This window comes from Ruminococcus bovis, assembly GCF_005601135.1.
Lineage (GTDB): Bacteria > Bacillota > Clostridia > Oscillospirales > Acutalibacteraceae > Ruminococcoides > Ruminococcoides bovis.
This window is the reverse complement of the sequence record NZ_CP039381.1, coordinates 2189812-2305154: the sequence shown is the minus strand read 5'-3', so window position 1 is coordinate 2305154 and position 115343 is coordinate 2189812. Positions and strand designations below refer to the sequence as shown.

The 115343-nt window shown below is 31.3% G+C and carries 121 protein-coding genes, 2 tRNA genes and 4 pseudogenes (2 of these 127 only partly in view); 85 read left to right on the top strand and 42 right to left on the bottom strand.

Features of this window, described 5'->3' with window-relative positions; translation table 11 throughout:
* The 27 genes and pseudogenes from lepB (E5Z56_RS10890) to E5Z56_RS11765 all read left to right on the top strand — a co-directional run.
* Window positions 1-279: the 3' portion of a signal peptidase I gene (gene lepB / locus E5Z56_RS10890; RefSeq protein WP_138157812.1), read on the top strand. The gene continues 270 nt to the left of window position 1, outside the view; the window shows 279 of its 549 coding nt (coding positions 271-549); its start codon lies beyond the left edge, outside the window; it ends in the stop codon at window positions 277-279.
* Between the two features lie 11 nt (window positions 280-290).
* Window positions 291-908 carry a signal peptidase I gene (lepB, locus tag E5Z56_RS10885; protein WP_138157811.1) on the top strand — a complete coding sequence of 206 codons (618 nt, stop codon included), beginning with the start codon at window positions 291-293 and terminating at the stop codon, window positions 906-908.
* Between the two features lie 97 nt (window positions 909-1005).
* A tRNA-Ser gene (locus tag E5Z56_RS10880) sits at window positions 1006-1098 on the top strand.
* A gap of 754 nt (window positions 1099-1852) precedes the next feature.
* A complete protein-coding gene (locus tag E5Z56_RS10875) occupies window positions 1853-2971 on the top strand; it encodes a hypothetical protein (protein WP_138157810.1) in 1119 nt (372 codons plus the stop codon).
* Window positions 2972-3066: 95 nt separating this feature from the next.
* Entirely contained in the window at window positions 3067-3351 is a 285-nt protein-coding gene (gene tnpA, locus E5Z56_RS10870) for an IS66 family insertion sequence element accessory protein TnpA (protein WP_138157809.1), read from the top strand.
* A complete protein-coding gene (gene tnpB, locus E5Z56_RS10865; protein ID WP_138156313.1) occupies window positions 3344-3700 on the top strand; it encodes an IS66 family insertion sequence element accessory protein TnpB in 357 nt (118 codons plus the stop codon). Before tnpA ends, tnpB begins: the two co-directional genes overlap by 8 nt.
* A gap of 49 nt (window positions 3701-3749) precedes the next feature.
* Window positions 3750-4283 carry an IS66 family transposase zinc-finger binding domain-containing protein gene (locus tag E5Z56_RS10860; protein WP_138157808.1) on the top strand — a complete coding sequence of 178 codons (534 nt, stop codon included), beginning with the start codon at window positions 3750-3752 and terminating at the stop codon, window positions 4281-4283.
* 41 nt (window positions 4284-4324) lie between these two features.
* Window positions 4325-5098 (top strand): annotated as a pseudogene (gene tnpC / locus E5Z56_RS10855) (IS66 family transposase).
* Complete coding sequence (locus tag E5Z56_RS10845; protein WP_138157806.1) at window positions 5098-5358, top strand: transposase domain-containing protein; 261 nt, start codon at window positions 5098-5100, stop codon at window positions 5356-5358. Before tnpC ends, E5Z56_RS10845 begins: the two are co-directional and overlap by 1 nt.
* A 120-nt stretch (window positions 5359-5478) precedes the next feature.
* Entirely contained in the window at window positions 5479-10473 is a 4995-nt protein-coding gene (locus E5Z56_RS10840; RefSeq protein ID WP_138157805.1) for an RHS repeat-associated core domain-containing protein, read from the top strand.
* Between the two features lie 11 nt (window positions 10474-10484).
* Complete coding sequence (locus E5Z56_RS10835; RefSeq protein ID WP_138157804.1) at window positions 10485-11060, top strand: hypothetical protein; 576 nt, start codon at window positions 10485-10487, stop codon at window positions 11058-11060.
* Window positions 11061-11251: 191 nt separating this feature from the next.
* Window positions 11252-12292: an RHS repeat-associated core domain-containing protein gene (locus E5Z56_RS10830; RefSeq protein ID WP_175405482.1), complete on the top strand. Its 1041-nt coding sequence runs from the start codon at window positions 11252-11254 to the stop codon at window positions 12290-12292.
* Window positions 12293-12309: 17 nt separating this feature from the next.
* Window positions 12310-12654, top strand: a complete 345-nt coding sequence (locus E5Z56_RS10825; RefSeq protein WP_269801948.1) for a DUF5412 family protein — start codon at window positions 12310-12312, stop codon at window positions 12652-12654.
* Between the two features lie 184 nt (window positions 12655-12838).
* Window positions 12839-13732 carry an RHS repeat domain-containing protein gene (locus tag E5Z56_RS10820; RefSeq protein WP_175405480.1) on the top strand — a complete coding sequence of 298 codons (894 nt, stop codon included), beginning with the start codon at window positions 12839-12841 and terminating at the stop codon, window positions 13730-13732.
* Window positions 13733-14107: 375 nt separating this feature from the next.
* The gene (locus tag E5Z56_RS10815) at window positions 14108-14632 is read left to right on the top strand and encodes an RHS repeat-associated core domain-containing protein (protein WP_138157800.1); all 525 of its coding nucleotides are present in this window, start codon (window positions 14108-14110) and stop codon (window positions 14630-14632) included.
* 119 nt (window positions 14633-14751) lie between these two features.
* On the top strand, window positions 14752-15090 hold the full coding sequence (locus E5Z56_RS10810; RefSeq protein WP_138157799.1) for a hypothetical protein: 339 nt from the start codon (window positions 14752-14754) through the stop codon (window positions 15088-15090).
* Window positions 15091-15100: 10 nt separating this feature from the next.
* Window positions 15101-15550 (top strand): hypothetical protein, encoded by a 450-nt coding sequence (locus E5Z56_RS10805; RefSeq protein ID WP_138157798.1) that lies wholly within the window; start codon window positions 15101-15103, stop codon window positions 15548-15550.
* Between the two features lie 143 nt (window positions 15551-15693).
* Window positions 15694-16500, top strand: a complete 807-nt coding sequence (locus E5Z56_RS12260; RefSeq protein WP_138158003.1) for an RHS repeat-associated core domain-containing protein — start codon at window positions 15694-15696, stop codon at window positions 16498-16500.
* 6 nt (window positions 16501-16506) lie between these two features.
* Window positions 16507-17013 (top strand): hypothetical protein, encoded by a 507-nt coding sequence (locus E5Z56_RS10795; RefSeq protein WP_138157797.1) that lies wholly within the window; start codon window positions 16507-16509, stop codon window positions 17011-17013.
* Between the two features lie 181 nt (window positions 17014-17194).
* Window positions 17195-17638, top strand: coding sequence for an RHS repeat-associated core domain-containing protein (locus E5Z56_RS10790; protein ID WP_138157796.1), 444 nt, complete (start codon window positions 17195-17197; stop codon window positions 17636-17638).
* A 306-nt stretch (window positions 17639-17944) separates the two neighbouring features.
* On the top strand, window positions 17945-18793 hold the full coding sequence (locus E5Z56_RS10785; protein ID WP_232842446.1) for a formate/nitrite transporter family protein: 849 nt from the start codon (window positions 17945-17947) through the stop codon (window positions 18791-18793).
* Between the two features lie 182 nt (window positions 18794-18975).
* Complete coding sequence (locus E5Z56_RS10780) at window positions 18976-20472, top strand: ABC transporter ATP-binding protein (RefSeq protein WP_138157795.1); 1497 nt, start codon at window positions 18976-18978, stop codon at window positions 20470-20472.
* A gap of 21 nt (window positions 20473-20493) precedes the next feature.
* Complete coding sequence (locus E5Z56_RS10775; protein WP_138157794.1) at window positions 20494-21285, top strand: ABC transporter permease; 792 nt, start codon at window positions 20494-20496, stop codon at window positions 21283-21285.
* Window positions 21282-22079 carry an ABC transporter permease gene (locus E5Z56_RS10770; protein ID WP_138157793.1) on the top strand — a complete coding sequence of 266 codons (798 nt, stop codon included), beginning with the start codon at window positions 21282-21284 and terminating at the stop codon, window positions 22077-22079. The genes E5Z56_RS10775 and E5Z56_RS10770 overlap by 4 nt, the downstream gene beginning before the upstream one ends.
* A complete protein-coding gene (locus E5Z56_RS10765; protein WP_138157792.1) occupies window positions 22076-23593 on the top strand; it encodes an extracellular solute-binding protein in 1518 nt (505 codons plus the stop codon). Before E5Z56_RS10770 ends, E5Z56_RS10765 begins: the two co-directional genes overlap by 4 nt.
* 88 nt (window positions 23594-23681) lie before the next feature.
* Window positions 23682-23773, top strand: a tRNA-Ser gene (locus E5Z56_RS11770).
* A 57-nt stretch (window positions 23774-23830) separates the two neighbouring features.
* Window positions 23831-23986 (top strand): hypothetical protein, encoded by a 156-nt coding sequence (locus E5Z56_RS11765; protein ID WP_175405479.1) that lies wholly within the window; start codon window positions 23831-23833, stop codon window positions 23984-23986.
* An 85-nt stretch (window positions 23987-24071) separates the two neighbouring features.
* Here the strand turns inward: E5Z56_RS11765 and E5Z56_RS11760 are convergent, their stop codons facing one another.
* From E5Z56_RS11760 to E5Z56_RS12335, 5 genes are all read right to left on the bottom strand, one after another.
* Window positions 24072-24245 (bottom strand): hypothetical protein, encoded by a 174-nt coding sequence (locus E5Z56_RS11760; RefSeq protein ID WP_175405478.1) that lies wholly within the window; start codon window positions 24243-24245, stop codon window positions 24072-24074.
* Window positions 24246-24265: 20 nt separating this feature from the next.
* Window positions 24266-25453: a sodium/glutamate symporter gene (gene gltS, locus E5Z56_RS10760; protein WP_138157791.1), complete on the bottom strand. Its 1188-nt coding sequence runs from the start codon at window positions 25451-25453 to the stop codon at window positions 24266-24268.
* 27 nt (window positions 25454-25480) lie between these two features.
* Window positions 25481-26431: a TAXI family TRAP transporter solute-binding subunit gene (locus E5Z56_RS10755; protein ID WP_138157790.1), complete on the bottom strand. Its 951-nt coding sequence runs from the start codon at window positions 26429-26431 to the stop codon at window positions 25481-25483.
* 127 nt (window positions 26432-26558) lie between these two features.
* Complete coding sequence (locus E5Z56_RS10750) at window positions 26559-27194, bottom strand: hypothetical protein (RefSeq protein ID WP_138157789.1); 636 nt, start codon at window positions 27192-27194, stop codon at window positions 26559-26561.
* Between the two features lie 32 nt (window positions 27195-27226).
* Window positions 27227-27502, bottom strand: a complete 276-nt coding sequence (locus E5Z56_RS12335; protein ID WP_232842445.1) for a hypothetical protein — start codon at window positions 27500-27502, stop codon at window positions 27227-27229.
* A gap of 402 nt (window positions 27503-27904) precedes the next feature.
* Between E5Z56_RS12335 and E5Z56_RS12040 the strand changes: the two genes are divergently transcribed.
* The 32 genes and pseudogenes from E5Z56_RS12040 (at window position 27905) to E5Z56_RS11960 (ending at window position 54258) form a co-directional block, all read left to right on the top strand.
* Window positions 27905-28036, top strand: coding sequence for a hypothetical protein (locus tag E5Z56_RS12040; protein WP_269801947.1), 132 nt, complete (start codon window positions 27905-27907; stop codon window positions 28034-28036).
* 464 nt (window positions 28037-28500) lie between these two features.
* Window positions 28501-29451 (top strand): biotin synthase BioB, encoded by a 951-nt coding sequence (gene bioB, locus E5Z56_RS10740; RefSeq protein ID WP_175405511.1) that lies wholly within the window; start codon window positions 28501-28503, stop codon window positions 29449-29451.
* Window positions 29452-29536: 85 nt separating this feature from the next.
* Window positions 29537-30376: a hypothetical protein gene (locus tag E5Z56_RS10735; protein WP_138157787.1), complete on the top strand. Its 840-nt coding sequence runs from the start codon at window positions 29537-29539 to the stop codon at window positions 30374-30376.
* A gap of 100 nt (window positions 30377-30476) precedes the next feature.
* Window positions 30477-31346 (top strand): ribosome biogenesis GTPase YlqF, encoded by an 870-nt coding sequence (gene ylqF, locus E5Z56_RS10730; RefSeq protein ID WP_138157786.1) that lies wholly within the window; start codon window positions 30477-30479, stop codon window positions 31344-31346.
* 2 nt (window positions 31347-31348) lie between these two features.
* Window positions 31349-31960, top strand: a complete 612-nt coding sequence (locus E5Z56_RS10725) for a ribonuclease HII (protein WP_138157785.1) — start codon at window positions 31349-31351, stop codon at window positions 31958-31960.
* Complete coding sequence (locus E5Z56_RS10720) at window positions 31947-32333, top strand: YraN family protein (protein ID WP_138157784.1); 387 nt, start codon at window positions 31947-31949, stop codon at window positions 32331-32333. The genes E5Z56_RS10725 and E5Z56_RS10720 overlap by 14 nt, the downstream gene beginning before the upstream one ends.
* Window positions 32320-33234: a dipeptidase gene (locus tag E5Z56_RS10715; RefSeq protein ID WP_175405477.1), complete on the top strand. Its 915-nt coding sequence runs from the start codon at window positions 32320-32322 to the stop codon at window positions 33232-33234. The genes E5Z56_RS10720 and E5Z56_RS10715 overlap by 14 nt, the downstream gene beginning before the upstream one ends.
* Window positions 33235-33295: 61 nt before the next feature.
* Window positions 33296-34798 carry a threonine synthase gene (gene thrC / locus E5Z56_RS10710; RefSeq protein WP_138157782.1) on the top strand — a complete coding sequence of 501 codons (1503 nt, stop codon included), beginning with the start codon at window positions 33296-33298 and terminating at the stop codon, window positions 34796-34798.
* 1 nt (window position 34799) lies between these two features.
* The gene (locus E5Z56_RS10705; RefSeq protein ID WP_138157781.1) at window positions 34800-35492 is read left to right on the top strand and encodes a metallophosphoesterase; all 693 of its coding nucleotides are present in this window, start codon (window positions 34800-34802) and stop codon (window positions 35490-35492) included.
* Window positions 35493-35573: 81 nt separating this feature from the next.
* Entirely contained in the window at window positions 35574-36887 is a 1314-nt protein-coding gene (gene tig / locus E5Z56_RS10700; protein ID WP_138157780.1) for a trigger factor, read from the top strand.
* Window positions 36888-36941: 54 nt separating this feature from the next.
* Entirely contained in the window at window positions 36942-37523 is a 582-nt protein-coding gene (gene clpP, locus E5Z56_RS10695; RefSeq protein WP_022506231.1) for an ATP-dependent Clp endopeptidase proteolytic subunit ClpP, read from the top strand.
* Window positions 37524-37538: 15 nt separating this feature from the next.
* The gene (clpX, locus tag E5Z56_RS10690) at window positions 37539-38819 is read left to right on the top strand and encodes an ATP-dependent Clp protease ATP-binding subunit ClpX (RefSeq protein ID WP_138157779.1); all 1281 of its coding nucleotides are present in this window, start codon (window positions 37539-37541) and stop codon (window positions 38817-38819) included.
* 59 nt (window positions 38820-38878) lie between these two features.
* Entirely contained in the window at window positions 38879-41269 is a 2391-nt protein-coding gene (lon, locus tag E5Z56_RS10685) for an endopeptidase La (RefSeq protein ID WP_138158000.1), read from the top strand.
* Between the two features lie 9 nt (window positions 41270-41278).
* Window positions 41279-41887 (top strand): ribosome biogenesis GTP-binding protein YihA/YsxC, encoded by a 609-nt coding sequence (gene yihA, locus E5Z56_RS10680; RefSeq protein ID WP_138157778.1) that lies wholly within the window; start codon window positions 41279-41281, stop codon window positions 41885-41887.
* 2 nt (window positions 41888-41889) lie between these two features.
* Window positions 41890-43173, top strand: coding sequence for a diaminopimelate decarboxylase family protein (locus tag E5Z56_RS10675; protein ID WP_138157777.1), 1284 nt, complete (start codon window positions 41890-41892; stop codon window positions 43171-43173).
* Between the two features lie 69 nt (window positions 43174-43242).
* On the top strand, window positions 43243-44121 hold the full coding sequence (locus E5Z56_RS10670; protein WP_138157776.1) for a LysR family transcriptional regulator: 879 nt from the start codon (window positions 43243-43245) through the stop codon (window positions 44119-44121).
* A gap of 140 nt (window positions 44122-44261) precedes the next feature.
* A pseudogene (locus tag E5Z56_RS10665) lies at window positions 44262-44441 on the top strand (SDR family oxidoreductase); the annotation flags it as partial.
* A 183-nt stretch (window positions 44442-44624) separates the two neighbouring features.
* A complete protein-coding gene (locus E5Z56_RS10660; protein WP_138157775.1) occupies window positions 44625-45059 on the top strand; it encodes a MarR family winged helix-turn-helix transcriptional regulator in 435 nt (144 codons plus the stop codon).
* A 24-nt stretch (window positions 45060-45083) separates the two neighbouring features.
* Window positions 45084-46436, top strand: coding sequence for a citrate/2-methylcitrate synthase (locus tag E5Z56_RS10655; protein ID WP_138157774.1), 1353 nt, complete (start codon window positions 45084-45086; stop codon window positions 46434-46436).
* Complete coding sequence (locus E5Z56_RS10650) at window positions 46433-46846, top strand: MarR family winged helix-turn-helix transcriptional regulator (protein WP_232842444.1); 414 nt, start codon at window positions 46433-46435, stop codon at window positions 46844-46846. Before E5Z56_RS10655 ends, E5Z56_RS10650 begins: the two co-directional genes overlap by 4 nt.
* A 169-nt stretch (window positions 46847-47015) precedes the next feature.
* Window positions 47016-47156 (top strand): hypothetical protein, encoded by a 141-nt coding sequence (locus tag E5Z56_RS11755; RefSeq protein WP_175405476.1) that lies wholly within the window; start codon window positions 47016-47018, stop codon window positions 47154-47156.
* Between the two features lie 110 nt (window positions 47157-47266).
* Window positions 47267-47461 carry a hypothetical protein gene (locus E5Z56_RS10645; protein ID WP_138157773.1) on the top strand — a complete coding sequence of 65 codons (195 nt, stop codon included), beginning with the start codon at window positions 47267-47269 and terminating at the stop codon, window positions 47459-47461.
* Window positions 47462-47760: 299 nt separating this feature from the next.
* On the top strand, window positions 47761-48009 hold the full coding sequence (locus tag E5Z56_RS10640; RefSeq protein ID WP_138157772.1) for a hypothetical protein: 249 nt from the start codon (window positions 47761-47763) through the stop codon (window positions 48007-48009).
* 264 nt (window positions 48010-48273) lie between these two features.
* Window positions 48274-49182 carry a PP2C family protein-serine/threonine phosphatase gene (locus E5Z56_RS10635; RefSeq protein ID WP_175405475.1) on the top strand — a complete coding sequence of 303 codons (909 nt, stop codon included), beginning with the start codon at window positions 48274-48276 and terminating at the stop codon, window positions 49180-49182.
* Window positions 49183-49353: 171 nt separating this feature from the next.
* Window positions 49354-50598, top strand: coding sequence for a starch-binding protein (locus E5Z56_RS10630; RefSeq protein WP_175405474.1), 1245 nt, complete (start codon window positions 49354-49356; stop codon window positions 50596-50598).
* Window positions 50599-50761: 163 nt separating this feature from the next.
* The gene (locus E5Z56_RS10625) at window positions 50762-51679 is read left to right on the top strand and encodes a zinc ribbon domain-containing protein (protein ID WP_138157769.1); all 918 of its coding nucleotides are present in this window, start codon (window positions 50762-50764) and stop codon (window positions 51677-51679) included.
* 162 nt (window positions 51680-51841) lie between these two features.
* Window positions 51842-52258 carry a glycosyltransferase family 2 protein gene (locus E5Z56_RS10620; protein WP_138157768.1) on the top strand — a complete coding sequence of 139 codons (417 nt, stop codon included), beginning with the start codon at window positions 51842-51844 and terminating at the stop codon, window positions 52256-52258.
* Window positions 52219-52701: a glycosyltransferase family 2 protein gene (locus tag E5Z56_RS10615; protein ID WP_138157767.1), complete on the top strand. Its 483-nt coding sequence runs from the start codon at window positions 52219-52221 to the stop codon at window positions 52699-52701. The genes E5Z56_RS10620 and E5Z56_RS10615 overlap by 40 nt, the downstream gene beginning before the upstream one ends.
* Window positions 52702-52856: 155 nt before the next feature.
* Window positions 52857-53102 carry a hypothetical protein gene (locus E5Z56_RS10610; protein ID WP_138157766.1) on the top strand — a complete coding sequence of 82 codons (246 nt, stop codon included), beginning with the start codon at window positions 52857-52859 and terminating at the stop codon, window positions 53100-53102.
* Window positions 53099-53683, top strand: coding sequence for a zinc dependent phospholipase C family protein (locus E5Z56_RS10605; RefSeq protein ID WP_138157765.1), 585 nt, complete (start codon window positions 53099-53101; stop codon window positions 53681-53683). The genes E5Z56_RS10610 and E5Z56_RS10605 overlap by 4 nt, the downstream gene beginning before the upstream one ends.
* Window positions 53684-53704: 21 nt before the next feature.
* Entirely contained in the window at window positions 53705-53992 is a 288-nt protein-coding gene (locus E5Z56_RS11965; RefSeq protein WP_232842443.1) for a phosphatase PAP2 family protein, read from the top strand.
* 65 nt (window positions 53993-54057) lie between these two features.
* Window positions 54058-54258: a phosphatase PAP2 family protein gene (locus tag E5Z56_RS11960; RefSeq protein ID WP_332870340.1), complete on the top strand. Its 201-nt coding sequence runs from the start codon at window positions 54058-54060 to the stop codon at window positions 54256-54258.
* Between the two features lie 571 nt (window positions 54259-54829).
* Here the strand turns inward: E5Z56_RS11960 and E5Z56_RS10595 are convergent.
* A complete protein-coding gene (locus E5Z56_RS10595) occupies window positions 54830-56149 on the bottom strand; it encodes a dockerin type I repeat-containing protein (RefSeq protein WP_138157764.1) in 1320 nt (439 codons plus the stop codon).
* Window positions 56150-56347: 198 nt separating this feature from the next.
* Here E5Z56_RS10595 and E5Z56_RS10590 point away from each other — a divergent pair, with 198 nt between their 5' ends.
* Together E5Z56_RS10590 and E5Z56_RS10585 are read left to right on the top strand one after the other, a co-directional pair.
* On the top strand, window positions 56348-57010 hold the full coding sequence (locus E5Z56_RS10590) for a radical SAM protein (RefSeq protein WP_175405473.1): 663 nt from the start codon (window positions 56348-56350) through the stop codon (window positions 57008-57010).
* 12 nt (window positions 57011-57022) lie between these two features.
* Window positions 57023-57451 carry an SPASM domain-containing protein gene (locus tag E5Z56_RS10585; RefSeq protein ID WP_138157762.1) on the top strand — a complete coding sequence of 143 codons (429 nt, stop codon included), beginning with the start codon at window positions 57023-57025 and terminating at the stop codon, window positions 57449-57451.
* A gap of 202 nt (window positions 57452-57653) precedes the next feature.
* Here E5Z56_RS10585 and E5Z56_RS10580 read toward each other — a convergent pair whose 3' ends face one another.
* Both E5Z56_RS10580 and E5Z56_RS11750 read right to left on the bottom strand, forming a co-directional pair.
* Entirely contained in the window at window positions 57654-57980 is a 327-nt protein-coding gene (locus E5Z56_RS10580) for a hypothetical protein (RefSeq protein ID WP_138157761.1), read from the bottom strand.
* A gap of 172 nt (window positions 57981-58152) precedes the next feature.
* Complete coding sequence (locus E5Z56_RS11750; protein ID WP_175405472.1) at window positions 58153-58299, bottom strand: hypothetical protein; 147 nt, start codon at window positions 58297-58299, stop codon at window positions 58153-58155.
* Window positions 58300-58654: 355 nt separating this feature from the next.
* On the opposite strand from E5Z56_RS11750, the gene E5Z56_RS10575 reads away from it, so the two are divergent.
* Complete coding sequence (locus E5Z56_RS10575; protein ID WP_138157760.1) at window positions 58655-59116, top strand: ATP-binding cassette domain-containing protein; 462 nt, start codon at window positions 58655-58657, stop codon at window positions 59114-59116.
* A gap of 160 nt (window positions 59117-59276) precedes the next feature.
* Complete coding sequence (locus E5Z56_RS10570) at window positions 59277-59993, top strand: LytR/AlgR family response regulator transcription factor (RefSeq protein WP_138157759.1); 717 nt, start codon at window positions 59277-59279, stop codon at window positions 59991-59993.
* Window positions 59994-60302: 309 nt separating this feature from the next.
* On the opposite strand, the gene E5Z56_RS11745 is transcribed toward E5Z56_RS10570, so the two are convergent.
* Complete coding sequence (locus E5Z56_RS11745; RefSeq protein WP_175405471.1) at window positions 60303-60560, bottom strand: hypothetical protein; 258 nt, start codon at window positions 60558-60560, stop codon at window positions 60303-60305.
* Between the two features lie 31 nt (window positions 60561-60591).
* Between E5Z56_RS11745 and E5Z56_RS11740 the strand changes: the two genes are divergently transcribed.
* The 5 genes from E5Z56_RS11740 to E5Z56_RS10545 all read left to right on the top strand — a co-directional run bounded on the left by E5Z56_RS11740 (window position 60592) and on the right by E5Z56_RS10545 (window position 63559).
* The gene (locus E5Z56_RS11740; RefSeq protein ID WP_175405470.1) at window positions 60592-61320 is read left to right on the top strand and encodes a sensor histidine kinase; all 729 of its coding nucleotides are present in this window, start codon (window positions 60592-60594) and stop codon (window positions 61318-61320) included.
* Between the two features lie 62 nt (window positions 61321-61382).
* Entirely contained in the window at window positions 61383-61976 is a 594-nt protein-coding gene (locus E5Z56_RS10560) for an accessory gene regulator B family protein (RefSeq protein WP_138157757.1), read from the top strand.
* Window positions 61960-62103, top strand: coding sequence for a cyclic lactone autoinducer peptide (locus E5Z56_RS10555; RefSeq protein ID WP_175405469.1), 144 nt, complete (start codon window positions 61960-61962; stop codon window positions 62101-62103). Before E5Z56_RS10560 ends, E5Z56_RS10555 begins: the two co-directional genes overlap by 17 nt.
* Before the next feature lie 297 nt (window positions 62104-62400).
* Window positions 62401-63396, top strand: coding sequence for a hypothetical protein (locus tag E5Z56_RS10550; RefSeq protein ID WP_138157755.1), 996 nt, complete (start codon window positions 62401-62403; stop codon window positions 63394-63396).
* Window positions 63371-63559, top strand: a complete 189-nt coding sequence (locus E5Z56_RS10545) for a hypothetical protein (protein ID WP_175405468.1) — start codon at window positions 63371-63373, stop codon at window positions 63557-63559. The genes E5Z56_RS10550 and E5Z56_RS10545 overlap by 26 nt, the downstream gene beginning before the upstream one ends.
* A gap of 194 nt (window positions 63560-63753) precedes the next feature.
* Here the strand turns inward: E5Z56_RS10545 and E5Z56_RS10540 are convergent, their stop codons facing one another.
* From E5Z56_RS10540 to E5Z56_RS10485, 13 genes and pseudogenes are all read right to left on the bottom strand, one after another.
* The gene (locus E5Z56_RS10540; RefSeq protein WP_138157753.1) at window positions 63754-64176 is read right to left on the bottom strand and encodes a nucleoside 2-deoxyribosyltransferase; all 423 of its coding nucleotides are present in this window, start codon (window positions 64174-64176) and stop codon (window positions 63754-63756) included.
* A 1-nt stretch (window position 64177) separates the two neighbouring features.
* Window positions 64178-65161, bottom strand: coding sequence for a tyrosine recombinase XerC (locus E5Z56_RS10535; protein WP_138157752.1), 984 nt, complete (start codon window positions 65159-65161; stop codon window positions 64178-64180).
* Window positions 65162-65423: 262 nt separating this feature from the next.
* Complete coding sequence (locus tag E5Z56_RS10530) at window positions 65424-66158, bottom strand: DUF6873 family GME fold protein (RefSeq protein ID WP_138157751.1); 735 nt, start codon at window positions 66156-66158, stop codon at window positions 65424-65426.
* Entirely contained in the window at window positions 66151-67515 is a 1365-nt protein-coding gene (gene radA / locus E5Z56_RS10525) for a DNA repair protein RadA (RefSeq protein ID WP_138157750.1), read from the bottom strand. The genes E5Z56_RS10530 and radA overlap by 8 nt, the downstream gene beginning before the upstream one ends.
* Before the next feature lie 12 nt (window positions 67516-67527).
* Window positions 67528-68232, bottom strand: coding sequence for an N-acetylmuramoyl-L-alanine amidase (locus tag E5Z56_RS10520; protein ID WP_138157749.1), 705 nt, complete (start codon window positions 68230-68232; stop codon window positions 67528-67530).
* Between the two features lie 183 nt (window positions 68233-68415).
* Window positions 68416-68829, bottom strand: a complete 414-nt coding sequence (locus E5Z56_RS11955; protein WP_232842442.1) for a hypothetical protein — start codon at window positions 68827-68829, stop codon at window positions 68416-68418.
* 159 nt (window positions 68830-68988) lie between these two features.
* Window positions 68989-69147 (bottom strand): annotated as a pseudogene (locus tag E5Z56_RS12250) (Ig-like domain-containing protein); the annotation flags it as partial.
* 10 nt (window positions 69148-69157) lie between these two features.
* The gene (locus E5Z56_RS10510) at window positions 69158-69922 is read right to left on the bottom strand and encodes an Ig-like domain-containing protein (protein ID WP_138157748.1); all 765 of its coding nucleotides are present in this window, start codon (window positions 69920-69922) and stop codon (window positions 69158-69160) included.
* A gap of 334 nt (window positions 69923-70256) precedes the next feature.
* Entirely contained in the window at window positions 70257-72671 is a 2415-nt protein-coding gene (locus tag E5Z56_RS10505; protein ID WP_138157747.1) for an Ig-like domain-containing protein, read from the bottom strand.
* 241 nt (window positions 72672-72912) lie between these two features.
* The gene (locus E5Z56_RS10500; RefSeq protein WP_138157746.1) at window positions 72913-73590 is read right to left on the bottom strand and encodes an ABC transporter ATP-binding protein; all 678 of its coding nucleotides are present in this window, start codon (window positions 73588-73590) and stop codon (window positions 72913-72915) included.
* 1 nt (window position 73591) lies between these two features.
* Window positions 73592-74686 (bottom strand): ABC transporter permease, encoded by a 1095-nt coding sequence (locus E5Z56_RS10495; protein WP_175405467.1) that lies wholly within the window; start codon window positions 74684-74686, stop codon window positions 73592-73594.
* A gap of 112 nt (window positions 74687-74798) precedes the next feature.
* The gene (locus tag E5Z56_RS10490) at window positions 74799-75956 is read right to left on the bottom strand and encodes an ABC transporter permease (RefSeq protein ID WP_138157744.1); all 1158 of its coding nucleotides are present in this window, start codon (window positions 75954-75956) and stop codon (window positions 74799-74801) included.
* Between the two features lie 93 nt (window positions 75957-76049).
* A complete protein-coding gene (locus E5Z56_RS10485; protein ID WP_138157743.1) occupies window positions 76050-76409 on the bottom strand; it encodes a hypothetical protein in 360 nt (119 codons plus the stop codon).
* 185 nt (window positions 76410-76594) lie between these two features.
* Here E5Z56_RS10485 and E5Z56_RS10480 point away from each other — a divergent pair, with 185 nt between their 5' ends.
* The 7 genes from E5Z56_RS10480 to pulA all read left to right on the top strand — a co-directional run bounded on the left by E5Z56_RS10480 (window position 76595) and on the right by pulA (window position 84421).
* Window positions 76595-76825, top strand: a complete 231-nt coding sequence (locus E5Z56_RS10480) for a helix-turn-helix domain-containing protein (RefSeq protein WP_138156152.1) — start codon at window positions 76595-76597, stop codon at window positions 76823-76825.
* A 168-nt stretch (window positions 76826-76993) separates the two neighbouring features.
* The gene (locus E5Z56_RS10475) at window positions 76994-77215 is read left to right on the top strand and encodes a hypothetical protein (RefSeq protein WP_138156469.1); all 222 of its coding nucleotides are present in this window, start codon (window positions 76994-76996) and stop codon (window positions 77213-77215) included.
* A complete protein-coding gene (locus tag E5Z56_RS10470) occupies window positions 77212-77487 on the top strand; it encodes an integrase core domain-containing protein (RefSeq protein WP_138156198.1) in 276 nt (91 codons plus the stop codon). The genes E5Z56_RS10475 and E5Z56_RS10470 overlap by 4 nt, the downstream gene beginning before the upstream one ends.
* Window positions 77488-77861: 374 nt before the next feature.
* Window positions 77862-78563 carry a LytR/AlgR family response regulator transcription factor gene (locus E5Z56_RS10465; protein WP_138157742.1) on the top strand — a complete coding sequence of 234 codons (702 nt, stop codon included), beginning with the start codon at window positions 77862-77864 and terminating at the stop codon, window positions 78561-78563.
* A 303-nt stretch (window positions 78564-78866) separates the two neighbouring features.
* Window positions 78867-79829, top strand: a complete 963-nt coding sequence (locus E5Z56_RS10460) for a sensor histidine kinase (RefSeq protein ID WP_175405466.1) — start codon at window positions 78867-78869, stop codon at window positions 79827-79829.
* A gap of 161 nt (window positions 79830-79990) precedes the next feature.
* Complete coding sequence (locus tag E5Z56_RS10455; RefSeq protein ID WP_138157740.1) at window positions 79991-80902, top strand: Fic family protein; 912 nt, start codon at window positions 79991-79993, stop codon at window positions 80900-80902.
* A 387-nt stretch (window positions 80903-81289) separates the two neighbouring features.
* Window positions 81290-84421 (top strand): type I pullulanase, encoded by a 3132-nt coding sequence (pulA, locus tag E5Z56_RS10450; RefSeq protein WP_138157739.1) that lies wholly within the window; start codon window positions 81290-81292, stop codon window positions 84419-84421.
* A 49-nt stretch (window positions 84422-84470) separates the two neighbouring features.
* On the opposite strand, the gene E5Z56_RS10445 is transcribed toward pulA, so the two are convergent.
* A complete protein-coding gene (locus E5Z56_RS10445) occupies window positions 84471-85052 on the bottom strand; it encodes a nitroreductase family protein (RefSeq protein ID WP_138157738.1) in 582 nt (193 codons plus the stop codon).
* A gap of 2 nt (window positions 85053-85054) precedes the next feature.
* Entirely contained in the window at window positions 85055-85450 is a 396-nt protein-coding gene (locus E5Z56_RS11735; protein WP_269801955.1) for a fibronectin type III domain-containing protein, read from the bottom strand.
* A 336-nt stretch (window positions 85451-85786) separates the two neighbouring features.
* Here E5Z56_RS11735 and E5Z56_RS10435 point away from each other — a divergent pair.
* Window positions 85787-86950 (top strand): annotated as a pseudogene (locus E5Z56_RS10435) (IS110 family RNA-guided transposase); the annotation flags it as partial.
* A 502-nt stretch (window positions 86951-87452) separates the two neighbouring features.
* Window positions 87453-87863 carry a hypothetical protein gene (locus tag E5Z56_RS10430; protein ID WP_138157736.1) on the top strand — a complete coding sequence of 137 codons (411 nt, stop codon included), beginning with the start codon at window positions 87453-87455 and terminating at the stop codon, window positions 87861-87863.
* A gap of 194 nt (window positions 87864-88057) precedes the next feature.
* On the opposite strand, the gene E5Z56_RS10425 is transcribed toward E5Z56_RS10430, so the two are convergent.
* The 8 genes from E5Z56_RS10425 to E5Z56_RS10390 form a co-directional block, all read right to left on the bottom strand.
* Window positions 88058-89467 carry a hypothetical protein gene (locus tag E5Z56_RS10425; RefSeq protein WP_175405464.1) on the bottom strand — a complete coding sequence of 470 codons (1410 nt, stop codon included), beginning with the start codon at window positions 89465-89467 and terminating at the stop codon, window positions 88058-88060.
* Window positions 89468-89498: 31 nt separating this feature from the next.
* Window positions 89499-90095, bottom strand: a complete 597-nt coding sequence (locus tag E5Z56_RS10420) for a tetratricopeptide repeat protein (protein ID WP_138157734.1) — start codon at window positions 90093-90095, stop codon at window positions 89499-89501.
* A gap of 193 nt (window positions 90096-90288) precedes the next feature.
* Entirely contained in the window at window positions 90289-90564 is a 276-nt protein-coding gene (locus tag E5Z56_RS10415; protein ID WP_232842440.1) for an integrase core domain-containing protein, read from the bottom strand.
* 29 nt (window positions 90565-90593) lie between these two features.
* The gene (locus E5Z56_RS10410) at window positions 90594-91226 is read right to left on the bottom strand and encodes a helix-turn-helix domain-containing protein (RefSeq protein ID WP_175405463.1); all 633 of its coding nucleotides are present in this window, start codon (window positions 91224-91226) and stop codon (window positions 90594-90596) included.
* A 378-nt stretch (window positions 91227-91604) separates the two neighbouring features.
* Window positions 91605-92366, bottom strand: a complete 762-nt coding sequence (locus tag E5Z56_RS10405) for a GNAT family N-acetyltransferase (protein WP_138157731.1) — start codon at window positions 92364-92366, stop codon at window positions 91605-91607.
* Between the two features lie 165 nt (window positions 92367-92531).
* A complete protein-coding gene (metF, locus tag E5Z56_RS10400) occupies window positions 92532-93392 on the bottom strand; it encodes a methylenetetrahydrofolate reductase [NAD(P)H] (protein WP_138157730.1) in 861 nt (286 codons plus the stop codon).
* Window positions 93392-95665 (bottom strand): 5-methyltetrahydropteroyltriglutamate--homocysteine S-methyltransferase, encoded by a 2274-nt coding sequence (gene metE / locus E5Z56_RS10395; RefSeq protein ID WP_138157729.1) that lies wholly within the window; start codon window positions 95663-95665, stop codon window positions 93392-93394. The genes metF and metE overlap by 1 nt, the downstream gene beginning before the upstream one ends.
* A 183-nt stretch (window positions 95666-95848) precedes the next feature.
* Window positions 95849-96382 (bottom strand): methylated-DNA--[protein]-cysteine S-methyltransferase, encoded by a 534-nt coding sequence (locus tag E5Z56_RS10390; protein ID WP_138157728.1) that lies wholly within the window; start codon window positions 96380-96382, stop codon window positions 95849-95851.
* 90 nt (window positions 96383-96472) lie between these two features.
* Here E5Z56_RS10390 and E5Z56_RS10385 point away from each other — a divergent pair, with 90 nt between their 5' ends.
* The 5 genes from E5Z56_RS10385 (at window position 96473) to feoB (ending at window position 100557) form a co-directional block, all read left to right on the top strand.
* Complete coding sequence (locus E5Z56_RS10385) at window positions 96473-96778, top strand: MGMT family protein (RefSeq protein ID WP_138157727.1); 306 nt, start codon at window positions 96473-96475, stop codon at window positions 96776-96778.
* Window positions 96779-96933: 155 nt separating this feature from the next.
* Complete coding sequence (gene pdxS, locus E5Z56_RS10380) at window positions 96934-97809, top strand: pyridoxal 5'-phosphate synthase lyase subunit PdxS (RefSeq protein ID WP_138157726.1); 876 nt, start codon at window positions 96934-96936, stop codon at window positions 97807-97809.
* 2 nt (window positions 97810-97811) lie between these two features.
* Window positions 97812-98384, top strand: a complete 573-nt coding sequence (gene pdxT / locus E5Z56_RS10375; RefSeq protein ID WP_138157725.1) for a pyridoxal 5'-phosphate synthase glutaminase subunit PdxT — start codon at window positions 97812-97814, stop codon at window positions 98382-98384.
* Window positions 98385-98546: 162 nt separating this feature from the next.
* Complete coding sequence (locus E5Z56_RS10370) at window positions 98547-98774, top strand: hypothetical protein (RefSeq protein ID WP_138157724.1); 228 nt, start codon at window positions 98547-98549, stop codon at window positions 98772-98774.
* Window positions 98767-100557 (top strand): ferrous iron transporter B, encoded by a 1791-nt coding sequence (gene feoB / locus E5Z56_RS10365; RefSeq protein WP_138157723.1) that lies wholly within the window; start codon window positions 98767-98769, stop codon window positions 100555-100557. The genes E5Z56_RS10370 and feoB overlap by 8 nt, the downstream gene beginning before the upstream one ends.
* A 69-nt stretch (window positions 100558-100626) precedes the next feature.
* Here feoB and E5Z56_RS10360 read toward each other — a convergent pair whose 3' ends face one another.
* Window positions 100627-101559: a calcium/sodium antiporter gene (locus tag E5Z56_RS10360; protein ID WP_138157722.1), complete on the bottom strand. Its 933-nt coding sequence runs from the start codon at window positions 101557-101559 to the stop codon at window positions 100627-100629.
* A gap of 242 nt (window positions 101560-101801) precedes the next feature.
* Between E5Z56_RS10360 and E5Z56_RS10355 the strand changes: the two genes are divergently transcribed.
* Window positions 101802-102341, top strand: coding sequence for a P-type ATPase (locus tag E5Z56_RS10355; protein WP_138157721.1), 540 nt, complete (start codon window positions 101802-101804; stop codon window positions 102339-102341).
* A 5-nt stretch (window positions 102342-102346) separates the two neighbouring features.
* Window positions 102347-102751, top strand: coding sequence for a hypothetical protein (locus E5Z56_RS10350; protein WP_138157720.1), 405 nt, complete (start codon window positions 102347-102349; stop codon window positions 102749-102751).
* A 144-nt stretch (window positions 102752-102895) separates the two neighbouring features.
* Here E5Z56_RS10350 and E5Z56_RS10345 read toward each other — a convergent pair whose 3' ends face one another.
* The 4 genes from E5Z56_RS10345 to E5Z56_RS10330 form a co-directional block, all read right to left on the bottom strand.
* Window positions 102896-104017 carry an iron-containing alcohol dehydrogenase gene (locus E5Z56_RS10345; RefSeq protein WP_138157719.1) on the bottom strand — a complete coding sequence of 374 codons (1122 nt, stop codon included), beginning with the start codon at window positions 104015-104017 and terminating at the stop codon, window positions 102896-102898.
* A gap of 4 nt (window positions 104018-104021) precedes the next feature.
* On the bottom strand, window positions 104022-106124 hold the full coding sequence (locus E5Z56_RS11725) for an amino acid permease (protein ID WP_232842439.1): 2103 nt from the start codon (window positions 106122-106124) through the stop codon (window positions 104022-104024).
* Between the two features lie 44 nt (window positions 106125-106168).
* Window positions 106169-107542: an aspartate aminotransferase family protein gene (locus E5Z56_RS10335; RefSeq protein ID WP_138157717.1), complete on the bottom strand. Its 1374-nt coding sequence runs from the start codon at window positions 107540-107542 to the stop codon at window positions 106169-106171.
* Window positions 107543-107755: 213 nt separating this feature from the next.
* Window positions 107756-108949 carry a PucR family transcriptional regulator gene (locus tag E5Z56_RS10330; protein WP_138157716.1) on the bottom strand — a complete coding sequence of 398 codons (1194 nt, stop codon included), beginning with the start codon at window positions 108947-108949 and terminating at the stop codon, window positions 107756-107758.
* Between the two features lie 247 nt (window positions 108950-109196).
* On the opposite strand from E5Z56_RS10330, the gene E5Z56_RS11720 reads away from it, so the two are divergent.
* On the top strand, window positions 109197-109370 hold the full coding sequence (locus E5Z56_RS11720) for an antitoxin VbhA family protein (RefSeq protein ID WP_175405462.1): 174 nt from the start codon (window positions 109197-109199) through the stop codon (window positions 109368-109370).
* Between the two features lie 59 nt (window positions 109371-109429).
* Here the strand turns inward: E5Z56_RS11720 and E5Z56_RS10325 are convergent, their stop codons facing one another.
* The 5 genes from E5Z56_RS10325 to sigK form a co-directional block, all read right to left on the bottom strand.
* Complete coding sequence (locus tag E5Z56_RS10325; RefSeq protein WP_138157715.1) at window positions 109430-110785, bottom strand: MATE family efflux transporter; 1356 nt, start codon at window positions 110783-110785, stop codon at window positions 109430-109432.
* A gap of 142 nt (window positions 110786-110927) precedes the next feature.
* On the bottom strand, window positions 110928-112661 hold the full coding sequence (locus E5Z56_RS10320) for an ABC transporter ATP-binding protein (RefSeq protein WP_138157714.1): 1734 nt from the start codon (window positions 112659-112661) through the stop codon (window positions 110928-110930).
* Window positions 112658-114433, bottom strand: coding sequence for an ABC transporter ATP-binding protein (locus E5Z56_RS10315; RefSeq protein WP_138157713.1), 1776 nt, complete (start codon window positions 114431-114433; stop codon window positions 112658-112660). The genes E5Z56_RS10320 and E5Z56_RS10315 overlap by 4 nt, the downstream gene beginning before the upstream one ends.
* 59 nt (window positions 114434-114492) lie before the next feature.
* A complete protein-coding gene (locus E5Z56_RS10310) occupies window positions 114493-115110 on the bottom strand; it encodes a TetR/AcrR family transcriptional regulator (RefSeq protein ID WP_138157712.1) in 618 nt (205 codons plus the stop codon).
* 116 nt (window positions 115111-115226) lie between these two features.
* On the bottom strand, window positions 115227-115343 hold the 3' portion of the coding sequence (gene sigK / locus E5Z56_RS10305; protein WP_138157711.1) for an RNA polymerase sporulation sigma factor SigK. Its footprint extends 570 nt past the window's final position; 117 of the gene's 687 nt are visible here — the last part of the coding sequence; its start codon lies beyond the right edge, outside the window; it ends in the stop codon at window positions 115227-115229.

Here is a 115343-nt window from a genome sequence, read left to right as displayed (position 1 = left end):
GCTACTGAAGGTCAAACTCTAAAAATTGACTTTGACAAACAAAAGGTATATGTTGACGGTAAAGAACTTAACGAACCTTATGTATCATCCGAATTAATACCTGGTGATGCTAAGATTCCTGAGGTTATACCTGAAGGTAAAATCTTTGTAATGGGTGACAACAGATATGTTTCTAAAGACAGTAGATATGTTGAAGTAGGTTTGATTAATGTAAAAGATGTTATTGGCAAGGCTCAGTTTACATTATTTCCATTCAACCATGCAAAATACTTGTATTAATAGGTGATACTATGCAAAGCAGAAAAAAAGAAAAGTATTTTGACAAGTCTAAGAAACAGCCGAAAACAAAAGTTAATAATAAAGAAGATTACATAGTAGTCAACAATAACCCTACAGTTGGATTTTTCTATTACTTAGCAAGAGCAATTATAATGGCTGTTGTTGTGATTATCATTATTCTTACTTTCTTCTTAAGAATTGTAAATGTTGATGGCAGATCAATGATGAATACACTTCTTGATAATGATAAGGTAATTGTTACTAATTTTATGTACACACCTAAGGATAATGACATTGTTGTTATTAGCCATGCTAAGGAATATGATAAGCCTATTATCAAGAGAGTTATTGCAACTGAAGGACAAAGTCTTAAAATTGATTTTGAAAATCAAAAAGTCTATGTTGATGGTACATTAATTGATGAACCTTATGTTAGTTCTGAACTAAAAGAAGGTAATACAGAAATTCCATCAGTAATACCTAAAGGCAAAGTATTTGTAATGGGTGATAACAGACTTGATTCACTTGATAGTCGTTACTCAGAAATCGGACTTATTGATGAAGAGAATATTATTGGTAAGGCTCAGTTTGTAATTCTTCCTATTACTAGAATTCAATATTTATACTAATATAAGCACCTTTTCCTTTGAAAAGGTGTATTTTTTTAAGAAATTTAAAATAATACTTGATTTTTTTCTTAATTCAAGTTATAATTAGTAGCGTTGTGGAGAGTTGTCCGAGATGGCCGAAGGAGCACGATTGGAAATCGTGTAAACCATTAAAGTGGTTTCGAGGGTTCGAATCCCTTGCTCTCCGCCAAGAAATATATCAGAAACCCAGTATTTATCGCACTTTTAGCCATTTTGGTTATGGTGCGATATTTACTTTTGTGGCTAAGATTTTGTATGCAAAATTTGATTTTCCTAAAGAGTTTTTAAAAACTTTCCTAAAGAGTGTTTTCTAATATTTAAAATATTTGAAACAACAATATATAAAATTACATAATTAATAGAGGAATTACCAATAATTGAAGTTGATATATAGCATAATATAGATAAAAATAATTATATAAGGTAAATGCGATACACGATAGCCCATAGTGTAAACTAATTAAGTGAGAATATCGTAATTAGTATCATAATTATTGGTATAATAAGAATAATACACTAAATTAGTCTGTGTTCAACCTGCTATTTACCCATTTTCAAATTTACAAATCGTTATAGAAAATTATATGTTTCCTTAAGAAGTCTATAATAGAAAATCATATCTTTAATCAAAGCTGTTAGCATGTTGCTAGCAGCTTTTTTACTCCCACTAATCGTCAAATGTAACAGTAATAATAAATATTCAATAAAATTATTATTTATATTGACATTTTATTTTTATTATAGTAGAATAATATTACTTTAAGTGACAAAATTATACAAATTCCGTATTAATTGTCAGAATATAAATACATTAAGTTAAATGAATATAATATTTGCAAATATTGAACATATAATTACTTGGAGGTGATAATTAACAATACGATGTAGAAAACCAAAAATATATTAAACAGAGGGGAAGGTCTATGAAAAAAGGTATTAAAAAAATTATGTCAGTTGTTTCAATAATCTTGTGTATCACACTTTTATCATCAATCTCAACACATGTATTAGCTGAAACCATAGGTAAGAACAATGATGAAACTCCATCAAATCCTAATTTTTCAAATATAGGTGATGGAACAGAAGTAGGAAATATAGTATCAGAAATCACTGAAAATCGTGATAAATACACAAAACATTTTCGTTTAGATGATGGAACATTTATGGCTGTAAATTATGTTGTTCCGGTTCATTATAAAACTAAAAGTGGAAAATGGGTTGAATATGATAATTCGTTAGTTAAGGAAAATGTTGAAACTTCTAGTAATGAGGAAGAAACAAAATATTCTAATAAGAAAAGTAATATTGATGTTGATCTCTCTACTAACTCAAGAGAAGAAGAGTTAGTTTCTCTTAATACATCTAAAGGTAACATTAGTTGGAAGTATGTTGATTCAAATAATTCAAAAGCTAAAGTAGTTAAAGACAATGAAAAGCTAGAAGGTAATCGAAAATTTACTACTTTGCAAAATCTTTCTTCTGAAGTGAATTATAACAATATTTATGATAATACAGATTTACAATGTTTTATTTCATCTACAGGTGTTAAAGAAAATATCATTCTAAAAAATGCAAAAGCAAATAATGAATTTCAAATTCAATATGATATTCAAGACTTAAAAGTAAAACAAGTAGATGAACAAACAATTAATCTAATAAAAGATGGCAAAACTGCATATACAGTTACTTCACCATATATGTATGACGCAAGTGGTGAACAAAGTTCTAAAGTATCACTAAAGATTGATAGAATACAAGATAATAAGCTATATGTAAATCTTGTTGCAGATAAAAACTTTTTAAATAATGCTAATACAAAATATCCTGTTACTATTGATCCGGAAGTAATTGCTACCTCTGTATCTACTACTGAAACAGCTCAAGTAAATTCAAGCAAAAAGGATTCAGTAGAAGGTCAGCAGACACACTTTTATCTTGGTAAAGATGCCAATAATACCGAGTATAGTGGTAACCGTCAAATAAGCCAGCGTCTTGAAGCGGATTTGAAAACATGCGAAAATATCCAAGTAAATAAGTTGTAGACGAACATCTACAATAGACTACAACAAAAAACGATTGGAGAGTTTCGTATGAACAAAGGTGTCAGAACATTAAGAAAAGAACAGAACCTGGCTCTTTGGGCAAACCAAGTAGAGAATGCAACAACAGTGGGTTAAGTGTTGCGCAGTGGTGCAGAAATAACAATATTCCTGTAAGTACATTTTGGAGCAGACAGAAAAAGGTATACGAAGCCTACACTCAAAAAAACAGACCTCAATTCATAGAAGTGTCAGTAGAACCAGAAGTAAACGCTAACTCACCTATGATTTCTATCAAAAGAAATGATTTCACAGTAGAAATCAATAATGGTGCTGACGAAGCTACAATAACAGCTGTGTTGAGGGCAATGAAAAATGCTTAATGATTTTAATTGTAATTGCCCGATATACCTTGCAAGTGGATATACTGATCTACGCAGAGGAATAGACGGACTTGCAACAATAATAGAAAAGCAGTTTAAGCTTGAGTCTTGTACAAATGCTTTGTTTCTCTTCTGTGGACGAAGAACGGATAGAATTAAAGGTTTGTATTGGGAAGGTGACGGATTTCTGCTTCTGTATAAAAGGCTTGAAAAAGGTAAGTTTCAATGGCCTCGAAAATCTGAAGAATGTGTCACAATAACACCTCAGCAATATCGTTGGTTAATGGAGGGACTTAATATAATCCAGCCTAAGTCAACACAAAAAATAAGTGGAATAAAGTTCTCATAAAATGGCTTAAATACTGTACTTTTGCCTTGTTTTGTGGTATAATATAGGTATGATAATCAAGGATAAAAACAGTGAAACAATTACTATTTCACTGGATGAATATAATGAACTAAAATCATTAAAAGAGCACTGTTCAGAACTTGAAACACAGGTGAAGTGGCTGATGGAGCAGCTTAAGATAAATAATAAAAAGACCTATGGCTCAAAAAGTGAACAATCGGAATATATTTACGAACAGCTTAGTCTTCTTCATAACGAAGCAGAGCTCTACTCAGATGTAGAAGCAAAGGAAGAGGTTAAGGTGGCTTCTCATACCCGAAAAAAGAAAGAAGCTACTCTTGACAAATTACCAGAAAACATCAAGACAGTTGTTGTAGAGCATACTCTTCCCGAAGAAGAAAAGGTATGTCCTAACTGTAATGAACAGCTTGAGGTTATTGGTAAGGAAGTAAAGAAAACATTAAAAATCAAACCTGCTGAGGTGATTATTCAGGAGGATGTATATTACACCTACGCCTGCAAGAATTGTGAGAAAAACGGTATTGAGACCCCAATAGTAAAACACCACAGGAAAAGCCAGTAATCAAAGGCAGCTTTGCTTCACCAGAAGCAGTGGCTCACATTATGACACAGAAGTTTGTGATATACTCACCACTCTATAGACAAGAACAAGACCTGAAAAGGCAAGGTGTTGAATTAACAAGACAGACAATGTCTAACTGGATACTTAAAGCGAGTCAGCTGTGGTTAGAACCAATATATGAGAAGTTAAGAGAGCTTCTCATAAAAGAGGAAGTAATCCATGCAGATGAAACAACACTGCAGGTACTGAAAACCAAAGAGAAGCCTACTCCAAAGAAAGCATATATGTGGCTGTACAGAACGAGTGGATGCTCTGAAAAGAATATCGTACTGTATGATTACAAACCAAACAGAAAGATTGAAAATGCGGAGAACTTTCTTGAAGGTTTTAATGGCTACATACACGCAGATGGTTATCAGGGATATCACAAACTTGGAGATAACTTCACAGTTGTTGGTTGCTGGGCGCATTGCAGAAGAAAATTTGCTGAAGCATTAGAAATGATAAGCAAGGACGAACGAGCAAACTCAACAGCTGGAATTGCTTTAGATTACTGCAATCAGCTATATGCAATAGAAAAGAAATAGCTGATAAAAGCTATGAAGAAATACTAAAGGTGCGACAAGAAAAATCAAAGCCAATTCTTGACGCTTTTTTTGTGCTGGGCTGAAAAGCAAAGCATAGCATTTAAAAGCAAACTTGGTGGTGCGTTTACCTATCTTAAGAATAACGAGAAATATCTCAGAAGATATTTAGAGGACGGCAGATTAGAAATTGACAATAACCGAGCCGAAAGAAGCATTAAGCCTTTGTGATGGGCAGAAAGAATTTCCTGTTTGCCAATACTGAGTCAGGAGCTACTGGCAGTGCTGTTATGTACAGCATAATCGAAACAGCCAAAGAGAACAATCTGAATCCGTTTAGATATCTGACCTATATCTTCAAAAGTTCCCTAATATTAAGGAAAATGAAACGGCTGATATTCTACTGCCTTGGAATGCACCAGAGGAGTGCAAAGTTAAAATTTGATACATATGGAAATCCCTGCGAGAACAAACTCGCAGGGATTTTTTAGGATGATTTGACGGTTACGTATAGTGCACTTATTAAAAGTAAAAATATTGATAGTAATTTAATAAACAAGAATATTGTTAGTGCCAAAGTGTCTATATATCCTTTTAAAGAAACGACAGATATGGAAATTGAAGCGTATACCATTAAGTCAGATTGGTCGAATAGTAGTGCTACATACAATAATGTTACTTACGATTCAAGTCAAATTATAGATTATGCTACTACTAAAAACGGTAACACTAATCCTGTTACTTTCGATATTACTAAGGCGTATAAACGATGGGTTGATGGTTCACTAAAAAATAACGGTATTTATCTTAAGAGTAATAGTAGTGTAACTGACTTTGGTGGTTACTGTTGTTATTTTAATGATAAGTTACCTCAATTTCAGATAATATATAAAGATTATACAGGTTCTGAAAATAATTTGTCATCTCATACAGTTACTTGTGGTCAAAAAGCCGATGCTTCAATTTGTGACTATACAGGTGGTCTAATCTTCAAACAAAGTTTGTATGAAGAAAAAGGCGAACGAATGCCTTATAGCATTTATCAGACATATCATAGTGCAAGAAAAGATGTTTTAGGTCTTGCCGGATATGGTCATCGTATGTCTTTTGAAAAATCAGTTAAAAAAATAGATGGATATTATGTATATACTGATTCTGATGCAGTTGACCATTATTTTAAAATTGTTGATGGTGAAACTGAACTAAATGATGAAGATGATTTAGGTTATACATTAAAAGTACAGAATAACAAACTTACTATTGAAAGTGATAGAGTCGAAGTATATGATATTCCAAATAACAATAATGCATCATATATCAAGTCAGAAACTGACCCTGATAATAGTAAAAACAATATTACATATACATATGATTCTGCCGGTTATCTTTCAGAGATAACAAGTACATTGCATAAATATCATGTTTACTACAATGTAGTAACTGATAGTGATGGTTCTACAAGAAGATGTTATTCAAAGATTACTGTAGATTCTGATGATGCAGCATATTTCATCTATTATTCCGGTTGTACTTTACCATACGGTATTAAGTTTATTGATAATAAATGGACAACATTTGAATATAGTAACAATTACCTAAGTGTTGTAAAATATCACTTTAATGATGATATAAATTCTGAAAACGGTATGAAAATGCAGTTTACATATTCAAATGGCAAGGTAACAAAAGCTGCTGAATATGGCTACAATACCTCAACAGGTATTTATGAAGAAGGTAACTACCTAAAGATGGTTTACGGTACACATGAAAGTAGTAATGATAAATATAATAAAGGTTATAATACAACTACTTTCATTGATAGAAACGGTAGAAGCGAAACATATACATTTGATGAATATGGTAATACAATAACTAAATTAAATGAGTATGGCTATATAGAAGAAGGTGAAGGTGGTTCCGGACTATCAGCAATGGGTGGTTCAGATTCATATACACGAAACTATATTGATGAATCCAGTTACTTTGATAGTTTAGGTAGCAATCATTATTATAAAAAGTCTAATGAAAGTATTAAAACAGAAAATAGTTCCGGTGGTACTGCATCAGTAGATACAGGAATTTATTATTTTGGTGGTAACTCACTAAAAATCACACATAATGCTGATTCAACAAACCAGTTCTATACTTCTATTAATCATGATATGAATATAAGTGATTATAACCTTTCAGCTGGTGACACAGTCACATTATCAGGCTATGTGTATATTAATGAAGCTCTAAAAGAAGGTACTCGTGATGGTCAAAAGGGTGCAATGCTAAAATTAAAAACATTTGACCCATCAGGTTCAGTAATTAGTGATGATAATAGTGTTGCTTTATTAGAAACAACGACTGCATCAAAGTGGCAAAGAATCAGTTTAACTGTTACATTACCTAAGAATACTTCAAAGATTAGATTTTATTGTGCATTGAGAAATGCAAGTGGTTCAGTATGGTTTGATTGTTTGCAACTAGAAAAAGGTAAAGTTATGAATGACTATAATGCTCTTTCATACAGTGATTTCAGTGCAAATAATTGGAGCAGTGAACAAAATAAATGGTATAATCAAAGTGGAGATATTGTAACTGAGAATACAATCAAAGGTAGTGGTGGAGAACCTGCACCAACTGTTGATACAACAGTTGAAGAAACCACTGATTCTACAGCACAAACTTATACTTCTATTGAAACTGAAACAGAACCATACGGTAACATTGAAAAAACTGATGGTAACAAAAAGACTTATCAACAAGGTTTTGTAACAAGAAAGTACAATAGAACTTATGAAGTTACAAATGAAAATGAAACTGATGATAATGATACTACTGATGACAATACTGAGAGTGATAATAATTCACTAAAAGATAAGCATGTTTATCAATCTGTAAATGTTAATAGAGCTAATGTTGTATTCAACATTTCAGGTACTGCAAAAGCAAACTCAGTTCCGTTAACAACAGATAACAGAACTTTTGGTATAGCATTAAAAATTAATTATGCTGATAATACAACTGAAGACCATTATCAAGAGTATAATGCTTATACTTCAGCAGAACAGTCTGTTACCTTATCAGTAACACCGGAAGAAGCAAATAAAATTATAAAAACAGTTGACTTCGCTTTCGTTTATGGTTACAATAAGAATATAATGGAAGTTAAGAATGCAATGCTTAACTTTGCAGAAAATTTGGTTTTTGAGAAAAAAGATGGTAACTCAGATGATAGCACAAATAATTCAGCTGAACCTGTTGATGAAAGTGTAGTATCTGAAACCCTAGACACATCAAAAGATTATATGGAAAATTCTGTAGAATATGATTCAACAGAAAACTATATAACTAAAGAAACTGATGATGCAGGGAATACAACTGAGTATTCATATGATAAGAATGGAAATCAAACCTCTGTAAAAGATGGCAAAGGCAATGTTACTTCCTATGGTTATGATATTCAGGGTAATACTACTTCTATTTCAAATGGCAATTCATCAAATACCTATATTTACAATAATCAAAACCAGCTTTCTTCTATAAAGCATAATAGCTTTGCTTATAACTTTAACTACACAATTTATAATAAATTGTTAGAAGTAAAAGTTGGAAATAAGAGTATTGTAAAATATAACTATAATAGTAATAACGGTAACTTAGAATCAATAAGTTATGGTAACGGTGGTTTTTACAGATATCATTATGACCGTTATGATAGAATTATTTTAGTTACAGGTGCAGGATATGATGTTGTTTCATATGAATACAACAAGAAAGGTCTTGTAACCAGAGAACATGATTATTGGTTAAACCAAACTATTAATTACTATTATGATTGTAATGGTAATCTTGTATCAAAAACTTCAGAAACAGTTGATGAATATGGTACAGTAAAACTTGTTCAAAATATTTCGTTAGACTCTAACGGTAATACTATTGAACAAACAAATATAAATAATAGATACAAGACTATTAAGCGTGGTACAGATGATAACTATGATGAATTTGTAGAATATATCAGTGGTGATGAAAACAGTCCACGAAAAGTAAAGGTAACAAGTAATAACGATGACTTTGGCAGACTAAGTAGCATAACCACAAATCATAGCGGAAATGAGCTATTTAAGTCAAAGTATAAGTATGCTACCAAGGATCATAAAACAACAAATAATGTGTCAACTGTTGCTTATTCATATGGTAGCTTAAATAATGCAATAAATTATGATTATAAATATGATGAAAATGGCAATATAACTGCCTATTATGAAAATGATTCATCATCACATAATCAGTATAGCTACAAATACGATAATCTAAATCAGATTACACAGATAACCGACAATTTCAGCAAAGAAATAACAAATGTTACTTACGATAACGCAGGTAACATAAAAGAGGTAATGGTCTACAATTTAACAACCAATGCATTGAAGAAAACAAATACATATGGTTACGATACAACGTGGAAAGATAAACTAACATCATATAACGGAGAAACAATAACATATGATGGAATAGGCAATCCACTAAAGTATCGTAACGGAATGACAATGCAGTGGAAAAACGGAAGACAACTTTCCCAAGTAAAAACTTCCAAAGATACAATAACATACAAGTATAATATCAAAGGCTTAAGAACTCGTAAGGATAATTCTGATTACACTTATTACTATTATTATGATGATAATAACAATTTAATAGCAATGATGCAGGGTGGAGTTGTAGCATATTTCTACTATGATAGCAACAACTCTGTAACAGCAATGTCCCTCAATGACACAATGTATTATTACATAAAGAATTTGCAGGGCGACATTACAAAGATTGTAAACGAAAGTGGTAATGTATTAGTAGAATACACTTACGATGCCTGGGGTAAAATTCTGAACGAAACAAGCTCAGGAAACGGAACTTATGCCCATGTCAAAGACTTTAACCCATTCCGCTATCGTGGTTATGTGTATGATACAGATACAGGTCTGTATTATCTCCAAAGTAGATACTATGACCCAAAAACCGGTAGATTTATCAATGCCGATGATACAGCATATGTAGATACAAATTCCGGCACTCCTCTAAGCACAAATATGTTCGCTTATTGTGAGAATAATTTTATTAATAATGTTGATAAAACAGGGTATTTCTTTTTAGTAGATGATTTGGCTTATTTATTTGTTGGTGCGTTAGTGATAACTGTTGCAGCGGTATTTCTTAGTAGTCCTGCTGTTCGGGATGCTTTAAATAATGTTGTTAGAGTTTGTGGAGCAAAAATTAAAGAGGCTTGTGAATCATTGTCGGATACTATTGCTAATTCCATTGATAGAGCTAAAACGAAACCTAAATCTCAAAAAAAAGAAAAGCATCACATTGTTGCTAAAAAAGCTGCTCGTGCATTTAATTCTCGAAAACTTTTACAAAAGGCAAACATAGGAATTAATTCAACTTATAACTTAGTTTATGTGAAATATAGACTTCACAGATGTATGCATACAAGGGTATATCACGATAAAGTATATAGGTTATTAAGTAAAGGTAAAGGTGAACGAAAGAAGACAATAGCAATTCTTAAATATATTAAAGAATTGTTGCTAGCAGCAAATAAACAAATTCCTTAGGAGTGATATTAATGTTAAAACAATATTTGTATAAAGAGATTTTAAACCATATTAATGAAATAGCAGAAGATGATGTATATGCTATTTCTATTTTAGTTGAATGTAATAATTGCTACAAAGGATTTGAGAATTTTCCTAGTATTGTTATGTTATATAATACAGAAAAGGATTGTGATAATGCTCCTGAATGTAGTGAGGAAAGATGGAATATTGCTGAATGGGACAATAGTGAGGAGTTTTTTTTAGCTGATGAAGATGAATGTGTTGATGGTACAGAGGTTTTGTATCAATGGTTTGTTTCTCAAGGAATTAGTGAAATTAGAGAAGATGAAAGTTCTATGTACGATGATGATATGAATTATATTGGTAAAGGACCAACTGGGTATTACGACCTTTGTTGTGAAATTGCAGGGGTTGTCAATCAAATACAGAATGAAGACATAATGAGGGATAGGTTTAAAAACATTCCTATACTTATTGTGGATTATGACTATTCTTGGTATATAGTTGATTTTGTTAAAATTGCTAATACTAATGGTCAAGCAGAAAAATTCTTTGAATATTATAAAAATGAGTTTAATGATTAACTATTGTTACTTATGATAACGCAGGTAACATAAAAAAGGTACAAGTCTATAACAGCTCAATCAATGCGTTAAAGAAAACAAATACATACGGATATGATACAACATGGAAAGATAAACTAACATCATATAACGGAGAAACAATAACATATGATGGAATAGGCAATCCACTAAAGTATCGTAACGGAATGACAATGCAGTGGAAAAACGGAAGACAACTTTCCCAAGTAAAAACTTTCAAAGATACAATAACATACAAGTACAATATTAAAGGCTTAAGAACTCGTAAGGATAATTCTGATTACACTTATTACTATTATTATGATGATAATAACAATTTAATAGCAATGATGCAGGGTGGAGTAGTAGCATATTTCTACTATGATAGCAACAACTCTGTAACAGCAATGTCCCTCAATGACACAATGTATTATTACATAAAGAATTTGCAGGGCGACATTACAAAGATTGTAAACGAAAGTGGTAATGTATTAGTAGAATACACTTACGATGCCTGGGGTAAAATTCTGAACGAAACAAGCTCAGGAAACGGTACTTATGCCCATGTCAAAGACTTTAACCCATTCCGCTATCGTGGTTATGTGTATGATACAGATACAGGTCTGTATTATCTCCAAAGTAGATACTATGACCCAAAAACCGGTAGATTTATTAATGCTGATGATACAGCATATGTAGATACAAATTCCGGTACTCCTCTAAGCACAAATATGTTCGCTTATTGTGAAAATAATGCTGTTAATGGTGTAGATTACAATGGGTATAGAGCGATTAATATTTCGTATAAATTACTTGGTCTGATGATGTCGAATGCAGGTTATTTATATAGATATGCTTGTCGTCAAGGAAAGCGTGGCTATTTAGGAAAAATAAATATTCTTCATAAGTTTTATAAGTTAGTAAAAACAGGTGGAAAATGGGATTTAAAAAACAAATCTGCTTGGAAATTAAAAAGTAAAAAAGATTATTATATATTTTTTAAAGACAAATTAACTGCCGAAGATGTGGGGAATGTTCACTTTGGATTTGTAGGTTCTGTACTATTTTCAAGTGTTACTCTATGTACAGGAGCTGGGATATACCAGATTATCTCTGGAACATCTGATTGGAAATATTGGAAGTCTTTTTTTGACGATCCACGTGATACACAGTGTATATTAATTGGTCATTCGTACTGGAGTCATTATTATCGTAAACACAGATTCCAATGGTAATTGGAGAGGAGTAAACTATGAAACTAAAATGTTCTATATTTTTTATTTTACCAATTATATTGATTTTATTTTTTAGTAGATGTGGAATGGATAATTTACCTAAGGGTGATTTTCTTGAATCCAGCGTTTCACCAAATAAAAATTATACAGTTAATGCTTACTTATTTGGTGGTAATGCAACAACAGATTATGCCATTAGATGTGAAGTAGTGTATAATTCATCAGGCAAAACTAGAAATATCTATTGGAATTATCATGAAGATACTGTAGATATGAAATGGATTGACGAAAATACTATTGATATAAATAACCATCGTATCAATGTAATTGACGAAAGTTATGATTTTAGAGATGATTTATAACTTACTTGATTTATGCTGAATATTTTTAGTATTACAAATCTATAACAGTTCAACCAATGCGTTAAAGAAAACAAATACATATGGTTACGATACAACATGGAAAGATAAACTAACATCATATAACGGAGAAACAATAACATATGATGGAATAGGCAATCCACTAAAGTATCGTAACGGAATGACAATGCAGTGGAAGAACGGAAGACAACTTTCTCAAGTAAAAACTTCCAAAGATACAATAACATACAAGTACAATATCAAAGGCTTAAGAACTCGTAAGGATAATTCTGATTACACTTATTACTATTACTATGATGATAATAACAATTTAATAGCAATGATGCAGGGTGGAGTAGTAGCATATTTCTACTATGATAGCAACAACTCTGTAACAGCAATGTCCCTCAATGACACAATGTATTATTACATAAAGAATTTGCAGGGCGACATTAAAAAGATTGTAAACGAAAGTGGTAATGTATTAGTAGAATACACTTACGATGCCTGGGGTAAAATTCTGAACGAAACAAGCTCAGGAAACGGAACTTATGCCCATGTCAAAGACTTTAACCCATTCCGCTATCGTGGTTATGTGTATGATACAGATACAGGTCTGTATTATCTCCAAAGTAGATACTATGACCCAAAAACCGGTAGATTTATCAATGCTGATGATACAAATATGTTAATGTTAGCTCCTTTTAGTGTTAGTGTATTAGATACTAACTTGATGACATATAGTCGTAATAATCCAATAAATATTTTTGACCCTACAGGATATTCATCTAGATGGGTACATTTAGCTAAGGCTATATATAAAATCGGAAAGGGTTTGGCGGCAATTGTTTCTGCAATTGCTAAAGGTTTTGTTAGATCTGCTCTTGGATCGTTTACTGCTTGGGCACTTGGGCTTATCATTGGAAAAGCAATATTCTATTTTTCTTTTGGACAATGGTGGGGAGTTGTAATAAATGTTGCAATGATAGTTACACTAGCACTTCGAGTGAAAAGCATACTTTTTGACTTACCTAGTGGGTTGTGGCATTTGAAACAATTCTTCCATCATACTCACAAATAGAAAGGGCTTTTTATGTTTGATATGATTGATATAGTGGTTTTAATTTTATTAGGCATATTAACTGTACCATTAATGTTGGATTTCTTATCTAAATTTAAAATAAGAAATGAATTGCTGAAAACTATTTTATGTCTTTTATGGGTAATTTTAATGTTATTTTTTGAAATTGAGGATTTGATTACTTTTTTTGTATAAGATACAAGATTGTTACTTATTGTTACCGTATTAATTCATTAATAACAAGTGAAAATTGCGTGATGATTATTTAGAAACTTAGTGCAAAACTATTAAAATAATAGTCTAATTGTCCAGTAGTAACAATCAAAACAAATCTCCCTTACTCATTAAAAATTGAGTAGGGGAGATTTTGGAAAAATGTTCTACTATGTAAAAAATTTGCAAGGTGACATAGTAAAAATCCTTGACGAAGATGGAAATGAAAAAGCTAGTTATGTATATAACGCATGGGGTAATATTCTGTCACAGTCAGAAGATGAACTATCTTCAATTAATCCACTTCGTTATCGTGGTTATGTATATGATGAAGATACTGCAATGTACTATCTTCAAACTAGATATTATGACCCAACTACTGGTAGATTTATAAATGCTGATAATACTGCTTTTATCAGTTCTTCAGGTACTGCAATAGGTGATAATATTTATACATATTGCGAAAATGATCCTGTAAACAATGTAGATTATACTGGACAATGGTATCATAATCTGAGTTCTTATTACAATGCTCATAAGAAAATGTATGAGGGCTATCCTGATGCATGGCAAGCATTTTGTACAAGATATAATAAACTTAAAAAAAGATATAAAGACAATCGGTCTGCTCTAGGTAGATTTAGTGGGTATATCTATGGACAAAAAACAAGAAAGTTAAAAATTTAAAATACGGATCTAATAATGCTACGGTTGCAAGTGTAGGTTGTGAACTTATTGCGATCTATAACACTTTAAAGCGTTTAGGAAAATTTCAGTATTTCTATCAAGTTATGCTTGAGGCTGAAATGAATGATATGGATATGCTTGGTGGGCTTTGGGGTACAAACTCGTTAAGTATTGCAGGATATTTTGATTTTCATAAGATAAAAAGAGACATGTACCAAGGAGAGTCAACTTTTGATCGTTTTATAAAGTCAATTAAAAAAGCAAAAATTGCTATTATTTCACTTTGGAACGATCATTTTTATAATGGTATTCATACTTATTGCATTGAGTATGATAAAAAATCCAAAAAGTACAATGCATATAACAAAGATGTTTATAGTACTGATAAAACTCCAATCAATATTAAGTCTTTTGCTAAAAAACAAAAAAGCAATTTTATAATTGGTTTTACATTTTGACGAGGTAAATATGAAGCATTTAAAAACATCAACTAAAGTTATTATCTTTGGCTCTGCTTTTTTAATTTTATTAACAGTATTTTTTAGTTTTTTAAATTATAATATGCATACATATTTAGATAGTGATGAAGAATATAAACAAAATTGGTATTGTAAGGAATATAATTTTTCATTTTCAAGTTACGGCAAAAATTTTCCTGAAGCTAGTGGAGATCAATGTAAAAATGCAACTATTAACAATCATAAGGTAGATGTTATGGTTGAGTACGATTGCTTTTATATAGGAAAATATTATACAGTCACAGAAAATGGTGAAAAATATACTGATTTTAAAAGTTATGCTTCTGCATCTTCTTATGATTACTCATGGGGAAAACTAACTGTTAAAATAGATAAAGTTGAGAATAAGAAATACAACTACCTCAAGGGGAAAACCTTGATTTTTAAGAAAAACAAATAGAACTATTTAAATGATTCTATTCATTAAAAAAATCTTTAATGTAAGATAATAGTAATAATTATCTAATTGCTGATATTATGATTCCGAGAACAGTCCGGTGGCAATATCTTATAACGGTAAGATGTTATACTATGTAAGGTGATATAGTAAAGATTCTTGATGAAGACGGTATTAGCTATGCAAGTTATGTATATGATTCTTGGGGTAATATTCTTGAAGAGAAAGGCGAGCCAATATTAAGGAGATTAAATCCACTTCGTTATCGTGGTTATGTTTATGATGAAGATACCACTCTTTATTATCTTCAAACTAGATATTATGACCCGTTTACAGGTAGATTTATAAATGCTGATGATACTGCATATGTAGATACAAATTCCGGTACTCCATTAAGCACAAATATGTTTGCTTATTGTGAGAATAATTGTTTAAACAATTATGATTATGATGGACGATTACTAAAAGAGGAAAAAGATGCAGGGAGAGCATTTTGGAAGAATAATGTTGCACATTACTTAAAGTTGTACGGATGGGAGTTTTCTGCGAAATTTCTGTTACACAGTTTGAAGGATAAACCTTCATCACTATTGTATTCATCACACGATAAAATTACGAAAATAATCAAAAAAACAAATGAGTATAAAGGTTTTATTAGATCAATACGGAAAAAATATAAGAATAAGTGGGTCGTAAACAAAAAAAGTAAAATTACATTCAAATCTGGAGACCTTTTCGGCGCATTGCACCATGTAGAAGCAACTGTTAACGAGATTTGGATAAATGGTAGTAGATATTTTCAAACTGTATTGAAAGATACGTATGACTTTAAACTTGAGAATTATTCGGGTAATTGGCCGATAAAGATTGGAAATAATATGGCATTTTCTGACCAGAATTTAGGTATAATTGTACCCTATAAAATATTTATTGTTATCAATACGAGAAGGTGATATGAGGTGTCCAAAAAAGTATTTTTTATATCAATTATTATTGTTAGTGTGATGGTTTTAATTTGTAGTTTTCCTTATAAGGAAACTGGATATTCCTTTATAAAAAAAGTAAATAAAGTGCTTGATGTAAAAGTAAATGCTGACAATATTAAATATTTTTCGGATGATGTTGGAGGATTTCATGGTGACGGGGATACTGTTGAAATAATTGAACTAAATAGAGAAGATAATAAGTTGTTTAATAGTACAATAGATAGCAGGTGGTCTTATTTAGAACAAAATAGTGAAATATACAATTTTTTATGGGATTCCGAAACTGATATTGACATGAATCCAATTGGTGGTAGACTAGATGGTAAAATAATACCTAATCAAGATTTAAGATTTATACTTTATGATATTGGAACATCTAGAATTAATGAAGACATTAAGATTAATGAATTAATGGATTTTTATTTTATTGGGTATTCATATAAAGAAAATATGGTCTATATACAAAGGTCTAATATTTAGTGTTGATTTATACATCAAAAAACAACTGCCACAGTATTGGCGTAAAGTTGGGAAGTAACCCTATAGTTCCGTGATACTATAAATTACATTCAAGTATAATGCAGATGGTCTGAGAACTCGCAAGGATGATTCCAACTACACTACATATTACTACTATGATGATAACAACAACCTGATTGCAATGATGCAGGGTGGAGTAGTAGCATATTTCTACTATGATAGCAACAACTCTGTAACGGCAATGTCAATAAATGACTCAATGTATTATTATGTAAAGAATCTACAGGGTGATATTACAAAGATTGTAAATGAAAGTGGTAATGTATTAGTAGAATACACTTACGATGCCTGGGGTAAAATTCTGAACGAAACAAGCTCAGGAAACGGAACTTATGCCCATGTCAAAGACTTTAACCCATTCCGCTATCGTGGTTATGTGTATGATACAGATACAGGTTTGTACTATCTCCAAAGTAGATACTATGACTCAAAAACCGGTAGATTTATTAATGCTGATGATACAGCATATGTAGATACAAACTCCGGCACTCCTCTAAGCACAAATATGTTTGCTTATTGTGAGAATAATCAAATAAATGATAATGATGTAATGTATATCAATTAATAAACATATCATTTCATTCTCCCTTACTCATTTTGATTTTACAAGCAACTTGCCATACTGAAATTTTTATTTATTCCGATAATTACAAAGAAATTATATCTAAAATTGAAACAATTGTTGGTAGTGAAAGTGAACTTAATATTAAATATTTAGAATTTGATTGATTATCACATAATTTTTATAGAAATTCTCTATATCAATATTGACTATATGTTATGATTATTTTTTATAATGTACTTTACTTGTTAAATAGGTGTATATATGATAAAATAATTCTTGATGTCAATTTGAAATGGGGGAGAAACTTTGGGAAGAACTTCAAATATGTTAGCTGAAATGGCTGATATTAATATTAATGCCGGAGTTAAAAAGTCAAATTTACCACTACTAAAAATGTTTATTTTGGGTATGATGGCAGGTGCATTTATTGCATTTGGTGGTGCAGCAAGTAATGTTGTTGTTCATGGTATTGATAATACCGGTGTTGCAAAAATGTTAGCCGGTGTGATTTTCCCTGTAGGTCTTATGCTTGTTGTGTTTACCGGTAGCGAACTTTTTACCGGTAACTGTTTGATGATAATGGGTGCACTTGATAAGAAGATTAAAGTATCTAAGATGATTCGTAATCTTGTTGTTGTGTATTTCTCTAATTTACTTGGTGCGCTTATAATGGATTTTTTGATTTTCTATTCAGGTCAGTTTGACCTATCAAGTGGTGGCCTAGGTGCTTATACAATTAAGGTTGCAATTGGCAAGACTTCACTTGCTCCGTCTACTGCTTTTGTTAGTGGTATTTTGTGTAACATTCTTGTTTGTTTGGCAATCCTAATGTCCAGTGTTGCTAAGGAAGTAATTAGCAAAATTTTTGCAGTATTTTTCCCAATTTGTTTATTTGTTGTTTGTGGATTTGAACACTGTGTTGCTAATATGTTCTATTTACCTTCAGGTATTTTAGCAACAACTAACCCACAGTATGTTGCAAAGGCTAAAGAGCTATTTGGTATTACTGCTCAGCAGTGTGAAAATTTAAAGCACTTTGCAGGTACAGACCAATTAATCTATGTTACTTTAGGTAATATTGTTGGTGGTATGCTACTTGTTGGTGCAGTATTCTATTTCGTACATATTAGAAATTGGGATAAGAAAAATTCCTGATTTCTTGTCATATATTGTCCTTTTAGCACAGAGTATTCTCTGTACTTTTATTTTTATATTAAATTTACATTAATAATCCTTTATATTCATTGACTATATGTGAAAATTTGTGTATAATTTTAAATGTAAACAGAGGAGTTTTCCTCTGTTTTTTTAGACGGGTAATAAATAAGGAGGTTGTTATGTCTAAGGTATCTAATTCAATGAATATTATTGAACTTAAAAATGTTGGAAAATCTTTTGATGATGTTGTGGTTGTTGAGGATTTTAATTTGGAAGTTAAGAAAGGTGAGTTTGTAACCTTTCTTGGACCATCAGGTTGTGGTAAAACAACTACACTAAGAATGATTGCAGGTTTTGAAATTCCTACTGAGGGTCAGATCACTTTAAAAGGTGAGGACATAAGTAATCTTCCTCCATATGAAAGACCTATCAATACTGTGTTTCAGAGATATGCACTTTTCCCACATCTTAATATATATGATAACATTGCTTTTGGCTTAAAGCTAAAAACTAATGAAGTTACTTACAAGAAAGATAATGGCAAGATTATCACTCGTAAAGAAAAGCTTTCTAAGAAGGAAATTGATAAAAAGGTTAAGAGAGCCTTAGAGATAGTTGACCTTGAGGGTTTTGAAAAGCGTTCTGTAGATACTTTGTCTGGTGGTCAGCAACAGAGAATTGCTATTGCAAGAGCTATTGTAAATGAACCTCAGATTCTTTTACTTGATGAACCTTTAGGTGCATTGGACCTTAAGATGCGTAAAGAAATGCAGATTGAATTAAAGGCAATGCATGAAAGACTTGGAATTACTTTTATATATGTAACTCATGACCAAGAAGAGGCACTTACAATGTCTGATAAAATTGTTGTTATGTCGGATGGTGTAATTCAGCAGATTGGTACACCGGAAGAAATTTATAACGAACCAAAGAATGCATTTGTAGCTGACTTTATCGGTGAAAGTAATATTTTCAATGGTAAAGTTACCGATAAGTTACAAGTACAGTTTTGTGACCATACATTTACTTGTGTTGATGACTTCCATATTGGAACTAAGGTTGAGGTAGTTGTTAGACCTGAAGATATTGTAATGAAACCTAAGGGTGAGGGTATGATGGATGTTGTAGTTGACTCTGTTGTATTTAAAGGTGTTCATTATGAAATTACAGTTCTTTCAGGTGATAATGAAATTGTTATCCATTCAATTTACAATGCAGTTGTAGGTGACACAATTTCTATTGATATTGATCCTGATAGTATTCATTTGATTGAAAATAACCTTACTACTAATGACTTTGAGGGTGTTATCACAAAGCACAATACAGTTGAATTTGCTGATGGTGAATTTGAATGTGACCTTACTCAGCTTTATCCAAATTCCAAGTATGTTGATGATGTGCTTGTTGATGAAATGGGTAATGAAATTGATGTAGTAGGCAAAGAAGTTTCAGTTTCTATCCCTGTATTTGGTTCAATTGAAATGAGTGATGATGCTGATAAGGGTGGTACTACCGGTAATATTATTTCACTTATTTATAAAGGTGACCACTATCAGTATATTGTTAGAACAGAAAACGAATATGACTTCATATTTGATGATGAAGACTTGTGGAATGAAAATGACTTTGTCAGTCTGATTATTCCTAAAGAAAATATTACATTGAAATTAAAGTAATCATCATTTGGAGGTTGAAAAATGTTTAAGTTTTCTCGTAAACAACTCTGTATTCCATACGGATTGTTTCTTGTTTTGTTTGTTATTGCACCTTTGCTTGTAATTATTTATTATGCTTTAACTAATGGTGAGGGTCAGTTTACACTTTCTAATTTTACAGATTTCTTTACTGACAGTAACACTATAGGTACTTTACTTTATAGTATGTTTACTGCTTTAGTTACTACAGCAGTATGTTTATTAATTGCTTATCCTGTAGCACTTATACTTGCCAATTCTAAGTTAAAAAGGAAATCAGTTCTTTTGATGCTTTTTATTATGCCTATGTGGATTAACTTCACATTAAGAATTACAGCATTAAAAGAAATTTTAACTGCAATAGAGGGTAACCTAGCTTTCCATCCATTTTTAAATACTATAATCGGTATGACATATGACTTCTTACCTTTTATGATTTTACCTTTATATACAACAATTGAAAAGATAGATAAGAAACTCCTTGAGGCATCTAATGACCTAGGTGCTAACAATAGAATTACTTTCTTAAAGGTAACATTACCACTTTCAATGCCGGGTATTATCAGTGGTGTTACTATGGTATTCTTACCTGTAATGACAAACTATGTTGTACTTGATATGCTGTACAATAGCACATATATTATGGGTAGTTTAATCGGTAGTTACTTTAACGCCTATGATTGGCACAATGGTTCAATGATTTCTATTGTACTTCTTGTTATTATCTTTATTGTGACTATATTTACCAACAGACTTGGTGATGGTGTTGGAGAAAGCAGAGGTGCTTCTCTATGATAAAAAAGATACTTTCAGCTAGTTGGGTATTCCTTGTACTGTTAGCAATATACTTGCCGATTATTATTTTGGCAGTTTATAGCTTTACAGATTCTACAACAATCGGTGCTATTAGAGGTTTTTCACTTCATAACTATGAAACCTTGTTTACTACAAAAGAACTGTTAGAAATGATTGTAGATACATTAGTACTTGCATTAGTTGTTGCTATACTTGCAGTTGTATTAGGCACTAGTGGTGCAATCGGTGCGTTTTATTCCAAAAGATTACCAAAAGCATTTATCAGAAATGCTAACCAAATTCCTGTTGTTAATGCAGATGTAGTTACAGGTTTTTCAATTTGTATTTTGCTAATTGTTGCTTTTGGTATTGATAAAAGCACATATATTCCACTTGTTATAGGTCAAGTAACTTTATGTGCACCATTTGTATATCTTTCTGTTGTACCTAAACTTATGCAAATGGACAATAACCTTTATGAAGCAGCTCTAGACTTAGGAGCAACACCATCAAAGGCATTATTTAAGGTTGTAATTCCTCAGATTATGCCGGGTATAGTTTCAGGATTTATGCTTTCAATTACACTTTCACTGGATGATTATTTTGTTACAACATACACAAAACCTGCTACTTTTAATACAATCAGTACCTATGTAGTAAATGCTACAAAAGGTGCTCAAACAAATATTAAAACCGCTTTGTGGGCATTATCTACTATTATTCTTGCAATAGTTATTTCAATTGTTTTGATTAATTATTTCAGAACAAATAAAAAGGTAGGTGAAAGTAGATGAAAAAATTAATTTCTATTTTAGTTGTGCTATTAATAACTGCATCTATTTTCATTTTGCCTATGTCAGTATCTGCAAAAGATAATGATGTTATTACCCTTAGAATTTCAAATTGCGAAGAATATATTGATGAGGGTAATTGGGACAAAGATGATACCATTGACCTTGATAGTGGTGATATAATCGGTAAAAATTCTATGATTACTGATTTTGAAAATTGGTATTACAAAACCTATGGTAAAAAGGTTAAAGTAGAATATTCAACTTACGGTACAAATGAGGATTTATATAACCAAATTACTCTAGGTGATAATTTTGATTTAGTTTGTCCTTCTGATTATATGGGTATGAAAATGATTGATGAAGATATGTTAGTACCTTTGTCAAAGGAATTTTTCGATACAAGTAATAAGTACAATTATTATGCAAAAGGTGTTTCTCCATATATCAAAAACTTAATGGATACAACTAAGATTGATAACAAAAAGTGGAGTGATTATTCAGCCGGTTATATGTGGGGTACAATGGGCTTTGTATATAACCCTAAAGTTGTATCAACAGAAGATGCTTCAACATGGAAGATACTTGAAAATAAAAAGTATAGCCGACAAATCACTATTAAAGATAGTGTTAGAGATAGTTATTTTGCAGTTTTAGGTCTTATAAATTCAGACAAAATGTCAACAAGTGAATTTAAGAATTCTAAAAACTATAATGAACGAATCACTAAATTAATGAATGATACTTCTCAATCAACAGTTGATAAAGCTGAGGAAAGATTGCAAGGTATCAAGGATAATGTTTATTCATTTGAAACTGATAGTGGTAAATCCGATATGGTGTCAGGTAAAGTAGTTGCTAATTTCCAATGGTCAGGAGATGCAGTATATAGCCTTGACCAAGCTGAAGAAGACAATTGTTACCTTGAATATGCAGTACCTAAGGAATGTTCAAATCTATGGTGTGACGGTTGGGTAATGCTAAAGCAAGGTATTAACGGTGATAAAGAAAAGCAACAAGTTGCTGAGTCATTTATTAACTTTGTATCAAGACCTGATAATGTTATTCGTAATATGTACTATATCGGTTATACTAGTTGTATTTCAGGTGGAAATGACAATAGAATTTTTGAATATCTTAATTGGAACTACGGTGCAGAAGATGATGAAGATTCAGTTGATTATCCTGTAGGTTTCTTCTTTACAGGTAATTCCGATGATAAAAATTATATTTTAAAGACAACAAAAGACCAAACAAAAAGACAACTGTTTGCTCAATATCCGACAGAAGATATTTTGAACCGTTGTGCAGTAATGATGTTCTTTAACAGTGATGAAAATAAGAGAATGAACCAAATGTGGATTAATGTAAGGTGCTTTAATCTAAATTCAATTCCGTCATATGTTTGGTATATTGTTGTTGCAGTAATTATTATAGTTGTAATACTAATAGTTATTTATACTAAAGGTCATACTTTCAGAAATAAGAAAATGCAGAAAAAGTATAAAAAGATATAATAATTCTATTATTGCATTATTTGAATTAAGAAAAGTTGTATAATTAAAGGTAAGTGTGGTATTAATTTAGCACACTTCCTATTTATTTGGAGGGTTGTCCGAGTGGTCAATGGTCCAGTACTCGAAATACTGTATTTTGTGAAAACAAAATCTGGGGTTCGAATCCCCAACCCTTCGCCATAAAAAGCCCATTCTAATGGGCTTTTTATTTTACTTTAATTGTTAGGATTATATGAAATGAGCAAAGATAAAAATAATTATAAAGAGATAGACAGTATAACTAAAAATACTAGTAGCTATAAATTTGTAATTCTTGATTCTACAAATACTGATGATATTGAAGTAATGGAAAAATTACTAGAAGAAAAGTATATTGAAGAAAATAATAAATAAGATTATCAGAATTTAAATTAGTCATATTTATTAAAAAATTAAGTCCTAAGATGAAATTATCATCCTAGGACTTTTGTGTTACATATTACTTTTTCTTCTTTTTCTTAATGTGAACTTCCGGAACTGCTACATCATATAGAACCGGTTCATCATCATTATCTTCCACAATATCATTTTGCTTTACTTTTCCTGTGTGAACTTCAGGTACTGCTAAATTTTCTGAATTGAAACTATACTTGTCTTTTGACTTGTCCTTCATAAAACATTACCTCCAAATTATCACAATAAATTAATAAAGAATGTTATTGTTAAGCTGTTTAAGAAATCAGCAAACAAACTACCTACAATAGGAATAATCAAATATGCCTTAACTGATGGAGCATATTTATCACAAATAGCTTGCATATTAGCCATAGCATTAGGCGTAGCACCCATACCAAAACCACAAGTACCTGCAGCAATTACTGCAGCATCATAATCTCTACCCATAATGTTATATACAACAAAATAAGCAAATAAGAACATAAGTACTGCTTGACCTGCTAGTAGGATAACCAGTGGTAATGCTAGGTCAGCTAATTGCCATAACTTAAGTGTAATCATTGCTATACCTAAGAATAGAGATAGACAAATACCACCTAGGTCATTTATTTCACCCATATGAATAGTAATTTTACCTGTGTATTCACCTATGTTTCTCATAATAGCAGCAACAATCATTGCTCCAATATAAATAGGGAATGTCATTCCTGTAAGTGAAAGTAGTTCTGATACTATTGTACCAATTCCTACGGCAATAATCAACTGAAAAACTGCAGGAGCATACATAGAAAAATGTCTTTCATGCTTTTCTTCTTCTTCAACTAGGAAACTGTCATCTTCAGTTTTTATAGTATCTAGTAGATTATGCTTTTTAATAAGTCTGTTACCGATAGGACCACCCATTAGTGAACCTGCAATCAAACCGAATGTTGCAGCAGCAGTACATACTGTTGTAGCACCTGAAACACCAAAGTCCTCTAGTACAGGACCAAATGCACCGGCAGTACCATGACCACCAATCATAGGGATAGAACCTGTTGTCATACCTGTTAAGGAGTCAAGTCCCAGTACATTTGCAAGTCCGATTGAAGCAAAGTTCTGTCCAATCATAAGAGCAACAACTAGCACAAGGAATACGATAAGTGCTTTACCACCACTTTTGAGGACTTTTAAGTTGGCTTGGAAACCAACCGAAGTAAAGAACAGAACCATACAGACTTCTTTTAATGTGTCATCAAAGACAATTACTGCAATTCCTGTTGCGTACAATATTAATGTAAATATTGCAAATAGCAAACCACCAATAACAGGTGATGGAATACAGAATCTTTGCAAAAATGAAATTTTCTTCTTTAAGAAATTACCTATCATCAAAACAACTACAGCAACTGCAACTGTTTGATACATATCTAGTGTAATATCCAATGTTATCAATCCTTTCGCAGCTAATAGTTATTTAACTGTAATACCTTTTTCTTTGTAATATTCAATAGCACCTTTATGGAATGGAATGTTAATGCCCTCAACTGCATTTTCCTCTGTAATGTCAATATCTGCAGATACAGTTAACTGAATTTCCTTTGCATTATTGAAAATTAATTTAGCAAGTTCTTTTACTTTATCATTAGATAATTTGTCACTTACCAGAATAACAGATTTAATACCGATAGTATTTATATCTGTGTTTTGACCGTTATATGTATTCTTTGGAATTTTGTAATCAATATAAGAGTAAGCTGACTTTAGCTTATTAGAAGTTGCTTTATCTATTTCAAGTAGCTTAATATCGCATTGCTTTGCTAATTCATCAACAATAGTTGCATTCATACCAACAGTAACAAATAAACAGTCAATTACCTTATTTTCAAGTTTCTTAGCAGCTTCGGCATAATCAAGGTTAACTTCCTTAACCATCCTAGAGTTTAGCCCATATGATGCAAGAATTTGTTTTGCGTTTAATTCGGAACCTGATTCTTTTTCACCCACACTAACTGTTTTACCAAGCAAATCATCAACTGAATTTATGTTAGAGTCTTTTCTTACTACAATATGACAAGCCTCAGTATAAAGAGATGCCAAAGCACTATAACCTTTATATGCACCTGACTTTTCAAAATTGTTTTCACCATTATAAGCATCACTCACAATGTCAGATTGAGCAATTGCTGCATCTAAATATCCTTGAGAAAGCAATCTTACATTTGCTGCAGAACCGGCAGTAGTTTTTTGTTCGATTTTTAGCTTTCCACTTTCATTAGCAAGTTGTCTGATTGATGTAACTGTTTCGTTATAAATACCACCAATACCGGCAGCACCAAAACGAATTTTATCATCATCTGATGAACAACTACACAAAGAAACAACAAATATCAATGAAAGCAATATTGCAATTATCTTTTTCATTTAATCCCTTCTTATGACATAATTTTTCTACTTTATTATATCATAATCGTTATTTTTTTGTCAATTTTGATTGAAAAGTAAACCCCTTTTAGTTTAATACTAAAAGGGGTTTTAGAATTAATTATTATTATTTACCAACAATATTATAATTGTTTTGAATAAATGAATTAACATAATTGAAGTTAGTACTACAACCACCATAAACATTAGTGCCGGTATAATCGTTGTAATGGGTTCTCAATAAACCATTTGCATCTGTATAACGAATATATGATCTATCAATAACATTAGTTGATTTAGCTTGTTCAATTTGTTCTTCAGTATGTTGACCATCATTTTTATAGGTAATTACAGCAGAATAAATACGGTATGTTTCTGACTTATTATTAAAGTGCTCAAGAGGGACTTGACTACCATATCCACCAACCTGACTTGTACAATTTTGGTTTTGTACATAATAATACTCTTTAGTTGTGTCCTTGCCATTAACATTTGTACCGTTATATTCCAGCTTATAATTATTGCCTTTAGCATTATTTTTTGCAGTGCTTTCTTTTGCAATAATGTAACCATATTCAGGTTTAGAAGATGAAAGGTTATCAAGTTGACTTAGTATATTTTCACTTAGAGAAGTAACAAATCTTAAGCCTGATACATCAAATCCATGTGTACCGTTAGGATAGTTATCATCCTTTTTAGCATTACGAATTTGTACACCAAATAAGTCAAATTCGTTATAAGAAGTTAAGCCGTTGCTGAACACCTTTGTATCATCAGAAGTTTTTTCAACTGTATTTACATTAATCCAATGAGCATATAGGTGAACTTCACCTGATAATATATCGTTCCAATTATATGCCTTGCCATCCTTATAATACCAACCGGCAAGGTAACATTCAAGTCATCTAATACTAAGGTTGCTACTGTAAATGCTAAGGGTAAAGTAGTTGCTAAGAAAAAGGGTAATGCTACTATTACAGTAAAGGCAAACGGTATCACTCTAAAGTGTAAAGTAAAGGTTAAATAATTTTTTAACAATACAAAAGTTAGAACCACTAATGGATTATTCATTAGTGGTTCTTTTTGTTATTTTGAATATAAAATTATCAATATTTGTACTAAAATCTTGAAAATTCATTTTTCAAATGTTATAATAAAATTAATTCATTTGTAATTATATTATTGAAATTTGCACAAAAGTAAAAAATAAGAAGATACATTTCTGCACCTTCTTATTTCTCATAAAACCGTAAAATTACACCGTAGAAAGCTTTTTGCTTTCCTTTTTTATTATATTACTTTACAACTAAAATTTCAATATTTTTATAAATATTTCTTTAAATTTTTAAAATTTTTTACGCAAATCACAACATCTTGTGCTTGTTTCATGGTATAATTACTATATAAGTAAAGAGTAATATATCATTTATATTACTTATCGTTAAATAATTTATTTTAAAAGGAGAAAAAAGTATGAAGAAATTTATTTCAATCTTATTATCAACAATCATTCTTTCTTCAGTATTTTCTGTTTGTCTATCTGTTAGTGCTATGTTCAAGCTACTGCTAAAGATGGTAGTAATAAGAAGTCTAATAATTGCTTAGTTGTTGTTGGTAAGAATAAGGTACAAAGTATCGAAAAGACTAACTACACTCAGTCGAAAATTAATGTTAAGAAAAAACATTCAATTACTCTTAAAGTAGAAGTTAAGAAAATTAATGCTACTTACAAAAACTGTAATTGGTCAGCAAATAATAAATTAGTTAAAATTAGTAATACTAAAATTTATTATTCAAAAGATAAAAAGCATTGCTATGTACAGGCTAAAGTAACTGCTAAGAAAAAAGGAACTTGCTATGTAAATTGTAAGACTAAAGATGGCAGTAACAAACAACTAAGATATATGATTGTTATTAAGTAATGTCTATACACCTCAATTCTTCACCTCTATTCATTAACTTGAGTAGGGGTGATTTTTGTAAATGTTAACAATAACTATAATATAGGTTGACATTATACAGAATATCAATTATAATCTCTTATAGAAAAGAGGTTGACAATAATGGATATTAAGAAGTTATCTAATGATATTATAAATGGCAAGAGATTGACTAGGGAAGATGACCTTTCATTTTTCAAGACAGTTGATTTAGATGAACTATGCAGTGGTGCTGATGAAATCAGAGAAAAGCTATGTGGTAATCATATAGACTTATGCTCTATTATCAATGGTCGTAGTGGTGGTTGTAGTGAGAACTGCAAGTTTTGTGCACAAAGTGCCCATCATCACACAAGTGTTGAGAGATACAAATTCCTTGAACCTGAAGAAATTGTTAAGGATTGTGAATATCACTACAACAAAGGTGTACATAGATATTCTATCGTTACAGCAGGTAGAACCCTAGAGGGTGAGGACTTAGAAAAGGCTTGTAAAGCATATAAAGAAATGCATGATAAATATGATATTTGTCTTTGTGCATCTCATGGTCTTGTAACAGAAGAAACTTTCAAAAAGTTAAAAGACAGTGGTGTAAGTATGTACCATGAAAATATTGAAACATCCAGAAGAAATTTTCCGAATGTATGCACAACTCACACTTTTGATGACAAAATCAATGGTATAAAAACTGCTCATAAAGCAGGTTTAACTGTATGTTCAGGTGGCATTATCGGTATGGGAGAAACCTTTGAAGATAGAATTGATATGGCTCTTACTTTAGCCGAACTTGATGTTGAGTCAATTCCTCTTAATTCACTTATTCCTATTAAGGGTACTTGTTACGAAGATTTGCCAACACTTACTGAGAAAGAAATTTTGCGTACTGTTGCAATGTTTAGATTTATTAATCCTACTGCATACATTAGACTTGCAGCAGGTAGAACTTTAATGAGTAATTCCGGTGAAAAAGCATTTACTTCCGGTGCTAATGCTACTATTACAGGTGATATGCTAACTACTTCCGGTAACAATATTGACGAAGATAAAGCAATGCTTACTGATATGGGATTTTCTATTTAACATAGAACTTCATATTTCTTGACTAATCTTTCTATAACTTATATAATTACTGTAGTATATAAATCATTTAGAGAGATTTGATTTTATGAAAATATATAACTACAAGAAAATATTTTCAATATTTTTACTGACAGCTTTGTTGTTGCTGACTGTACCCATTACAACACTCAATACAAATGCAAGTTCTAAAATTGACTTTTCTTTGTCTTGTGATTCTGTATATAAAAACAGATTATTTAATGTAGACTTAATTGTTAACGGTAATGCTAATTTATCAGCATTTAATGTTACAATTACTTATGATTCTGAGTCTGTAGAATTTAGAAAAGTTGATTCGCCTGATAAAGCATTTGATGTTAAGAAAAAGAATTCTAATGGCAAAGTAAATGCAATAGTTCTTTGTTCTTATGGCTATAAGTTTAACGGTAAAGCAAAGATTATTTCCTTTAAATTTAAGTCAGTTGATACCGGTATAACTGATTTTGGTTTAGCTATTTCTGATCCTGTAGATAATAATGGCAATAAATTATCAATAGGTTCAGTTTATGGTGCTGAAATGAAAATTGAAGAAAATAAAATCACTTCTAAAAGAATTAAAAGCAATAGTAGCAAGAGTTCCGGTAAAAGTAATAATACAAGTAGCAAAACCTATGGTTCAAATAATTCTACAAATGGAAAGGCTGATTCTGTAAAAGTTCCAAAGGTTAACTATGTTGGTGGTGACAATAAAGAAAGTGCATCAACAACTTCTCCTATGGATAATGCTTATACAGATAATAGCGAACCAAAGTCACTTTTTGTTATGGGTATATTAGTAACTTTAGGGGTTTTACTTTTTATTTATATAGTCTATAATGTTGGTAGAGCCAATAAAGAAAATAAAGATACTAAAACCGAAAAAGATAATAATGAAGAAGATACGTAGAGAACTATAATTTTATAGTTCTCTTTTCTTGTTTGTAATTATAGAATATTTATGATATACTAAATGTGTATTGCTATAAAATTAATAAGGAATGATATATATGAGTGTAATGCAGAACATTCAATGGTTTCCCGGTCATATGACCAAAACCAAAAGACAAATTCAAGCGTCACTAAAGCTAGTTGATGCAGTGGCAGAAATTATTGATGCCAGAATACCGGTAAGTAGCCGTAACCCTGACCTTGACTCAATTATTCAAAATAAACCTAGAGTTGTTTTGATGAACAAGTGTGATATGGCTGACCCATCATCTACCCAAAAGTGGATTAATTATTTTAAAAATAATGGTATTGTAGCAATTCCAATTGATTGTAAAACAGGTAGAGGTATCAACAAGTTTGTGTCTTCTGTTAATGAGGTTCTTAAGGAAAAGATTGAAAAGCAAAAGGCAAAAGGACTTTTAAATCCTACAGTTAGAGTTATGATTGTTGGTATTCCTAATGTTGGTAAATCAACTTTCATCAATAGAATTTCTAAGAACAGAAAGGCTAAGGCTGAGGATAAACCGGGTGTTACAAGAGGTAATCAGTGGTTTACTATTAACAAAGGATTTGAAGTTCTTGATACACCGGGTGTATTGTGGCCAAAGTTTGAGGATAAAATTGTTGGGGAAAGACTGGCTTTTACAGGTGCAGTTAAAGACCAAATTATGGATACTGAACTTTTGGCTATGAGATTATTAGATTTCCTAAAGGTTGAGAAAAATCCTATATTTGTAGAAAGATTTAAACTACAAAATGACCAGATTGAAGATATTGAAAGTTATGAACTTCTTGAACTTATCGGCAGAAAAAGAGGTATGCTGATTTCAGGTGGAGAAATTGATACTGAAAGAGCTGCTATTATGCTACTTGACGAATATAGAAGTGCTAAACTTGGTAAATACACATTTGAACTACCGGAGAATTAATTATGGAATGGCTAAAATATGAAAATGAAGCCTTAGAAAAGGGCTATACAAATATTTGTGGTGTTGATGAAGCCGGTAGAGGACCTTTAGCCGGACCTGTTTGTGCAGCTGCAGTTATTCTGCCTAAAGGTCATATTATTGAAGGTGTTAATGACTCTAAGAAACTTACTGAAAAAAAGAGAGAAAAGCTTTTTGATGTAATTATTGATGAATGTGTTTCTTATTCAATAGCCTTTGCTACAGTTGAAGAAATTGAAGAACTTAATATTCTTAACGCTACAATGCTTGCAATGCAAAGAGCAGTTGAAGGTCTTGATGTTAAAGCTGATTATGCTATGATAGATGGCAATAGACTTCCACCACTTAATATTCCGGCAGAATGTATTGTAAAAGGTGATGCAAATTCTATGTCAATTGCTGCTGCCTCAATTCTTGCAAAAGTAGCTAGAGACAGACTTTGCTTAAAGTATGATGAACTGTATCCTGAATACGGTTTTGCTAAACATAAAGGATATGGCACAAAGTTACATAGAGAAATGATTTTAAAATATGGACCTTGTGAAATTCACAGAAAAAGTTTTTTAAAGAAAATTTATAAAAATGCAAATAACTGAGAAAAGACAAATCGGTGATATTGGGGAAAAAGCATCACGAAAATATCTGAAGAAAAACAAATATAAAATTGTTGCCAAAAACTACAATACTAAGTATGGTGAAATTGATATTGTAGCAGAAGACAAAAATTGTATTGTTTTTGTTGAAGTAAAAACAAGAAAAGAAAATTCTCTCTATGCACCGATATTAGCAGTTACAAGGCAAAAACAAAATAGGCTTATGAAAACTGCTTATGTGTACCTTAAAGAATATCCATCAAATAAAAACATAAGATTTGATATAATAGAAGTTATCCATAATTCTAAAAAAGTTATAAGTATCAATCATATCAAAAATGCATTTATGCAGGGAGGTAGTTATGGAAGTTTTTGATTTTCATTGTGATACCTTATATAAAAGTATGATGAATGATTTGCCACTTGATGCTGATATTTACGAATTTAAAATTTCTGATTTAATGAAAGCAAGTAAATGGCATCAATGTATGGCAGTATGGACACCTGATGATAGAAATGAATTACCTTTACAGTTTAAGGATAAACCTCTTATAGAGTATTTTATTGCAAGTGCCGAGAAACTTATCTCAGAATGTAAAAGACTTAAAATTCCTTTTAATGATGTAAATGCAAATAAGTCATTGCACCTAACTGTAGAAAATTCTTCAATACTTGAAGATAATATTGAAAATATAGTATTTCTTAAAAAGTATGGTGTAAAAGTTGCTACACTAACTTGGAACGAAAGTAACTGTATCGGTGACGGTGTTCTTGCAAAAAATCCTATAGGTGCTACTACTTTCGGCAAAAAAGTAATTGATGAATATATTAAGAATAATATTGCTATTGATGTATCTCATACAAGTGATAATTTGTTCTATGATATAGCATCAAGTAACCCAAAATATATTCTTGCAACACATTCAAACTCAAGAGAAATTTGCAGTAACAAAAGGAATATTACAGATGAACAATTTGAATATATTAAAAGCAAAAACGGTGTTGTAGGACTTAACTTTCATAAATACTTTTTAAGTGATAGTGACAGTTACAGTATTAAAGATATACTTAATCATGCATACCATTTTCTAAGTCTTGGTGGTGAAGATAACCTATGTATCGGTACAGATATGGATGGTTCAGACCTTGTTGATGGTTTTTCTTCATCAAGTGATTTTAAAAGGCTATATAATTCTTTCATAGAAAATAACTTCAAAAAATCAGTTGTTGACAAGATTTTTTTTGAAAATGGCGTGAAATTTTACGATAAACTTTGACATTTAGCACAATATAGTGTAGAATGTAAAATCGGAAATATGTACTGAAAGGAAGATAAAAATGTTATATAACAGTACTGAAAATAATAAAGAAGTTGTTTCTGCTGCTCAGGCTATTGCCCAGGGTATCAGTAAAGACGGTGGTCTTTTTGTTCCTCAGGAATTACCTAAGTACACAGAAGAAACTTTCAAATCTTTACTAGGTCTTTCATATAACGAAAGAGCAAAGATTGTGTTCTCTGATTTTCTAACAGATTTCACAGAAGAAGAAATTGCTGATTGTGTTGACAAGGCATATACAGTTGAGAAATTTGGTTCAGAATGTCCTGCTCCTCTAGTTGCTAAGAAATACAACGGTAACGAAATCAACATTATGGAACTATGGCATGGTCCAACATGTGCATTTAAGGATATGGCACTTCAGATTCTTCCACATTTCCTAACTAAGTCATTAAAGAAAACTTATGATGGAAAAACTGCTGTTATTCTTGTTGCTACATCAGGTGATACAGGTAAGGCTGCTCTTGAAGGTTTCAAAGATGTTGACCACACTAAGATGATTGTATTCTATCCTGAAGACGGTGTTTCTCCAATGCAGAAGCGTCAGATGAACACTCAGAAGGGTAGTAATGTAAATGTTTGTGCAATCAAGGGTAACTTTGATGATGCTCAGACAGGTGTTAAAAAGATTTTCACTACTGATGAGATTGTTGAACTTCTACATAAGAATGATATGCTATTCAGTTCAGCTAACTCAATCAACTGGGGTAGATTACTTCCTCAAATTGTTTACTATATTTCTGCTTATTGTGATTTAGTAAACAGTAAGAAAATTAATATGGGTGACAAAATCAACATTGTTGTTCCAACAGGTAACTTTGGTAACATTCTAGCTGCTTACTATGCATATTGTATGGGTATGCCAGTTAACAAGTTTATTTGTGCATCTAACCAGAATAATGTTCTTACTGATTTTATTAATACAGGTGTTTACGACAAGAACAGACAGTTCTATGCAACTGCTTCTCCATCAATGGATATTCTTGTTTCAAGTAACCTTGAAAGACTACTTTATAAGTTCTCAGGTAATAACGATGAACTAGTTGCAAAGTGGATGAATCAGCTTAAGACTGAAGGTAAGTATGAAGTAACTGATGAAGTTAAGAAAGAAATTACTTCTAAGTTCTTTGGTGGTTTCTGTGATGATACAAACACAAAGGCTACTATTAAAGAACTATTTGATGAAGAAAAGTATCTATGTGATACACATACATCAGTTGCTATTAATGTATATAACCAGTATGTAGAAAAGACAGGGGATAAAACACCTGTTGTTATTGCTTCTACTGCAAGTCCATATAAGTTCTCTCATTCTGTACTTGAAGCAGTAGCTCCTGAAGCTATCTGTGATGATGAGTTCACAATGGTTGATGAACTAAACAAGATTACAGGTGCAGAAGTACCAAAGCCAATTGCTGAACTAAAGAATCTAGAAGTTAGATTTAATAATGTAACAGAGGCTGATAAGATGCCTGAATATGTTAAGAACACATTAGGTATCTAATATGTCTTTATTTTGTATTGCTGACCTTCATTTATCTATTGGTGTTGATAAACCTATGGATATATTTGAAGGTTGGGACAATCATATAGAGAGATTGCTTAATAACTGGAACAGCATTGTAAAAGATGAAGATACAGTTATTGTAGCCGGTGACATTTGTTGGGCACTTAAACTTGATGAATGTTACAAAGACTTTGAGTTTATAAATAATAAACTTAAGGGTAACAAAATTTTCTTGAAAGGAAACCACGATTTATGGTGGGGAACTAAGAAGAAAGTAGATAACTACCTTGAAAAAAATAATTTTAACAAAATTAAGATTCTTTTTAATAATTCTTACAAGGTAGGTAACTATAACATCTGTGGTACTCGTGGATGGAATTTAGAAGTTGACAGTGCTGAGGATGAAAAGGTCCTTAACCGAGAACTTGGTAGATTAAAATTATCACTTGATAGTGTTGATAACGATTTAGAAACAATTGTTTTTCTTCATTATCCACCGGTATTTGGAAATCAGTGTTGTCAAGAAATATTTGATATACTACATAACTACAATATAAAAAAATGTTACTATGGTCACTTACATGGTCGTAAAATTACAAAGTATGCTTTTAATGGTGACTATGAAGATATTAAACTAAAGTTAATATCAAGTGACAGTGTAGCATTTACCCCCGTGCTAATTGCAAAATAATTTGATAAAAACTATGGAAATTATCAAAAGCATATGTTATAATTGTCTAGTTATTTAGTCATAAACAGGAGGAAATATAAAATGAGTCTTAATAATTCAACAAAAACTAAAGAAAACACATACGAAGTAGAAGTATCTGTTGATGCTGAAACTTTTGCAAAAGCTTGTAACAAAGCATACAAGAAGCAGGTTAAGAACATCAATGTTCCTGGCTTTAGAAAAGGTAAAGCTCCTAAGCATATGATCGAAAAGATGTATGGTGAAGGCGTATTCTTTGAAGACGCTATGCAGGATTGTTACCCGGAAGCTCTTGATGCAGCTGCTAAGGAAGCAGAACTAAATGTTATTGCAGTTGAGTCCCTTGAAGCTATGGATGCTTCAGAAAAAGATGGCTTTACTTTCAAGGCAACAGTAATCACATACCCTGAAATCGACATTAACGATTACAAGGGTATCACAGTTAAGAAGAAGTCAACAAGAGTTACAAAGAAGCTTATTGATGAAGAAATCGAAAAGGTTCGTGACAGAAATAGCCGTATGGTAACTGTTGAAGACGGTGCTGTTGAAAATGGCGATATGGTTGTTATCGACTTTGAAGGTATGAAGGATGGCGTTCCATTTGAAGGTGGTAAGGCTGAAAACTACAACCTAGCAATTGGTTCAGGCAACTTTATCCCAGGTTTCGAAGAACAGATTGTTGGTCACAAGACAGGTGAAGAATTCACTATCACAGTTAAGTTCCCTGAAGATTATCAGGCTGAAGAACTAAAGGGTGCTGATGCTGAATTTAAGATTAACCTACACGAAATCAAGAGAAAAGAACTTCCAGAACTTGACGATGAATTTGTTAAGGATGTAAGTGAAAAGGAAACTCTTGACGAATATAAAGAAGAAGTTAAGGAAACTGTTAAGAAGCGTCTAGAAGCTGAACAGAAGAAGGATATCGAAGATCAGGTTATCACAAAGCTTTGTGATGCTGTTGAAGGTGAAATTCCTGAACAGATGTATGACAATGCAGTTAACGAAATGATTCAGGAATTCGATATGCGTCTAAGAAGCCAGGGTATGGACTTTAACACATATATGAAGTATATGGGTGCAACTCCTGACACAATTAAGGAAATGTACAGACCTGACGCTGAAAAGAGAGTTAAGCTAAGACTTGCTCTTGAAAAGATTGCTGAAAAGGAAGCTATTGAAGTTTCAGAAGCTGACCTAGATGCAGAATATACAAGACTAGCTGATCAGTACAATATGAAGGTTGAAGATGTTAAGAAAGCAATCAACGATGAAGCACTATCAGCTGACCTAAAGACACAGAAAGCTATGGATCTTGCAGTAAACAGTGTAAAGGCTGAAAGCAAGAAGGCTGCTGAAGACAAAAAAGAAGACTAATTGAATAAATTTAGTCTATCTAACCTATTATTATAATTGAAAGGATTGATTAGAATGGCATTAGTACCATATGTCGTTGAACAAACAAATAGAGGCGAACGCTCCTATGATATTTTTTCAAGACTTTTAAACGATAGAATTATTATGTTAACAGAAGAGGTAAACAACCAGACTGCAAGTTTGGTTGTAGCCCAACTTCTATACCTAGAAGGTCAGGATCCAACAAAGGATATTAGCTTATATATTAATAGCCCCGGTGGTTCTGTTACTGACGGTATGTCAATTTACGATACAATGAATTACATTAAGTGCGATGTATCAACAATTTGTATGGGTATGGCTGCATCAATGGGTGCTTTCCTACTATCAGCAGGTACAAAGGGCAAGAGATATGCTCTACCTAACAGTGATATTATGATTCACCAGCCAAGTGGTGGTGCTCAGGGTCAGGCAACTGATATGCTTATTCATACTCAGCACATTATTGACACAAAGAAGAAGTTAAACGAGATTCTTGCTGCCAATACTGGTCAACCATATGATGTAATTGCAAAGGATACTGAAAGAGATAACTTTATGACTGCTCAAGAAGCTCTTGAATATGGTCTAATTGATAAGGTTATCACAAACAGATAAAAGGGGAATTAGTTAATGCCAAAGGACGAAAAAGAAATTTACTGTTCTTTCTGTGGTAAACCACAAGATATGGTTGGTAGAATAATATCTGGCAATGGTGTTTATATTTGCGACCAATGTGTTGATTTGTGTATGCAAATATTAGAAGATGGTCTTGAACCTGTTAAAGACCAAAAGAAAGATATTGAAATTCCACAACTTCTTAAACCACAGGAAATTAAGGATGTGCTAGATCAGTATGTTATTGGTCAAGATAGAGCAAAGGTTACTTTAAGTGTAGCAGTTTATAACCATTACAAGAGAGTATTTTCCCTTGATGATGATGTAGAATTTGCTAAGAGTAATGTGCTTTTACTTGGTCCAACCGGTGTGGGAAAAACACTTCTTGCACAAACCTTAGCAAAAACACTTGATGTTCCTTTTGCTATTGCTGATGCAACCACATTGACAGAGGCAGGATATGTTGGTGAAGATGTTGAGAACATACTTCTAAAACTTATTCAAGCTGCTGATTACGATATAGAAAAGGCTGAGCGTGGCATTATCTATATTGATGAAATTGATAAGATTTCTCGTAAGTCTGAAAACCCATCAATCACCAGAGATGTTAGTGGTGAAGGTGTACAACAGGCTTTACTTAAAATTATTGAAGGCACAGTTTCTAATGTTCCACCTCAGGGTGGCAGAAAGCATCCTCAACAGGAATTTATACAGATAAATACTAAGAACATCTTATTTATTTGTGGTGGTGCTTTTGAGGGACTGGAAAAAATTGTTGAGAAGAGAATGAACTCCTCTGTACTTGGCTTTGGTGGCACTATCAGAAGCCGTAAAGAACTTGACAGTACAGATTGGATGAAGGATGTTGTAGCTCATGACCTTGTCAAATTTGGTATTATTCCTGAACTTGTTGGTCGTATTCCTGTTATTACATCTCTTTCAGGTCTTGACGAAAATGCCCTAGTCAGAATTTTAACTGAACCTAAGAATTCAATTGTCAACCAGTACAAGAAGCTGTTTGAACTGGATGATGTTGATCTTGAATTTACTGATGATGCTCTACTTGCAGTAGCTAAGATTGCTAAGGAGCAAAATACCGGTGCAAGAGGTTTGCGTGGTATTCTTGAAAATGTTCTTACCGACTTAATGTTTACAACTCCATCTGACGAAACAATTAAGAAAATTGTTATTAATGCTGATGTTGTAAATGGTAAGGCTAAACCAAAGATTACAAGACGCAGAACTAAGAAAAAGCAACCAATAATTATGGATGAAGAATCCAATACAACAGCTTAAATAAACATACGAAATAGCTGTACTCTTTGGGTACAGCTATTTTTGAATTGAGTGATTATATGAACGATACACCTAATATTGTTGAATTACCGGTTCTACCTCTAAAGGGATTAGTTGTATTTCCGGATATGATTCTACATTTTGATGTAGGTCGAAAGCGTAGTAAAGCTGCTGTAGAAGCTGCTATGCTTAATAACCAAGAAATTTTTGTAACCACACAAAAACTAACTTCTGTAAATAGACCAAAACTTGATGATGTTTACAAAGTTGGTGTTGTTTGTAACATTACCCAAATAGTAAATCAACAGGAAGATATTATAAGAGTTACTATTCGAGGTAAATATCGTGGTATTTTAAAAGAGATTACAACAGATACTAATTGCTTATTTGCTAAAGTAGAAGAAGTTCCTAGAAGTGAAATTACTGATAGCGAAAAAGGTGATGCTTTAGTAAGAGCAGTAAAAAATGTATTTGAACAATATATATCAATTACACCTAGTTTTTCAACTGATTATCTTTATAAACTTAGTCTTTGTAAAGATGCCTCTGAAATTGCCGATTATATAGCTAGTAATATTATTACTGACTATACAAATAAACAGACAATACTCAACATCTTTGATATTGAGGCAAGGCTGGAAGCCTTAATTGAATTACTATTGGAAGAAATCAATGTTATTGAAATTGAAAATGACATTGTAGAAAAAGCCAGACAGAATATAGAGAAAAATCAAAGAGATTATTTTCTAAGAGAGCAACTTGCAGTAATTCAAGAAGAACTTGGTGAACAGGATAATCCTGAATCTGAATCAGAGGAATACAAAAGAAAAATATTAAATTTACACCTTGATGAAGATATTGAAAATACTTTATTAAAAGAATGTGCTAAACTTAAGAAAATGGGTTATTCAAATCAAGAAGCTACTGTTATTCGTACATATCTTGATACTTGTCTTGATTTGCCATGGAATAAGTTTACAACCGATAAACTTGAAATTCATAAAGTTAGAAAGTCTTTAGATAAAGAACATTATGGCCTAAATAAAGTTAAAGATAGAATTATTGAACAACTTGCAGTTAAAATTCTTAACCGTAAGAATAATTCACAAATCATTTGTTTAGTTGGGCCTCCAGGTGTTGGTAAAACTTCTATTGCACAGTCTATTGCTAAAGCTATTGGCAAGAATAGTGCCAGAATTGCCCTTGGTGGTATTCATGATGAAGCAGAAATTAGAGGACATAGAAAGACATATATAGGTTCTATGCCGGGTAGAATTATCAATGCAATGAGAAGTGCAAAGAGTATGAATCCTTTGATTATTCTTGATGAAGTTGATAAACTTGGACAAGACTATAAAGGTGACCCAACATCTGCTTTGCTTGAAGTTCTTGACAGTGAACAGAACAGTACATTTGTTGACCATTACCTTGAAATTCCTTTTGATTTATCTAATGTAATGTTTATCACAACTGCAAATGACTTGTCGCTTATCCCTGCACCTTTGAGAGATAGAATGGATATTATTGAACTTCCATCATATACAAGAGAAGAAAAGCTGAATATAGCTAAGAAACATTTAATTAAAAAGCAACTTGAATTAAATGGTCTTGACAAAACACAGTTCAAAATTACTCCTAAGGGTATTTACTCATTGATTGATTACTATACAAGAGAAGCCGGTGTTCGTTCATTAGAAAGAACAATTGCTTCTTTAATGAGAAAGTCAGCAGTTAAAATACTTATGGAAGAAGTTGACTCGGTTTCTATCACAGATAAGAATGTTCAAGAATTCTTAGGTGCTTATAAATTTACTGATGATACTAAGAGTAAACGCAATGAAGTTGGCGTTGTAAACGGCTTGGCTTGGACTTCTGTTGGTGGTACATTGTTACCTATTGAAGTGGCTTTAATGCCGGGTAAGGGTAATATTCAGCTAACAGGCTCACTTGGTGAAGTAATGCAAGAATCAGCAAAGATTGCTATTACTTGTATTCGTACTATGAGTGAAAAGTACATAATCAATAATGATTTTTATAGAAAAAACGACATTCATCTTCATGCTCCGGAAGGTGCAGTTCCAAAAGATGGACCATCAGCCGGTGTAACTATGGCAACTGCTATATTCTCTGCTTTAACTAATATGCCTGTAAGAAGTGATGTTGCTATGACAGGTGAAATCACTTTAAGAGGTAAAGTTCTTCCAATAGGTGGACTTAGAGAGAAAAGTATGGCAGCCTATAGAAATGGTATGAAAACTATTATCATCCCTTATGACAACATTAAAGACCTTGAAGAAGTTGATGATGTAGTTAAAGAAAAGGTTGAATTTAAACCTGTTAAACATATAACAGAGGTTTTAGAAATTGCAATTTGCAATTACAATAAATCATTTGCAAAAACTGCCAATACATCTGTTAAAGATGGCTTAGTTAATACAATTAGACAGTAGGAGGTAATTATGACTTTTAACAGTGCAGAATTTGAATTTGCTTGTGGTACAAGCAGTCAGTTACCTCAGTCAACTAAACCAGAAGTTATTTTTTCCGGTAAAAGTAATGTTGGTAAGTCATCACTTATCAATAAACTTTGTGGCAGAAAGGCCTTGGCCAGAATTAGCTCAAAGCCAGGTAAAACTGCAACAATTAACTTTTTTGATGTTGATAATTTTCATCTTGTAGATTTACCGGGTTATGGTTATGCAAAGGTAAGCAAAGCTGAAAAACAAAGATGGGCAGAACTAATGGAAGGCTATTTTGACCAAGAAAGAGCATTTTGTCTAGTTGTTCAGTTACTTGATATGCGACACAAACCAACTCAAGATGATATTGGTATGATTAGTTTTTTACACAATAGTGGTTTGCCATTTATTGTGGTTCTTACAAAGCTGGATAAACTAAAGAAATCAGAAGTTAATAAGAATTTAGCTATGATTGGGGAAACTCTAAAAGAGTTTGATGATATAAGATTATTTCCATTTTCAGCACAAACAGGGGAAGGTGCCGAGTCAATAATCGGTGTTATTAATGAAAGTGTTGAGGAATACTTAAAAGATTCAGAGGAGGAATAAAAATGGAGAAGAAGCCATTTATTACTTTGGAACAGGCTAAGGATATTATTAAGGACATTCCTACACCATTCCACATTTATGACGAAAAGGGTATTAGAGAAAACGCTAGAGCACTTAACAAGGCTTTTAGCTGGAACAAAGGTTATAAGGAATATTTTGCAGTAAAAGCTACTCCTAACCCATATCTAATGAAGATTTTACAAGAAGAGGGTTGTGGTATGGACTGTTCTTCATATACAGAACTTGAACTATGTGAGGCTTGTGGTATCACAGGTAGCGACATTATGTTTAGTTCAAATGTTACACCTGTACAGGATATGAAGAAAGCTTATGAACTAGGTGCTAACATTAACCTTGATGATTTAACTCATGTTGAGTTTATCAAAAAGGTTTGTGGTGTTCCAAAGACAATTTGTTGCAGATATAATCCGGGTGGTGTATTCAAACTAGCTGATAGTGAAGAAAAAGTTCAGGTTATGGATACTCCGGGTGACTCAAAGTATGGTATGAGTGAAGAACAAATGGTTGAGGCCTTTACTGAACTTAAAAAGGCCGGTGCTGAAGAATTTGGTATTCACGCATTCTTAGCATCAAATACTGTTTCAAATGAATATTATCCTGAACTTGCCGGTATTCTATTTAACCTAGCAGTTAGACTACACAAGAAAACAGGTGTACATATTAAGTTTATCAACCTTTCAGGTGGTGTTGGTGTTGATTATAAACCTGAACAGCCAAAGAATAATATTGCTATTATCGGTGAAGGTGTTAGAAAGAAATTTGAAGAAATCCTTGTTCCTGAGGGAATGGATGATGTAGAAATCTACACAGAACTTGGTAGATATATGCTTGCACCATACGGTGCTTTAGTTGCTACTGCAATTCACGAAAAGCATATTTATAAGGAATATATTGGTCTTGATGCTTGTGCAGCAAACTTAATGCGTCCTGCTATGTATGGCTCATATCATCATATTACTGTTTTAGGTAAAGAAAATGAACCTTGTGACCATAAGTATGATGTAACAGGTGGCCTATGTGAAAATAACGATAAATTCGCTATTGACAGAATGTTACCAAAGATTGATATGGGTGACATTATCTATATTCATGATGCCGGTGCTCATGGTTTCTCAATGGGTTACAACTATAATGGTAAATTAAGAAGTGCAGAAGTTTTACTTAAGGAAGATGGCTCACATAAGCTAATTAGAAGGGCAGAAACTCCTGGCGATTACTTTGCTACTTTTGATTTTTCTGATGACTTTAAGTTACCAAAGGACTAATTTTTAATTATGCAATTTTCAGAGATTATGATTAATTTCATAATCTCTGTTTTTTTAAAGAGGTGTATTATGTTAAGACAAATACAGTATTTTCATTCTGTTGTGGAGAATAATAGTTTTTCTTTAGCAGCAGAAGAATGTAATATATCACAATCAGCAATTTCACAACAAATTAAAGCACTTGAAAATGAACTTGGTTTTAAGTTACTGGAAAGAAATAATAGAAAGTTTACTTTAACACCGGCAGGTGAGTATTTTTATAAGAAAACATTAATACTTGTTAGTGACTATCAAAAGATAGTAAATGATTCTTACAACATTGCCACAAATAAAAATAACACATTAAAGATTGGATTTTTAAAAGATTATTCAACTGATGAATTGCAAAATACTGTAACTGAAATTATGCAGAAATATCCTAAATTATCATTGGATATTAAAAGGGAAAATCACGAACAACTATATAAAATGCTGAGGGACAGTACTGTAGATTTAGTTTTTAATGACCAAAGGAGAGCCTTTTCTGACGAATATGTAAATCATAAATTAACTACAAAAAGTTGTTATATAGAAGTTGCTAAGAGTAATCCTATTTCAAAATTAAATAAAGTAACATTAAAAGAACTGAAGAATTTGCCTTGTATTCTCATATCAAGTGGAAATGACAGTGAGACAGAAGAAACATTCTATAAGCAAGATATAGGTGTTAATAGCGAAATCCTTTTTGCGAAAGATATTGATGATGCAAAACTAATGGTTATTAGTGGGAAAGGCTTTCTTGTTACAGAAAATAATGCAAGTAATCAGGATAGTCTTACAACTAAAGTTCCTCTATATAGAGATAACGAAGTGATTAAAAGAAACTATTGTGCTTTCTGGAAAAAGGAAAATAGTAATATTTATATTGAAGAATTTGTAAAAATCCTTGAAAAACAACTTAATAAATAATTTATAAGAAATACTTATACGATAAATTTAATTTCATATAAGTATTTCTTATTATTTTATATAAATATTCAAATTGATTTTTCTTATAAATAAATTTATACTTAGAGTATAGAAATTAATTATTTATGAAAAAGAAATGAGGTGATTTTTACAAGAATATGTTTGCTAAATGCCCAACAGGTCGTCCAGGTACTGATGATGAAGTAGCAAATGTAGCTGAATTACTTATGAGTGATAAAGGTGCTTTTATTACAGGTACTGACTTTATGTGCGATGGTGGTGCTACTGCCAGTTATTATTATGGTCCATTAAGACCTTAATTTCTTAATAATCTTATTACCGACTACAGTAAAGTAGTCGGTATTTTTTATATTTGTACAAAATTAATTATATTATAGTGAATGTTTAGTGAAAATTATGTGTTAAACTATTGATTTACTTGACTTTTATACAAATTAGTGTTATACTTCTTAATAGTTCGTTACCGAACTAAGGGGTACTTTATGGAAGCAAATGAACTGTTGTCTGTTGCTAGACAGATTAAAAAATTAATTAACAAAAAAATGGAACCGGTTTTAGCCGATTGTGAATTAAAACCTATCGAAGTTGATATTTTGGTGTTCCTTTATAATCACCCATATGTTGATACTTCAAAGGAAATAATGAAGATATTTCATTTATCCAAAGCTCATATTTCTCATTCTCTTGATAATCTAAGAGAGAATGGCTATATTCGTCTTGCTGAGGACAGTAAAGACCACAGAATAATGCATATTATTATCGAAAAAAGAGCAATGGATATAATTGATAAAGTTGATAAAGTGTATTGTAATTGTAAAGATGTAATTCAAAAAGAAATTACAAAAGATGAAATTTCTGTTCTTAAATCTATAATACACAAAATTAATGACAATGTAGAAAAGGAACTTAACTCATAGTTCTTTAAACGAAGGGAGTTATTTATGGATAAGCTACTTAATTATGCAAAAAGCAATGTTGATTTGTGTGTTACTCATGATTCAATCAACAAAGGCTTATATGCTGAGTATGGTGTAAAAAAAGGCTTAAGAGATGAAAATGGTCAAGGTGTTCTAACCGGACTTACAAATATTTCTCAAATTACTGCCTTTAAATATATTGATGGAGTAAAGACACCTTGTGATGGTGAACTTCTTTATCGTGGTTACGATGTTCAAGATATTGTAAATGGCTCTACAGGTAAGAAGTTTATTTTTGAAGAAGGTGCATATCTTCTATTATTCGGTGAACTTCCAACAGAAAGTCAGTTAAGTAAATTTAAGATTGCACTTTCTGATGGTATGGAACTGCCAACTAACTTTACTCGTGATGTAATTATGAAAGCTCCTACTGCTGACATTATGAACTCTATGACTAGAAGTATTCTTACTTTAGCTTCATATGATAAAGATAAGGATAACCTTGAACTTTCTAATGTATTAAGACAATGTATGATGCTTATTAGTACATTCCCAATGATGGCAGCATATGCATATCACGCATATAACCACTATGAAAATAACGGTAGTATGTATATTCACAGACCTGATCCGGAACTTTCTATTGCTGAGAACTTTCTTCGTATGATTAGACCTGATCAGAAATATACTGAGCTTGAAGCTAGAGTTCTTGACATTGCTTTACTACTTCATATGGAACATGGTGGTGGTAATAACTCAACATTTACAACAAGAGTTGTTACTTCTTCAGGTTCAGATACATATTCAGCTATTGCTGCTGCTATGTCATCACTAAAAGGTAAGAAGCATGGTGGTGCTAACATTATGGTTATGAATATGATGGATGATATTCGTCATCATGTATCTGATTTCTATGATGAAGATGAAATTGAAAATTATCTAAAAAAGATTCTTAATAAAGAAACATTCGATAAGCAAGGTCTTATCTATGGTATGGGTCACGCAGTTTATTCTTTATCTGACCCAAGAGAAAAAGTATTTAAGAGATTTGTTGAACAACTTGCAGAAGAAAAGCATCGTAATGATGATATGACTCTATACAATAACATTGAAAAACTAGCACCAAAGGTTATTGCTGAAAAAAGAAAGATTTTCAAGGGTGTTAGCCCTAATGTTGACTTCTACAGTGGCTTTGTTTACGATATGCTAGGTATTCCTAAGGAATTATACACACCACTATTTGCTATTGCTAGAATAGTAGGTTGGAGTGCTCACCGTATCGAGGAACTTGTAACAACTGATAAGATTATCAGACCTGCATATAAGAGCCTTGTAACAAATAGAGATTATGTAAAAAGAGAGGACAGATGTAATTGAGTAGTATTCAAGAAGATTTCTTTCTAAAGAGTATTAATATTGACAATATATTCAAAACTTTTGAAAAAGCTGATTATCTATTTTTATATAGTATAAAGCATTGTATGGAAAATTCAGAAATTGAAGATGGTGTTTATCTTTCAGATTTAGCTGAATATATGAATATGCCAATTACTGATATTTCTAAGGCAGTAAAAAAACTTCAGCAAAAAGGTTATGTAGAATGGCATACCGATGATAAAAAAGAAAGAACATATATCACTCCTACAACTAAGGCAGTTTCTGAAATGCATAGTCAGAAAGAAAGTTTAGTAAGTGCCTATAGCAAAATTATTGCTAATATTGATGGTGAAGATTTAAAAACAACTATTGATACACTTGCTAAAATCAGAAAAATTTTAGGAGAATAAAATAATTATGGGTCTGTAGAAATACAGACCTTTTTTCTTTTGATAATTATTAGAGACCACTTATGAATTAATTTGACCATATATGACAAAGAGGTTGATTGTTTTAAAAATATTGATTATACTTACTATGTGTAAATACATATTATGCGTGTAAAAAGAAGATATATTAATGAAAAGAGTTATTTCAGTATTACTTGTATTGATAATGTCTGTTTCTGCTTTTTCAGTAGCAAGTTTTAGCGCTACTACTGCAAAGACAGTAACAAAGAAAACGCCAATTATCAGTACACAATTAGTGGCAACAATGTAGAAATAAAGAAATATATCGGTAAGGGTACTGATGTATCAATTCTATCAAAAATTGACTATAAAAAAGTAACTTCAATTTTAGCTTTAATATTACTACCAATCGGTATTTCGATGGCAGAGTCTAATTTACATTTAGATAAACTTCCTTTTGATATTTCTTATATTTGGTTGGGTTCAGCTATTGAAAGACTAGCAGTTGGTACACCTTCAACCGGTGTTATGATTCCATGTACTATTTCTATTCTTGCGTACATTGTAGTTATTTACTTCATTACAATGGCTTCAGTTAAGAAAATTGAAGTTTAATTTAGATATTAAGACAAATTAATAATTTGTTTTTAATATAATATCGTTTTGAGTGTAGAGTTATATTCAAAACAAAAATCATATTTACCATTCCTTCTCAAAGAATGGACCTCAAATTACCTAATGCAAAAGGCTGCACTTTACTGTGCAGCCTTTTGCACATCTATTCTAAATTAAACTAAAATTAAAACAAAAAATATCATATTTGAACTTTAACAACATTAAAATACAATTTAAGTTTTTCTTATGTAAATGTATAATCTAATCATAGAAAAACAGATAACAAAGGAGTAATAAATATGAAAAAATACGCTTTAACAGTAATTGTTCATTTCTTAATCGGAGGTTCAGCTTTTGGCATACTAACATTAATTGATGCAGTTAATGGTGGTGGATTTCATCCTATGCAACAACTAACCTTATGTTCAGCGTTAACTCTCATTTTTGGAGGATACGACTTGATTAACCTTAAGGCGGATGGTGAAAATGCAGTAACCAAGTGTATAAGGAAATTCTTTCTAAAGAAGAGAAAGGCAATTAGCAAATAAGTATTTTTGAGTCTGTGAAATTTTCTCTGTAAATTAAGATTTTCTATGATAATTAGCTTGGTCAAAGCCGCTGCTTTTAGTGGCTTTTGTCGTTTAATAGCAACATTTTTTATGACTAAGAGTTTTCTTATTGATATCAATATTATTTTAATATTCCCAATTATTATTATATGCCGATACTATTCTCCTAAATTAACTTTTTTCACTTCAGTATTTTCTGTAATCTTCTTTCTATTAAATGTATTGAAAATTGCTGTAGATTATTTGTCACAAGTACCTGATGAGTTTTTATCTTTTATTAAAAATATGTCTATAAATCAAGCACCTGTATTGATTGCAATTATTATTTGTGGTATTGCTTGTATTTTGATTTCTAAGAAATGTCATGAGATGGTTGTTGAACAGGATATTATTTCTACCAAGAATGCGTCAGTAAAAACTGAATTAGACCTTGCATCAAAAATTCAGTTAGATATGCTACCAAGTGAATTTCCTGCATTTCCGGATAGAAAAGAATTTGATATATATGCAAGTATGTTACCGGCTAAAGAAGTCGGTGGCGATTTTTATGATTATTATTTAATTGATAGTGACCACCTTGTACTTACAATTGCCGATGTATCGGATAAAGTTGTACCGTCAGCACTATTTATGTCAATGTCAAGAACAATTCTAAAACTAAATGCCGAAACATATCATTCACCAAAAGAAATTATGAAATATTCAAATAATCTATTATGTGATGAGAGCAAAGACAGAATGTTTGTTACTGCTTGGTTAGTAATTTATGAAATTTCTACCGGAACACTAACTTGTGTTAATGCGGGTCACGAATATCCTATTATTATGAGAAATAATGGGGAATATGAAATTTATAAGGACAAACACAGTTTTGTACTTGGTGGACTTAGAGATGTCCCATTTAAAGAATATACATTAAAGCTTAATATTGGTGATGAACTGTTCTTATATACTGATGGTGTAGCTGAAGCAACCGGTGAAAATGATGAACTATTTGGACTTGATAGAACAGTTAGTACACTTAATAAATATAAAAATTGCAATCAAAAAGAATTGCATAAAAATATAGAACAAACATTACTTGATTATACCGGTAATAATAATCAGTTTTATGACATTACAATGTTATCCTTTAAAGTTAAATCAATATAATGTATAATTATCATAATCAACATTAATGAAGTAACATTGTTAATGATGAACAATTTATTGTTAAAATATGATTTACTTTCTTTCATTTTACTTATAGAATTAAATAGTTTACTATGATATAATTCAATTATGATAAAGATTAATCTTATCAAGAAAATGGAGGAAAAAAGAATGAAAAAATTTATGTCGACACTATCACTTGTGTTTGCTATTGTTATGGTTATGACATCAATAGTAGTGCCTGCAAGTGCAAGTACAACTACAAGCGAAGAAACAGTAAAAATTGTTTTTTACAAACCTGATAATTGGGGAGATAACATCTCTATCCATCTATGGAATGCTAAGTCATATGATACTTCATGGCCAGGTGTTAAGATGGAAAAGTCTTCAAAAGGCATTTATACTTACCAAAACAAAAATCTTACATCATGTAATTTTGTAATTACAGATGGTAACAATCAAACATCTGACTTATACTGCAACGGTTATGTTGGTGTTAAAGATAATAAGGTTTTTGCAAAGTCAGATAATACTATTGATATTTATTTTAAAAAGCCAAGTAATTGGTCATCAAATATCAGATGTTATTATTACACAGATGATTATGGTGTAGTATCATTTATGGATTGGCCCGGTGTTGCAATGAAGAATAACCATAGTGACGATGATTATTATCTATATGTTACAGGTTATAAGAACCTAAAGGTAATTTTCACTGATGGTAACAATCAGTATCCTTCTTCCGGTGAGTCTGGTATTTCAGTATCTGCCAGTCAGGAACTTATCTTTGAAAAGAATAAATACACTGTAACTAACCATAAGTATATGGATTTTTATACACCAAGTTCTTCTGCAAATGTAAATAAGGACTTCCATATTTATGTTACATTTACAGAAAGCAGTCATAACAATGTATACTTTAAAGATGAAAATGATAATGTTATCAATCCAACTTCTGAAGTAACAACAAGAAAGAATGGTAAGTACTTTACAGACTATACTGTTAAGTTTTCTAAAGAAGGTTCTTATAAATTAACACCTTGCTATATTTATCATTCAGGTGAGGTACAAGTAAGGGATAATATACTAAATGTCAATGTATTTAGTGAGAACTACTATGGTGGCTCATATTTAATTAGTGACACAGATGTTAACCTAGGTGATACATTTACTATCAAACAGTATGTACCTGCAAAAATGCACTACTATTATTATGATAGTGAAGGTAATGAACTAACTCCAGTTAGCTATGACTACAAATATGAATCAACAGGTACATATGCATATATAACATTTAGAACAACAAAGTTAGGGCTAAACCAAAAGTTTACTTGTAAGGCTTCCCATGCTTATGCTCCTTATGGTCGTATGGATGTTAATCAAGAAATTGCTATTAATGTTTGGAAAAATATTTAATCAAAGTTAAATATACTTTAAATCTTTTAAACCACTAGTATTTTTACTAGTGGTTTTCTTGTGTTTTGAGATTAAATTAAAGAAGAAATTTTTATTTTGTACCAACCTTTTAAAATTCTCTGCGTATAACTAAATGAAAAAACAAAGGAGGAGGAAATAGTGAATGAAAAAGTTTGATAAGTTTATCAGTAAGATTAATTTTAAAAAGGTTGCAATTACCTATATAATTATTGCATTAGTTTTTGGGATTGCTTGTTGTGTAACAGTTGGTGTTGTATTTAGTGAAAGACTAAACTTTGCATATCAGTATTCAAAACTTGAAGATACAGTAAAGAGTAACGATACATCAGCTATTAAAGATGCAGTGAAGAACACCTCATCTTCATCATCAGACATTGTTGATATTTTGGTACTTAACGGTAATAATGATGTTACTTATTCAGCTAAAAATTCAAATTTGGCAAAGTCATCAGTTAACCTTGAATGTATTGACAAAGAGTCAAAATATTTAACTGCTGCTGAAATTCCGGATACTACATTTAAGTATGTGAAAAATGATGAATTTATGCTAAATTCAATTATCAGCAAAGATTTTGACCAAATCAATAAAGATTACGATAGTGACCATTTCTTTAGTAAGAATCTATCTAACAGTAATGTATATATGTTAAGTTGCATTAATAGCCATCATAGTGACAGTAAAGTGTATGTAATTAGCAAACCTACTGCTGTACCTAATGGAATGCTGGTACTAAAAATTTCAGCAGTTGTTGCAGTTTTAATTGTTTGTATCTATTGGGTACTAATTGCACTATGGATGTATAAAGATGCTTATAAGTCAAAACTTTATCCTGTACTTTGGGGACTAATCGGATTATTTACAAATGTAATCGGCTTGATTGTTTACCTAATTTACAAGAAAGGTAATGTTACTTGTGATAAATGTGGTGCATCACAAAGTCAGTCACATTTATTCTGTAATTATTGTGGTAACAAACTTGGAAAGGCTTGTAGTAAATGTGGCAATAAATTAAATTCTAAAGATTGTTTCTGCTCTAAATGCGGTAACAAGATAAATTAATATTATGAAAATTGGCTTTAGGAAACTAAAGTCAATTTTTTACCAACTTTTCTGATAAACCTGCGTATAAGTAAATGAATGAAAAAGAAAATAAAGAACTTACAAAAACTACTAGTAGAATTTTTGTACAGTATATATTAATTTATTAAGGTAGGTGGTATTATGGATACAATCAATATGATTAACTATTCCATTATGCTTTTATTATTTATTTGTTATGCTTATCAATTCTTGTATATTCCTATTTCTTTATTTGTACATAAGAAAAGCAGAAGAATCAAGGAAAATAATTCCTATGGAATATTAATTGCTACCAGAAATGAAGAAAATGTTATTGGCAATTTAATAGATAGTCTGAAAAATCAGAACTATCCAAGTGAATTAATCAGTATATATGTAGTAGCTGATAATTGTACTGACAATACTTCATCAGTAGCTAAAGAGCATGGTGCTATTGTTTATGAAAGAGACAACACATCAAAAATAGGAAAAGGATATGCTCTAAACTTTTTGCTTAATAAATCAAAGAAGAAAGTACAATGCCGGATGCCTTTATTATTTTTGATTACGATAATATAGTTGATAGTAATTATGTTAGTGAAATCAATAAAACCTTTAACAATGGCTATCAAGTAATTACCAGCTACAGAAACACTAAAAACTATGGTGATAACTGGATTTCCTCTGGATATAGTTTGTGGTTATTGATAGAAGCCATGTATCTAAATCAGCCTAGATGGAAAATTGGCAGTAGTTGTGGTGTATCAGGTACAGGATTTTTATTTTCAAGCAAAGTTCTTGAAGAATGTGGTGGTTGGAATTTCCATCTACTTACTGAAGATATTGAGTTTACTGCTGATTGTATTGTAAATAACCGAAAGATTGGTTATTGCCCTAAGGCTATATTTTATGATGAACAACCTACTAGTTTTAAACAGTCAGTATCACAAAGATTAAGATGGTCTAAAGGCTATTTACAAGTCCTAGGTAAGTATGGAAAAAGACTTTTTAATGTACTTTAAAAGGTAAATTCTCAGCCTTTGATATGTTGATGAATATTACACCGGCTACTGTACTTTCATGGGTTAGCATAATAGTTAATATATTAGCTATAGTAGTTAGTATAATTAGAAGTGATAGCGTATCAACAATCTTATAATCACTTGGACAAAGTGCAATGAATTTGTATTTAACAATGTTCTTTATTGGTACTATCACAACCATTACAGAGTGGAAAAAAATTTGTTGTAGTAACATAAAGAAAGTTCTGTATGCATTTACATTTCCGATATTTATGATTACATATATTCCGATTTCTGTAATTGCTCCATTTACTAAATCAGAATGGAAGCCTATTAATCATAATAAGTCATTAACACTTAATGACTTAAAGAGTTATAGAAAGGATGTTGAGTTAAATTGAAAACTGACGATCATCTATTATTGGGTAAATACCTACTTAATATGAAGAAGATTAAGTTATCACCTTTAAAAGAAAAGTGGTTTCTTATTGGATGTGTTGAACCTGACTATAATCCATTTACATATATCAGAGGTTCAATAAAGCACAAATTACTTCATGGTCACAATGCTCCAAATTGCAAGAAACACATTGACAGAATCGTAGAAAAACTTTCTTCCACTACAATATCAACACCATATCAATGGTTCTTATTAGGTACAGCAGTACATTATATTGCAGATTGCTTTACATTTGCACATAATGAATTCTTCACCGGTGGTATGGCACAACATATGAAATATGAAATGCTTTTGCAACCTATATTTCATAACTTTGTTAATGGATTAAAAGAACCACAAAATAAATACAAAACTTATTGTTTTAATCTATCTTTCTATCACAAAATGTATCAGAATGAAAATCGTTCATTCTTAATAGACTGTAAGTATATTGTTTCTTCAACAGAAAAGTTACTAGACAGTTTAGAGCTTGTAAAAGATGAAGTACCACTTCTTTCAACACAAATTAACTTAGTGAAATAACAACTGAAATCAGGTGAAATAATGTTAGATACAATACAAAATATAGACTTTGCTATACTACATTGGATACATAACAATTTACAATGTAACTTCTTAGATTTTATTATGCCTAAGATTACCGTACTGGGTAGTAGTGGTGCTATCTGGATAGTAGTTGCAATTGCATTTTTAATATCTAAGAAATATCGCAAATACGGAATTATACTTTCAATAGGACTGATAATGAGTTTATTGATCGGTAATTTACTGTTAAAGCCACTAATAGCTAGACCAAGACCTTGTTGGATTGAAGCAATTTTCCTTTATTAGTCAGCAATCCTACAGATTATTCTTTTCTGTCAGGACACACTTTAGCATCAACTATAAGTGCTGTAATAATCACATATGCTGATAAGAAATTTGGAATAATAGCAATCATTCTTGCCATTTTAATTGCTTTTTCAAGATTATACTTATTTGTTCATTTTCCAAGTGATGTATTAGCTGCAATAATTTTAGGTGTTATCATAGGTTTATTCGCTATATTTGCATTTAACTTTGTAACACATATTATAAAAAGAAAACTAAATAAATAAAACTAAGGTCATAGTTTTCTATGACCTTTTTGTTTAATATGTAACAATAGCTTGGTATATTGTTATATATAATGCTAATATTTTTTCTATTTTCAGTTTAGTATAATATACTTGTACTATTATAAAACAAGGATATGAATATATATAATAGATTAAAAATTTTAATTAAATGGAGTAAATAATCAAAAAATGAAATTAAATATTACTTGCAAAGTTGGAGTATATTCAAACCCAATAAAGATAACATTTAACAACCAATCAAAAATATTGACTGATAATAATTCAGGTTTATCTTTTGATTTTGATGCCGATACAGAATATGAACTAACAATAGAACAAATACATAAAGATAAAGAAAGTGTTCCAGCAAGGGTAACGAAAATTGTTTTAAATGTTATTTCACATTATATTTCTGCCTCAGCTAAGATGGAAAAGTCATTTGATTATGTAAATTACGGTGGTGTTAGGCCATACTTATTATGTCTCATGCAAGATAATATTTCCTTTTCTAAAAAAGAGTTCGGCATAATTGTCGAACTCTTTTTTCTAACGCAATTTGAATTATTTATTCTTATTCTCTTAATTTTGCCATTAGTACTAGGTCACTGTTATCCAGTACGCCATCATTATTTATATCACATGCTATCATGGCTTCATCAGTTAAACCTTCTAATCCCAGTAAAAAATTCATATATGAGTTAGTATCCTTACTATTTACTGTACCTGTACAATTAACATCACCTTTAATTATGAAAGTTCTCTCAATCAATTCATTATTTCTTGTGAACCTTACAATCATTCCCGTACCGATTTTACCACTTGAAACTACACTGCCATTTTTAATAAAAACAACATCATATCCATCATAACTAACATTTTTCTTAAAAGTTGCAATAGTTGTGTTGGGACTTACACCGGTAATGTATTTATCACCTATAGTATATGCATTAGTATAAATACCATATGTTTTAGTATCGTTATTTTCAATTGTCCTAGGTGTATTTGTCTTTTTACTTTTTAATTCACCGGTTTTTACAATATAAATATTGCTTCCTTTGGTTACTATAATTCTATCCTTATAACCAAACAAATTATCAATATTAAAATTAAAAGAATATTCTTTATTTGTTGAACTATTAAAATCTGAATATACAATTTTATTTCCACTTGCTTTTGCAATTCCTTGTGACAATAAAGCAGTCTTGTTATCTTTGTAACTACCATATTCATTGGTATTAAATAATGAATACACTTTTCCGTTACCACAATAATATTCATCATTAACCATTGACATAGGGAATATGTTGTAATCATTTGATGTTGAATAAATAGTATTACCTTTAATATAACACAGTCCATAAGAGGTTAATACAAATTGATAAGTGCCGTTTGTCGTATCAATTTGATTAATATTACTATCAAATTGATATGTATTCACTAAATTTCCTTTTGAACTGTATTTATGTAGCAAAGTTCTATCGTAATAATCTACAAAATAATAGTTATTACCTTTATCTACAGAACAAAGAGACCACCTTGTTTTTGTCCCGTCATTCATAGTTATAGTTTCATACTTACCACTATTATAATTAAACCTTACAACACCTATTTTACCCTTTATATTATCAGAAAAGAAATGAAAATAACTACCGGTAAAATTACACTTTGTAATTTCAGCCTCTGTTTTAATTGTGCTGTAACCATAACCGACTTTATTAACAATAGCAGTTTTACCTTTTACACTAACAATATAATTATTCTTACTGTCAGCAAAGTAATATAACTTACTGTTATTTAGAAATTTATAAGTTGTCCTTGTAACACAATTAGCACTAAAGCAACTTGATAGTATCAATAATATAGAAATCAAAATTATTAATATGCGTTTCATACAAAACACCAACATATCTACAAAATATTATATTTAGATTATACAATAATATTTTGCCATATTGTTGTTTTAGTAATTAACTTTCACATATTTTTTATTTGAGCGAAATAACTATGAAAAATTTATAAAAAATTTCTAATTGTATATGCATTTACAATAACTTATAATTGCAATAATAAGTAGAAAAGAGGAATGGTTATGCCCGAAACAAGTATTTTAATTAAATCTGCATCATCAGCTTGTAATATCAATTGTAGTTATTGCTTTTACAAAAAGTTATCTGCTAAAAGAGATGAAGAATTTTTAGGTATGATGACTTATGAAACATTAAAGAAACTTGTAATTAATGCTCTAAATTATGCTGATGATTACTGTAGTTTCGTTTTTCAAGGTAGAGAACCTACTTTAGCAGGTCTTGACTTTTACCGGGAATTAATAAAACTTCAAAAAGAATATAACAAAAAACAAGTAGTTATTGAAAATACAATTCAAACTAACGGTACTTTGGTTGATGATGAATGGGCAAAATTCTTTGCTGAGAATAAGTTTTTAGTTGGATTATCCCTTGATGGTACAAGAAATGTAAATAAATATAGAGTAGATAGTAATGGTAAAGAAACTTTCAATACACTTATGAATACTGTTAGCCTTTTTAATAAATATAAGGTACAGTATAATATTGTTAGTGTTGTTACATCCTATTCTGTAAAGAAAACTAAATATATTTATAACTTCTTTAAAGAAAAAGGCTTTCAGTTTCAACAATACATACCTTGTCTTGATGATAGTGATACAAAGTCAGAATGGTCTTTAGATGCTGATACATATGGAAGCTTTCTCTGTGAACTGTTTGATATTTGATATGATGATTATGTGCATGGTGGTAATATTGATATAAGAATGTTCTCTAATTGGGTACAAATGGCTGCCGGATATATGCCTGAATCTTGTGGTATGTCAGGTAAATGTAATTGTTATTTTGTAGTTGAAGGGAATGGTAATATTTATCCTTGTGATTTTTACTGTACAGATGAATGGAAACTTGGAACAATTGATGATGATTTCAATAATTTAATTAAGTCAGATAAGGCAAAGAGCTTTGTAAGTTGTTCTTTACCTGTAAATGATAAATGTAAGAAATGCAAATATTTGTATTTATGTCGTGGTGGTTGCAGAAGATGGAGAGAGCCATTTATAAATGGTGAACCATCCTTAAACTGTTTATGTGGTGCATATGAAAAGTTCTTTGAACACTGCATTGATAGAATATATTTGTTAGCTAATATCATAAAAAATAAATAAATCTATATTAAGTTGGTTCATAATGAACTGCCCCAGTTTATGCGGACAGTACAAAAAGAGCCTACTTGATGTATCACTTGTCTATCTAATCTATTTCATTTTAGTGGATTTACCCCAACTATTGACACAGAGCCGGTATTAAAAAAAGCACTAACAAAAAGTTAGTGTCTAAATATTACAATTATTTCTTTGTAAAGGTAGTTCAAATAAATGGCTCATTGCTAATACATCCATTATCTATAAGTTTTTTCATAATATCAGCTTGTTCTTTTTCAAAATCGTTAAGATTATCATTAAAGCCTATAAGTTTATATCCTACTAAACCATTACAATTATACGGCTTGAATACACCTATTCCCGATGAAAAAAAAGACTTTTTTATAAGTTTAATATACTTTTTATAATCTTCTTGTACTTTGTCAGGTGCATCTTTTCTAAGTAAAAAAACACAACCGTATTGAATTTGATTTTTATTATCAATAGCGTATTTAGCACTATTATAAAACCACTCATTGGGATTTTCAATCATTGTTTAATCACCTTTAATAACATATATCGTTCTATTTGATTACTTATATTGCCTTTGTAATCTTTGACCGATATTTCTCTTTCACCAACCAATTTGATTAAATCTTTTGCATATTCATTCTCAGGAATAGAAAAAACTTCAGCTATTATCTCTGTTAGTGCTAATATGTTAGTTAACAATCTACTTCTGACCAACTTTTCAATTTTTTATCTTCTTCAAGCGATAGCTTTAAATCTTCTTCTCTTTGCTCTCGAGATTTGCCAGAATCAATATAATGACCATCATAATAATGTTCAAAATTCACCTTTTCATGAATCATAAACGCTCACTCCAATAAATTCCAAATAACTTCTCAAAATCTTTCAATGTTTGTATAATTGCGCTATACTCGTTTAAATTATAAGGCGCACCTCTAAATTTGTCAACACTTTTGCTAAATGTTAAAGAACTAAATGGTGTATTTCCTGCCTTATAAGTAAATACTTTTCCGTCATGCGTAACAACAATACCTAATCTATACCCTCTAATTCCATTAGAAGCAATGTATATTTTACATCAAGAGGGTGCTTTTTCTATTGTCCATTTTTTACGGACTTGTTCAAAATCGCTTCACTTCTTGATACTGTTAATTTGACCGATTCAGCACACAAAACCTAGGTGGCTTTTCCGGTGGTATGAAACAAAGAGCATTAATTGCTCAAGCGTTACTTAATGACCCTAAAATTCTTATTCTTGATGAACCTACTGCCGGTCTTGACCCTAAGGAAAGAATTAGAATTCGTAACTTTATCAGTGAAATAGCTGAAGATAAAATTGTTTTGATTTCAACTCATGTTGTATCTGACATTGAATTTATTGCCAAGGAAATTATCCTACTAAAGCAAGGCAAACTTGTGTCACATGATACTTGTCCAAACCTTGTAAGTGAAATTGAAAACAAGGTAGTTGAAGTTGAAATTGATAGGGAAGAACTAAAGTATTATCAAGATAATTACAGAGTTTCTAACCTATATCATAATGGTGAAAAGATTGTTGTTAGATTAGTGACAGATAACCCTCCTGAAAATCACTATTCTAAAATTGTAAAACCAACCCTTGAAGACCTTTACCTTTATGTCTTTGAACAGGGATTGTAATAAAATTACTTATAACTAGATTTTTATAATAAACACCTTCCTAAAAACCACAAATATAGTGTTGTGGTTTTTTACTAATTAATAACTTCTTAAAAGTATAATTTCTCAACATTCTTGAAATAAATCGTATAATCTGTTATATTAAAGTAGGGGTGGATTAATGCTAAAAATTGCAGTTGTGGATGACGATATGGTATTTGTAAATAAGTTATCCAATATTATAGCTAAGACTTGTAATCAGTCAAAAATAGAATATTCATTACAGAAATATTCAAACGGTATGGATATTTTATCTAACTATTCACAGTTTCATCTAATTTTTCTTGATATTGAAATGCCTTTCTGTAACGGTATTGAAACTGCTGAAAAAATAAATAAATTAAAAGGTAATTCTCAAGTACCTTTATTTGTATTTGTTACAAGCCATGATGAACTTGTTTTTGAAGCACTGAAAAGTTATCCTTATACATTTATCAGAAAAAGCAGTATGGAAACTGATGTAGCTGAATGTATAAAGCATATTAATGATTCTTTAAGAATAGATGACAATACTATCTTTTTACATGCAGGTAGAAAAGATGTTGCTGTAAATGTTGATGATATTATTTTCCTGGATAAAATTAATAATTATGTGATTTTCCATACTGAAAATGGTGATTATAAAGTAAGAAGCAACATTAATAAAGAATTCAAAAAAATTTGTGACTATGGGTTTGTTAGGCCTCACATTGGTTATGTAGTTAATAATAATTATATTCAATACATAGCCAGTAACAGTATTTTATTAAAAAACAATATTAGTGTTCCTCTTAACAAGAAATACAAAGAAGCAGTGAAAACTGAATTCTTTAACTGGATAGGTGATAGGGATGTTTAATTATGTTTTTGAAATAACCGTCAATTTATTGCAGTCTATTTATTTTGTAGGATTCTTTCTCTTATTCTTAGGTGGTAAGTTTTCAACAAGAAAGAATATAATTCTTTTATCAATATTTATTGCACTTAATTTTGCAGTTCTAACATATTTTACATACAATCAACCCAACATTGTTATGCTTGATATGTTTATAGGAATTATATTATATGAAATATATTGTATTACTTGTCTTAAAGGTGAGTTGGCAATTAAGCTAATACTTCCATTTATAGTATCATTAATAAATACAATCATATCTTATGGTTTTGTTTATTCATCATCCATAATTTCCGGTGTAACTTTTGAAGAATTAATTACAAAGTCAAGCTTATTTAGATATTTATTTGTTTGTCTTGCAAATCTAGCTACAATGGTTGTTTTATTTATAATGTGGCGAACTAAAGCTAAAACATATAGCTTGAAGAAAGTTTCTAATGTTATTGCATTTGTAGTTATTCCACTATTAGCTATGATGATTTTATATATAACAATGTACATAATGATACTTACCAATTTCCAATCTAACATAATTATTTTCCTTTCAATAATTTGTATCAGTATGATTGTAATTGCAGGAATAGTGTGGTTTATGATAGCCAGAATAAATAAGGATAATGAAATTAAAACAAAACTATTATTATCAGAACAAAAAGCTAATTTATATAAACAAAATATAATCAGTTCTAATAGCCAAATTGAAACTATTAAATTGTTAAAACATGATATGAAGAATAATATATTATGTATTGATGCTTTAATTGAAGAAGAAAATTATGATGAAGCACATAATATCTGTCATAGCTTAACTAATAAGTACACATCTATAGGAACAATAGTAAATACTGAAAATTATTTATTAAATGCAGTATTAAATGTTGAAATTGAAAAAGCTAAAAGCTATGAAATACCCATTAAACTAAGCATTACTAATGACTTAAAAATGTTTAAAAACAGTTCTGATATTATTTCATTAATCGGTAATATTCTTGATAATGCAATTTCATATTTATCTAAAAACAAAGTAAAAAACAATGAAATTAATTTATCTACAGGGTATGAAGGTTCTTATTCCATTATAAAATGTAGAAACAATATACTCGATTCTGTATTATTTAATAATCCTTCACTAAAAACAGATAAGGAAGATAAAGATAATCATGGTAAAGGAATCACAATAATTAATAGCATTGCTCATAAATATAATGGAGATGTAATTATAAAAGAAAGAAATAAAGAATTTATAATTACTGTGATTTTAGACAATAGAAGTTTACCAGAAAACCTCTGATTTTTACCAAGTTAATACATAGTATGTGAAAATGTGCTACTCTTTTCGTAGGTGATGTGTATATGTTACATAGACTTTCCGAAAGAATAGCACTTTCTGTTTGCAATGATAGTGATAAAACTCCACTAGATATATATATTTATGGTTTTGAACTGTTAGTATCATCTGTAATTGAAACAATTAGTTTATTATTAATTGGACTTTTAACAGGGAAATTAATAGATACAATAATTTTTATTATTTCTTTTTCAAGTATCAGAGTATTTAGTGGAGGCTATCACGCAAACTCTTATTTAAAGTGTTTTATAGTAACAGTTGCATATTATTTATTAGTTCTATTTTCTGCTGATATTATGCTAGCTTTCCCTAATAGAACAATTATATTAATCGCTATTATAACTTTGTTTTTATCCCTTATATTATTCATCTTAATGAGTCCGGTAAAAAGCAAAGGCAAATCAATATTAAATTATAAAAAGCAAAAAATGCTTTCAATCATTTCTCTATGTATAAACGCTATATTGCCAATCATCTTGTTAACTATTTATCAAAACAACATATTAATCATAGTGTATCCCACAATAATATGTGTGGATGTATTGATTATTATAGAAAGTTTGAAAAAAGGAGATGAGAAAAATGAAAGAAAAGATTAGTGAAGTACTTAAGAAAATGTCTTTACATGCAGTAAAGGTTTCTTGCAATACTGCATCATTCAATTTCTCAGGTCAACCAAAAGAACCTGAATCACTAAAGAAATATATTTCAAATAGAAATAAGTAATAATAAGTACAATTAAAATACTTATAAAAATTACTAAATTTTTATTTGTTATAACTTACACACCTTTGAAAAGTCACAACAGAAATGTTGTGGCTTTTCTATTTTTTCAAAATAATTATAAAATTTTGCAACACTTTTACACTTTGAAAAGTATTACTAGTAGATAGAAAAATATCTATTTAAAGTTAAAGATTTTGTATGATTGGATAATTAATTTAACTAAAATTTATAAAAATGTTAATTGACTTTAATTTGTTGGTGTAATAATATCAAGTTAGGGATACAGGAGGTATCATTATGAAAAGAAATTTATTTTTTGTTAGTTTTATAATATTAGCAATTCTTTTTACCGGTTGTTCTTTTAAGGATTATAATTGTGATTATAAGAATGAAGAAGGTTATTCTAATTACATATGCAACAGTAAAACCGGTTGTAAAGATATGAATAGTTTTGGATTGGTTAGCAACCTGGAAGATAAAAAATCACAAGAATACTACAAGAAAAATTCTCGTGTATGTGGTGATTATTTAATTACCAACTATCTTGATGGTGTTTGTATCAATCGTTACTTAGGCCATAATAATACAATTAAAATACCTAAAACTTTAGACAATAAACCTGTTATTATGCTAGGAGACTTTATCAGTGATGAAAAGTATAATGGTAAAAATCAAATTTATGGAGCTTTTGCAGGTATTAAAGACTGTAAAATCACAATTCCATCAACAGTAAAATATGTTACTAGCGGTGCACTTTGGGTTTCTTACGATGCAGATACAACCGGATTTACCGACAAGTATGAAAATGACTTTGCATCAGTTAAAATTGATAAAAACAATCCATATTATACTTATATAGATAATATTATATATACTAAAGATATGAAAACTTTATTATACATAAATTTTTATGATTACTATAATAATGAAGATGGCGAAGATTTTTATATAGTTGTTGATAATATTGAAAATTTTGAACCTATAAATCAAATGTTATATGGTAATTATCCAATTTATTTTGGCAAAAATATCAAGAAAATTGATGCTGATTTCGGAACAGAAGATTCAGGAAATGTTCTTGTTTATTGTTATAAGGGTACTGTAACTGAAAAATGGGCAAAAAATAAAGGTATATACTATGCATTTAATGATAATGATACCACAACTTCTGATGTTGGTGCTGTTCCCGGTCCTTACGGTGCAGATGAATATGATAAAAAGTATAGTAAAGTATGGAAGAGTGATGATGGAAAGTTTTCCTTTACTTGTGACAATAAAAAGCGACTTAACTGATACTAATGATGGAGATAGCTTGTTTGGTGGAGAATATACATACAATGGTAATGATAAAAAATCTATTACTGTTGTGATTGATTATGTGTACAGCAAAAGAGTTGCAAAGGTTGGACTTGATAGTATAAAGAAAGGTGATAAGATTGTTTTTCACCAAGAATGAAATAAAAAAGTGTGGTTGTTATGAAAAAAGGTAGAATAATATTAGTGTTAGCTTTAACATTAATTTTGGTAACACTTAGTGGTTGCTTTTATAAAAACTACTGTAATGACAGTAAAAGATTTAGATTCCGTATTAGCGCTTAAATAAAATCATAGTATTAAAGCCTTGGATTATTTCCAAGGCTTTTTGTATAATTAAAACATTTTTCCTTTATAAGGCTTTGCAGGTAACATTTCAAAATCATACGTTTTCAGTTCTTCTAAAGTAATGTTACTATGGCAACCTTCATGCACCATAAGGTTGGAATCTTCACCAAGTTGCACAACAACTACCGGTGTATTAGTACCATAAGCATAACCACATTCCCATGCAGTTCCACTATCACTATAACCTCCATAATAAAGCATTACAACAACATCAGCCCAATCAATGAACTTCTTATCATTCATAAATGTTTCTTTTGACCACCAATACTGCTGAGTAATTTCGTCAGTTCTGACTTCATTAAGTCTAGGGGAGAAGAGAGAAAAACCTCTTTCTGTAAGTATCTTTTCTGCTATCTTAACATTCTCTAATTCTTTTTCATTAAAGAATGGACTTGCTAAATAAATTTTCATTTTACTTTTCCTTATCTTTCTTAGGTTTTACATTTGCTAGTGGATTACTTTTTGATGCATCTTCAAGTTGCTTATTAGATAGGTGAGTGTATATTTCGGTTGTACCTAAATTTTCATGACCTAAAATATCTTTCAGCACTCTAATATCCACATTACCATGCTGATACATAAGTGTTGCAGCAGTATGTCTTAACTTGTGACAACTGTATCCTTGACTATCTAATCCTATCTTTTCAAGATATTTATACACCATAGCTTGTACAGTTTTGGGACTCATTCTCTTTAATTGAGAGGATATAAACAATGCCTTTTTATCTTTTAAACCATCAGTAGGTCTAACCTTTAGATAATCATTAATCGCATTTATACAGGCATTATTAAGATAAACAATTCTTTCTTTGTTACCTTTACCAAGGACTCTAACAGTATTATCATTACGAATATCAGTAACATTAAGTCCTACAAGTTCAGACAATCGCAAACCACAATTTAAGAAGATTGTGATAATAGCATAATCTCTTTCTTTATGTTTACCCTCAACTGCATTAAGTAATTCAAGACTTTGTTCAAGAGTTAAATACTTTGGCAAAGCCTTTTTTTGTTTTGGCATTTCAAGTTCTTTTGTTGGGTCATAATCTAACAAGTGCTTTTTAACTGTTAAATAATTAAAGAAAGTTCGTAGGGTAGAGGCTTTTCGTGATCTACCTGCTGCTTTCATATTTCTATCACTTATCAGATAATTCATAAATTCATAAATATCTGTTAAGGTGATTTCTTTTAGAAAATTAATATCAACATCATCAATTTTAATCTTATCAAAATCACATTTAACATCACCACGAAGAACTTTAATAAACCTTAAGAACATTCTTAGATCTAAATAATATTCATTTATAGTCCTAGGTGATTTTTCTTTTATAGTTTGTAAATAGAACAAAAAATCTTTTACAATTTCCGGTGCTTCATCTCTGAAATTTACTGCCAAATTTTCACCTTCTTTTATTTTTAATAAAACTCATGATTAACAGTCATGCTGTATTTTTATAATTTATATATTAAACTTAGATATTTTTCTTAAAAATTAATTGAGAGGGATAGGTATCTATTTATATACAAAATTATACAAAATGAATATTTTGTATAATTTAGGGAAGTCCTAAATAAGAATAGAGGCAATTACTATATAATTAAGGACTAATCCCATAAATACTGCGATTTACGAAATACTGTATAAATTAAAGAACCTATCAACCGATTGGAATTATACTGCCAATATCAATCATAGTATTTTCAGTTAAACTGAGCAATTCCACATTGTGATTTTGTGCAAATGATTTTATGCTTTCATAATCAGGATGCAGTTTTATATTTCCTGTAAACACCAATGTGTTTCTATTGTATTTAAATGAACTGCCACCAATGAATCCATAGTCTGTTCCCGGTAATTCTATGTAACCTTGCCTTATTAGTAATACATCCATTTCATTTCTACAGAACTTGTAAATAGATTTATCAGAAGTGATTATAGCATTTTCATTTACAATACAAGTTGAACATTTCGTGTAACCTTGATTTACATTAATAATTTTTAGATTATCTTTAATAGCCATTTGTAGAACTTCATCTGCAATAGTTTTTGTGTTACAAATCAGCTTATCATTTAGTACAACACAATTAAGCATTACATTATTTGGATAATCTTTTTCAATAATTTTATTAATTTCAATTACATTAGGAAAATACTTTTTTAGATTTTCCTTAAGGCTTGTACATTCTTTAAGTACAAATACTGTATCTTTATTATAATATAAAAACTGTAAATCAGCATGATATTGTTCAAATATCAACAGTTTACTTAAATTCTCAGAAGATAGGACTTTTATCCCTAACTCCTCTACCCTCTTTACTAAATCCTTATTATTAGTTGACATAACAACTATTTTTGCATTATCTTGTGGTAAATTTGGTTTAATATTACTCATCAAGCATTGCCTCATAGGCTTCTCTAATATTTTTTACTCCATAGATTGTTGCAGTATCAGAGCTTACATTCTTTAAATTGTGATATGGAATAATGATTTTTGTAAAGCCTAATCTTGATGCCTCATTAATTCTGGCTTGAGCATTTGCTACTGAACGAATTTCACCACCAAGACCAATTTCACCAAATGCAAGAGCATTTTCCGGGATTGGTACATCCTTTAAACTGCTGATTAATGCCATAGCAACTGACAAGTCAACAGCCGGTTCATCAAGTCGCAAACCACCAACAACATTAATATATGTATCACTATTAGAAAAATAGAAACCGGCTCTCTTTTCAAGAACTGCAATAATAAGTGCAAGTCTGTTATAATCATAGCCTGTTGACATTCTTCTAGGTGTACCATAACCGGAAGTTGTAACAAGTGCTTGGATTTCTGCTAAAATTGGTCTTGTACCTTCCATTGTACACGCAACACAAGTACCTGAAACATTGTGAGGTCTGCCTGAAAGTAACATCATTGATGGATTTTCAACTTCTGAAAGACCTTTATCTGTCATTTGGAATACACCGATTTCATTAGTAGAACCGTATCTGTTTTTAACTGCTCTTAAAATTCTGTATGACATTTGTTTGTCACCCTCAAAATAAAGAACTGCATCAACAATATGTTCCAAGACTTTAGGACCTGCAATTGACCCTTCTTTGTTGACATGGCCAACTACAATAGTAGGAATATCAAGGTCCTTAGCAGTGTGCATAAGTAGATTTGTACATTCTCTAACCTGTGTTACAGAACCCGGAGATGAATTTAGTGTAGTTAAATTCATAGTTTGGATTGAGTCAATCATAACTAGATCAGGTTTTTCAATCTTGATTTGTTCAGCAACAATCTCAACATCAGTTTCTGTCATAATGTAAATATTCTCATTATTTACACCTAGTCGTTGAGCTCTAAGTTTAAGTTGTCTTTTTGACTCTTCACCTGATACATAAAGTATCTTTAATGATTGACCTAGCTTTTCACAAATTTGAAGTAGAATTGTTGACTTACCAATACCGGGATCACCACCAAGCAATACAAGACTACCTTTAACAATACCTCCACCAAGAACTCTATCTAGTTCTTTAGAACCTGTATTATATCTTTCTTCATCATTAGTATCAATAGTATTGATAGTTACAGGCTTTGAATATGATGACTTAGTAATACTTTTCTGAACTGTCGAGGCTTTTTTGTCAACTAGTTCTTCATTCATAGTGTTCCATTCACCACATGATGGACATTTGCCATACCATTTTGGTGATTCATAACCACACTCTGAACATATATAAACACTTTTAATTTTTGCCATAGTTACATTCCTTTATAAATTTGAATTCATTAATCCTTGAAAAAGACAATAAGAAAATTTCTTTTGATATTCTTTGTCACATAGTAAATATGTTTCATTTTCATTTGATAAGAAACCACATTCCACAATTATTGCCGGTACTTTTGCATTATCTAAAAGAAAAATACCGTTGGACTCTTTGCTAATTCTTTCATTATCATTTTGTAAATTAGATACAACAGAAGTTGTAATATTATCTGCAAGAACTTTAGAAAGTGGATTTTGTTTTGAATAAAATACTTGAGTACCTGAGCAAGACTTTGCCGGAAAAATATTTTGATGAATACTAATAGCTACATTTTTTAGACTACTGTTATAAATATCAAGTCTTTTGTACATATCAGACTTTTTTCTTTTAGCTATTGTATCAAGTGATTTATCTGCAATATCATTTTTGTCATTACGAGTTAAAACAGTATCGTAACCATTTAGTTTAAGAATATCATTAAACTTTAAACCAAATGATAAATTAACATCACTTTCATAAACATTATTTACACCAATTGCTCCGGGGTCTTCCCCACCATGACCACAATCAATTACTATTACAGAATTTTTCTTGCTTTCAGTTGTATTTATCATAACTGAACTTTGGCTTACTGCTGTAAATATCATAATAATAAAACAAAGTATCAGTGTTGTGGATAGTACAAAAATATAACCTTTTCTTCTCACCATATCAGCTCCTATTACTGTATATGCAGAGAAAATAGAAATAGACTTTTATACAAAATATATTATAGCACACATAACAACATTTTTGTTGTGATATGCAATAATTTTTTATTAATAATAAAAAAGAGTATGTAATCACATAAATAACTACATACTCTTTGCGCTTTTATTCGATTGTATTTCCAATCACTCTTTCACTAGAGGAATGCCTTTTAGTTTTAGACCTGCATTTGTTCCCCAATACATATATACAGTATAAGCATTCATATCTTGTGCTTTTACAGGATATACATAAATGTTAACAATGTCATCAGTATTATCGTATTGGCAGAATTGCTTCCACCCATTCCAATTAGAGTCAAGTATTTTTTTAGGGTTATACTTACCACTATTATAAAAACTATAATCATCTAATAATTGAAGAAAATTCTCAAGTGACTTTCCAGGTTTTAAGTTTTTCCATTCAAAGCCATTGTCAACTTCATCTTGAGATCGTCTCCAAGTCCACATACCAATTGTGCTTACATATCTATCATAAATAGAAATGTTATTATTAAATGTAGTAGTTGTAACAACGCACCACTGCGAACTACCAACCATATTAGGATTTATTACTGCACCACAAGACTCAAAGTATTTATTTAAAGCATCTACATATGTTTTAATATTTTTAGGTTCATTAAATTCATCCTTAGAAATCTTAGTGTAGAAATTAATTGGTGGTTTTTTAACCTTTACAATTAACTTTACTGCTTTTTTACTACTATCTTTTGCCCTTGCAATAATTATTGCTGTACCTTCTTTTATACCTTTAATAAGTCCACTAGAAGTAACTGTAGCAACTTTTTTATTACTAGATGAATAAATTATTCCTTTATTGTTTGCATTACTAGGGGCTACTATAACATTGAATTTAATAGTTTTATTCCTATACTTCCTTAGCCTGTTTTTTACTGCTGTAAGACAGTTTAGTTACAAGTTGTTTTACAGTAATCTTACACTTTGCTGCTTTATTACTACCGTCCTTTGCTCTTGCTGTGATAGTTACTGTACCTCTCTTTCGTACTGTTACTTTACCATTACTATCAACAGTAGCAATATTCTTATTTGATGTGTACCAATTAACAGCTTTATAGGTTGCATTATTATTTCTAATTGATTTCTTAAGTTGATATGTTATATTCTTTGTACTTCTGTTAAGAGTCACAAAAGATTTATTTAAAGTGATTTTCTGTACCTTTTGACCTACAACAACAAACACCTTTGAAAACTTGTTACTACCGTCTTTCGCTCTAGCAGTAACATAAGTAACACCTTTATTTGTTGTTGCTTTGATTTTACCATTCTTATCTACAGTAGCAACCTTGGTGTTATTTGATTTCCAAGTTACTGACTTGTTATAGGAATTACTAGGATATACTGTAACTTTAACTGTTGCAGTTTTTCCTTTTTTAGAAAGACTTATGATACTCTTGTTAACCTTGATATTTTTTACTTTAACAATAGGTTCTGTAGTAGTTGGAATAATGGTACTTTCAGTTGTTGCAACAGTACTACTTATTTCAGTAACAGGTTCTGTTGTGTTTTCAGCAGTATTGCTTTGTGTAATATTATCGCCTAGAGCTAAATAACTTACACATAATGAACTTGTAATTATAGTTGCTATTATAAGAAATGATAATAACTTTTTCATTTAAATTTCACCTTCTGTATTGATTTCTAATAAAGGAACAAATACATTATAGTATTTTTCATTGTTTTCTTTTTCTGTACTGATTATCACAGGAAAAAACAAAATATTTTCCATTACAATTTACCTCAATTCCATATATTAAACCATAACCTCTATCTACCATTAAATTGTAGATAGAGGTTTTAATTTTAGTGCGTTCTATATTACTTACACATTTTACTAGGTAATAAATAACTGATATAAAGCGAGAATTAATTATTAAAATTAATTATATCGTTAATTTGCATTTCTAATAGTTCATATACCTTTAATTTAATTAAAAATTCATCATTAATTATGCGTATTTGTAATATTTATCAGAATCTTTCAATTTATAATATATTTCGCCATTATTATCAATACCATAAAACACAGTATTAGTTTTTTCTATGGTATGATTATCAAAATTATTTACATAAAACAGTTTTTCATACATAGAATACGGTTTATCCTTTGTACCAAACATAATACTACCACTAGTAGCATCAGAATTGTACCATTTGCCGGATGAAGTCTTAATCACATTCCATTCATGAGTTACATCACCATTATCAACAATACGATTTTCAAGTCCGGCTAGCAAACATAGATACTGATAAGCAGCTGCATAGTCAGCACATACACCTTTTTTATATAATATAGAGTATTTGTATGAGTATGCATGTTCATCATCGTATTTAATATTAGTAGCTACCCAATCAAATACTGCATAATACTTATCATCCACATTTGTATATTGTGATAAATTTGCTTTCTTTAATATATCCATTGATGTGGAATATAATTTTTGACCTTCTGTCGTTGTAAAAGTGTTTAAAGCGAAGTTTTGAACATCATGTTTGCCGTTATCTAAATCAAACAAACAATCTCTTTCAAAAGTGTGATCATTCATAGCACTATCTAATAGTGTTGCATTTCTTACAGAAACTAATTTAATAATCTTATTGTAAAAGGCAGTTTCATTTTTTACATTAGTATTGTATTCACAATGGATACCAATGTAAGGATATTCATAGCCTTTTAAGTTATAGTTCATATATGCATCAACGAAAGCATCTACAAGTTCTTTATCACTATAGACATACTTCATTTTGTATCTGTCACCTAAGTAGTTTACATAACCCCAAGTTGGCTTCTTTTTAATAGTTATATTAGTATTAAGGGTATAGTTTTTCTTTGTTTTTTTGCAGGTGACAGTAACCTTTGCTTCACCCTTAGCTTTTGGCACAATTGTTCCATACTGATTTACATACGCAATCTTATTATCACTTGACTTATATGTAAACTGTGTCTTTAAGTTCTTTAACTTATTGTACATACTTTTAGAACAATTTTTCTTCTTATATATATTCTGAATATTTGAATATAAGTTTACAATATCAGAAATATTCTTATTTTCGCCTTTATAAAGATTGATTTTCTTTGGAACTTTGTTTACTGCAATTTTGTAGCCATAAGGATATGCACCTTCTTTTACTGTTACTGTACACTTTCTTTTAATGGACTTTAAATCAACAGTAATTACAGCTTTACCGGCCTTCTTTGCTACTAACTTACCATTCTTCTTATTTACTGCTACTACACTAGAATTGTTAGAAGTATAAGTACCTTTAGCACCCTTAGATGTGATTACATATGTATCACAAACTTTCATATTTTTCTTTGATACTGAAATTGTAGGGTTTAACACTCTTACTGTAATTTGTTGCCATACACCATTGACTTTAATTTTTAATTTTGTTCTACCTGCTTTTTTACCTACAATCTTACCTTTTGAATATCTAGCAATTTTGTTGTTGGCAAATGAATAATAAGGGTTGTTCTTTTTACCTTTTGCTCTACCACTAATCTTCAAAGCTTTACCATTATTCACATACATAGATATAGTTCTTTTTTTATCTACATTTTTGATAATAGGTCTGATTACTTGAACTTTATATGTTAGAGTAATACCATTTGTCTTTACCTTAATAGTTGCTTTACCTATTTTCTTTGCAGTAATATTACCCTTACCATTTACAGTTGCTACCTTTTTGTTTGAACTGCTATATGATTGTTTACCTACTTTACCACTAATGCTTAGTTGCCTTTTATTAAGAATAATAATCTTATTTGTTTTGCTATTACTTTTAATTTCAGCATTAGTCTTAACAGAAATGTTTACTAAAATATTAACACCATTTCTTGATACTACAACTTTAGTATTACCTTTTTTAATACCTTGTACAGTACCGTTTTTATTTATTGTAACAATTTTAGGGTTATTACTCTTAAATTTTAGTGTTCCTGTAACACCCTTCTGCTTTCCAATATTAACTTTTTGACCTGCTTTTAGGTTAATATTTTTTCTTGTAATAGGATATTTTACATTAACACTACAAGTTAATTCATAAGTATCATCAATTTTTGCAGTAACAGTAGCTTTACCTTCTTTTAACGCTTTGATATTACCATTGTTATCAACCTTAACAATACTATTGTCACTAGAGGTCCAATTAATTGATGTGATTTCTTCAGTAGTAGGAATAATATTTAGCTTATTACTATCACCAATATATAATGATAGATTTGTTTTATCTAGTTGATAATCATAACTTGAAACAATACTTGTATTTTGCTGAGAAGCACTTACTGTATTTACACTACACATCATTGAAAATAACATTACTAAACTTAATATAACTGATAATACTCTACTTGTCTTTTTCATATTTATTCCTCCTAAATTACTGTTGTAGCCACCATTAATTACTAATTCTATTATAATATCTTATTATTTGACAATCAAGTAAAACATTAATTTATATATAGAAACAACATATATATTGCAAAAGTCCCACAACAAGTGTTGTGGGACTTTTTTATGTATGAGACTTAGGAATAAGGATAAATCAAGATAACTTATTTACAAACAAAACAACTTATCTACAAACAAGATAACTTATCTACAATTAAGATAATTTATCTACAATTTTGCCGTCTTCTATATAGATAACATAGTTACATTTTTCTGCTACCTTTTCATTATGGGTAACAAGGATAAGTGTTTTGCCTGACTCGTTGATTTCTTGCAACAGTTCCATTAGTTCTTCACCTGTAGTGCTATCCAATGCACCTGTAGGTTCGTCAGCTAGGATAATATCAGCATTTGACACTAAGGCTCTTGCTATTGCAACTCTTTGTTGCTGACCACCTGATAACTGAGTAGGCTTTTTCTTGGCATATTTCTCTATGCCTAGTCGTTTCATATAGTATTTTACTCTATCCTTCTTTTCTTTATAAGGATACTTCTGACAGTTAAGTGGTAGCATAATGTTGTCGAATACTGTGTATTCATCCATTAAAGCAAAATACTGAAAAACAAAGCTGATAACCTGGTTTCTTAACTTACTTAACTGCTTATTCTTCATCTTACTGACATCCTGACCTTTCAGGATATATTCACCGGAAGTTGGTGTATCCATACAACCAAGAATATTCAGTAGTGTGGATTTACCTGAACCGGAAGGTCCCATAATTGCACAGAAGTCACCTTTTTCAATAGTTAGGTCAACACCGGCAAGTGCCTTTGTTTCGGAGTCACCTTTACCGTAAATTTTAGTAATATTCTTTAACTCAAGTATTTTCATATTATTTTCCTCCTATTAAATCCTTTGGTTGTACTTTTCTCAACTTAAACACAAGAACAAGAAGTGATGGTATACACATAAGTAAAAATATACCTATACCTATCAGCACTATGCCATAAGATAAGTGGAAACTAGAAAAATAGTATGCAGAATATATTATTTCTTTACCACCGGAACAACTGATATACGCAATAAGTAGAGCTGAAAGGAAAGCTAAAATAGAAACTACAAGGAATTCACCCCATAACAGTAACAGTACCTTTTTAAATGAATAACCACATGCCATACGAATTCCAATTTCATTCTTTCTCATATACATATGAGATACAATAAGAATAGATGTACCTATTGTGACAAATACAAGAATAATTAATGAGAAAATCACCCAACTAATGTCCTGACTTACACTTTCAGAATATGTTTCATTTAATTCTGTTGAAATAGTTTTTGCTTCTACCACAATGTTGTATTTCTTGGCAATTTTATTTATCTTATAAATTGCATCATCACTATTTACATTGTCATTAAGGATTGAATAATAATGCATTATTGGGTTTTCAGAATCATTAACATAGGCAACCATCACTGCATTATCAATTACCATAATCATTCCTTCAGAGACAGTTTGATAAAACCATTTACTGTTTGGTTCAAGAATTCCTACTACTTTATAATATTTATCATTAACATCATGATAGCTATCCCCCACCTTTAAGTTTTGGTTGTTAGCAAACTCACTACCTAAAATCATTAAAAATGGTTTAGATTTACTACCGGTTGCATTTTCTTTTCTAAAGTCTGCATCAGTAAAATACCTACCGGTTGCAACATTAATTTTCTTTAGATTTTCACAACCTTTAGCAAGTTCTACACTATCGAAATCATCCTCTGTATCACCAATAACACGAGTATCAGGAGTTAAATCGCTATTACGCCATCCCGTTAAGCCATTAACTAAATTAGCATTTAACAATTCTTCTTTAAACTTACTGAAGTATTTACTATCTTCATTTTGAATTAGCATATGTAATGTTCTCTTAGGATTAGAATCCAGTTCGCTATTAGCTGATATATTACTGTTTACAACAGCTTGCATAGATATAGTAGTAGAGAAAAAGTATAAAATAGAAAACAATACTTGAAGAAATATCAGAATATTGAACAGAGTTCTCTTGGAAATACTTTTTAAAATTTCTTTCATATATTACTCACCCCTCTTTCGCCTTTAATGCTTCAGCAGGTTCTACCTTAATTGCTTTAATTACAGGTATCAGTGTTGTGACAAGCGCAGTAACAAGTACCACAACAAGACCTATTACAAGATTAGGTAAATATAGTTGTAGAGTATAGTCAGCTATACTACCAACTACAACACTTAAAACAAACTGCATAATAATTGCTATTATAAAAGAAATAATTGCAAAACCAATCATTTCTGTAAAAATCATTTTCATAATTGAGCCACTTGTAAATCCAAATGCCTTTCGTACACTAATTTCATACTTTCTCTTTTCAATCCAGAAGATAGTGATATTAATTGCAAAAACAAGTGTAACTAAGTAACCAATAACAGCAATAGATAAAATCTTATCAGGATTTTCAGCTGCTTGACTAAGCACTTGATCACTATTACTTTGAATTTGTCCCAAATCTTCAAAAGAAAAGTCCTTAAGAATACTTTTACCTTGACTTTTCATAAATTCTTCTGACTTTGAATAATCACCTAAATTGCTATACATTATAAAAGAAATTCCCAAATACTTATTATCGTTAAATTCTTCAAAACAATTCTTTGGAAGGGATGTACATGGCATTACAATTCTTCTATCCCATCTTGATTCTTGATTTGCAAAGCCGATTATACCGACAACTCTATATTCTTCTTCTTCAATTTTTATATATTTTTCATTATTTTTCTTATAGGAATATTCATCTAATGATGAACCAATCAGAACCACTTTGTTTCCGTTCTTAACATCATCAGCAGTGAAATATTTTCCTGATACTAAAGGATAATGCCATATATCATCATTTTTAAAATATTCAGCACTGGCACTACAATAACTATTAACTTCAGAACCATCAACATGAAGATATAAATTATTTAAATATAGTCCGGTATCATTATCAATTCCGGAAAACAATTGATTAAATATTTCATTATTACAATCTTTTTTCAAATTTCCATCAAGTGTATAACCTTCGCCATTAGGTGCAATATTCTTATCTATTGTCTTTTCTCCATAAAATAAACTTGATACAAAGCTAGTGCCTATTGATATTAAAAGGATAGATGTTACTAATCCGAAAACCAAAAGGCATGAAAGCAAGGGAGAATTCTTTATTCTTGACATAATTAATTTCATAAACTTAACATCTCCTTTAATAGTGGAGGGTATGCAAATATATAAATCACTATATTAATATTCGCATACCCAATTAAAATAGCTAACTAATAGTTATGTTTCCAGCAATACGGCAATTCTAGTGTTCTTTTTATCATTATTGCCTACACGACCATAATGCTTTGACATAAACTCATAAACACCGGATTTACTTCTATTAACTTGAGCTTTAGTTGCGCCAATAGACATTCCTAGCTTTGTATATTCACTAGAAAATATTGGGCGTTGCCATAAAACAGTCTTAAGAGTGTAACCTTTTTTACCTGACCATTCAGAAGTAGCTATACCATTATCAGCACCACTTGTGAATGTACAATCTAAAGAACAGTACACTGTTTTATTTTGGTAAGTAGGTCTTTGTACTTGGCTTGCAGCAAAAGCATTTAATGGTACAATAGTCATAGCTACTGTCATAAATATAACTGCTACCTTAGCAACTTTTCTTTTATGTATGTGCTAAAATGATATGACCCAATAAAAAAGAGGAGTAACTTCAAAATATGGTATAATGGAATCGCTCAAAAACATTAACCTAAGAAAGAAGTACTCCTCATGAATATAATAACACAAGAAGCAAAGAAAAAGCAAGCCATAGTAAAATACGCACTAAGAAAAGGAAAAGCGAAGCAAGTAGAGTGTACGGTGTAAGTCTTTCAAGCGTAAAGAGATGGTGTAAACAATATGACGGTACCTGGCAATCGCTATTGCCTAAATCACGCAGACCACATAGTCATCCCAACAGACACACAAAAAGAGAAGAAAGACAAATTAGAAATTCTTTTAAAAGTGCTATGAAAGATATGGATGGGATGGAGTATACAGTGATTTAAAGAGAAAAGGATATACAAGAAGCTATTCAGGAATGATATATGCTGCAAAAAGAATGGGCTTAGTAAAATATAAAAAGACCAAGAAAAGAGCCGTAATCATAGAAGATATCCGGAGCTGTTAATACCTGGAGAAAAGGTGCAGATAGATGTAAAAGAAGTGCCATACAATTGCTTAAGAGGCAAGGCTTTAAGGGACGGAAAGCATTTTATCAATGGACTGCAATAGATGAATGTACAAGAATGAGATTTGTATATGGGTTTGAAGAACATACACCGGAAAACTCAACTAAATTCTTGAAAATGTTATTAAAAGAATTTCCGTTTAAAATAAAACGGTTCAAACAGATAACGGAAGAGAGTTCACATATAAATATCAAAGCAGTGAAGTGAAAAGTCCTTTTGAAATAGAATTGAACAAATTAGGTATAAATCATAAATTAATACCACCACGAACACCTTGGCACAATGGGAAGGTAGAAAGAAGTCATAGAAACGACCAAAGATATTTCTATGATTGGGAAACATTCAAAAATATTGAAGAATTAAATACAAAGTTAAAAGGACATTTAGAATGGAGTAATAACAAGACAATGAGAACACTTGAATACAAAAGTCCAATGCAGTTATTGAGTGAAAAGTTAGAATTGAAATCCATTAACTGATAATTCATAATCAAAAAGTCAGTAAAACAAGCGAAATATTAAATCATATTTTATTTTTACCCTAAAACGGGTCATATCTATTTACAACACAGATGCTACCTTAGCAACTTTTCTTTTAAGTATTGACATTTATATAACCTCCTTCCCTATAAATTTTATATTACACTGTAAAATATAAATGATACTTCACAGTATAAAACAAAAATTATTAAATGGTTTGTCTTGATGACATTTACAGTATAATCTTTTGGACGGTGATTTTTTAACTTTTGGTACAACAGGTATAAAAAATTGACGCAAATGCACAATAGACTACTTTATTTGTTAAGGAAAAGATGGTATAATATAGCCAAAAGATAAATATGAGGTAAAGTATGAGAATAGCAATATGTGATGATGAGGCATTATTTTTGTCCCAATTAAAAAGTAAAATTTATGAATATTCAAATAACCACAATTTAGAGCCGGTAGTAGATGAATACACCGTTGGAAGTAATTTGATTAATTCTAATATTAAATATGATATTATTATCCTTGACTACCAAATGGATAAAATTGATGGTCTGGAAACTGCAAGACAGTTGCGTAATGGGATTAATGAATTTGCTTGTATTATCTTTCTTACTAATTACGGTGAAATATCTATTGACGCTTATTCTGTGGATACATATAGATTTGTATTAAAAAGCACTCTTTGGGATGGACTTTATAATGCACTTGATGACTATAGAAAGCGTATGAGTACAGGCAAAAGTATTTCTGTAAAATCTGACAGAAGTTATATAACTGTTGATACTGATGATATAGTTTTTATTGAGTCACAAAACAGAGTTACATCTATTCACTTATCTGACAATAATATTATTGAAACTAAGACACCTTTATCCTCTATCTTTGAGTCGTTACCTCATACCGACTTTTTTAGGGTACATAAGTCATTTATCGTAAGCTTTAGGTATATTACAAGAAGGGACTTTTCTTCCCTAAATGTTACCGGTTATGACTATGAGATACCTGTCAGCAGAAAATACACAGCCGATTTTAAAGAGGCTTACTACAATTATTTAAAGGAGTAATTTATGGAATTAGATTGTTTTGTGGAATTCACATGCATTTCCACGATTATATGGTTTGTATTACATTATGTAATGGATGTTAAATTTACTAAGAGATTTATTATTGTACCGATAGCTACTTTCGTAATATGTTTTTATTTGCTTATTGGCAAGTTTGACTATAAATATATTTTTGGAGTTGGATTAGAGTACATTTTGTTGCCTATTCTTTGTACAAAAGATGTGAAAAAAACAGTAGTCTTATACACATCATTGTTGACTACTGTCTTGGCTTATTTTATATTTGGTTTTATTTATTTTATAATGGATGGCACTATACTTGCTTTAGAAGATGAGGCTTATTGTTTAACTATGATAATCTCTATATTATTAGTTATAAAAATGACTAAAAAGATTGATATTGTTGGAATAATGAAATTATTATCAACAAAAGTTAAGGTAATTTTATTAGTTTTTCTATGGGCATTATTTTGTTTTTATACTTTTATTAATGACTATCTTTCATATCAACCTAGAGAATTATTACTAGCATATTCATTCTTTCTATACTTAATTATCTTTGGTTCAGGGCTTTTAATTTTTATGCTAATTAGAAATATTAAGAAAAAGTCATATTATGAAAACCTAAGCAACATTATGGATGTTAGATTAACCGAACAGGTTAAGCACTATGAACAAGTAGAAAAAACCGACAATGAACTAAGAAAGTTCCGTCATAACTATAAGAATATGAAAATAGGCTTAATGTCATTACTTAACAACAAAGATACTGACGGTGCTAAAAAATATGTGGCTGACTGTGATGAACTGCTTGATATTGACTACACACTTTATCAAACAGGTAATTCAATTATAAATGCTATTCTGTCTGATAAAGCTATGAAAGTTAAGGACAAGGGTATTACAATTAAGTTTACGGGACTTATCCCTCAAACTAAAATCAGTAATACTGACTTATGCATTATCTTCGGTAACATTCTTGACAATGCTATTGAGGCAGTAGAAAAAGTTGATGATAATATTGCCAAGGAAATAAATATTGATGTTTATAAGAAAAAGGATTATCTGTTTATTACAGTTACCAATCCTACTAAAACAGAGGTAGCTATTAAGGACAATAAAGTTGTCACTTCTAAAGATGATAAGGACAATCATGGTTTGGGACTTTCTTCTGTTGAAGAAACTTTGAAGAAATATGACGGTCACTTAGATTTAGATTGTAATAACAATAAGTTCACAACTTCATTTGACTTTTGTGTTGTGTGATGTAAAAGTACATATAACATCAAACGACCTCCTTGTTACAACAAGGAGGTCTAACTGTTTTAAATATATTTAATTTAGCATTTCACCTTTACTTGTTCTTATCAAACCTTTACTTTTCTATTAAAATTGGTTATAATAAGTAAAGGAAAAGAGTTGATAATATGATTTCATATACAGGACTAATTGAAATACTAAAAGAAAAAGGACATACAAAAACCGACCTTACAAAAGAACTTGGCATATCATCAAGAACTATTGCTAAAATCGGTCATGGTGAAAAAATAGCTGATAATGTTCTTAAAAAGATTGCTTCATTTTTAGAATGTGAAGTAAACTCATTGTATCGTAATATAACTGACAATCCATTATTACAAATACTTCGTGATGAAAAAAGTATTCGTCTATCAGGTGGTTTATATCACGAACTTCAAATTCGTATGACTTATAACTCAAACCACATAGAAGGCAGTAAACTAAGTGAAGACCAAACAAGAATGATATTTGAAACGAATACCATAAATGTTGGTGATGGCGTTCCTGTTGATGATGTTATTGAAACAGTAAATCATTTTCGTGCTATTGATTTTGTGATTGATAATGCAGAAAAAACACTAACTGAAGATATTATCAAAAGGTTACACTATATTCTCAAACAAAGCACAAGAGATTCATCTTTAGAATGGTTTGCAGTAGGTGACTACAAGAAAAGAGCAAATGTTGTTGGTGGTCGTGAGACAGCAAAACCAAAAGAAGTTCACAGTAAAATTATAAATTTACTTACTAAATATGAATCTCTAAAATCTGTTACAATAGATGATATTATCCAATTTCATTATGATTTTGAACGAATACATCCATTCCAAGATGGTAACGGTAGAGTTGGTCGTTTAATTGCGTTTAAAGAGTGCTTACGGTTTGGCATTGTGCCTTTTATTATTGAGGATTCAAAAAAGATGTTCTATTACCGTGGTCTATCAATGTGGGAAACTGAAAAAGGATATTTAAGAGGTACTTGTCTTGATGGACAAGATACATTTAAAAAACTTTTATCAATGTTTGATATTAATTTATAATAATAGCAAATACCACCTTCAAATTGAAGGTGGTATTTTTTCGTAGTAATTTTATATTTATATGAGGAATATAAAAAGTATTAGTCTGCAATCTTAGTCATATTACCATTTGAGAAAGTATATGTACCTTTTTCAAAATGATAGTTTTGACCGTTTCTACTGTCTGAAAAATATTTATTTATAAAATTTTAATAAGATTTTTGCACTTTGATTTCTATTTTTATATATAATATTAAAAATATTTTGTATATGCATGTAAATTTTACTTGTATTCTGTTCAAATATATGATATATTAAAGATGAAAAATGGTTCGTGAAATAAATAATAAAGGAGGATAATTCTATGAAAACTACAAAAAGGTTATTTCTGCAATACTTGCAATTTGTATGCTAGTGTCAACAGTAGTTGTATCAAGCTTTGCAGCTGCAACAGATGAAATCTCTTCTGTTTCATCTAGTTACGCAAGAGATAATTCTTACACAAAAGCTGCAGAAGACATTGATGCAGAGTATGCTTACTCCGGTGATGATCTAGGTGTAACTTACACAAAAGAGGCTACAACTTTCAAAGTATGGTCGCCTACTGCAACCGATGTAAAAGTTAATATCTATGCAACGGGTTCTGATGATGAACAAGGTGCACATGATATTGGCACATTTGTACTTGAAAAAATGCTTGTTAACGGCGAATGGAATGGTGTATGGACACTTAAACTTGTGGGTGAATGGAAGGAATTGTATTACACATACTCAATCACAACCACTGATACAACACACTTAGGTTCTGATGTTACTAAAACTTATGAAACACAGGATGCATATTCAAGAGCCGTTGGCGTAAACGGTAAACGCTCAATGATTGTTGACCTTAATGATACAGATCCTGATGGTTGGTCAAAGGATAGTCATGTTCTTCTTGACAAGTCAACACAGTCTTCAGTATGGGAACTTCATATAAAAGACTTCTCTTATGACAAATCTTCAGGTGTAAGTGATGCTAACAGAGGTAAGTATCTTGCTTTCACAGAAAACGGTACAACTCTTAACGGTGAAGGTAAGGTTTCAACATGTATAGATTACCTTAAAAATCTTGGAGTAACAACAGTGCAACTCAATCCATTCAATGACTTCCAGACAGTGAATGAAGCAGGTGATGATACTCAGTATAGCTTAGGCTATGACCCACAGAATTTCAATGTTCCTGAAGGTTCATATTCTTCAAACCCATATGACGGTAATGTAAGAATTAAAGAGTGTAAAGAAATGATAAAGGCTCTTCATGATGCCGGTATTTCAGTTGTAATGGATGTTGTTTACAATCACACTTATTCAACAGATACATGCTTTCAAAAAACAGTTCCAAACTATTATTACCGAATGACAACAACCGGTGCATTCTCTAATGGTTCAGGTTATGGTAACGAAGGTGCAACAGAACGTGCAATGTACAGACAGTACATAATTGATTCCCTAAAATATTGGGTAAATGAATACCATATTGATGGTTTTAATTTTGACCTTATGGGTGTTATGGATGTTGAAACAATGAATATGGCAAGAGAAGTCCTTGACAAAATTGACCCAAGAATCACTATGTGGGGTGAAGGTTGGATGAATGGTGACTCCTACCACCCTACTAACACATGCTCAGGTACAAAGTTCTATCCTGCAATTCAATCTAATTCAACTAGACTTAGCGACAGAATTGGTATCTTCAATGATTCAATGCGTGATGGTATAAAAGGCGATGCAAATAATATCAAAAACTCAGGTTTCATTCAAGGTGCAAAATTATCTGCAAAGGGTGTAGGTTACGGTATTCGTGCTAACAGTTCGGGTACATACAGGTGGAAAGCTCAAGCTCCTTCACAATGTATAACCTATGATTCTAGTCACGAAAATGCAACCCTATATGACCAAATTCTTGGTTCTACCGGTCTTGCAAGTTATGGTACAAGAAATTCTAATGCTATAAAAATGAATAAACTTGCAGGTGCAATTATCTACACATCACAAGGTATATCATTCACTCTTGCAGGTGAAGAAATGGCTCGTTCAAAAGGTGGGGACACAAATAGTAACAAATCAGATGCTCAGGCTAACATGATTAAATGGAAAAATATTGTTGATAATGCTGATGTAGTGTCTTACTATAATGGTATGATGCAAATTAAATCTGCATTCTCCCCTCTTACTGCTATGGATACCTCTTACGCAAATAATTTCGTTTTCACAAATAAGGTAAATGCAGCTACAAACCTAATTTCTTTTACAGTTACAAATGATGTTGATGGTGAATGGAATAAGATGGCTGTTATTTATAACAGTGCAAGGACACCGGCTGATGTAACTCTTGCTGACACATCTGTAACAGATTGGGTTATTATTGCTAACGGTGAATCAGCAGGTCTTGATTCTCTCGGCGAAGTAACAGGATCTACATTTACAGTTCCTGGCTATTCAGCTATTGTTGCTGTTGACAAAGCAAGTTATGAATCAACAGGTATTCATTCTTCAAACGGTAAAGTAAAGGTTAACTACGTTTATGAAGGAACTGGCGAAAAACTTGAGGATTCAGTAGTTCTTCAAGGACCAATCGGTTCAGGTTATGTAACAGTTCCAAGTGTAGGCGTACCTGATACTTATGTATTAAGCAATATAAAAGGCGATGCAGAAGGCAAGTTCGATTCTTCTACTAAGGAAGTTACATACTACTACACCGACTACATCCCTGAGTCAATTAAGAATGCAGACTTCAATGGTGACGGCAAAGTAAATGTAAAGGATTTAGCACTTCTACAGAAGTATGTTGCTAAACTTAAAACACCAACAGTTGATGAGAAAACTCTTGACCTTAATTATGATTATAAATTTGACATTAAGGATACAGTAATGTTAGCGAAAGCTATGGTTAAGAAACCTGTTTCAACAGGTAAGGTAACAGTAAATCATTATTATACTGATGATAATGGTGTTCAGAAGAAACTTGCTGACTCAGTGGTATATACAGGCAGAGTTGGTAGCACATATGATTCAAAAGCATTTAAGGTTGTTGGCTATAAAGTTGATACTAGCAGAACTCCAAGAGTTTCAGGCTATATTCCTTTCGGTAAGGCTGAAGTTAACTATTATTATTTACCATCAAGCCTTAATATTACACTTCATGCTAAGCACAATGGTTGGCTTACTTGGACACCTTACATTTGGTCTTGGAGTTCAAACCTTAAGGGAGCTGATTCAGGTAACTATCAAGATGTATGGCCAGGTGATCCAATGGCTATGGGCGAAAATGGTTGGTTTGATTATAACTTCACTTACAGGGACGCAGGTACATATAACATTATCATATCTGATAATGCAACTAACCAGACGATTGATTATAAGGGCTTTGTAGATAATGAAATGTGGATAGTAATTGATGACTCAGCTATTATGGGTGGTACTTATCTTACATTCTATACTGATAATCCTGACACTAACCCTAATGCTCCAATTGCTGAACAGGTTACTCTGGGTTAATTACAAATAACACAAGAAAACACCTTGCTATTTAGCAAGGTGTTTTTAGTTATCTATATTCAAGAATATCTTGTAACGGTTTCCTAGGTCTTGGGTTTGGTGACTCAGCACAATAACCAACAGTTACTGCACCAATTAGTTGACCATCAGAATTAATAAACTTCATCAAATCATCATAAGCGAAACAAGTGTTTCCAACCCATAAAGTACCTAAACCAAGTTCAGTAGCTTTTAATAGCATATTTTCTATTGCAGCACCAATTGACAAGGAGTCGCAAATTTCAGCTACTCTACCATCCGAATCAATTGGTTCATATGGTGACTTACCATTTGTATTCATAACAATAATTACTACCGGTGCTTGTCTCATTACTCTTAGTGTATTAAAAGCATCCGGTAAACCAAAGCCGGACTTAGGCAGAAGATTATGTTCCTCTTGTTCTATATACAATGCCTTTTCCATAACATCTAGTAATTTTGACTTTTCATCTTCAGTAAAAACAATAAACTTCCATGGTTGTCTATTTTTTGCAGATGGTGCAAGTCTTGCAGAATTGATTATTGTTTCAATTTGGTCTTTACTAACCTTTTGGTCAGTATATTTTCTGATACTTCTTCTTTCTTCAATCATAATTACTTAACCTTAGTATTTTTAGATTTAGACCATTCGGAATAAGCAATTTTCTTATTCTGCACTACATATGAACGAACTCTAACATAATACTTTTTATTACTTGTAAGTTTCTTAATTGTAGTTTTTGTTGTGGCATTCTTATTAATCTTAACTGTTTTTGCTGACTTAAAGTTACTTTTTAGACTATACTGAACTTGATAACCTATAGCCTTAGCAACTTTCTTATAACTAACAGTTAATGACTTTTTGCCACTTTTCAAAGTTAGACCGTTTGGTGTTTGTAACTTGAGTTTAGAAGTTTTCTTATCTTTATAACTATATCCACAAGTTGAGCATTTATGTAGTGTATAACCATCTGTTGTATAAGTTGGTTTTACAACTGTGTTCTTATACAGATGATTACAAGTTACACTAAAGTTTACTCTAACAGGTTCATAATAAGGATAATTTAGAATAGGGGTTAATTGAAAAATAACACTATCTCCTCGTATAATAAAGTAGTAGTATTTATAGACCCTCCAAGGTCTGTGTGCTATAATGATAGAGATACTGTGGATTGTTTACAATCTCCTACCACTTGATGGTTTTTGAAAGGCTACAACCACAGTCTCTTTGTATATTTGTTAATTAGTTAGATACCGCATGACGGTTTATTTAGAACGAGGTTACAATCGCAAGGAGTACCAGTGGTCTAAACAGTATCAAAAATACACTCACAAGGAGTTTTCATTATGATTTATATTGGAATTGATGTTGCTAAAGATAAACACGACTGTTTTATTACCAATTCAGATGGTGAAGTCTTATTTAAATCTTTTACTATCTCTAACAATCGTGAAGGCTTTGAAACCTTATTTCAGAAAGTACAATCCATTTCAGATGATTTAACAAAAGTAAAAGTAGGACTTGAAGCCACCGGACACTATAGTTACAATCTTCTGGGATTCCTTCTTGATAAAGGTTTGCCGACCTACATTATCAATCCATTACATACAAATCTATACAGAAAAAGTTTAAGTCTTAGAAAGACGAAAACAGATAAAGTTGATGCCCGTACAATTGCTTCTATGATTATGTCTGATGTAAACTTAAAGTCCTACTCAGATACATCATACCACAATGAGGAGCTAAAGTCACTAACTCGTTATCGTTTTGATAAAGTAAAAGAAAGAGCAAAATTAAAATCTTCTATTTCTAGACTTGTATGTATCCTTTTTCCTGAATTAGAAAAACTCGTTCCTACACTTCATATGGCTTCAGTTTATGCCTTATTATCTGAATTTCCATCTGCTAATGCTATCGCATCTTCACACCTTACCAGACTTACCAATTTGCTATCTGAAAATTCACATGGACGATATGGTAAAGATACAGCCAATCTAATTCGTAATACTGCCAGAAATTCTATTGGCTCACATATGCCGGCAAAATCTTTAGAACTAAAACACACTATTAAGCTTATCAAAGAATTAACTACTGAAATTAATGAAATTGAAACAGAAATCAAATCTATTATGGATAAAATTGATTCTCCAATACTTACAATCCCAGGTATCGGTTACAATACAGGAGCTATGATTATCGCTGAAATTGGAGATTTCAACCGTTTTGATTCAGCTGATAAAATACTTGCATATGCCGGAATGTCACCTTCTACCTACCAATCCGGTCAATTAGAGAACTGCCATTCGCATATGGAAAAGCGTGGTTCAAGGTACTTACGATACGCTCTATACAATGCAACAAAATATGTTTGTTACTGGGATGAATCTTTCGGTGTATATCTTGGTAAGAAACGCTCAGAAGGCAAACATTACAATGTTGCATTATCCCATGCAACAAAGAAACTTGTTCGGTTAATTTTTGCAATGGAGAAATCTAAACAACCATACCAACCAACCAACAGTTTAATTCTTTTCATAAATATCTTATTTTTGAGCACCATTTATGATGCTCTTTTTGTCATACAATTTTTTATAATTCCAATATGATCTAAAGAATTTTTTTGATTAATTCAAAATATCTTCATTATAGCCTTGACTTTTAATAGTTAGTCTTTAATAATAATCATTTCATTTTTAGCATTCATTTTCTCACCATTAGCAATTTCTTCTATTATCTACACTTAATATAAATTTTAAAGTATTATTTACCTGTTCAGTCTTTTTTAACTATCATACTTATAATAGCACACTTATTTCACGTTTTCAATTGTTGATTTTGCATTAAGTAATAATTTATCACACGCATTACATAAAAAATAGAAAATATAATGATTTCTTGACTACACTTTTATATTACTTTATACTTTAATTATATTTTAATTTTCTGTATGGCACATAGTATTCTGAATGAATAGCTAATAAATTATTTATAATTACATAATAGGAGTGCAATATGAGTAAAGGTATAGGTGCATTTGTTAAATTAGTTTTTGAAGATAGTGAAACTGTCATATACGAATATGGTAGTTATAATTTGAATGATGCAAATTACTACAATGAAGAACATATATGTGATGGGATAATTACCATTGATAGAAACTGCTTTGCTGAACCTGAAATTCATAAAAAATTAAAAAAGATGCCTAGTGGCAGAAAAAAACTAATCATAAAACGAATTCCGGTTAGTGTGGATTACAATAAAATGATTAGGGATGGAAGAATTGTTATTGAAAATTGCAGTAATTGTTGGGAATGCTATTCAAACAAAAATACTGATATAATGGCATCATCCATTCTATTCTATCTATTTTTACAGTATCAAATAGATGGTAAATTGCCGGAATATCTTAATTATAATGTGTAACATTGAACTGATTGTAAAATTATTTTCTCACAATCATATTTATATCTTTATATACTAAAGCAGAAACCCTTATCAATATTGCTTAAGGGTTTCTGCTATCTTAAATTAGTTTTAATGATAATTATTGTATATTCTTTTTAAAAAGTAATATTAGTTATATTAAAGGAATTTAAATATCGTAATACGCAAACCCATTAATCTATATTATACTTTTTACGGATACGGTCGGACATATCGTAAATTCTCCATTTTTTATGAGAATCTATAAGTGATTTAGCAACCTTATCACTATCCTTTAATCTTTCTGAATAATAATTAACACTGGCACTACCTTCATAAATATCAAGTAAAGCAAGCTCCAGATTATCTCTTAATCTAGTGCTTAAATATTGGTAAAAATCAGTAGATCTATTCTTATGTGTATGTTTAATTGCAAATACAGCAGTATCATAATCATCCCTAAGTCTAGGAGAAACCCATTTTATATTATAAGGATTAGCCTTTAAAGCAATTCTTACATACTCATCAATATCTCTATACGGAATCATACAATCCATTCGTAGAGCATAGCCGTTTACATTAGAAAGTGCTAGTTTTATATACTCTACATTATTTCTAACACTCTCATTTATATATTGTATCGCTTCACCATTATTATTAAGAGCCACATTTATAACATCATCATCACTATTGAATTCTTGAAAATTTTCTAATAATGTACCACAATACTTAACTGCAATTAATACTGCATCTTTTTGATTGAACATATATTTTGGTAACTCTGATACTAAACTGTGATTTTCTTTAAAAATTGAATTCAATACATTTAGCCAATGAGTTCTTGTGTTATTATCTAAAGATTTACTACAAAGTATAGCTATATCATAAGGAATTACTTCTAAATTTTCTTGGTTATATCCATCAACAAAATTTAGAAATTCATTGCATCTATTTTCCGGCATATTATATTTTTTACATAATTCTGTAAATCTTTCTTTGTTAACTACAATTGATATTATCTCATTTGTCACTTTGTCTAAAGCAATATATTTATCAGGTAAAGTGTCATATTTCTTCAATTTTTCATCAGGGTATATACCGAATATTGAATGGTACAATCTTCTTAAATATGTAAATTTAGAATTGTCATAAACAACTCTGCAAAAAGGATTATTATAATCATAATTTTCAATTATCATTGATGACAATTTTTCTAATATGTCACCTGATAAACAATCTGCATTAAACATAGTACAATCATACTTATTACTGTATATATATTTGTTTCTAATATACATACACAAACCAAAATGATTACTAAAATTATCAGGATGATCATATAGATATTCTTTTTGTTTTTTAGTTAATTCCGAATATACATCATTTGCAATTTTTGAAATTAATTTTTCTTGCTTCATCCTTCTCATCCTTATATTAAAATAATATTCTCCAATAGTATTTAGTAATTCTTTAGAAGGTTCTTTTATGATTTTATACTCAATAAAACCATCTTCATCTTCTGTTCTTTTAAAGTAATCAGAATAATTATTATATATCTCAGTAGCAGTATCATCTTCATATAATATTGTGCCAATTTGTATCATATTCATAGGTACACCTTATTTCATTAATACTCTAATCGTCAATAAGTTTTAATAAGCAGTCTTTTGCATCTTGAAGGACTTTTTGGGAATATGGGTCACCCTCTGCTATACGCTTTTTGATACCTTGAATACATTTTAAGGATATAGCCAATTTATCACCATATTCCTCTAATTCATCAGGATAGTACTTCATCATTCTAAGCATAGCATCAGGTGCTACATAATAATTATCAAGGTCATTAAGTGCCATTTCAAAAGCTCTTCTGTATAGTTTATGAGAATACTCAATTCTCTTTGGCAAATCACCATTTCTATACATATCACCTAGTTTATATACGGCAGGAATATCTCCAAAGATAGCAGCCTCTTCCCAATAAGATTTTGCTTTTTCTTTATCAACCGGAATACTTCTTCCATAATAATAACAGTATCCTAAATTGCTAAGTGCAGTTACATTACCCAAGTTTGCTGATTTTTCGTATAGGCTAATTGCCTTTTCATAATCTTTTGCATTATATGCATCTGCACCTTCATTAAGATAAATCACATCTTCCGGTAGATCTATTTCTTCTTCATCAAAATCAAATTCATCCTCAAAGTCGTAGTCATCGTTATAATCATCATTCATAATAATATACCTCTTATAAAAATATTTTTAGATAATTTAACTATAGCACAAATATGTACATAATACAATATGTTGATTTATAACGTAATACTTTTTAATCTGTGTTGTAAATAGATATGACCCATTTTAGGGTAAAAATAAAATACGATTTAATATTTCGCTTGTTTTACTGACTTTTGATTATGAATATTAATTAATGAATGGATTTCAATTCTAACTTTTCACTCAATAACTGCATTGGACTCTTGTAATCAAGTGTTCTCATTGTTTTGTTATTACTCCATTCCAAATGTCCTTTTAATTTTGTGTTTAATTCTTCAATATTTCTGAATGTTTCCCATTCATAGAAATATCTTTGGTCGTTTCTATGACTTCTTTCTACCTTTCCGTTGTGCCAAGGTGTTCGTGGTGGTATTAATTTATGATTTATACCTAGTTTGTTTAATTCTATTTCAAAAGGACTTTTCACTTCACTGCTCTGATATTTATATGTGAACTCTATTCCGTTATCTGTTTGAATAGTCTGTATTTTAAACGGAAATTTTTCAATAACATTTTCAAGAATTTGGTTGAGTTTTCAGGTGTATGTTCTTCAAACCCATATACAAATCTCATCCTTGTACATTCATCTATTGCAGTCCATTGATAAAAATGCTTTCCGTCCCTTAAAGCCTTACCTCTTAAGCAATTATATGGCACTTCTTTTACATCTATCTGCACCTTTTCTCCAGGTATTAACAGTTCCGGATATCTTCTATGCTTACGGCTCTTTTTCTTGGTCTTTTTATATTTTACTAAGCCCATTCTTTTAGCTGCATATATCATTCCTGAGTAGCTTCTTGTATATCCTTTTCTCTTTAAATCACTGTATACTCCATCCCATCCATATCTTTCATAGCACTTTTTGAAAGAATTTCTAATTTGTCTTTCTTCTCTTTTTGTGTGCCTGTTAGGATGACTATGTGGTCTGTGTGATTTAGGCAATAGCGATTGCCAGGTACCGTCATATTGTTTACACCATCTCTTTACGCTTGAAAGACTTACACCGTACATTCTACTTGCTTTGCTTTTTCCTTTTTTTAGTGCGTATTTTACTATGGCTTGCTTTTTCTTTGCTTCTTGTGTTATCATATTCATGAGGAGTACTTCTTTCTTAGGTTAATGTTTTTTTAGCGATTCCATTATACCATATTTTGAAGTTACTCCTCTTTTTTATTGGGTCATATCATTTTAGCACATACATTGATTTATAACGTAATACTTTTTAATTTATTAACTAAATAAGGAGTAATGAAAAACTTACAATATAATACATTAATTAAAAAAGTACCTGTTAATTAACAGATACTTTCTCTTGTCGTATGTACTTTTTAAATTCCGATAATATACAAGCTATGTTATTAAATCACAATGGTAAATTTAGGTTACCAAAAATAATTCACATTTCTAAATGTTTGAATGAAATTCAAAATTCAAATTTCACCATATTTTTATAATTGTAAAATTAACTTACTCTAATTCATATGGGCCTTTGGCATAGAAATAAAAGAGTTTTGTGGCAAAGGTTGAGCCTAATTTCTTTTGGAAGTTAAGGGCAACTTCGTTATGCAAAGAAACCATAAAGAATGGAATTTTATTGTCCTTTAGCACTTGTTCAACTACATAAGACTGCAATCTTGTGGCTATATTTTGTCTTCTGGCATTTGGGTCAACATACTGAAAGCCTAATGAGGAATCTTTATGCACGCCCATATAACCTTTTAAGACATCATTATCTTCCAGTACCCACATTTGTTTTTGGTTAATTCTATTTAACAGTTGATTATGTCCTGACCTTGTATAAGTTTTTTCAATATAGGACAAATCATTTTCTGTTGCTAATCGTATTCCTGAATAATCAAAATTTGACTTTGAGTTAACTTGTCCGTTTATAAAATCTTCATGATAAGTAAAGATTGAAAATTCACTTAGTAACTTTGATATTAACTTATTATTTGTATAAACTGCAATATACTTTTCATTTTCTATATACGGTCTTAACAATTCTCTTAGCTTATCTTCTGTTAAATCACTTGGAACTGTTCCCATTACTGCAAGCCATGGTTGGTATGTTAAATTCTCAGCAATATAAAAATCATCAACTGCATAAAGCATATTAAAATTACCATTTACTAGAACATAATAGTCGTTGATGTAATTTAGTATTCCCTCTTTTTCAATTAAGTTATTTAATGGGAATGGTACTTTTTCTAACTGAACTAAGTTATTCATTTTATCACCTTGTTAATTAAATATACTCAAATTATAGTATATTTAAACATAAACTACAATACTTTTAAATTTAATATTAATGAAGTCGGCTAACATAATAAAATGTTAACCGACTTTTAGGGTATATAGAATATTGGGTAAATCAAACTTAGTTAATAACAATTACTAAATAAAATTATGAATTTCAGTTGAAATTCGTTTTGCTACCATAGGATTATTCATTGTATAAATATGAATACCATCTACATCACTTGTAAGTAAATCTATGATTTGGCTTATGCCGTAGGACATACCTGCATCAAAAAGTGCATCTTTATTACTACTAAACTTATGTACAATTCTTTTAAGTTGTGGTGGAATTGTAACACCACATAATGATACCATTTTCTCAAGTTGAGATTTACTGATAGCAGGCATAATACCGGCTATAACAGGTACATCAATATCAGCTACTTTGCACTTTTCCTGAAAATCATAGAAATAATTGTTATCAAAAAATAATTGAGAAAGTAATACTTCAGCACCTGAATTGACCTTTTCTTTTAGGTGCTTAATGTCATCTACAAAACTCTCAGACTCAGGGTGACCTTCAGGATAACAAGCTCCTAATAAGCAAAAATCATATTTAGACTTCATATATGCAATTAAATCTGAGGCATATTTAAAGTCATTCTTAGCTTGAACATTAGGAACTTTATCTCCTCTTAAAGCAAGAATATTCTGTACACCTGACTGTTGTAACTGTCTTGCTATTAAGTCAATTTCATCCTTACTATAATTTAGGCAAGTTAAATGAACAACAGGTTCTATATTGTACTTTTCTTTAATTTTTCTAGCAACTTCTATGGTGCTGTTACAGTTTTCACTGCCACCTGCACCAAAAGTTACGCTGATAAAATCAGGATTAAGTTCACACAAAATATCAAGTGTTTCATCAATACTGCTTAACTCACTGTTCTTTTCAGGTGGGACAATTTCAAAAGAAAGAGTTTTCTTGTTATCTTTATATAGTTCAGAAACTTTCATTACTTTACTTCTTTTCTAATAATTTTTGCAGCCTCAACCATATTCTGTAGGCTCTTTTCAGTTTCAGGGATACCTCTTGTTTTTAGACCACAGTCAGGGTTTACCCATAGATTTTCTTTTTCAATCTTAGTTAGCATTAAATGAAGTGCATTGACAATTTCTTCAACTGATGGAACTCTTGGTGAATGAATATCATATACACCCGGACCTACTTCTGTTTCGAAGTTATGCTCCTTAAGTGAAGTTAAAATCTGTAAATCTGAACGAGATGCCTCAAATGTAATAACATCAGCATCCATATCATCAATAGCAGGGATAATATCTGTAAATTCACTATAGCACATATGTGTGTGAATCTGAGTATCTGCTTTAACTCCACTATGAGTTAATCTAAATGCAGGTATTGCGAAGTCAAGATATTCTTTCTGCCAATCTGACTTACGAAGTGGTAGCTTTTCTCTTAAAGCTGCCTCATCAATTTGGATAACTTTAATTTCGTTCTTTTCAAGGTCAAGAACTTCATCACGAATAGCAAGTGCAATCTGTGAAATAGAGTCCTTAATAGAAATATCTTCTCTTGGGAATGACCAGTTAAGAATTGTTACAGGACCTGTAAGCATACCTTTCATAATCTTCTTTGTTAAAGATTGAGCATATACTGACCAATCAACTGTAATTGGCTTTTCACGATACACATCACCCCAGATAATTGGAGGCTTAACACATCTTGTGCCATATGACTGTACCCATGCTTTTTCTGTAAACAAGAAACCACCCAGTGCTTCACCAAAGTATTCTACCATATCGTTTCTTTCGTACTCACCATGAACAAGTACATCAAGACCGATTTCTTCTTGAAATTTTACACATTCAGCAATTTTCTTTTTGTTGAATTCTACATATTCTTTCTTGGATATTTCACCTTTTTTATATGCTGAACGGTTAGCCTTTACTTCCTTAGTCTGTGGGAAGGAACCGATAGTTGTTGTTGGGAATAATGGTAGGTTAAGTTCAACCTTTTGTAGTTTCTGTCTTTCTATTCTTGCAGGTAGTCTTGTGTAGTCCTTATCTGTAACATTGCATAGTCTGTCATGTACAGCCTGATTAAAACAATCTCTCTGTTCTGTAAATAGCTTCTTATTATTCCTGAATGTTTCTTCATTTCCATAATCATTAGAGTCAGCTAAAACCTTTAACTCTGATAGTTCAACCAGCTTTTCTTCAGCAAATGAGAAATGAGAAAGATACTTAGTATCTAACTTTGTTTCATGCTTTAGAGTATATGGTACATGAAGTAATGAACAAGAAGTTGAAAGCACTGTGTTAATACCCTTATTCTTCAAATCATTAAGAGTTTCAAGTGTCTTTTCATAATGGTTCTTCCAAATATTTTTACCATTTACAAGACCTGCAAATAGAACCTTATCACTTGGAAAACCAAACTTATTAACTAAGTTATATGTTTCTTTACCTTCAATAAAATCAAGACCAATACCATCAAAAGGCTTGTTGACTAAATCAGCATAAACATCTCTTACATCACCAAAGTATGTTTGTAAAAGGACTTTGCAATTTTCCTTAATTGAAAGGATTTCATCATAAATCTTGTTAAATAATGCTAGGTCATCACTTATCATATCCTTTACAAGTGATGGTTCATCAATCTGTAACCATTTAACATCATTTTCTTCACACTTAGCGACTAAATCCTTATACGCAATAATAACTGCATCTACAAAATTTTCACAAGTTTTGTTGCCTGTAAATCTACATAACTTTAGTAAAGTATATGGTCCGATAACAACAGGTTTTGTTTCGATACCTAAAGACTTTGCTTCATTGTATTCGTCAAATAGTTTGTTTCCAACTAACTTAATTTCTGTATCATCCTCGACTTCAGGGACAATATAGTGGTAGTTAGTGTTAAACCACTTTTTCATTGCAAGAGCTTTAACATCACCTGAAACACCTTGAAAACCACGAGCCATAGCAAAGTAAGTATCAAGGTTAGAAAGGTTAAGTTCCCTATATCTATTTGGGATGATATTAAATAAGACTGCTGTATCTAAAGTCATATCATAGAAAGAAAAATCGTTACTTGAAATAAAGTCAATGCCGGAATTTTTCTGTGTATTCCAATGAATTTCACGCAAAGACTTTGCAGTATTTAAAAGTTCATTCGATGTAATTTCTTTTCTGAAATATTTTTCAGATGCAAACTTAAGTTCTCTTAATGTACCGATTCTAGGGTATCCAATTACTGATGTTTTCATAATATTCTCCAAATCAAAATTTATATTTTACCGATATTTATATCGCTTGGTGTTAATTATATAACAATCACTTTGATTTGTATAATATATATAATTATAAGTTTGCTATAGCTTTAAGCTATAGCAAGGATAGTTTTGAACATCAGTTTTAAAATCAAGTTTATTATTATTTAAATTTTTTTATTATAGTGCAGTGCCTTTCTTTGGGATAAAAAGATTTTTCATATCTGTTTTTTCTAACTTAAGTAGTTGAATCTTTTTATCTATTCCACCGGCATAACCGGTTAAGCTACCATTTGTACCAACTACTCTATGGCAAGGGATAATAATTGAAATGAAATTATGACCGACTGCACCACCTACTGCTTGAGATGACATTCTTTCAATACCTTTTTCTTTAGCTATTATATTTGCAATCTCACCATAGGTCATAGTTTTGCCATATGGAATAGTGAGCATAACTTCCCATACTGCTTTACGAAATGGTGTTGTTTTCATCAATAACGGTGGTGTAAAATCAGGTTCTTTACCACTAAAGTAAATATCAAGCCACTTTGTTACTTCTGTAAAAATAGGAAGTGATTTTTCTATATGCTCTCCTTTTATTGAGTCGGCATAATATTTTTGTCCATCAAACCATAAACCAATAAGATAATCACCATCACTAGCCATTGTAATTCTGCCAAGTGGTGAATTGTAGTAATATGTATAAATCATTATAAAACCTCTTAAAATTTGATTTAGTTTATATTTTATTATATCATAAATAATATACGATAATAAGACAAATTTTAGAAAGGAATAGCAATGGCATCATTAAACAGTGATTTAATATATGAGGTATTGGCAGTAGTTGATGAGATACCTAAAGGTAAAGTTGCAACATATGGGCAAATTGCAAGGCTTATCGGCAGAGATAAAAACTCAAGACTTGTAGGTAAAGTGTTGAGCATTTCTGAATACTACGGTAAATATCCTTGTCACAGAGTAGTTAATCATCAAGGCAGATTAGCACCACATTGGAATGAACAAAAAGACCTTTTGATTGCTGAGGGTGTTACCTTCAAAAGTAATGGTTGTGTAAACTTAAAGCTTCATCAATGGGATTGCTGATATTTTAATTATTCATAACAAGTTTCTTTATTAAAACATAACATTTATAAAATTTCAATCTGGTATTATTAATTAATATCAAATTGGTAGTTTTAATATAACCAAATAATTTGTATAATTGTGGCAACAGTTTTGAAATGAAAGGAAAATTTGTTATGAGTAACGAAAGATTTGAATTAAATAAGAATTTAGCACAAATGCTAAAGGGTGGCGTAATTATGGACGTTACTACACCTGAACAGGCTAAGATTGCTGAAGAAGCAGGTGCTTGTGCAGTTATGGCTCTAGAAAGAATCCCAGCTGATATTAGAGCTGCCGGTGGTGTTTCTAGAATGAGTGATCCTAAGATGATTAAGGGTATTCAGGACGCTGTTTCTATTCCTGTTATGGCTAAGTGCAGAATCGGTCACTTTGCAGAAGCTCAGATCCTAGAAGCTATTGAAATTGACTACATTGATGAAAGTGAAGTTCTATCTCCTGCTGATGATGTTTATCACATTGACAAAACAAACTTTAAAGTACCATTTGTATGTGGTGCTAAAGACCTTGGTGAGGCACTAAGAAGAATTAACGAAGGTGCATCTATGATTAGAACTAAGGGTGAACCGGGTACAGGTGATGTTGTTCAGGCAGTTAAGCATATGAGAATGATGCAGTCTGAAATCAGAAGACTTGTTTCTATGAGTACAGATGAACTATATGAGGCTGCAAAGCAATTACAAGTTCCTTACAACCTTGTTCAGTATGTTCACGAAAATGGTAAGCTACCTGTTGTTAACTTTGCTGCCGGTGGTGTTGCAACTCCTGCTGATGCTGCTCTAATGATGCAGTTAGGTGCTGAAGGTGTATTCGTAGGTTCAGGTATCTTTAAGTCAGGCAACCCTAAGAAGAGAGCTAATGCTATTGTTAAGGCTGTTACTAACTACAATGATGCTAAGATGCTTGCTGAACTTTCTGAAGACCTTGGTGAAGCTATGGTTGGTATCAACGAACAGGAAATTGAAATTCTAATGGCTGAAAGAGGAAAGTAATAATGGTTGTTGCTGTTTTATCTTTGCAAGGTGCAGTAATTGAACATATCCAAATGCTAGATAAACTAGGTGTTGAAACTTTTGAAATCAGAAAAAAGTCTGACCTGGATAAGCACTTTGACGGTTTGATTATTCCCGGTGGTGAAAGCACAGTACAAGGTAAATTACTTCATGAACTTGATATTTATGATACATTAAAAGAAAAGATTGAAAATGGTTTGCCTGTATTCGGTACTTGTGCCGGACTGCTACTTCTTGCTAAAAGTATTGATAATGACAATAAGACTCACTTAGCTACTATGGATATTACTGCTATGAGAAATGCTTATGGCAGACAGTTAGGCAGTTTCTATACTAACAGTTCATTTGATGATAAAGGCGAAATTCCTATGACATTTATCAGAGCACCTTATATTTCAAGTGTTGGTGATAATGTTAAGGTACTTGCAACAGTTGACGGTAAAATTGTTGGTGCAAGACAAGGCAATCAGCTTGTAACTGCTTTTCATCCTGAATTAAATGATGACTTAACTGTACATAAATACTTTGTAGATATTATCAAAGAAAATATGTGATTTTCCCTTTTCGAGAAATTCATATTATATATTACGTAACCGATGGATGTTTTCTGTATTATTCAGAAAGCATCCATTTTTTATTACCTATTTATCCATATACAATCACAATAATAAAACCATTACATAATTTATAGTGACTAAAAATTTTAAGGTGATTGTATGTCACAAGTAATAGATTTATGTAAAGCTGAATTAAACAAAGACTATATTGTTCACAAGATTAAAAATAACAACAAGGTTTATGAAAATTACGGAATATTTGAAAATGCACCTATTGTACCTTTATACAGAAGTATGGGTAAAAATATTTCTGCTTACAAAACTTATTACGGTATATTTGCTATTAGAAATGAAACTGCCGAAAATATAAAGGTGAGAAATGTGTGATAAAAATTTAGTAATTTTAATTGGTAACCCTAATGTGGGCAAAAGTTCTATATTCAACAGACTTACAGGGGATAATCAACACACAGGTAATTGGACAGGTAAAACTGTTGAATGTGCAGAAGGTAAGCTAAAATGCAACAAGGATATTTGTATTGTTGATTTACCAGGTATATATACTTTATGTGCTGCTAATGCAGAAGAAATTTGCAGTAAAAACTTTTTGTTACAACACAAAGATGCACTTGTTATAGTTGTTGTTGATGGTAATAACATATACAAAAGCCTTACACTTATTGAGGAAGTTTCTAACATAACAAGTAATGCAATTATATGTATCAATCAATATAAAAGTGCCGTGAAGTCCGGCACTAAAATTAACATAGATAAGCTAAAAGAAATACTGAAAATTCCTATTGTTACTACAGAGGCTACTGACAGAAGTTCACTTGATATACTTAATAATATAATAAACATTAATATTAACAATCATTTTCCCACACCTATAAAACATAGAAAACTTAATAAGGAAAATATCATTAAAGAAGTTGTTGATGACAGGTGTAATGACAGACAAAGAAAGTTAGATAAAATCTTCACTTCAAAAGTTACGGGCATTCCTATAATGTTTCTGTTACTTGCAATGGTACTGTATATTACTATTATCGGTGCTAACTATCCCAGTGACTTTCTCAGTTATGTATTTGCTAAAGGTGGAGAATATCTATATGAATTTTTAAACTATATTTCTTTGCCTAGTTATATAATTTCTTTAATATGTGACGGTGTATATAGGACAGTAACATGGGTAGTTGCAGTTATGCTACCACCTATGGCTATCTTCTTCCCTATATTTTCTTTGCTTGAGAATTTTGGATATTTACCTAGAGTTGCATTTAATTTAGACAGAGTGTTTTGTAAAGCTAATTGCAGTGGAAAACAAGCATTAACTATGTGTATGGGTTTTGGTTGTAATGCTTGTGGTGTAACAGGTTGTAGGATAATCAACAACAGAGAGCAAAGGTTAAATGCTATTGTTACAAATAATTTTGTACCATGTAACGGTAGGTTTCCTACACTTATTTCTATTATCACTATATTTATGACTTCTTACTTTAACAGTAAATTACGGTCACTTGTGTCAGCATTAATTCTTACGGGATTTATAATATTAAGTATTATTGTTTCTATGGGTATTTCATTTTTACTTAGCAAAACTATCTTAAAAAATGAAAACAGAGATTTTGTAATGGAAATGCCTAAATACAAGAAACCTAAAATTATTGCTACTATTTATGAGTCTATTAAGAACAGAGCAGTTTTTGTTTTACTTAGGGCTTTGGTTGTGGCTTTACCTGCCGGTGCTATAATTTGGTTATGTGGTAATATTAAAATTAACGACTACACTATATTAAGTTATATTGTAAATTTCCTTAACCCTATCGGAAAAGTCTTTGGACTTGACGGTGAAATACTTATTGCTTTGTTGCTAGGTTTTCCGGCTAATGAAATTGTAATTCCTATTATGCTAATGGCTTATAGTGGTAGCAGTACACTTGTTGAATGTAGTGACTTAGGTTCATTAAGTAACCTATTAATCAGTAACGGTTGGACAATAAAAACTGCAATTTGTATGATAATAATTGTATTAATGCACTTTCCTTGTTCAACTACTTGTCTTACTATTTATAAGGAAACAAAAAGTAAATTATGGACTTTGATTTCTATATTATTACCTACAATTACAGGGTTAATGTTTTGTTTTCTTATAAATATAGTTATGTAAAAAGGTATCTCACTTACTTACTAAAGTTTGTGAGATACCTTATTTTCATTCATATTTTATTTTGAAAAGTTACTTAACACATAAGTAAGCAAAATATCCGGCATAACAAAGTAACATTAATATACCACAAGGTCGTCTAAGTTCTTTATGCTTAATTGTACCAAGCCAAAGAAGTACACCTGCACCAATAGCTACACAAGTATCAATCATAAACTTGCTTTCAAATGGTACATCACAGATAAGACCGGTTATACCTATTACAAATAATATATTAAAGATATTACTACCTACTATATTACCAATAGCAATATCAACATTTCCTTTCTTTGCTGCTGTAATTGATGTTACAAGTTCAGGTAATGAAGTACCAAAGGCTACAATAGTTAATCCGATAAGTCTATCACTTAGTCCAAAATATTTAGCTATATAAGATGCACCATCTACAGCAAAATCACTACCCTTTACTACCATAATACCACCTATCACCATAAGTAAAAGGCATTTCCATACCGGAAAATCTTTTGCAGTTTCTTCTTCGGTTGGTGAGCCTTTCTTAGCCATATAAAACAGATAGCCTAAAAATGCAATAAACAATATACAAAGAATTACACTTTCAAAGAAAGTAATTTTTGAATCGGTAAAACCAAATATCATCATTATAACAGTAATGCCTATCATAAAGGGTATTTCATAATATAATGTTGACTTTTGGATAGCAACACTTGTTATAACTGAAGTAATACCCAGAATAATCAATATATTCATAATATTACTGCCTACAACATTACCTATAGTAATTCCGGCATTGCCACTTATTGCAGCAGTAATACTAACTGCTGCTTCAGGCATACTTGTACCCATTGCAACAATAGTAAGACCTACTACTAACTGAGGTATTCCCATTTTCTTCGCAATACTTGCAGCACCCTCTACAAACCAATCAGCACCTTTTACAAGTAGCAAAAAGCCAACAAGCAGTAAAAACACTTGTAATATCATCATAATGTTTCCTCTTTCTGTTCTTAAATCATTACTTTAATCAAGTAATATAATAACATAATCTATATGTAAAAACAATCAAAAATAGTAACATAAAAATTATAAAAATAATTGTAAAATCTTGACTATTTTTAGGTGTTGTAATAAAACAATTGTAAAGAGAATATGGCATAAAAGAAATTGATAAAGAATTCAAAGACAGTTTACTTAAAATTGCTTTAAAGAGAGTATTTTTCAAAGCATTTGTGCCTAATCCTATTGCCACAGCACTTACTATTTACAATGGTGCTAAGTACATTAAAAATGGCTTAAAAGCACTTAGTGAATGTAAGTTAAATGTTGATGTACTGGACAGTGCATCTATTGTCGCTTGTTTTGCAAGAAAGAACTTTAAAACTGCAAGTACAGTTATGTTCTTACTATCAATTTCAGGTTTACTTGAAAAATATACCAGAGAAAGAACTAAGGCTGTTTTGACTGATAGCCTAGTTATTAAGACTGACAAGGTATGGCTTGTGACTTCCGGTGAAGATGTTGAGATACCTATTACTGAACTACAGGTTGGGGATGAAATCCGTATTCATACAGGTAATGTTATCCCTATTGACGGTATTGTTACAGATGGTGAAGCTACAGTTAATGAGGCATCTATTACAGGTGAATCTCTACCGGTAATGAAGGTTGCCGATACTTCTGTATATGCCGGTACAGTAATTGAAGAAGGTTCTGTTGTTGTAAAAGTAAGAGAACTTTCTTCAAACACAAAGATTAGCAAGATTATATAGAAGATTTGAAAGATAAAGGTCACTGTGTAATTATGGTTGATGGTGGTATTAACGATACACCGGCTTTGGCTGCTGCTAATGTTTCTGTTGCGATGAATGACGCATCAGATATTGCAAGAGAAACTGCTGATATTACTATTAAGGATTCTTCACTAAATCAGCTGGCTAGAATTAGAATTTTAAGTAAAGAATTGATGGAGAGAATTCATAAGAACTACAGATTTATTTTAGGGTTTAATTCTTCCCTACTTTTACTTGGTTTTATGGGTGTTATTACTCCTTCCCTTTCAGCTTTACTTCACAATGCATCAACAATGATGATTTGTGCAAAGTCTATGACTCCTTTATCCGATAAGAAGAAAGATAAAGAAGTTAAGAAAATTGAAGAAATATCATCAACAGAAGAATGATGATACATAAAAACAGACATCAACTGTAAAAAGTTGGTGTCTGTTTCTTTTTTAGCAAAATTACATAAAAACACGGCATGCCGGAAAACTGACACGCCGTGTTTTTAGGGATAGTTTTATTATGAATGTAAATTTAAACAATTACTAGTATGCAGATTTGTATATTTCAAGTATCTGCTCCTCACTAAGCTCTACATAATTATTCTTTAGGAGTCTTTGCTGAGTCTTAATTACATCCTTTGCGAATATTGGAAGGTCAGATTTTTTTACACCAAATTCTTCAAGTGGTGCACTTTCCAGCACTTTATCCATAAGTGAATAAAGTTCTTCAAGTGCATTTTCAGGTGTTACTGAAAGACTTTCTGCGATAATAGTTTCAAGGTCATTGATTCTGCCTGTTGGCTTAATCTTTTTATACATCTTCATAACATCCTTAAACATAAGCTGGTTTGACTGTCCATGAGGTATATGATACACAGAGCCTAAAGGGTAAGCACAGGCATGAACTGCTGCACAACCAGCATAGCCAAATCCAAGTCCTGCCCAGTTAGATGCTTTTAAGAAATCTGCTGCATAAGTTTTCCATGCATCCTCACCTTTGGTTTCTACGGATTTTTTCCAACATTTTAAAATAGTCTTAAGTGCTTCTGTTGAAAAAATTCTTGAAATACTGCAACCATTAGGACTTAGGAATGATTCAACACTGTGAACCATTGCATCTATTGAAGAAGTTGCAAATATCTTATATGGAAGTGAGTCAAGCATATTAGTTATCATAACTGCACTATCGGCAAGCATTGCCGGATCTGCCAGACCCATTTTTACACCTTTACTGACACGATTGATTACTGAAATATTAGTGACTTCACTTCCTGTTCCGCATGTTGTGGGAACAATAATAAGAGGGTGAACCTTGCTAAGACTTCCTACCTTATCATAAAGATCATCAACAGTGTCGTCATTTTCTGCAACGGCAACAACCTTTGCAATATCAATAACTGTACCACCACCAACTGCAATTATACGGTTATATGTCTTATCACGAAGTTCATTAAGAATTTCATCAACCATACCGTCAGTTGGTTCGCCTTTGCCGTATTTTTCACGGAAAAGCGTCTGGACACCTGTGTTAAGTGGAGCAATATATTTGTTAAAGGTATGTTCTCCACATAACACAAGGTCATTCTCACCGATTTCAGCATCATCTGCAAACTGTTCAAATGTATCATATTCCTGTATTTCTGTCTTTATAGAAAAGCCCTTCATATGATTAAGCCTCCTTCTTTAACTGCATTGCATCTTCTTGCTGAAACTTACGGTCAATCATATCAATAATCACATCAGCTGTTTCATCCCAGCCTAAGATACTACTGTCGATAAGCATACTTCGTGTATGTCTGTCGCCACGCTTCTTACCTGTAATGTACTCATGTCTTGCATGTTGTGCTTTATCAACAGACTCCCATTCTTCTTTAGCCTTATGCATATTCTTAAGACCTTTTTCTTTCATAACCTCAGCAATTTCATCTTCCTGAGGTGCATATATAAATACATTGAGAACATCGTTTCTGTTTCTTAAAATGTAGTCACTGCTTCGACCAACAATAACACATGATGACTTATTGGCAAAATTATTAATTGCCTGGAACTGGGCATCAATAACTCTGTTAGAAAGGTTTGCATATCTTACACCATATGATGTATCAAATGCATATCTAACACCTTTCTTTGTATCTGCCTCTTCTACAAGTCCCTTATCAACACCAATCTGTGCAACAACCTTATCAACAAGGTCTCTGTTATAATACTCAATTCCTAATTTGTCGGCAACCATCTTGGCAATCTGTGGTCCACCACTTCCGTATTCACAACCAACAGTAATAACAAAATGTCTGTTTGGATACTTTGCATTTGGAAGAACTGTAACTTCCTGTTCTTCTGACTTTCCACCGTCTTCCACAATGAAAATGTCACGACCAAACTCTGTGCCATATTTCTTCTTAGAATAGAAATAGAAGAAAACACCAAGCGCAAGCCAGATACCCACTACAATCCATTCTTGCCATACAAGTGCTGCTGAGAATGATGCCGGAACAATGTAAAGCAATACCATAAAACCGGCCATAAGCACAGCCATAAATCCAACAAATTTACCTGCCTTAACCTTATAAGGTCTTGCCATTTCAGGCTTCTTCTTACGAAGAATACAAAATGAAATTGAAACAAACATATAAGCAATAACACAACCAAATGAAGCTGCATCAACTAACCATACAAGTACGCCTCTTCCAAAGAAAGGAGCTGCAACACAAGCAATACCACAAAGAATGATAGCAGCAGTTGGAGTCTTATGCTTTCCTAATTCACCAAACTTTTTAGGAATCATAAGGGACTCACCCATTGAGTAAAGTGCACGGCTACCACCCATTAGGAATGAATTCCATGATGTGATAATACCACATAAGCCACCGATAATAAGAACCTTGCCCATAAGTGGTGATCTGAAGGCAATTTCAATAGCCTTTGCTGATACAAGTCCGTTTTGTGATGACATTTCCTGTGCGATTGCACTCTGTGGCATTATGTAACAAACTGCAAATATGATAAGGAGATACCACGCAACAGCTAATACAATAGACAGAAGCATTATTTTACCAATCTTCTTATATGGCACATTAATTTCCTCTGCTGCCTGTGGAATTACATCAAAGCCTATAAATAGGAATGGTGTCATACAAGCTACTTTAAATACACTACCAAGAGTAGAACCTGAGCCTGATTCCCACATTTGTCCTGTAATATTAGAGCTATCACCATTAACTGCAGAACCAACTACAAGAAGAATACCTGCTATAGAGATAATTGCAGTAAGAACAGTCTGTAATATAGCTGCTGCCTTAGCACCTCTGATATTAATAAATGTAATTAATACTGCAAAACCAACACCTAATAGAACCGTTGTTAAATAAATATCTTTTCCGGCTATTGTATAGAGGTAAACCTGATTAAAATCAGGGAAAAGATAAGTAATTACTGTTGGAAGTGCAGTTGCCTCAAATGCTGCAGTAGCCACATATCCTAATATAATCATCCATGTACACACGAAAGAACCGGTAGGCCCCATGGCTCTGTAACTGAATACATGTTCACCACCACACTGAGGCATTGCTGAAGTAAGCTCTGCATAGGTAAGTCCTACGAAAAATACCATAAGACCACCGATTAGCATTGCTATCATTGAACCCATAAATCCGGCAGTTGTAATCCAGTCACCTGAATTAATTACCCAGCCCCAACCTATCATTGCACCAAATGCAATAACAAGTATGTCCCAGGCACCCATTACTTTGTCAAATTTAGATTTCTGTTCCATAATAAATCCTCCCACAATTTAGTTGTGGTTAAACCACATTTACATTACACTTCTAACGCTTCTTTCAAAGCCTCCTCGAAGATTTCAAGACCTTTTTCCATCTGCTCATCTGTCATTGTAAGAGGAGCTAAGAATCTTACTGTGTTGCTTGCTGTACCACAGCTTTCAAGAAGAAGTCCCTTTTGGATAGCATTTTGGATAAGGTCTGCAACAAGCTTAGTTGCCGGTTCTTTAGTTTCTCTGTCCTTTACGAACTCAATACCAACCATTGCACCAAGTCCTCTTACATCACCGATAACATCGTATTTTTCTTGAAGTTCCTTGTAACGCTTCATAACTGTTTCACCAATGTGTCTTGCCTTAGCTGCATAATCGTCACGCTTCATAACATCCATTACTGCAAGTGCTGCAGCCGCTGCAACAGGGTTACCACAGAATGTACCACCGATAGTACCTGCCGGTGCTGAATCCATAATCTCTGCTCTTGCAGTAATTGCTGAGATTGGAAGTCCTGCACCAAGTGACTTTGCAGTTGTGATAATATCAGGTGCTGCACCGGCTTCAGCCCAATACTCAGATGCATAATACTTACCTGTTCTACAGTTACCACACTGAACCTCATCTGCAATCATTAAGATTCCATTGTCATCACAAATCTTTCTTACTGCCTTAACCCACTCGATTGGTGCCGGGATAAATCCACCTTCACCCTGGAATGGTTCAACAATCATACAAGCAATTTCACTTGCCGGTGCACCCTCATCAAATACTCTGTTAAGTTCATCAATGTAATACTGTACTGCTTCAGCTTCTGTATATCCCTTAGGTGCTCTGTATAGGTATGGATAAGGTGCTCTAAAGATACCTGTTGGGAAAGGTCCCATACCTACTGCATATACTTTCTTGGCTGTAAGTGCCATTGTAAGATTAGTTCTACCGTGGAAAGCACCTGTAAAGCAGATAACACCACTTCTCTTAGTGAATGCTTTAGCAATCTTAATTGCGTTTTCATCACACTCAGCACCTGAGTTAGCAAAATATGTTTTCTTTACATCACCTTTACATGGCATTATTTCATTAAGTCTTTCAGCAAGGCTTACATATCCGTCATGAACATATACATTGAAAATTGTGTGGAAATATTTCTCTGTCTGTGCCTTAACTGCCTCAATGACTTCAGGGTGAGAATATCCGATATTAAGAACACCTACACCACCAACCCAATCAAGAAACTTATTTCCGTCAAGGTCTTCAAACATTGCTCCACCACCCTGTTTGATACATATTGGATAAGCCTTTCCACAGAGTGCCTTTGGAATAGCGGCATCTCTTCTGTCTAGAAGAGCCTTTGACTTAGGACCGGGAACTTGCTCTGTAATAATTTCTGGAAGTGCTTTTGATAATTCTGTAGTTGTCATAATAAAATCCTCCTAATTTATAAAGTTTTTAAGACTTGCTACTAATAAAAAAAGACACCGAGAATTATTCATTCTCGACGCCTTTGTCTTTCAAAAACTTTATTTTGTTTATGTTTTGAATTATACTATTATTTTCTTCCTTTATCAATGGTTCTGATTAACTATATTAATTGTGCACCGTGCACAAATAGATAATTTTGAGTAAGTGTGTATTTATTTTCTGCCACGGTAGCTCCTTATCATAAATGCAAGTTTTAATTCAAGGCATTTATCCAGATTTTCAAAATCAGAACCAAGCAATTCTTTTATTTTGTTAAGCCTATAATTGAGAGTATTTCTGTGAATAAATAGGCTCTGTGCAGTTTCTTTTACATTGCAGTTGTGGTTAAGAAAACTCTCAAGTGTTTCACACAAACTTCCGTTATTAATCTCATCAGCATCTATCAGCTTACCGATATTCTTGGCAACATAATCGTCAAGAAATCTGCTATCTGTAACCTTTGATATAAAAGTATATATTCCCTGCTCTTTATAAAAGAAAAGCCTCTCCTCTGTATCAGAAAGTGAAGCCACCTTAACTGCCTCTGCAGCCTCTCTTCGGCTAGTCATAACATCTTCAAGATATTCCACACTGCTTCCGATTCCGGCTTTAAGAGTAATGTGGTGTTTCTTATCGGCATTTTCAATGATACGATTTAATACTGACTTTATATCATCATCACTTATTCTGTCTGTAGAAATAAGTGCCAAAACACTACCGGTCTGAGGCATTACAAGGACACTTCCCGAATAAAATGAGAATTCCATATTAATAATGTTTCTTATCTCCTGACCGGTTGATAATAAATCTTTGCTATCTTGGTGTTTCTTTCCAAATACAAATTCAACAACACAAAAACTTCCTGTCAAGTCAATACCCAGAAACTGTGCCTGTTCAAGTACACTGTCACGGTTAAGATGCTCTGCATCAAGGATTGAGGCAAATACCTGTTCCTCAAGGTTTCTGTTGTTCTCTTCAAATACCAATCTTTTACACAATATTTGTGACAAATCTACAAGTGGAAATTTTTCCGGTAGTTCAAAAAGTGGAAGACCCTCTTTATTGCAATATTCAATAAGCTCCGGCAAAATCTGTCCCTCATTGATTCCAAGGGCAGAAATCCCATAATCAACCATACTTGTAATCAGTGCCATCAGCTTATTCTTATCCTCTGTCACATCAGGATTTGTCAGCACCACGAACTCCCCACCATGAATATAATCCTCAACATGATATTCGTTTTTAACACACTGCAAACAATCGGCAAAATACATCCACCTTATTGTGTTCTTTACGCCTGTGACTCCGGCTTTCATATTCAAAACATTATTTAGTTGTGGGATTCTTGTCATATCTTCGCAATTCATATTGTCACCTACCTTGATGATTTGAGATGTATAACTAGCAAAAGTATAGATACTTATATGCTCTCTGTAACTTGGTAATAAATTTCCTTTTATTTAAGCAAATAAGCATCTCTAAAATATAAAATAAATATATATTACATATTTTATCACTATAAAAATAATATTTCAATCAGTAACTTATTTTGTTTTATTGAATAATTCTAATGTTAATGGTATAATGCTAGTATGTAATAGTGAGGTGGAAACCATGAAAAATAAATCTTACGATAAGGCAATAGAAAATGCAGTTGCATCGGTTGAAATGGAAGGTTACCGAATTGATGAACAAAGCAAAGAATGGTGCAAAAAGCTTCTATTAAATGAAATCACAATGGAAGAATATATAGAGCTAATAAAAAATAAATCACTTAACTATATTTAAAACCTTGCAAGTAAAATAACGCTTGCAAGGTTTTTTGTTAAGAATTATTAATATTTAGTTTACTGTACTTTATGAGGGACTAGCCATTTACCTTTCCACACATAGATAACCATTAATACCAGACCTACTACCCAAGATACCGGATACAAAACATAGATACCGTCTATTGTGCTAAAGAAAGGTAATGCTACTTGTAGCCATACTATTCTAAATAGGCACATTGAAGTAAGTAGTACAACCATTGGTGGAATACTCTTGCCTGTTCCTCTAACTGTACCGGCTAAACATTGTAAGCAACTGATTAAAATATAGAATGGACAGAAGTAATCCATTGCCAGTTTACCGTATTCTATTACATTAGGGTCATTTGTGAAAAGTCGCATTAATGGGGTTGAGAAAGTTAAAAGTAAAATACCTGTTATGATAGTATAAATTGCACCCATTGCTAAGGTAATCCACATACCCTTTTTAACTCTGTCAATTTTATTTGCACCATAGTTTTGACCTACAAATGTGGTAATAGCCATACTGAAACTTAACACCGGTAAAATGTTAAAACCATCTATCTTCATATATGCACCAAAACCAGCCATTGCTGATGCACCAAACTGATTTACACTTGACTGTACTAATACATTGGAAAGTGAAATTGTCATATTTTGAATACCGGTAGGTAAACCGATTTTGATTATTCTACCGGCAGTAGATTTATTAAGCTTTATATCTTTTAACTTAATTTTATAAGGCTCATTTACTTTTACTAAGTAACCGATTGCTAATATACAAGAAACTACTTGGCTAATATCTGTTGCAATAGCAGCACCCTCAACACCCATACCAAGAATATTGATAAACACAATATCAAGGATGATGTTTGTAACTGAGGCATAGCCTAAGTAGTAAAGTGACCGTTTAGAATTACCGGCTGCATTAAGAATACCGGATGCCATATTATATACAACATTAAATAATAAACCACCTGAATATATTCTTAAATATGTAACTGAGTCACCTAAAACCTCTTTAGGTGTATTCATCCAAATAAGTATTTGCCTACTAAGGAGTACACCACCTAATGTTAAGACTAAACCTAAAATTATTGAAATAGCTACTGCTGTATGAACTGCATCATGGGTTCTCTTTCTATCCTCAGCACCTAAATACTGAGATACTACAACACCTGCACCTGTTGCTGCACCTTGGCTAAAGGCTATTAACAAATAAATCAGTGATGTACTAGAGCCTACTGCTGCTAAGGCATTACTGCCTACAAAATTACCTACTATAATTGAGTCAACTGTACTGTAAAGTTGTTGAAGTAAATTACCTAAAATAAGTGGTATTGAAAAGAATAATATTTGCTTAACAATATTACCCTGTGTCATTAAATTTGTTTTTCTTTTGGCAACTGCCATTTATATCATCTTCCCTACTTTTTTCGCCATAAATATTATATAACCTAAGTGACAAAAATTTCAAGTAGCAATATGCAAAAAGGTGAATGTATTTCAAAACACATTCACCTTTACATTTTATTTAACTATTATTTAATTAAAGTTACTTAATAGTCCAACTGTTACTCTGTTTTTGTAAACTAGCCATATGACTATAAATACCATTTTGCTTTTCAAGTTCTGACGGTGTGCCACTTTCTGCAACTGTACCATTAGCTAAAACAACAATCTTGTCGGCATCTGCAACTGTTCTCATTCTATGAGCAATAATCAAAACTGTCTTATCCTTAATAAGTTTTGAAAGTGCATTTTGAATAAGAGTTTCATTTTCAACATCAAGGGATGCAGTTGCTTCATCAAGTAGAATAATAGGTGCATCCTTTAGGAATGCTCTGGCAATAGAAATTCTCTGTCTTTCACCACCTGAAAGTTCACAACCGTTTTCACCTATTTCTGAATTATAACCGTTAGGTAACTTCTTTGCAAATTCATCACAATTTGCAAGTTTAGCTGCCTTTAGCACTTCTTCATCTGTGGCATCTTTTCTACCGATACGAATATTCTCCATAATTGTGTTATTAAATAATGTAACATCTTGGAAAACTATTGAATAAAGTGAAAGTAATGTTTCTGGTTCAATCTTTGAAATATCCATACCACCTACTGTGATTGTACCACTGTCTGTATCCCAAAATCTACTTGCAAGTCTTGAAACTGTTGTTTTTCCACCACCGGAAGGACCAACTAATGCAGTGATTTCACCTTGCTTTGCAGTGAAATTAACATTATTAAGGATTTTTTCTTTTCCGTTATAAGAGAATGAAACATTATTAAAATCAATATCATAACCCTTATTATCCATTATTTCAGTACCTTGCTGAATATCATGGTCAAGGATTTCGTTCATTCTGGCAATATTTGTTCTTGATGCAATAATTGCTGCTAAATTCTGTAATGAACCTTGTAGTGGGTCATATAATCTTGATACTACAAGTAAAAACATAAACATTGTAATTACAGAGATACTGCCGTTTATAAGCTGATATGCACCTACCAAGGCAGTTGTTGCAATACCCAGTTTCAAAATCATTTGTGCTGAACCAACAAATACTGCTGTACCGAATTCGGTTTTAATTGCTTGTTTCTCAACATTATCAATTTTCTTATCAAGTCCCTTTAGATAAGTTTCTTCTGCATTATTGGACTTAATATCTTGGATAGTTTCGATACATTCTTGAATACCGTCTGCACATTCAATCTTTGCTTTCATAGACTTTTTATTTAGCTTTTGCTGAATTTTTGATGAAAACAAAACAATACAGAAAGCAATAGGTAATACCCACAATGAGGCAATAGCAAGTTTCCAATCAACAAAAAATAAGCTAATTGCAATTAATGTAGTAGAAATAATTGCACCAAATAGTGGTGGGATAAAGTGAGAAAAAGCAGTTTCCAGATATGTACAGTCAGCCATAATAGTTGATGTTAAGTCTGCTAAATCTTTTTTACCAAAAAATGAAAGTGGAATTTTTCTTAATCTTTCGGCTAAAGTAATTCTTCTTACACCACTTTCTACATAAGTAGCAAGGAATGTACAATTATATTGTAAATAAGTTGATAAAGCAATTAAGAGAAGTGCTACTACTGTACCTACTATATAAAATACAATATGGCTTTGGCTAATACTACCCTTTAGTAAATCATCTACTAAAAGATAAAGCAAACCTACCGGCAACATAAAAACAATATTCTGTAATGTACAAGCCAATATACCCTTTACTAAATCGACTGCACCTTTATGAGAAAGTGCATATTTCTTCTGAATTTTCTTAATCATTTTACTACCTCCTTCTTAACTTTCCAATTTACAGAGGTTTGATAGTTCTTCCACATACTACTGAAGATACCGTTAGAATTAATTAATTCTTCACTTGAACCACTTTCTGCAATTTCACCGTTATTAATAACAAAGATTTTGTCAGCATTAATAACTGTTGAAAGTCTGTGGGCAATCATAATAACTGTTTTACCCTTTGAAAGTGTGTTAAATGCTTGTTGTACTTTTGTTTCGTTATCAGGATCAGCAAAGGCAGTTGCCTCATCAAGAATAACAATAGGACTATCCTTTAATATTGCCCTGGCAATAGATATTCTCTGACATTCACCACCTGATAGATAAATACCGTTAGTACCTATTAAAGTATCAATACCGTTAGGTAACTTATCTATAATATCCATACACTGAGCTTTTTCTAATGCTGACAACACTTGTTCTTTTGTGGCATCTTCTTTGCCAAGTTTTACATTGTCATAGATAGTACCTTTGATTAATCTACTGTTTTGGAATACGAAAGAAACTGTATTCATCAATTCTTCTTTTGAAATATCCTTTGAATTAATATTGCCGATTAAAACTTCACCACTATTAGGGTCAAAGAATCTTGCAATAATATTTGCTAAAGTAGATTTACCACCACCTGATGGTCCTACAAATGCTACTGTTTCACCTGAATTAATTTTTAGGCTAACATTATTTAATGCTTTTTTCTTTCCATCATAGCTATAAGAAACATTCTTTAGCTGAACTGAACCATCCTTAGGTGACTGTGGAGTAGTTGATGATGAAAGAGGTTCTAACTCTAATACAGAGTTAATTCTATTCATTGCATCATTTAGAATTTGATTATTTTCAGTTGCATGCATTGTCTTTGTCAATGTTACTGAAATAATAGGTGTAATGATTATGTAGAAAATTAAATTTAGGATAAACTCTGTTGTAATAGTATCTCTTGTGAAAAACAAAGTTGCACTGATTAAAAATGCAAACACACCGTTAATAAGCATTGTATAAATTGTCATAGGCATACGCAATTCTTTTGTATATGAAATTGCCCATTTGCTATATCTGTCAATAGCACCCTTAAATCTTTTAAATGAAAATACTGACTGACCAAAGGTCTTTACAACAGGAATACCTCTTACATATTCGACAGCTTCATTGGACATATCATTAAGGGCATTTTGGTATTCTTCCATTTTCTTCTGCATTCTTTTACCTGTCATAGTCGCCATAATAACAAAGGCTAACACAACCGGTATAAGACTCAGTAGACCTAATCTCCAGTCAAAGAAGAATAACATAAATAATAGTGCAATAGGTGTTACGAAAGAATTTGCCATATCAGGTAATTGGTGAGCAAGATATGTTTCTGTTGCACCACTAGACTCATTAATAATACTTCTTAATTTACCACTACCGAAAGACTCAATCTTGCCTAGTGGTAATGTTGTGATATGGTGAGTCATAGTTTTTCTTAAATTTGCTTGTACTCTAAAGGCTGATAAGTGGGAACACATTAATGCACCTATGTAAATAAGTATAGCAAGTACAGAAAAAATAACTGCCATCCAACCATCATATGCAAGGTTCTCAGCATTCTTTAAGTCAGAAATATTATCAAGAATTTCTTTGATAATTTTCCAAATATAAATGAAAGGAACTAATGCTACTAATGCACTAATACCCGACAGTACCCATGAAAGATATGTAAGGACTTTATATTTCCCTGCATATTCTATTAGGGTTGATAGATTTGATTTCTTTTTCATAAAATCCCTCCTAAAAATTAGTTAGTTGTAGCTAACCTATATGTAAAAAATATAGGGTATTAGAACCCCATAATTTTTTCCCAACCTGCAGTATAGAAATCCCTAAGTTGTTTAACATATACAACTGCCTCTTCTTTTGGCATATTGTGTCTTACAATTTCAAACATTCCACCAAACATACCACTTGCAAGAATATGACAAAGTTTCTTGTCTATTTCCGGTACTTCATAACCTAGTTTTCTTTGTACTTCTATAAATCTATAAGTTGACTCAACTTCCACTTCCACCATATTGTGAATAAAGTGTTCATATGGTGTACCCTGTGAACAACAGATAATTAACTTAAAAATATCAAAATTATCATAAATATACTCTACACATCTAGAAATACAATCTCCTGAACAACTGCCCATATTTTCTCTTTTATTTTCGTCAGGAATATTGTCAAATTCTTCTTGTGACTCCATAAACATATGCATTACTGTTTTTGCTTGTTCTTCAACAAGACCACTAAACAAGGCCTCTTTGTTAGAGAAATAACCATAAAATGCACCGGTAGTTACATTAGCTTTCTTTACAATATTTCTTAATGATGAAGACAAGAAACCTTTTTCTAAAAATTCTTCCTTACCTGCATTTAAAATATTTTCAAGTGTTCCATTATCTTTATTTATCATACCACACCTCATATAACATTGTTATATAACACTGTTATATTATAATCCCACATAATTATTTTGTCAATAGAAAAAGCGAGTAATTAGGATAATTCCTCTTTACTCGCTTAAAATAATCAGTTGTTATCATACCTTTCTTTTAATTTTTCTAAAGCCTTTTTCTCTATTCTTGAAACATATGATCTTGAAATATTCATAATTGATGATACTTCTCTTTGGGTTAGTGGTTTACT

Bases quoted from the DNA above. Each gene is read 5' to 3' on its own strand.
- E5Z56_RS10775 (WP_138157794.1), top strand. From the start codon at position 20,494: ATGTTTAAGTTTTCTCGTAAACAACTCTGTATTCCATACGGATTGTTT.
- E5Z56_RS10595 (WP_138157764.1), bottom strand. From the start codon at position 56,149: ATGAAACGCATATTAATAATTTTGATTTCTATATTATTGATACTATCA.
- E5Z56_RS10495 (WP_175405467.1), bottom strand. From the start codon at position 74,686: ATGCAAGCTGTTGTAAACAGTAATATATCAGCTAATAGCGAACTGGAT.
- E5Z56_RS10390 (WP_138157728.1), bottom strand. From the start codon at position 96,382: ATGATTTATACATATTACTACAATTCACCACTTGGCAGAATTACAATG.
- E5Z56_RS10330 (WP_138157716.1), bottom strand. From the start codon at position 108,949: ATGAATTGCGAAGATATGACAAGAATCCCACAACTAAATAATGTTTTG.
- E5Z56_RS10385 (WP_138157727.1), top strand. From the start codon at position 96,473: ATGGCATCATTAAACAGTGATTTAATATATGAGGTATTGGCAGTAGTT.
- E5Z56_RS11740 (WP_175405470.1), top strand. From the start codon at position 60,592: ATGATTGTAATTGCAGGAATAGTGTGGTTTATGATAGCCAGAATAAAT.
- E5Z56_RS10875 (WP_138157810.1), top strand. From the start codon at position 1,853: ATGAAAAAAGGTATTAAAAAAATTATGTCAGTTGTTTCAATAATCTTG.
- E5Z56_RS10675 (WP_138157777.1), top strand. From the start codon at position 41,890: ATGGAGAAGAAGCCATTTATTACTTTGGAACAGGCTAAGGATATTATT.
- E5Z56_RS10835 (WP_138157804.1), top strand. From the start codon at position 10,485: ATGTTAAAACAATATTTGTATAAAGAGATTTTAAACCATATTAATGAA.
- E5Z56_RS10555 (WP_175405469.1), top strand. From the start codon at position 61,960: ATGAAAGAAAAGATTAGTGAAGTACTTAAGAAAATGTCTTTACATGCA.
- E5Z56_RS10620 (WP_138157768.1), top strand. From the start codon at position 51,842: ATGGATACAATCAATATGATTAACTATTCCATTATGCTTTTATTATTT.
- E5Z56_RS10405 (WP_138157731.1), bottom strand. From the start codon at position 92,366: ATGAATAACTTAGTTCAGTTAGAAAAAGTACCATTCCCATTAAATAAC.
- E5Z56_RS10655 (WP_138157774.1), top strand. From the start codon at position 45,084: ATGGATAAGCTACTTAATTATGCAAAAAGCAATGTTGATTTGTGTGTT.
- lepB (WP_138157811.1), top strand. From the start codon at position 291: ATGCAAAGCAGAAAAAAAGAAAAGTATTTTGACAAGTCTAAGAAACAG.
- E5Z56_RS11760 (WP_175405478.1), bottom strand. From the start codon at position 24,245: ATGAAGGACAAGTCAAAAGACAAGTATAGTTTCAATTCAGAAAATTTA.
- E5Z56_RS10460 (WP_175405466.1), top strand. From the start codon at position 78,867: ATGGATGGCACTATACTTGCTTTAGAAGATGAGGCTTATTGTTTAACT.
- pdxS (WP_138157726.1), top strand. From the start codon at position 96,934: ATGAGTAACGAAAGATTTGAATTAAATAAGAATTTAGCACAAATGCTA.
- E5Z56_RS10660 (WP_138157775.1), top strand. From the start codon at position 44,625: ATGGAAGCAAATGAACTGTTGTCTGTTGCTAGACAGATTAAAAAATTA.
- E5Z56_RS12335 (WP_232842445.1), bottom strand. From the start codon at position 27,502: ATGAATAATCCATTAGTGGTTCTAACTTTTGTATTGTTAAAAAATTAT.
- E5Z56_RS11965 (WP_232842443.1), top strand. From the start codon at position 53,705: ATGTTAGATACAATACAAAATATAGACTTTGCTATACTACATTGGATA.
- E5Z56_RS11755 (WP_175405476.1), top strand. From the start codon at position 47,016: ATGAAAAGAGTTATTTCAGTATTACTTGTATTGATAATGTCTGTTTCT.
- yihA (WP_138157778.1), top strand. From the start codon at position 41,279: ATGACTTTTAACAGTGCAGAATTTGAATTTGCTTGTGGTACAAGCAGT.
- E5Z56_RS10735 (WP_138157787.1), top strand. From the start codon at position 29,537: ATGAAAATATATAACTACAAGAAAATATTTTCAATATTTTTACTGACA.
- E5Z56_RS10455 (WP_138157740.1), top strand. From the start codon at position 79,991: ATGATTTCATATACAGGACTAATTGAAATACTAAAAGAAAAAGGACAT.
- metE (WP_138157729.1), bottom strand. From the start codon at position 95,665: ATGAAAACATCAGTAATTGGATACCCTAGAATCGGTACATTAAGAGAA.
- E5Z56_RS10610 (WP_138157766.1), top strand. From the start codon at position 52,857: ATGAATTTGTATTTAACAATGTTCTTTATTGGTACTATCACAACCATT.
- E5Z56_RS10320 (WP_138157714.1), bottom strand. From the start codon at position 112,661: ATGATTAAGAAAATTCAGAAGAAATATGCACTTTCTCATAAAGGTGCA.
- E5Z56_RS10810 (WP_138157799.1), top strand. From the start codon at position 14,752: ATGAATGATATGGATATGCTTGGTGGGCTTTGGGGTACAAACTCGTTA.
- E5Z56_RS10720 (WP_138157784.1), top strand. From the start codon at position 31,947: ATGCAAATAACTGAGAAAAGACAAATCGGTGATATTGGGGAAAAAGCA.
- E5Z56_RS10425 (WP_175405464.1), bottom strand. From the start codon at position 89,467: ATGATACAAATTGGCACAATATTATATGAAGATGATACTGCTACTGAG.
- E5Z56_RS10370 (WP_138157724.1), top strand. From the start codon at position 98,547: ATGTCACAAGTAATAGATTTATGTAAAGCTGAATTAAACAAAGACTAT.
- clpX (WP_138157779.1), top strand. From the start codon at position 37,539: ATGCCAAAGGACGAAAAAGAAATTTACTGTTCTTTCTGTGGTAAACCA.
- E5Z56_RS10615 (WP_138157767.1), top strand. From the start codon at position 52,219: ATGCCGGATGCCTTTATTATTTTTGATTACGATAATATAGTTGATAGT.
- E5Z56_RS10570 (WP_138157759.1), top strand. From the start codon at position 59,277: ATGCTAAAAATTGCAGTTGTGGATGACGATATGGTATTTGTAAATAAG.
- E5Z56_RS10725 (WP_138157785.1), top strand. From the start codon at position 31,349: ATGGAATGGCTAAAATATGAAAATGAAGCCTTAGAAAAGGGCTATACA.
- E5Z56_RS10860 (WP_138157808.1), top strand. From the start codon at position 3,750: ATGATAATCAAGGATAAAAACAGTGAAACAATTACTATTTCACTGGAT.
- tnpB (WP_138156313.1), top strand. From the start codon at position 3,344: ATGCTTAATGATTTTAATTGTAATTGCCCGATATACCTTGCAAGTGGA.
- E5Z56_RS10465 (WP_138157742.1), top strand. From the start codon at position 77,862: ATGAGAATAGCAATATGTGATGATGAGGCATTATTTTTGTCCCAATTA.
- E5Z56_RS10430 (WP_138157736.1), top strand. From the start codon at position 87,453: ATGAGTAAAGGTATAGGTGCATTTGTTAAATTAGTTTTTGAAGATAGT.
- E5Z56_RS11725 (WP_232842439.1), bottom strand. From the start codon at position 106,124: ATGGAACAGAAATCTAAATTTGACAAAGTAATGGGTGCCTGGGACATA.
- feoB (WP_138157723.1), top strand. From the start codon at position 98,767: ATGTGTGATAAAAATTTAGTAATTTTAATTGGTAACCCTAATGTGGGC.
- E5Z56_RS10820 (WP_175405480.1), top strand. From the start codon at position 12,839: ATGCAGTGGAAGAACGGAAGACAACTTTCTCAAGTAAAAACTTCCAAA.
- E5Z56_RS10815 (WP_138157800.1), top strand. From the start codon at position 14,108: ATGTTCTACTATGTAAAAAATTTGCAAGGTGACATAGTAAAAATCCTT.
- E5Z56_RS10420 (WP_138157734.1), bottom strand. From the start codon at position 90,095: ATGAATGATGATTATAACGATGACTACGACTTTGAGGATGAATTTGAT.
- E5Z56_RS10520 (WP_138157749.1), bottom strand. From the start codon at position 68,232: ATGGTGAGAAGAAAAGGTTATATTTTTGTACTATCCACAACACTGATA.
- E5Z56_RS10335 (WP_138157717.1), bottom strand. From the start codon at position 107,542: ATGACAACTACAGAATTATCAAAAGCACTTCCAGAAATTATTACAGAG.
- E5Z56_RS10670 (WP_138157776.1), top strand. From the start codon at position 43,243: ATGTTAAGACAAATACAGTATTTTCATTCTGTTGTGGAGAATAATAGT.
- E5Z56_RS10625 (WP_138157769.1), top strand. From the start codon at position 50,762: ATGAAAAAGTTTGATAAGTTTATCAGTAAGATTAATTTTAAAAAGGTT.
- E5Z56_RS10445 (WP_138157738.1), bottom strand. From the start codon at position 85,052: ATGATTGAAGAAAGAAGAAGTATCAGAAAATATACTGACCAAAAGGTT.
- metF (WP_138157730.1), bottom strand. From the start codon at position 93,392: ATGAAAGTTTCTGAACTATATAAAGATAACAAGAAAACTCTTTCTTTT.
- E5Z56_RS10500 (WP_138157746.1), bottom strand. From the start codon at position 73,590: ATGAAAATACTTGAGTTAAAGAATATTACTAAAATTTACGGTAAAGGT.
- E5Z56_RS10630 (WP_175405474.1), top strand. From the start codon at position 49,354: ATGAAAAAATTTATGTCGACACTATCACTTGTGTTTGCTATTGTTATG.
- E5Z56_RS10485 (WP_138157743.1), bottom strand. From the start codon at position 76,409: ATGACAGTAGCTATGACTATTGTACCATTAAATGCTTTTGCTGCAAGC.
- E5Z56_RS10580 (WP_138157761.1), bottom strand. From the start codon at position 57,980: ATGATTGAAAATCCCAATGAGTGGTTTTATAATAGTGCTAAATACGCT.
- E5Z56_RS10550 (WP_138157755.1), top strand. From the start codon at position 62,401: ATGAAAAGAAATTTATTTTTTGTTAGTTTTATAATATTAGCAATTCTT.
- E5Z56_RS10830 (WP_175405482.1), top strand. From the start codon at position 11,252: ATGCAGTGGAAAAACGGAAGACAACTTTCCCAAGTAAAAACTTTCAAA.
- E5Z56_RS10805 (WP_138157798.1), top strand. From the start codon at position 15,101: ATGAAGCATTTAAAAACATCAACTAAAGTTATTATCTTTGGCTCTGCT.
- E5Z56_RS12040 (WP_269801947.1), top strand. From the start codon at position 27,905: ATGAAGAAATTTATTTCAATCTTATTATCAACAATCATTCTTTCTTCA.
- pulA (WP_138157739.1), top strand. From the start codon at position 81,290: ATGCTAGTGTCAACAGTAGTTGTATCAAGCTTTGCAGCTGCAACAGAT.
- E5Z56_RS10640 (WP_138157772.1), top strand. From the start codon at position 47,761: ATGAAAAAATACGCTTTAACAGTAATTGTTCATTTCTTAATCGGAGGT.
- E5Z56_RS10310 (WP_138157712.1), bottom strand. From the start codon at position 115,110: ATGATAAATAAAGATAATGGAACACTTGAAAATATTTTAAATGCAGGT.
- E5Z56_RS10780 (WP_138157795.1), top strand. From the start codon at position 18,976: ATGTCTAAGGTATCTAATTCAATGAATATTATTGAACTTAAAAATGTT.
- E5Z56_RS10505 (WP_138157747.1), bottom strand. From the start codon at position 72,671: ATGAAAAAGACAAGTAGAGTATTATCAGTTATATTAAGTTTAGTAATG.
- E5Z56_RS10770 (WP_138157793.1), top strand. From the start codon at position 21,282: ATGATAAAAAAGATACTTTCAGCTAGTTGGGTATTCCTTGTACTGTTA.
- ylqF (WP_138157786.1), top strand. From the start codon at position 30,477: ATGAGTGTAATGCAGAACATTCAATGGTTTCCCGGTCATATGACCAAA.
- E5Z56_RS10645 (WP_138157773.1), top strand. From the start codon at position 47,267: ATGGCAGAGTCTAATTTACATTTAGATAAACTTCCTTTTGATATTTCT.
- lon (WP_138158000.1), top strand. From the start codon at position 38,879: ATGAACGATACACCTAATATTGTTGAATTACCGGTTCTACCTCTAAAG.
- E5Z56_RS11955 (WP_232842442.1), bottom strand. From the start codon at position 68,829: ATGGTTGGTAGTTCGCAGTGGTGCGTTGTTACAACTACTACATTTAAT.
- E5Z56_RS10315 (WP_138157713.1), bottom strand. From the start codon at position 114,433: ATGAAAAAGAAATCAAATCTATCAACCCTAATAGAATATGCAGGGAAA.
- E5Z56_RS10575 (WP_138157760.1), top strand. From the start codon at position 58,655: ATGAAACAAAGAGCATTAATTGCTCAAGCGTTACTTAATGACCCTAAA.
- E5Z56_RS10360 (WP_138157722.1), bottom strand. From the start codon at position 101,559: ATGATGATATTACAAGTGTTTTTACTGCTTGTTGGCTTTTTGCTACTT.
- E5Z56_RS10410 (WP_175405463.1), bottom strand. From the start codon at position 91,226: ATGATAACACAAGAAGCAAAGAAAAAGCAAGCCATAGTAAAATACGCA.
- E5Z56_RS10715 (WP_175405477.1), top strand. From the start codon at position 32,320: ATGGAAGTTTTTGATTTTCATTGTGATACCTTATATAAAAGTATGATG.
- E5Z56_RS11750 (WP_175405472.1), bottom strand. From the start codon at position 58,299: ATGATTCATGAAAAGGTGAATTTTGAACATTATTATGATGGTCATTAT.
- E5Z56_RS10510 (WP_138157748.1), bottom strand. From the start codon at position 69,922: ATGAAAAAGTTATTATCATTTCTTATAATAGCAACTATAATTACAAGT.
- clpP (WP_022506231.1), top strand. From the start codon at position 36,942: ATGGCATTAGTACCATATGTCGTTGAACAAACAAATAGAGGCGAACGC.
- E5Z56_RS11745 (WP_175405471.1), bottom strand. From the start codon at position 60,560: ATGTTAGATTGGAAATTGGTAAGTATCATTATGTACATTGTTATATAT.
- E5Z56_RS10765 (WP_138157792.1), top strand. From the start codon at position 22,076: ATGAAAAAATTAATTTCTATTTTAGTTGTGCTATTAATAACTGCATCT.
- pdxT (WP_138157725.1), top strand. From the start codon at position 97,812: ATGGTTGTTGCTGTTTTATCTTTGCAAGGTGCAGTAATTGAACATATC.
- tig (WP_138157780.1), top strand. From the start codon at position 35,574: ATGAGTCTTAATAATTCAACAAAAACTAAAGAAAACACATACGAAGTA.
- E5Z56_RS10560 (WP_138157757.1), top strand. From the start codon at position 61,383: ATGTTACATAGACTTTCCGAAAGAATAGCACTTTCTGTTTGCAATGAT.
- E5Z56_RS10825 (WP_269801948.1), top strand. From the start codon at position 12,310: ATGAAACTAAAATGTTCTATATTTTTTATTTTACCAATTATATTGATT.
- E5Z56_RS10590 (WP_175405473.1), top strand. From the start codon at position 56,348: ATGCCCGAAACAAGTATTTTAATTAAATCTGCATCATCAGCTTGTAAT.
- E5Z56_RS11765 (WP_175405479.1), top strand. From the start codon at position 23,831: ATGAGCAAAGATAAAAATAATTATAAAGAGATAGACAGTATAACTAAA.
- thrC (WP_138157782.1), top strand. From the start codon at position 33,296: ATGTTATATAACAGTACTGAAAATAATAAAGAAGTTGTTTCTGCTGCT.
- E5Z56_RS10490 (WP_138157744.1), bottom strand. From the start codon at position 75,956: ATGAAATTAATTATGTCAAGAATAAAGAATTCTCCCTTGCTTTCATGC.
- radA (WP_138157750.1), bottom strand. From the start codon at position 67,515: ATGGCAAAAATTAAAAGTGTTTATATATGTTCAGAGTGTGGTTATGAA.
- E5Z56_RS10540 (WP_138157753.1), bottom strand. From the start codon at position 64,176: ATGAAAATTTATTTAGCAAGTCCATTCTTTAATGAAAAAGAATTAGAG.
- E5Z56_RS10705 (WP_138157781.1), top strand. From the start codon at position 34,800: ATGTCTTTATTTTGTATTGCTGACCTTCATTTATCTATTGGTGTTGAT.
- E5Z56_RS11720 (WP_175405462.1), top strand. From the start codon at position 109,197: ATGAAAAATAAATCTTACGATAAGGCAATAGAAAATGCAGTTGCATCG.
- E5Z56_RS10325 (WP_138157715.1), bottom strand. From the start codon at position 110,785: ATGGCAGTTGCCAAAAGAAAAACAAATTTAATGACACAGGGTAATATT.
- E5Z56_RS10755 (WP_138157790.1), bottom strand. From the start codon at position 26,431: ATGAAAAAGATAATTGCAATATTGCTTTCATTGATATTTGTTGTTTCT.
- E5Z56_RS10845 (WP_138157806.1), top strand. From the start codon at position 5,098: ATGGGCAGAAAGAATTTCCTGTTTGCCAATACTGAGTCAGGAGCTACT.
- E5Z56_RS10345 (WP_138157719.1), bottom strand. From the start codon at position 104,017: ATGAAGGGCTTTTCTATAAAGACAGAAATACAGGAATATGATACATTT.
- E5Z56_RS10530 (WP_138157751.1), bottom strand. From the start codon at position 66,158: ATGAGTAATATTAAACCAAATTTACCACAAGATAATGCAAAAATAGTT.
- E5Z56_RS10840 (WP_138157805.1), top strand. From the start codon at position 5,479: ATGGAAATTGAAGCGTATACCATTAAGTCAGATTGGTCGAATAGTAGT.
- E5Z56_RS10790 (WP_138157796.1), top strand. From the start codon at position 17,195: ATGATGCAGGGTGGAGTAGTAGCATATTTCTACTATGATAGCAACAAC.